Annotated in this window: 102 protein-coding genes, 4 tRNA genes and 1 other RNA gene (2 of these 107 cut by a window edge); 44 read left to right on the top strand and 63 right to left on the bottom strand. The window is 65.6% G+C overall.

The genetic code is table 11. The features are described 5' to 3' along the window. A protein-coding gene (locus tag B843_RS09345) for an MFS transporter (protein ID WP_051483577.1) crosses the window boundary here: on the top strand, positions 1-755 show its 3' portion. Its footprint begins 433 nt before the window's first position; the window shows 755 of its 1,188 coding nt (coding positions 434-1,188); its start codon lies off the left edge, out of view; its stop codon occupies positions 753-755. Between the two features lie 8 nt (positions 756-763). Here the strand turns inward: B843_RS09345 and B843_RS09350 are convergent, their stop codons facing one another. From B843_RS09350 to thrC, 3 genes are all read right to left on the bottom strand, one after another. Continuing rightward, a complete protein-coding gene (locus tag B843_RS09350) occupies positions 764-1,300 on the bottom strand; it encodes an NUDIX hydrolase (protein ID WP_025253251.1) in 537 nt (178 codons plus the stop codon). After that, on the bottom strand, positions 1,300-1,431 hold the full coding sequence (locus B843_RS14205) for a hypothetical protein (protein ID WP_269319750.1): 132 nt from the start codon (positions 1,429-1,431) through the stop codon (positions 1,300-1,302). The genes B843_RS09350 and B843_RS14205 overlap by 1 nt, the downstream gene beginning before the upstream one ends. A gap of 66 nt (positions 1,432-1,497) precedes the next feature. Continuing rightward, positions 1,498-2,925 (bottom strand): threonine synthase, encoded by a 1,428-nt coding sequence (thrC, locus tag B843_RS09355; RefSeq protein WP_025253252.1) that lies wholly within the window; start codon positions 2,923-2,925, stop codon positions 1,498-1,500. Positions 2,926-3,084: 159 nt separating this feature from the next. Between thrC and B843_RS09360 the strand changes: the two genes are divergently transcribed. After that, the gene (locus tag B843_RS09360; RefSeq protein ID WP_025253253.1) at positions 3,085-4,338 is read left to right on the top strand and encodes an MFS transporter; all 1,254 of its coding nucleotides are present in this window, start codon (positions 3,085-3,087) and stop codon (positions 4,336-4,338) included. Here B843_RS09360 and B843_RS09365 read toward each other — a convergent pair. The 3 genes from B843_RS09365 to glnA form a co-directional block, all read right to left on the bottom strand. Continuing rightward, positions 4,319-4,606, bottom strand: coding sequence for a hypothetical protein (locus B843_RS09365; protein WP_155895136.1), 288 nt, complete (start codon positions 4,604-4,606; stop codon positions 4,319-4,321). The two genes, B843_RS09360 and B843_RS09365, sit on opposite strands and share 20 nt — an antisense overlap. 58 nt (positions 4,607-4,664) lie before the next feature. Then, positions 4,665-7,775, bottom strand: a complete 3,111-nt coding sequence (locus B843_RS09370; RefSeq protein WP_025253255.1) for a bifunctional [glutamine synthetase] adenylyltransferase/[glutamine synthetase]-adenylyl-L-tyrosine phosphorylase — start codon at positions 7,773-7,775, stop codon at positions 4,665-4,667. A 67-nt stretch (positions 7,776-7,842) separates the two neighbouring features. Continuing rightward, positions 7,843-9,183: a type I glutamate--ammonia ligase gene (glnA, locus tag B843_RS09375; protein WP_025253256.1), complete on the bottom strand. Its 1,341-nt coding sequence runs from the start codon at positions 9,181-9,183 to the stop codon at positions 7,843-7,845. 184 nt (positions 9,184-9,367) lie between these two features. On the opposite strand from glnA, the gene B843_RS09380 reads away from it, so the two are divergent. After that, complete coding sequence (locus B843_RS09380) at positions 9,368-10,558, top strand: hypothetical protein (protein WP_025253257.1); 1,191 nt, start codon at positions 9,368-9,370, stop codon at positions 10,556-10,558. A 42-nt stretch (positions 10,559-10,600) separates the two neighbouring features. Further along, positions 10,601-12,292 carry a CYTH and CHAD domain-containing protein gene (locus tag B843_RS09385; RefSeq protein ID WP_025253258.1) on the top strand — a complete coding sequence of 564 codons (1,692 nt, stop codon included), beginning with the start codon at positions 10,601-10,603 and terminating at the stop codon, positions 12,290-12,292. A gap of 26 nt (positions 12,293-12,318) precedes the next feature. Here the strand turns inward: B843_RS09385 and B843_RS09390 are convergent, their stop codons facing one another. After that, the gene (locus B843_RS09390) at positions 12,319-12,516 is read right to left on the bottom strand and encodes a hypothetical protein (RefSeq protein ID WP_025253259.1); all 198 of its coding nucleotides are present in this window, start codon (positions 12,514-12,516) and stop codon (positions 12,319-12,321) included. Between the two features lie 187 nt (positions 12,517-12,703). Here B843_RS09390 and B843_RS09395 point away from each other — a divergent pair, with 187 nt between their 5' ends. Beyond that, positions 12,704-13,927, top strand: a complete 1,224-nt coding sequence (locus B843_RS09395; protein WP_025253260.1) for a galactokinase family protein — start codon at positions 12,704-12,706, stop codon at positions 13,925-13,927. On the opposite strand, the gene B843_RS09400 is transcribed toward B843_RS09395, so the two are convergent. From B843_RS09400 to cobC, 6 genes are all read right to left on the bottom strand, one after another. Next, positions 13,924-15,330, bottom strand: coding sequence for an RNB domain-containing ribonuclease (locus tag B843_RS09400; protein ID WP_025253261.1), 1,407 nt, complete (start codon positions 15,328-15,330; stop codon positions 13,924-13,926). The genes B843_RS09395 and B843_RS09400 overlap by 4 nt on opposite strands. A gap of 67 nt (positions 15,331-15,397) precedes the next feature. Continuing rightward, an RNA gene (rnpB, locus tag B843_RS13360) (RNase P RNA component class A) lies at positions 15,398-15,805 on the bottom strand. A gap of 51 nt (positions 15,806-15,856) precedes the next feature. Further along, positions 15,857-17,014: a bifunctional RNase H/acid phosphatase gene (locus B843_RS09405; RefSeq protein ID WP_038595437.1), complete on the bottom strand. Its 1,158-nt coding sequence runs from the start codon at positions 17,012-17,014 to the stop codon at positions 15,857-15,859. 6 nt (positions 17,015-17,020) lie between these two features. Beyond that, positions 17,021-17,731 (bottom strand): zinc ribbon domain-containing protein, encoded by a 711-nt coding sequence (locus tag B843_RS09410; RefSeq protein ID WP_025253263.1) that lies wholly within the window; start codon positions 17,729-17,731, stop codon positions 17,021-17,023. A gap of 101 nt (positions 17,732-17,832) precedes the next feature. Next, on the bottom strand, positions 17,833-18,966 hold the full coding sequence (locus B843_RS09415) for a Nif3-like dinuclear metal center hexameric protein (RefSeq protein ID WP_038596105.1): 1,134 nt from the start codon (positions 18,964-18,966) through the stop codon (positions 17,833-17,835). Positions 18,967-19,019: 53 nt separating this feature from the next. After that, a complete protein-coding gene (gene cobC, locus B843_RS09420; RefSeq protein WP_025253265.1) occupies positions 19,020-20,045 on the bottom strand; it encodes an Rv2231c family pyridoxal phosphate-dependent protein CobC in 1,026 nt (341 codons plus the stop codon). A gap of 61 nt (positions 20,046-20,106) precedes the next feature. Here cobC and B843_RS09425 point away from each other — a divergent pair, with 61 nt between their 5' ends. Genes B843_RS09425 through B843_RS09435 form a run of 3 tightly spaced genes read left to right on the top strand, consistent with a single transcriptional unit; the run spans position 20,107 to position 22,275 of the window. After that, complete coding sequence (locus tag B843_RS09425; protein WP_038595439.1) at positions 20,107-20,763, top strand: HAD hydrolase-like protein; 657 nt, start codon at positions 20,107-20,109, stop codon at positions 20,761-20,763. Beyond that, positions 20,741-21,235, top strand: coding sequence for a low molecular weight protein-tyrosine-phosphatase (locus B843_RS09430; RefSeq protein ID WP_280512667.1), 495 nt, complete (start codon positions 20,741-20,743; stop codon positions 21,233-21,235). Before B843_RS09425 ends, B843_RS09430 begins: the two co-directional genes overlap by 23 nt. Before the next feature lie 41 nt (positions 21,236-21,276). Next, on the top strand, positions 21,277-22,275 hold the full coding sequence (locus tag B843_RS09435) for an SURF1 family cytochrome oxidase biogenesis protein (protein ID WP_025253268.1): 999 nt from the start codon (positions 21,277-21,279) through the stop codon (positions 22,273-22,275). Here B843_RS09435 and cbiB read toward each other — a convergent pair. Both cbiB and B843_RS09445 read right to left on the bottom strand, forming a co-directional pair. After that, entirely contained in the window at positions 22,272-23,174 is a 903-nt protein-coding gene (gene cbiB / locus B843_RS09440) for an adenosylcobinamide-phosphate synthase CbiB (protein ID WP_025253269.1), read from the bottom strand. The two genes, B843_RS09435 and cbiB, sit on opposite strands and share 4 nt — an antisense overlap. Positions 23,175-23,293: 119 nt before the next feature. Then, the gene (locus tag B843_RS09445) at positions 23,294-24,607 is read right to left on the bottom strand and encodes an alpha/beta hydrolase (protein WP_169729846.1); all 1,314 of its coding nucleotides are present in this window, start codon (positions 24,605-24,607) and stop codon (positions 23,294-23,296) included. Positions 24,608-25,004: 397 nt separating this feature from the next. Here B843_RS09445 and B843_RS09450 point away from each other — a divergent pair, with 397 nt between their 5' ends. Beyond that, positions 25,005-26,093 (top strand): glycosyltransferase, encoded by a 1,089-nt coding sequence (locus B843_RS09450; RefSeq protein WP_025253271.1) that lies wholly within the window; start codon positions 25,005-25,007, stop codon positions 26,091-26,093. Between the two features lie 39 nt (positions 26,094-26,132). On the opposite strand, the gene B843_RS09455 is transcribed toward B843_RS09450, so the two are convergent. Together B843_RS09455 and B843_RS09460 are read right to left on the bottom strand one after the other, a co-directional pair. Further along, positions 26,133-26,205: transfer RNA gene (locus B843_RS09455), tRNA-Val, on the bottom strand. Positions 26,206-26,255: 50 nt separating this feature from the next. Then, complete coding sequence (locus B843_RS09460) at positions 26,256-26,690, bottom strand: DUF3052 domain-containing protein (RefSeq protein WP_025253272.1); 435 nt, start codon at positions 26,688-26,690, stop codon at positions 26,256-26,258. Positions 26,691-27,053: 363 nt separating this feature from the next. Here B843_RS09460 and aceE point away from each other — a divergent pair, with 363 nt between their 5' ends. Further along, on the top strand, positions 27,054-29,792 hold the full coding sequence (gene aceE, locus B843_RS09465; protein ID WP_025253273.1) for a pyruvate dehydrogenase (acetyl-transferring), homodimeric type: 2,739 nt from the start codon (positions 27,054-27,056) through the stop codon (positions 29,790-29,792). Positions 29,793-29,866: 74 nt separating this feature from the next. Here the strand turns inward: aceE and B843_RS09470 are convergent, their stop codons facing one another. Genes B843_RS09470 through B843_RS13535 form a run of 3 tightly spaced genes read right to left on the bottom strand, consistent with a single transcriptional unit; the run spans position 29,867 to position 33,515 of the window. Then, positions 29,867-31,018, bottom strand: coding sequence for a hypothetical protein (locus B843_RS09470; RefSeq protein WP_169729848.1), 1,152 nt, complete (start codon positions 31,016-31,018; stop codon positions 29,867-29,869). A 59-nt stretch (positions 31,019-31,077) separates the two neighbouring features. Further along, entirely contained in the window at positions 31,078-32,133 is a 1,056-nt protein-coding gene (locus tag B843_RS13530; RefSeq protein WP_025253275.1) for a glycosyltransferase, read from the bottom strand. A gap of 32 nt (positions 32,134-32,165) precedes the next feature. Continuing rightward, positions 32,166-33,515 (bottom strand): sugar transferase, encoded by a 1,350-nt coding sequence (locus B843_RS13535; protein ID WP_169729849.1) that lies wholly within the window; start codon positions 33,513-33,515, stop codon positions 32,166-32,168. Between the two features lie 306 nt (positions 33,516-33,821). Between B843_RS13535 and B843_RS13540 the strand changes: the two genes are divergently transcribed. Beyond that, a complete protein-coding gene (locus B843_RS13540) occupies positions 33,822-34,943 on the top strand; it encodes a glycosyltransferase (protein WP_081751553.1) in 1,122 nt (373 codons plus the stop codon). A gap of 14 nt (positions 34,944-34,957) precedes the next feature. On the opposite strand, the gene B843_RS09485 is transcribed toward B843_RS13540, so the two are convergent. Further along, positions 34,958-36,169, bottom strand: a complete 1,212-nt coding sequence (locus tag B843_RS09485) for a hypothetical protein (RefSeq protein WP_155895137.1) — start codon at positions 36,167-36,169, stop codon at positions 34,958-34,960. A gap of 397 nt (positions 36,170-36,566) precedes the next feature. On the opposite strand from B843_RS09485, the gene B843_RS09490 reads away from it, so the two are divergent. Further along, complete coding sequence (locus B843_RS09490; RefSeq protein WP_025253278.1) at positions 36,567-36,893, top strand: acyl carrier protein; 327 nt, start codon at positions 36,567-36,569, stop codon at positions 36,891-36,893. On the opposite strand, the gene B843_RS09495 is transcribed toward B843_RS09490, so the two are convergent. After that, positions 36,890-37,207 carry a hypothetical protein gene (locus tag B843_RS09495; RefSeq protein WP_025253279.1) on the bottom strand — a complete coding sequence of 106 codons (318 nt, stop codon included), beginning with the start codon at positions 37,205-37,207 and terminating at the stop codon, positions 36,890-36,892. The two genes, B843_RS09490 and B843_RS09495, sit on opposite strands and share 4 nt — an antisense overlap. Before the next feature lie 288 nt (positions 37,208-37,495). On the opposite strand from B843_RS09495, the gene B843_RS09500 reads away from it, so the two are divergent. Both B843_RS09500 and B843_RS09505 read left to right on the top strand, forming a co-directional pair. After that, positions 37,496-37,571, top strand: a tRNA-Asn gene (locus B843_RS09500). A gap of 125 nt (positions 37,572-37,696) precedes the next feature. Then, positions 37,697-37,942 carry a hypothetical protein gene (locus tag B843_RS09505; RefSeq protein WP_025253280.1) on the top strand — a complete coding sequence of 82 codons (246 nt, stop codon included), beginning with the start codon at positions 37,697-37,699 and terminating at the stop codon, positions 37,940-37,942. A 33-nt stretch (positions 37,943-37,975) separates the two neighbouring features. Here B843_RS09505 and dnaG read toward each other — a convergent pair whose 3' ends face one another. The 5 genes from dnaG to istA form a co-directional block, all read right to left on the bottom strand. After that, positions 37,976-39,859 carry a DNA primase gene (gene dnaG, locus B843_RS09510; protein ID WP_025253281.1) on the bottom strand — a complete coding sequence of 628 codons (1,884 nt, stop codon included), beginning with the start codon at positions 39,857-39,859 and terminating at the stop codon, positions 37,976-37,978. Between the two features lie 90 nt (positions 39,860-39,949). After that, positions 39,950-41,821 carry a glutamine--fructose-6-phosphate transaminase (isomerizing) gene (glmS, locus tag B843_RS09515; RefSeq protein WP_025253282.1) on the bottom strand — a complete coding sequence of 624 codons (1,872 nt, stop codon included), beginning with the start codon at positions 41,819-41,821 and terminating at the stop codon, positions 39,950-39,952. A gap of 160 nt (positions 41,822-41,981) precedes the next feature. Then, positions 41,982-43,652 (bottom strand): DUF726 domain-containing protein, encoded by a 1,671-nt coding sequence (locus B843_RS13835; RefSeq protein WP_025253283.1) that lies wholly within the window; start codon positions 43,650-43,652, stop codon positions 41,982-41,984. 201 nt (positions 43,653-43,853) lie between these two features. Continuing rightward, a complete protein-coding gene (istB, locus tag B843_RS09525) occupies positions 43,854-44,651 on the bottom strand; it encodes an IS21-like element helper ATPase IstB (protein WP_025252288.1) in 798 nt (265 codons plus the stop codon). Further along, positions 44,648-45,859 (bottom strand): IS21 family transposase, encoded by a 1,212-nt coding sequence (gene istA, locus B843_RS09530; protein WP_081751634.1) that lies wholly within the window; start codon positions 45,857-45,859, stop codon positions 44,648-44,650. Before istA ends, istB begins: the two co-directional genes overlap by 4 nt. A gap of 213 nt (positions 45,860-46,072) precedes the next feature. Here istA and B843_RS09535 point away from each other — a divergent pair, with 213 nt between their 5' ends. Further along, positions 46,073-46,984, top strand: a complete 912-nt coding sequence (locus tag B843_RS09535; RefSeq protein ID WP_025253284.1) for a DUF5067 domain-containing protein — start codon at positions 46,073-46,075, stop codon at positions 46,982-46,984. A gap of 59 nt (positions 46,985-47,043) precedes the next feature. Here B843_RS09535 and B843_RS09540 read toward each other — a convergent pair. Beyond that, positions 47,044-47,117: transfer RNA gene (locus B843_RS09540), tRNA-Ile, on the bottom strand. A gap of 194 nt (positions 47,118-47,311) precedes the next feature. Here B843_RS09540 and B843_RS09545 point away from each other — a divergent pair. The 3 genes from B843_RS09545 to B843_RS09555 all read left to right on the top strand — a co-directional run bounded on the left by B843_RS09545 (position 47,312) and on the right by B843_RS09555 (position 48,223). Then, positions 47,312-47,384, top strand: a tRNA-Asn gene (locus B843_RS09545). A gap of 80 nt (positions 47,385-47,464) precedes the next feature. Next, positions 47,465-47,989, top strand: a complete 525-nt coding sequence (locus B843_RS09550; protein ID WP_025253285.1) for a ribonuclease domain-containing protein — start codon at positions 47,465-47,467, stop codon at positions 47,987-47,989. Continuing rightward, complete coding sequence (locus B843_RS09555; protein WP_025253286.1) at positions 47,990-48,223, top strand: barstar family protein; 234 nt, start codon at positions 47,990-47,992, stop codon at positions 48,221-48,223. Positions 48,224-48,232: 9 nt separating this feature from the next. Here B843_RS09555 and B843_RS09560 read toward each other — a convergent pair whose 3' ends face one another. Continuing rightward, the gene (locus tag B843_RS09560) at positions 48,233-49,501 is read right to left on the bottom strand and encodes a deoxyguanosinetriphosphate triphosphohydrolase (protein ID WP_025253287.1); all 1,269 of its coding nucleotides are present in this window, start codon (positions 49,499-49,501) and stop codon (positions 48,233-48,235) included. Between the two features lie 61 nt (positions 49,502-49,562). After that, the gene (locus B843_RS09565) at positions 49,563-50,243 is read right to left on the bottom strand and encodes a YdcF family protein (protein WP_025253288.1); all 681 of its coding nucleotides are present in this window, start codon (positions 50,241-50,243) and stop codon (positions 49,563-49,565) included. Positions 50,244-50,382: 139 nt separating this feature from the next. Between B843_RS09565 and B843_RS09570 the strand changes: the two genes are divergently transcribed. Together B843_RS09570 and B843_RS09575 are read left to right on the top strand one after the other, a co-directional pair. Continuing rightward, positions 50,383-50,901 carry an excalibur calcium-binding domain-containing protein gene (locus B843_RS09570; RefSeq protein ID WP_025253289.1) on the top strand — a complete coding sequence of 173 codons (519 nt, stop codon included), beginning with the start codon at positions 50,383-50,385 and terminating at the stop codon, positions 50,899-50,901. A gap of 101 nt (positions 50,902-51,002) precedes the next feature. Next, positions 51,003-53,054 carry a TPM domain-containing protein gene (locus B843_RS09575; protein WP_155895138.1) on the top strand — a complete coding sequence of 684 codons (2,052 nt, stop codon included), beginning with the start codon at positions 51,003-51,005 and terminating at the stop codon, positions 53,052-53,054. 42 nt (positions 53,055-53,096) lie between these two features. On the opposite strand, the gene B843_RS09580 is transcribed toward B843_RS09575, so the two are convergent. From B843_RS09580 to B843_RS09590, 3 genes are read right to left on the bottom strand one after another with little or no spacing between them, the layout of a single operon-like run. Continuing rightward, positions 53,097-53,546, bottom strand: a complete 450-nt coding sequence (locus B843_RS09580) for a hypothetical protein (RefSeq protein WP_155895139.1) — start codon at positions 53,544-53,546, stop codon at positions 53,097-53,099. Positions 53,547-53,591: 45 nt separating this feature from the next. Beyond that, positions 53,592-54,131, bottom strand: coding sequence for a hypothetical protein (locus B843_RS09585; protein ID WP_025253292.1), 540 nt, complete (start codon positions 54,129-54,131; stop codon positions 53,592-53,594). Positions 54,132-54,133: 2 nt separating this feature from the next. Further along, positions 54,134-55,519 (bottom strand): glycine--tRNA ligase, encoded by a 1,386-nt coding sequence (locus tag B843_RS09590; protein WP_025253293.1) that lies wholly within the window; start codon positions 55,517-55,519, stop codon positions 54,134-54,136. Positions 55,520-55,948: 429 nt separating this feature from the next. Between B843_RS09590 and B843_RS09595 the strand changes: the two genes are divergently transcribed. Together B843_RS09595 and B843_RS09600 are read left to right on the top strand one after the other, a co-directional pair. Beyond that, on the top strand, positions 55,949-56,350 hold the full coding sequence (locus B843_RS09595) for an ArsR/SmtB family transcription factor (RefSeq protein WP_244877320.1): 402 nt from the start codon (positions 55,949-55,951) through the stop codon (positions 56,348-56,350). A 370-nt stretch (positions 56,351-56,720) separates the two neighbouring features. Further along, the gene (locus B843_RS09600) at positions 56,721-57,149 is read left to right on the top strand and encodes a Fur family transcriptional regulator (RefSeq protein ID WP_025253295.1); all 429 of its coding nucleotides are present in this window, start codon (positions 56,721-56,723) and stop codon (positions 57,147-57,149) included. A 199-nt stretch (positions 57,150-57,348) separates the two neighbouring features. On the opposite strand, the gene B843_RS09605 is transcribed toward B843_RS09600, so the two are convergent. From B843_RS09605 to B843_RS09675, 15 genes are all read right to left on the bottom strand, one after another. Continuing rightward, complete coding sequence (locus B843_RS09605; protein WP_038595443.1) at positions 57,349-58,455, bottom strand: VIT1/CCC1 transporter family protein; 1,107 nt, start codon at positions 58,453-58,455, stop codon at positions 57,349-57,351. A gap of 2 nt (positions 58,456-58,457) precedes the next feature. After that, positions 58,458-59,210, bottom strand: a complete 753-nt coding sequence (locus tag B843_RS09610) for an isoprenyl transferase (protein ID WP_034649593.1) — start codon at positions 59,208-59,210, stop codon at positions 58,458-58,460. A gap of 41 nt (positions 59,211-59,251) precedes the next feature. After that, complete coding sequence (recO, locus tag B843_RS09615) at positions 59,252-59,998, bottom strand: DNA repair protein RecO (protein WP_025253298.1); 747 nt, start codon at positions 59,996-59,998, stop codon at positions 59,252-59,254. Further along, positions 59,998-60,915: a GTPase Era gene (gene era / locus B843_RS09620; protein ID WP_025253299.1), complete on the bottom strand. Its 918-nt coding sequence runs from the start codon at positions 60,913-60,915 to the stop codon at positions 59,998-60,000. The genes recO and era overlap by 1 nt, the downstream gene beginning before the upstream one ends. A 111-nt stretch (positions 60,916-61,026) precedes the next feature. Further along, the gene (locus B843_RS09625) at positions 61,027-61,962 is read right to left on the bottom strand and encodes an NAD-dependent epimerase/dehydratase family protein (RefSeq protein ID WP_025253300.1); all 936 of its coding nucleotides are present in this window, start codon (positions 61,960-61,962) and stop codon (positions 61,027-61,029) included. Between the two features lie 195 nt (positions 61,963-62,157). Beyond that, positions 62,158-63,009, bottom strand: coding sequence for a pyridoxal kinase PdxY (pdxY, locus tag B843_RS09630; RefSeq protein WP_025253301.1), 852 nt, complete (start codon positions 63,007-63,009; stop codon positions 62,158-62,160). Positions 63,010-63,093: 84 nt separating this feature from the next. Beyond that, positions 63,094-64,404, bottom strand: a complete 1,311-nt coding sequence (locus tag B843_RS09635) for a hemolysin family protein (protein ID WP_025253302.1) — start codon at positions 64,402-64,404, stop codon at positions 63,094-63,096. After that, positions 64,405-65,037, bottom strand: coding sequence for an rRNA maturation RNase YbeY (gene ybeY / locus B843_RS09640; RefSeq protein ID WP_025253303.1), 633 nt, complete (start codon positions 65,035-65,037; stop codon positions 64,405-64,407). 41 nt (positions 65,038-65,078) lie between these two features. Then, positions 65,079-66,095 (bottom strand): PhoH family protein, encoded by a 1,017-nt coding sequence (locus B843_RS09645; protein WP_025253304.1) that lies wholly within the window; start codon positions 66,093-66,095, stop codon positions 65,079-65,081. A gap of 137 nt (positions 66,096-66,232) precedes the next feature. Then, the gene (locus B843_RS09650; RefSeq protein WP_025253305.1) at positions 66,233-66,997 is read right to left on the bottom strand and encodes a 16S rRNA (uracil(1498)-N(3))-methyltransferase; all 765 of its coding nucleotides are present in this window, start codon (positions 66,995-66,997) and stop codon (positions 66,233-66,235) included. 124 nt (positions 66,998-67,121) lie between these two features. Beyond that, positions 67,122-68,249: a molecular chaperone DnaJ gene (gene dnaJ, locus B843_RS09655; protein WP_025253306.1), complete on the bottom strand. Its 1,128-nt coding sequence runs from the start codon at positions 68,247-68,249 to the stop codon at positions 67,122-67,124. A 188-nt stretch (positions 68,250-68,437) separates the two neighbouring features. Further along, entirely contained in the window at positions 68,438-69,484 is a 1,047-nt protein-coding gene (gene hrcA, locus B843_RS09660; protein ID WP_025253307.1) for a heat-inducible transcriptional repressor HrcA, read from the bottom strand. Between the two features lie 53 nt (positions 69,485-69,537). Beyond that, on the bottom strand, positions 69,538-70,707 hold the full coding sequence (hemW, locus tag B843_RS09665; RefSeq protein WP_038595445.1) for a radical SAM family heme chaperone HemW: 1,170 nt from the start codon (positions 70,705-70,707) through the stop codon (positions 69,538-69,540). Between the two features lie 42 nt (positions 70,708-70,749). Further along, positions 70,750-71,433 (bottom strand): hypothetical protein, encoded by a 684-nt coding sequence (locus B843_RS09670; protein WP_025253309.1) that lies wholly within the window; start codon positions 71,431-71,433, stop codon positions 70,750-70,752. 291 nt (positions 71,434-71,724) lie between these two features. Then, positions 71,725-73,554: an AMP-dependent synthetase/ligase gene (locus B843_RS09675; protein WP_038595448.1), complete on the bottom strand. Its 1,830-nt coding sequence runs from the start codon at positions 73,552-73,554 to the stop codon at positions 71,725-71,727. A gap of 328 nt (positions 73,555-73,882) precedes the next feature. Between B843_RS09675 and malQ the strand changes: the two genes are divergently transcribed. After that, positions 73,883-76,027, top strand: a complete 2,145-nt coding sequence (malQ, locus tag B843_RS09680) for a 4-alpha-glucanotransferase (protein ID WP_025253311.1) — start codon at positions 73,883-73,885, stop codon at positions 76,025-76,027. Positions 76,028-76,150: 123 nt separating this feature from the next. Here malQ and B843_RS13840 read toward each other — a convergent pair whose 3' ends face one another. Genes B843_RS13840 through B843_RS09695 form a run of 3 tightly spaced genes read right to left on the bottom strand, consistent with a single transcriptional unit; the run spans position 76,151 to position 78,640 of the window. Continuing rightward, complete coding sequence (locus tag B843_RS13840) at positions 76,151-76,291, bottom strand: hypothetical protein (RefSeq protein WP_025253312.1); 141 nt, start codon at positions 76,289-76,291, stop codon at positions 76,151-76,153. Between the two features lie 3 nt (positions 76,292-76,294). Then, entirely contained in the window at positions 76,295-76,582 is a 288-nt protein-coding gene (locus tag B843_RS13285) for a hypothetical protein (RefSeq protein WP_025253313.1), read from the bottom strand. 18 nt (positions 76,583-76,600) lie between these two features. Further along, on the bottom strand, positions 76,601-78,640 hold the full coding sequence (locus B843_RS09695; RefSeq protein ID WP_025253314.1) for a M3 family metallopeptidase: 2,040 nt from the start codon (positions 78,638-78,640) through the stop codon (positions 76,601-76,603). Positions 78,641-78,708: 68 nt separating this feature from the next. Between B843_RS09695 and B843_RS09700 the strand changes: the two genes are divergently transcribed. Then, entirely contained in the window at positions 78,709-80,088 is a 1,380-nt protein-coding gene (locus B843_RS09700; RefSeq protein ID WP_081751555.1) for a carboxylesterase family protein, read from the top strand. Next, positions 80,085-80,996 carry a phosphotransferase gene (locus B843_RS13290; RefSeq protein ID WP_025253316.1) on the top strand — a complete coding sequence of 304 codons (912 nt, stop codon included), beginning with the start codon at positions 80,085-80,087 and terminating at the stop codon, positions 80,994-80,996. The genes B843_RS09700 and B843_RS13290 overlap by 4 nt, the downstream gene beginning before the upstream one ends. On the opposite strand, the gene idi is transcribed toward B843_RS13290, so the two are convergent. From idi to B843_RS09720, 4 genes are all read right to left on the bottom strand, one after another. Further along, positions 80,993-81,544: an isopentenyl-diphosphate Delta-isomerase gene (idi, locus tag B843_RS09710; protein WP_025253317.1), complete on the bottom strand. Its 552-nt coding sequence runs from the start codon at positions 81,542-81,544 to the stop codon at positions 80,993-80,995. The genes B843_RS13290 and idi overlap by 4 nt on opposite strands. A gap of 55 nt (positions 81,545-81,599) precedes the next feature. Continuing rightward, a complete protein-coding gene (locus tag B843_RS13845; protein ID WP_025253318.1) occupies positions 81,600-83,243 on the bottom strand; it encodes a hypothetical protein in 1,644 nt (547 codons plus the stop codon). Further along, positions 83,240-83,854 carry a DUF3558 family protein gene (locus tag B843_RS13565; protein ID WP_081751559.1) on the bottom strand — a complete coding sequence of 205 codons (615 nt, stop codon included), beginning with the start codon at positions 83,852-83,854 and terminating at the stop codon, positions 83,240-83,242. The genes B843_RS13845 and B843_RS13565 overlap by 4 nt, the downstream gene beginning before the upstream one ends. Before the next feature lie 190 nt (positions 83,855-84,044). Continuing rightward, positions 84,045-84,557, bottom strand: coding sequence for a hypothetical protein (locus B843_RS09720; protein ID WP_025253319.1), 513 nt, complete (start codon positions 84,555-84,557; stop codon positions 84,045-84,047). A 198-nt stretch (positions 84,558-84,755) separates the two neighbouring features. Here B843_RS09720 and B843_RS09725 point away from each other — a divergent pair, with 198 nt between their 5' ends. The 3 genes from B843_RS09725 to B843_RS09735 all read left to right on the top strand — a co-directional run bounded on the left by B843_RS09725 (position 84,756) and on the right by B843_RS09735 (position 88,930). Further along, positions 84,756-86,603: an ABC transporter ATP-binding protein gene (locus B843_RS09725; protein WP_025253320.1), complete on the top strand. Its 1,848-nt coding sequence runs from the start codon at positions 84,756-84,758 to the stop codon at positions 86,601-86,603. Positions 86,604-86,666: 63 nt separating this feature from the next. Beyond that, on the top strand, positions 86,667-87,797 hold the full coding sequence (locus B843_RS09730; RefSeq protein ID WP_025253321.1) for a MalY/PatB family protein: 1,131 nt from the start codon (positions 86,667-86,669) through the stop codon (positions 87,795-87,797). A 137-nt stretch (positions 87,798-87,934) separates the two neighbouring features. Then, positions 87,935-88,930: an LLM class flavin-dependent oxidoreductase gene (locus B843_RS09735; protein ID WP_025253322.1), complete on the top strand. Its 996-nt coding sequence runs from the start codon at positions 87,935-87,937 to the stop codon at positions 88,928-88,930. Between the two features lie 5 nt (positions 88,931-88,935). Here B843_RS09735 and B843_RS09740 read toward each other — a convergent pair whose 3' ends face one another. After that, a complete protein-coding gene (locus tag B843_RS09740) occupies positions 88,936-89,433 on the bottom strand; it encodes a hypothetical protein (RefSeq protein ID WP_025253323.1) in 498 nt (165 codons plus the stop codon). Positions 89,434-89,543: 110 nt separating this feature from the next. Then, positions 89,544-90,452, bottom strand: coding sequence for an AEC family transporter (locus B843_RS09745; protein ID WP_025253324.1), 909 nt, complete (start codon positions 90,450-90,452; stop codon positions 89,544-89,546). A 166-nt stretch (positions 90,453-90,618) separates the two neighbouring features. Between B843_RS09745 and B843_RS09750 the strand changes: the two genes are divergently transcribed. From B843_RS09750 to B843_RS09765, 4 genes are read left to right on the top strand one after another with little or no spacing between them, the layout of a single operon-like run. Beyond that, positions 90,619-92,172: an ABC transporter substrate-binding protein gene (locus B843_RS09750; protein WP_051483489.1), complete on the top strand. Its 1,554-nt coding sequence runs from the start codon at positions 90,619-90,621 to the stop codon at positions 92,170-92,172. 1 nt (position 92,173) lies between these two features. Then, positions 92,174-93,118: an ABC transporter permease gene (locus tag B843_RS09755; protein WP_025253326.1), complete on the top strand. Its 945-nt coding sequence runs from the start codon at positions 92,174-92,176 to the stop codon at positions 93,116-93,118. A 5-nt stretch (positions 93,119-93,123) separates the two neighbouring features. Continuing rightward, entirely contained in the window at positions 93,124-93,984 is an 861-nt protein-coding gene (locus tag B843_RS09760) for an ABC transporter permease (RefSeq protein ID WP_025253327.1), read from the top strand. A 4-nt stretch (positions 93,985-93,988) separates the two neighbouring features. Continuing rightward, positions 93,989-95,440 carry an ATP-binding cassette domain-containing protein gene (locus B843_RS09765; protein WP_025253328.1) on the top strand — a complete coding sequence of 484 codons (1,452 nt, stop codon included), beginning with the start codon at positions 93,989-93,991 and terminating at the stop codon, positions 95,438-95,440. 69 nt (positions 95,441-95,509) lie between these two features. On the opposite strand, the gene B843_RS14210 is transcribed toward B843_RS09765, so the two are convergent. Then, positions 95,510-95,635 carry a hypothetical protein gene (locus B843_RS14210; protein WP_269319731.1) on the bottom strand — a complete coding sequence of 42 codons (126 nt, stop codon included), beginning with the start codon at positions 95,633-95,635 and terminating at the stop codon, positions 95,510-95,512. A 243-nt stretch (positions 95,636-95,878) separates the two neighbouring features. Here B843_RS14210 and deoD point away from each other — a divergent pair, with 243 nt between their 5' ends. The 3 genes from deoD to B843_RS09780 all read left to right on the top strand — a co-directional run bounded on the left by deoD (position 95,879) and on the right by B843_RS09780 (position 99,225). Further along, positions 95,879-96,592: a purine-nucleoside phosphorylase gene (gene deoD / locus B843_RS09770; RefSeq protein ID WP_025253329.1), complete on the top strand. Its 714-nt coding sequence runs from the start codon at positions 95,879-95,881 to the stop codon at positions 96,590-96,592. A 117-nt stretch (positions 96,593-96,709) separates the two neighbouring features. Beyond that, positions 96,710-98,143 (top strand): MFS transporter, encoded by a 1,434-nt coding sequence (locus tag B843_RS09775; protein ID WP_025253330.1) that lies wholly within the window; start codon positions 96,710-96,712, stop codon positions 98,141-98,143. A gap of 143 nt (positions 98,144-98,286) precedes the next feature. Beyond that, positions 98,287-99,225 carry a sugar-binding transcriptional regulator gene (locus B843_RS09780; RefSeq protein ID WP_025253331.1) on the top strand — a complete coding sequence of 313 codons (939 nt, stop codon included), beginning with the start codon at positions 98,287-98,289 and terminating at the stop codon, positions 99,223-99,225. An 80-nt stretch (positions 99,226-99,305) separates the two neighbouring features. Here the strand turns inward: B843_RS09780 and B843_RS09785 are convergent, their stop codons facing one another. Continuing rightward, positions 99,306-100,520, bottom strand: coding sequence for a NupC/NupG family nucleoside CNT transporter (locus B843_RS09785; RefSeq protein WP_025253332.1), 1,215 nt, complete (start codon positions 100,518-100,520; stop codon positions 99,306-99,308). A 17-nt stretch (positions 100,521-100,537) separates the two neighbouring features. Further along, positions 100,538-100,954 (bottom strand): cytidine deaminase, encoded by a 417-nt coding sequence (locus tag B843_RS09790; RefSeq protein ID WP_025253333.1) that lies wholly within the window; start codon positions 100,952-100,954, stop codon positions 100,538-100,540. 185 nt (positions 100,955-101,139) lie between these two features. Here B843_RS09790 and B843_RS09795 point away from each other — a divergent pair, with 185 nt between their 5' ends. The 3 genes from B843_RS09795 (at position 101,140) to B843_RS09805 (ending at position 104,833) form a co-directional block, all read left to right on the top strand. Next, positions 101,140-102,426: a thymidine phosphorylase gene (locus B843_RS09795; RefSeq protein WP_025253334.1), complete on the top strand. Its 1,287-nt coding sequence runs from the start codon at positions 101,140-101,142 to the stop codon at positions 102,424-102,426. 95 nt (positions 102,427-102,521) lie between these two features. Further along, positions 102,522-103,187 (top strand): deoxyribose-phosphate aldolase, encoded by a 666-nt coding sequence (deoC, locus tag B843_RS09800; RefSeq protein WP_025253335.1) that lies wholly within the window; start codon positions 102,522-102,524, stop codon positions 103,185-103,187. Continuing rightward, on the top strand, positions 103,175-104,833 hold the full coding sequence (locus B843_RS09805) for a phospho-sugar mutase (protein ID WP_051483490.1): 1,659 nt from the start codon (positions 103,175-103,177) through the stop codon (positions 104,831-104,833). Before deoC ends, B843_RS09805 begins: the two co-directional genes overlap by 13 nt. Before the next feature lie 68 nt (positions 104,834-104,901). Here B843_RS09805 and B843_RS09810 read toward each other — a convergent pair whose 3' ends face one another. Together B843_RS09810 and B843_RS09815 are read right to left on the bottom strand one after the other, a co-directional pair. After that, entirely contained in the window at positions 104,902-105,900 is a 999-nt protein-coding gene (locus tag B843_RS09810; protein ID WP_025253337.1) for a bile acid:sodium symporter family protein, read from the bottom strand. A gap of 256 nt (positions 105,901-106,156) precedes the next feature. Beyond that, entirely contained in the window at positions 106,157-107,440 is a 1,284-nt protein-coding gene (locus B843_RS09815) for an alpha/beta fold hydrolase (protein ID WP_404825232.1), read from the bottom strand. 129 nt (positions 107,441-107,569) lie between these two features. Between B843_RS09815 and B843_RS09820 the strand changes: the two genes are divergently transcribed. The 6 genes from B843_RS09820 to B843_RS13570 all read left to right on the top strand — a co-directional run bounded on the left by B843_RS09820 (position 107,570) and on the right by B843_RS13570 (position 113,146). Next, positions 107,570-108,466: an ABC transporter ATP-binding protein gene (locus B843_RS09820; RefSeq protein WP_025253339.1), complete on the top strand. Its 897-nt coding sequence runs from the start codon at positions 107,570-107,572 to the stop codon at positions 108,464-108,466. Then, positions 108,463-109,662: an ABC transporter permease gene (locus tag B843_RS09825; protein WP_025253340.1), complete on the top strand. Its 1,200-nt coding sequence runs from the start codon at positions 108,463-108,465 to the stop codon at positions 109,660-109,662. Before B843_RS09820 ends, B843_RS09825 begins: the two co-directional genes overlap by 4 nt. A gap of 31 nt (positions 109,663-109,693) precedes the next feature. Next, the gene (locus B843_RS09830) at positions 109,694-110,428 is read left to right on the top strand and encodes a YggS family pyridoxal phosphate-dependent enzyme (protein ID WP_025253341.1); all 735 of its coding nucleotides are present in this window, start codon (positions 109,694-109,696) and stop codon (positions 110,426-110,428) included. Between the two features lie 4 nt (positions 110,429-110,432). Further along, the gene (locus tag B843_RS09835) at positions 110,433-111,371 is read left to right on the top strand and encodes an AEC family transporter (RefSeq protein ID WP_025253342.1); all 939 of its coding nucleotides are present in this window, start codon (positions 110,433-110,435) and stop codon (positions 111,369-111,371) included. A 110-nt stretch (positions 111,372-111,481) separates the two neighbouring features. Continuing rightward, positions 111,482-112,897 carry an FGGY family carbohydrate kinase gene (locus tag B843_RS09840; protein ID WP_034649524.1) on the top strand — a complete coding sequence of 472 codons (1,416 nt, stop codon included), beginning with the start codon at positions 111,482-111,484 and terminating at the stop codon, positions 112,895-112,897. 84 nt (positions 112,898-112,981) lie between these two features. Next, positions 112,982-113,146: an antitoxin gene (locus B843_RS13570; protein ID WP_081751561.1), complete on the top strand. Its 165-nt coding sequence runs from the start codon at positions 112,982-112,984 to the stop codon at positions 113,144-113,146. Between the two features lie 57 nt (positions 113,147-113,203). Here B843_RS13570 and lepA read toward each other — a convergent pair whose 3' ends face one another. Next, positions 113,204-114,787: the 3' portion of a translation elongation factor 4 gene (lepA, locus tag B843_RS09845; protein ID WP_025253344.1), read on the bottom strand. The gene runs 267 nt beyond the window's last position; 1,584 of the gene's 1,851 nt are visible here — the last part of the coding sequence; its start codon lies beyond the right edge, outside the window; its stop codon occupies positions 113,204-113,206.

Here is a 114,787-nt window from a genome sequence, read left to right on the forward strand (position 1 = left end):
GGGGCCCGTGGCCCACGCACACCGCCTACCTGCTGCACATGACGCTCACGCTGCTGACCGCCTGGTGGCTGAGCAAGACCCCGGAGACCCGCCAGCCCGAACGCGGCACCGTCGGGCGCACCATCTCGCTGCTCACCCTCGGCGAGCTCGCCGGGCTCCTGCGCGTCCCGGCCGCCGCCCACAGGCGCTTCCTCCGCGTGGTCGTGCCCGTCGCGCCGTGGGTGTTCGGCTGCGCCGGCGCCGCCTACGCGCTGCTCCCCCAGCTGCTGTCCTCTTCCGCTGGCAGCGCGCCGATCGCGTTCTCCGGGCTCATGACGGTGGTCACGCTCGGCTGCGGCGCGCTCATCCAGATCGTGGGCAAGGTGATCGACACCAACCGCTCGGCGCGCGCGTCGGCGATCGCCATGGGCATCATCGCGGTCGGCGTAGCACTCGCCGCGGTCGCCTCGCACACGCTCCAGCTGGGCCTGGGCATCCTCGCGGCGGCGACCATGGGCGCGGGCTACGGGCTCGCACTCGTCGCGGGTCTATCGGAGGTCCAGCGCATCGCGGGCGACGAGGACCTGGCGGGGCTCACGGCCGTCTACTACTCGGTGTCATACCTGGGATTTTTCATCCCGATGGCCTTCTCCGCGCTGTCGAAGGTGGTCAATTTCACGCACCTGTTCGAGATCGGCACGGTGCTCGCGCTGGTCTGCCTGGCCAACGTGATCACGGCGTGGCGCGCCCACCTGCCCGGCGCGCGTCCCGCCTAGCTTGTTGCTTATCGACGCCTATCCCGCTTCTGGTAGCCCATACGAGGGCAGAAGCCTTCGGGCCGGCGCAGCTGGGCGACGGCGTCGCCGACCAGCAGCCGAAAGCGCGGCTTCATGGGCGGCATCTGCATGACGGAGAACCACCGGGCCTCGGTGTTTTCCCCATCGCCTGCGCCGGGGGTGGCATTCCCCACGACCGAGCAGCGGATCGCGGTGTCCATGTAGCTGCTCACGTCGCCATTCGGGTAGGTGACGGGGCCGACCTGGCCCACGCCGAGCAAGGCCTCGACCTGGACGTCGAGCCCGGTCTCCTCCTTCGCCTCGCGGACGGCGGCGACGTGCGCCTCCTCGCCGGGGTCGACGATGCCGGTGACCGGGGTCCACTCCCCATTGTCGGCGCGGCGGACCAGGAGCACCTTGGGCACCTCGGTGATCGGGGCACCCGCGGGCACGTCCTGGATGATGATCGCCGTCACCCCAGGCAGCCACAGCTGCTCGTGGCCGATCTTCTCGCGCAGGCTCAGGATGAAGTCTGGGGTCGCCACTAGTCCTGCTGCTCCTTGTCTTCCGCCGCCTCGGCTGCGGCCTTAGCCGCATCCGCCTTGATCTTCTCGGCGAACGCCTTGGGGTCGAACTCGGTGAAGTACTCCGGTCCGGCGAACTGCTCCTGGGCCATGACTTACGCTCCTTTGGAAGTGGTGTTTACGCCCTCCCACTCTAGCGCCCGGCGAGTCGGTGGCGGCTAGACGCGGTCGGTGATGAACTTCTTCACGACCTCGGCGTCGTTCGGCAGGTCGGCGACGTGGCGCTCGGCCTCCATGATGGCGGCGAAGCGGGCCGGGGTCTCGGGCTCTAAGCCGGTGGCCTCCTTGATGGTGTCGGCGAACTTGACCGGCAGCGCGGTCTCGAGCACCACGATCGGGGTGTCGATCTCGCCCACCCACTGGCGCGCGACCTTCACGCCGTCGGCGGTGTGCGGGTCGATGAGCACGCCCAGGCGCGCGTTGCAGTCGCGGATGGTCTCGATGCGGTCGGCGTGGGTGGACTTGCCCGAGAGGAACCCGTACTTCGTGGCTGCGTCACCGAAGGCCGGGTCGTCGGAAAGCGAAAAACCGCCCTGCTTGACCTGCGTGCCGAACAAGTCGGCGATGCGGGAGGCGTCGCGGCCGAGGAGATCGAAGACGAAGCGCTCGAAGTTGGACGCGCGCGAGATGTCCATCGACGGCGAGGAGGTCTCGAAGGTGTCCGCGGAACTGCGCACGCGGTAGTCGCCGGTGCGGAAGAACTCATCGAGGACGTCGTTTTCGTTGGTGGCCACGATGAGGCGGTCGATGGGCAGGCCCATCTGCTTGGCGATGTGGCCCGCGCACACGTCGCCGAAGTTGCCGGTGGGCACGGAGAAGCTGACCTGCTCGTCGTTGGAGGAGGTCACGCGCAGGTAGGAGGAGATGTAGTAGACGATCTGGGCCATAAGGCGTGCCCAGTTGATCGAGTTGACCGCGCCAATGTGGTTGTTCTTCTTGAACTCGGCGTCGGCGGAGACGGCCTTGACCACGTCCTGGCAGTCGTCGAAGACGCCGTCGAGGGCGATGTTGAAGATGTTCGGGTCGTCGAGGCCGAACATCTGCGCCTGCTGGAAGGGGGTCATGCGGCCCGCCGGGGTGAGCATGAAGACCTTGATACCCGTGCGCCCGCGCATGGCGTACTCGGCGGACGAGCCGGTATCGCCCGAGGTCGCGCCCAGGATGTTGAGGGTTTCGCCGCGGCGGCCCAGCTCGTACTCGAACAGCTCGCCGAGCAGCTGCATCGCCATGTCCTTGAAGGCGGCCGTGGGGCCGAGCGAGACGTGGCCCAGGTAGATGCCGTCCTCCAGCTTGGTCACCGGCACGATCTGCTCGTCGGAGAACTTCGGCGTGGTGTAGGCGCGCGCGGTGATCCCCTCGATGTCCTCGGCGGGGATATCGTCGACGAAGAGCTTAAGCACTTCCGCCGCCAACGCGTGGTACCCCTGCTTCTCGAGCACCTCGCGGAAGCGCGTGAGCGTCGCGTCATCGATGTGGGGGTAGGACTCCGGCAGGTAGAGGCCGCCGTCGGGCGCAAGGCCTCCGAGCAGGATGTCCGTGAAGCGGGCGGGGGTCTTGTTCTGGTCACGCGTTGAAATGAAGTGCACGAGAACTACCCTAGCGCGTCGGTGGGCACGATTCGACATTCTCGCCCCTAAATCGGCACGCCCGAGCCGGGAGCGTGTGGGCTTCGGGGGCGACCGCGGGCGATAGGATAGGTCCATCCCCGCCGCGACCCCGGCGGCGGTGAGGGAAGGGAACATCTCATGTCGAGCCAGAAGCTGTCGGCGCGCGCCGTCGTCGTGTGGGCCGCCGCCTGCACCGTCTACGTCATCGCGATCACCGGGCGTACGTCCTTCGGCGTCGCGGGCGTGGACGCCATCGCGCGTTTTCACATCGACGCCTCGCGCCTTGCCGTGTTCACCTCCGTCCAGGTGGGCGTGTACGCGCTGTCCCAGATCCCGGTCGGCATGCTCATCGACCGCTTCGGGCCGCGCCTGTTGCTTCTGGTCGGCGCGCTGACGATGGCGATCGGCCAGCTGGTCTTAGGCCTGGCGCTGTCCTACCCGCTGGCGATCGGCGCGCGCGTGCTCATCGGCGCCGGCGACGCGACGGCGTTTTTGTCCGTCATGCGCCTTCTGCCCGTCTGGTTCCCCGTGCGCAAGGCGCCTCTGTTCTCCCAGCTCACCGGCGGGCTTGGCCAGATCGGCCAGTTCCTCTCGGCGGTCCCCTTCCTCCACGCCCTGCACGTGTTCGGCTGGGAGATGGCGTTCATCGGGCTGGGCGCCATCGGCGCGCTGTGGGCGATCTTGGCCAGCCTCGTCGTCGCGGACGCGCCCTACCCGGTCGAGCGCCGCGCGGTGGCTCGCCCGTCGGTGCGCTCGATGCTGGCCACGGTCACGCGCGATCCGGTGGTCTGGCAGGGCGTGTTCATCCACTGGACGAACATGATGCCGATCACCGTGTTCCTCCTCCTGTGGGGCGTGCCGATGATGACGCTCGGCATGGGGCTCGACCGCGCGGCCATCGGCGTGGTGCTCACCGCGGTCACCGTCGCCTCGGTCGCGGCGGGTCCGCTGCACGGCATCATCTCGGCCCGCCTGGGTCGGCGTCGCGACGGCTTCGCCGGACTGTGCGCCCTTGCCATTTGCTTGTCGACGGCCGCTTTCTTCGCAAGCGGCTCGCCTTACGGCGTCGGGCCGCTGCTTATCATGCTGGTCATAGTCTCCCTGCTCACCCCGGCGGCGAACTACGGCTTCGACACCATCCGCGAGACCGTGGATCTAAAGGTGCTGGCCACCGCCACGGGCCTTGCGAACATGGGCGGGTTCACCGCGATCATGATCGCGGCCCAGCTGCTCGGCGCGGTGCTCGACGTGCGTGCGCCCGGGGCCGGCTACGACTGGTCGGACTTCCGCGTGGCCTGGCTCGCGGTGGGGCTGACGTGGGCGCTCGGCATGGTGGGCTACCTCTGGTGCCGGGCGAAGGTCCGCGCGCGGCCTAGCGTCGCTTGGCGCTGAGCGCGTCGATAAGCGAGCTGATGGCAAGATCGCCCAGCTTGGACGGGTCGACGCCGGAAGGCTCCTCGCCCTTGTGGGTGGGCGCGGCGGAATCGGCGATGTGGAAGTGCAGCGTGGATCCCTCGAGCGTGCCCCGCGCGCTGCGCGAGGCGCCCGCGGACTCGACGGCGTCGACGAAGGCCAGCAGCTGCCCGAAGGTGCAGTTGTCCAGATCGAGCGAGACGTGAACGGCCATGGTGGGCTCCTTGTTGGTGGGGGTTATTGCCACTTACCACCTTAGGTAGCACGCCTTTTCCTGGCATCAGGGATTCCCCTGAAGTTCTCCCCTATTCGTGCTCGGAGGTGGTCTCGCCCCAGAACACCTCGTCGACGACCTGGCGCGCGCGCCTGGTCACCTTGAGGTAGTGCTCGAGGAACTCCTGGTACTCCTGCGGATCCCAGCCCGCAGCACCCGCGACGGCCGCCAGCTGCTGGCCCTGCTGCGGGATCTGATCCATGCGCTTGCCGCGCACAAGCACGATGGCGTTGCGCGCCTTCGTCGCGGTGTTCCACGCCTCCTCCAGGATGTCCACCTGCTCGGCGGGGATGATCCCCTCCTCGCGGATGACGTGGAGGGTCTCGATCGTCGAGGTGTTGTGCAGCCCCGGGTACTCGTGGGCGTGCATCATGGTCAGCAGCTGCACGGTCCACTCGATGTCCGACAGCGCGCCGCGGCCGAGCTTGGTGTGAGTGTTGCGGTCGGCGCCGCGGGGCAGGCGCTCGTTGTCCACGCGGGCCTTCATGCGGCGGACCTCGCGGATGGTCTTGTCGTCGATCCCGCCCGCCGGGTAGCGGTACTTGTCGATCATCCTAAGGAAGCGCTCGCCCAGGTCCGGGTCGCCTGCGATCCACGTCGCGCGCAGCAGCGCCTGGATCTCCCAAGCCTCGCCCCAGCGCTCGTAGTACTGGTCGTAGGACTCGAGCGTGCGCACCACCGCGCCGGAGCGCCCCTCCGGGCGCAGCCCCAGGTCCACCTCGAGCGGCGGGTCGCCGGTGGGCTTGGACAGCCGGGTGCGCATGCGGTCGCAGACCTCGATGGCCCAGCGCACGGCCTCATTTTCCTCAATACCCTCGGCGGGCTCGCAGACGAACATGACGTCGGCGTCCGAGCCGTAGCCCAGCTCCGCGCCACCGAGACGGCCCATGCCGATGACCGTGATCTTCGCCGGCTGCGGGGTGTCTTTGTCCCGCAGTGACTCGGCGATCTCGGCGTTGAGGGCGGCCTCGAGCACGGCGTCCCACACGTACGACAGGCTCAGGCACACGTCGTGGACGCTGAGCAGGCCCAGGATGTCGGCCGAGGCGATGCGCGAGAGCTCCGCCCGCCGCATCGAACGGGCCACGTTGATGGCCTTCTCCGGCTCGTCGTGGCGGCCCGCGGCCTTGACCAGCGACGTGCAGGCCTGGTCGTAGGGGGTTTCCAGGAGCTTCGGGCCGTGCGCGCCGTCGCCGAGCAGCTTGACCGAGTCCGGGGAGGAGATGATGAGGTCGGCGGTGTACGGCGAGTTGCCGAGGATGCGCATGAGCCGCCTGCCGACGATCCCCTCGTCGCGCAGCATCCGTAGGAACCAGGTCCGGTCCCGCGCAGCGTCGGAAAGCTTGCGGTAATTGAGCAGGCCAGCGTCGGGATCGGCGGTGTTGGCCAGCCACTCCATGAGGGTGGGCAGCAGCATCTCCTGGATCTTGGCCTTGCGGGATCCGCCCGCGGCCAGCGCGGTCAGGTGCTCAAAGGCGCGATCCGGGAATTTGTAGCCGAGCGCCTGCAGCTGCAGCTTCGCGGCCTCCGGCGAGAGCTTGATCGTGTCCACGGACATGGACACCACGGAGTTGAGCAGCGGCCGGTAGAACAGCTGATTGTGCAGGTTGGAGATCTGGTAGCGGACCTTGCGCAGGTTCTCCGCGAGCACCTCGATGGAGGTGCGGCGGCCGTCTCCCCTAAAGCCCGCGGCGTGGGCGAGCCAGCGCATGTTCTTCTCGTCGTTGTCGGCGGGGAGGGTGTGCGTGCGCTTGACCTTTTGCAGCTGGAGGCGGTGCTCGAGCAGGCGGAGGAAAGCGTAGGAGTCGATGAGCGCGCGGCCGTCCTCGCGGCCGACGTAGCCGCCGTCGACCAGCGCGCCGAGCGCGTCGACCGTGGCCAGCGTGCGCAGCGACTCGTCCGAGCGCCCGTGGACCAGCTGCAGGAGCTGGACCGCGAACTCCACGTCGCGCAGGCCTCCCTCGCCGAGCTTAAGCTCGCGCTGCTTGAGCGCCTTGGGCACGTTCTCGAGGACGCGGCGGCGCATCGCCTGGACGTCGTCGACGAAGGAATCGCGCTGGCTGGCCGTCCACACCATCGGTTCGAGCTGCGCGCGGTATTCCTTGCCCAGCGCCATGGCACCCGTCATCGGACGGCCCTTGAGCATGGCCTGGAACTCCCAGGTGTCCGCCCAGCGCTTGTAATAGGTGATGTGGGACTCGATGGTGCGCACGAGCGCTCCGTGCTTGCCCTCCGGCCTAAGCGCCGCGTCGACCTCGAAGAAGCAGCGGCAGCCGATGCGGATGAAGTCCGAGGCCAGGTGGGTGGCGTTCGCGCTCGCGGGCTCCGCCACGAAGATGACGTCCACGTCGGAGATGTAGTTGAGCTCGCGTGCGCCGCACTTGCCCATGGCCACGACGGCCAGGCGCGCGTCGACCGGGTCGTCGCCGAAGGTGTTGCGCACCGCGACGGCGAGCGAGGCGGTCAGCGCGGCGTCGGCGAGGTCGGCCAGCGTGTGAGTGACCGTGGTAAACGGCACCTCGGGCTGGCCCTCGCGCTTGTCGTTGGCCGGGTAGGTGCCAGCCAGGTCGATGGCGGCGACGCGCATGAGCAGGCTGCGGTAGACGCGGCGCAGGATGGACTCCGCCTCCGCTCCCCCGATGCCCGCCCGGTAGGTGCCCACGGTGTCGAGCCTGGGGCTTGCGGTGTCGGGGTCCTGGACCGGTCCGGCCTCCTCCGGGGCGACCTCGATCGCCGCGGGCACCGCCTGCACCGCGCCCAGGAGCTCCTGGAGCATCTCGCCGAGGGTGGGAAGGTTGAGGGTGAGCAGCTTCCACTCGAGCGGGTTGGCCACGAGGTGGTCGCCGAGCACCGAGGAGGCGCCGAGCAGGGAGATAAGCCGCACGCGGAAGGCGAGGTCGCTGCGCAGCTGCGCATCCACTTCCCCGTGCCCGCCCGCGTCTCGGTCGAGCGCCAGCATGAGGCGAACGAGGTTGTTGAGAGCCAGGTCGGCGTCGGCCGCTCCCGTGAGCGCCCACAGCAGATCGACGGAGGATTCGTTCATCCAACCGAGCCACTCCAAATCCTTTGCGGCATTTGGTCCGCGCAGGTTGAGGCCGGCGAGGGTGGGAAGTGCGTTGCGGGTCGTGCGTGGGTGCAGCATGTGGAAGAACTCTTCTTCTATGTCAGTCGGTTGCGGCGTGCGTCAACGGTCGATGCGGAGGCGAGGGCTAGTACTCGAGGATGGTCTCCAGCTCCCACGGGGTGATCTGCTGCTGGTAGTCGTGCCACTCGCGCCACTTGTTGCGGAGGAAGAACTCGAAGACGTGCTCGCCTAGGATGTCGGCGACGAACTCGGACTTTTCCATCTCGCGCAGGGCCTGGTCCAAGCTGGTGGGCAGGTCGACGTAGCCCATCACCTGGCGCTCGCGTCGGGTGAGCAGGGCGAGATCCTCTTCGGCGGGCTCGGGGAGCTCGTAGCCCTCGCGGATGCCGCGCAGGCCGGCGCCGAGCAGGACCGCCTCGGCGAGATACGGGTTGCAGGCGGAGTCGGGCGAGCGCACCTCGACGCGGCGGGAATCCGCCTTGGCCATGCGGTAGGTGGGAACGCGCACGAGCGCCGAGCGGTTGGACGCGCCCCAGGTGGCCGCGGTGGGGGCCTCATTGCCGAACAGGATGCGCTTGTAGGAGTTGGTCCACTGGTTGGTGATGGCGGAGAACTCGTTGGCGTGTGCGAGGATGCCAGCGATGAACTGCTTGGCCGTCTTAGAAAGGCTGAACTCGTCGTCCGGGTCGTGGAAGGCGTTGATGTCGCCCTCAAACAGGGACATGTGGGTGTGCATCGCCGAGCCCGCGTGCTCGCGGAACGGCTTGGGCATGAAGGTGGCGCCGACCCCGTTGTTGAGCGCGACCTGCTTCATAAGGTAGCGGAAGGTCATGATGTTGTCCGCCATGGTGAGCGCGTCCGCGTGACGCAGGTCGATCTCCTGCTGGCCCGGGGCGGTCTCGTGGTGGGAAAACTCCACCGGGATTCCCATGTCCTCCAGCGCGAGCATCGCGGAGCGGCGGAACTTCGGGGCGTCGTTGTGGCTGGCCTGGTCGAAGTAGCCGCCGTTGTCGGTGGGCTGGGGCGGCTGGCCGTCGGTTTTCAGCGACTTGACCAGGTAGAACTCGATCTCCGGGGAGACCATGCAGGAGAATCCCTCGTCCGCGGCCTTTTGCACCTGGCGGCGCAGCACCTGGCGCGGGTCGGAGTAGAAGGGCTGTCCGTCCGGGTTGCTGATGTCGCAGAACATCCTCGCCGTCTTCATCCGCGAGTCATCGTCGTCGAAAGGCAGCAGCTGGAAGGTGGACGGATCGGGCAGCGCGATGGTGTCCGACTCGGAGATGCGGGAGAAGCCCTCGATGGCGGAGCCGTCGAAGCCGATGCCCTCTTCGAAGGCGGACTCCAGCTCCGCGGGCGCGACCGACACCGATTTCAGATACCCGAGGATATCCGTAAACCAAAGGCGAACGAAGCGAATGTCGCGCTCCTCGACGGTGCGCAGGACGTAATCCATCTGTGATTCCATGCACCCAACGATACTTTTCCCGCCCGACCTTGGGACACCACTTCCCGATATTTCGCCCACATACAGGGACTTTCATTCACCATCCCGGACCCCTCACCCCCGCGGGGGTGGTCGTGTCGCACCAGCATGATGAACTCGAGTCAATTCGAACAAATATTCGTAAATTCCAGAAAGGGCACCCTCCATGCTGGCCACCGCCGCTTCCCGCACCAGCCACATTCCCACCGACGTCCCCGTCCCGCCGGAGACGACCCCCTACGGCTTCCTCCCCCACCTGTACCCAGGCACGCAGCTCGATCGCTTCCTGCCGCTGGCTTCGCGGCGGGCTGCGCGCCGACCCCGTCTCGAGGTCCTCACCGAGAAAGAGCCGGAGGTCGCCTCGTGGCGGCGGCGCGCCAGGCATCGCCTCGTCGATGCCATTGCCTCTTACGCGCTTAACAACTGGACCCCGCAGGACCTGGCCCATCTGCTCTCGCCGCTCGCCCGCGAGGCGATCTTCGCCGTGGCCGACGACGTAGCAGATCGCCTCCGTTATAACGACGACCTCGAGTACTCCACCTTTCTCTGCTGGGTAGATGCCCGCCCCGGTCGCACACGCAGCCCGTGGCAGGAGATCGAGGCCTGCGAACGCGCCGCCGAGCTCCTCGAGGAAGCCGCCAGTGCCGGTCGCGCGCTCAACTGGCTGCCCGCGGTCACGCACGTCCTGCCCACCGATGCCACCCCAGTCGTCGTGGCGCTCATGCGACGGATCCGTGCACTGCGCGAACGGGCGTCCGCCACACCCTACGCCGCGGAGTCGGCTGCCTGTACCGAGAAGGCCGTGCTCTTGGAGGACGAGGTCGCCCTCCAGCGCATCCGAAAGGTCACCGGCGAGGCCTCCGGTCCCGCCGCCACCCGCGTGTATGTTGACCCGCCCTGGCTTCGGCAGAAATTCCGAGCCTTCGCGGCCCTCGCCACCGGCTTCGAGGTAACCATTTCTCTGGTTGACGAGTCCGGCATTGTTCACGTCACGGGGCAGTTCGAGTGCGTCGAGGGTTTCCGGCGCGCCGCCGTACGCCTGAGCGCGCACATGCGCTCGGAAGATAAGCGGCTCGGATCCTACGCGGGCGAGAATGGCCTCAACAAGCGGGAGCTGGCCCGGGGCTTCTACGAGGGGCTGGGCACCACCTTGCGCCTGCATTCGTCCACCGCCGACCTTCCCACAGTGAAAGCAGGCCGCCAGCCCAACTCCGCCCAAATAACCCACCTGGGCTGCGAGAGCTCCTTCGAGCGCGGAATGAGTTGGGGCATCAATTCGGGGGTGAGTTTCCTCAAGGAAATGCAGCTGAGACGGCATACTCCCAGCACACCGGGGTATGGACCAGAGGCCTCCTAACGCTGGTGTCCCGAATAGCATTTTTGCTGCTAAAACAGTGTTATGGGAATTAAGAAGCAAATCGAGGTAGAGGTTAAGTTCGCGGTCGACCAGGACACCGTTTTGCCCCCTTTGGGGGCGGCGGAGTACGTGGTGCGCACGGACCCGGCTGTGGTTCACCACCTGTCTGCCGTGTACTACGACACCGACGACCTCCGCCTGTCCCAGGCAAAGATTGCCCTCCGCCGGAGAACCGGCGGCAAGGATGCGGGCTGGCACATCAAACTTCCGGGAGTTAACGGCCGCATCGAGCTCCAGCACCCCCTGAACCCGGAGCTCAGCCCGGAGGAGGACACGGTCCCCGAGGAGCTCATGAGCGTGATCCGCGTGCTCGTGCGCAACCGCCCGCTCAAGCCCATCGCGCGAGTAGATAACGAGCGCCACGAGGTCATCGCCTACGGCATCGACGATGAGCCGGTGGCCGAGTTCTGCGACGACCACGTCTCCTCTTGGTCGTACCTGCCGGAGGGCACCGAGCAGCACTGGCGCGAGTGGGAGATCGAGGCCACCGCTCACGCGCAGGAAACCGGCTTGGCGGAGCCGCTCATGCGCTCGGCTATCGGTTTACTCACCCAGGCCGGCGCCGTCGTGTCCACGAGCCCGTCGAAGCTCGTCATGGCGCTCGGCGAGTCCAGCCAGAACGCCGCACCGGGGTTCGCCGTGGCGCAGCTCGACGAGGACTCCCCCGCCTTCGCCGTGCTGCAGGCGCTCAAGCGCAACCGCGACAAGCTCATCGAATACGACCCCAAGGTCCGCCGCGATGAGTTCGACTCGGTCCACCAGATGCGCGTGGCCACCCGCGAGCTGCGCAGCCACATGCAGACCTTCGAGGGAATCCTCGTCGGCGAGAAATACATGGCGCTGGAGGATCACCTCAAGCAGCTGGCCGGAATCCTCGGCCAGGCCCGCGACGCGGAGGTCATCGCGGAGCGATTCGAGAAGCTCCTCGAGCTCGACGAGGCAGAGGTGCTCGACGAGCAGACGAAGAACCACCTCCACAACGACATGAAGCGCCAGTACGAGCTGGCCCACCGCCGCGTGGTCAAGACCCTCGACAACCCGCAGTACATCCAGCTGCTCGACGACCTTGACGAGGTGCTGGCCAACCCGCCGCTTGCCGAGGAGCTTCCGGAGGAAGTCCAAGAGGAAGCGCAGGCAGCCGAGCCGGAGGCCCTGGCGGACCAGCCGGAGGCCGCGGAGGAGGCAGGAGCAAAGGAGGAGCACAAGCACCTCACCCCGGAGGAGATCCTGCTCACCCACGTCGAGACGGCATTCAAGAAGCTCAAGCGCCGCCACGACTTCGCCAAGGCGGGCTGGATTGACCCGGAGCTCACGCTGCATCAGAAGGAGGAGCGCGTCCACGACATCCGCAAGGCGGCGAAAAAGCTGCGCTACTCGGCCGAGGCCGTCGGCGACGCGACCAGCCTAGACACGGCCAAGATCTACAAGGCGTGCAAGTGGATGCAGGAAGTCCTAGGCGACTTCCAGGACGCGGTCACCTCCCGCGATAAGCTCCTGCACTTCGCGGAGTCCTCGCGCCGCGCGGGCGAGGACACCTTCGGCTACGGCGTGGTCTACAACATCGAGCACCAGCTCGGGCTGGAGGCGCTGGAGAAGTACGACGAGTCCTACGAGAAGGTTGCCTCCTCGTACAAGGCGCTCATGAAGAAGGCCGCCAAGCTCTCCAAGAAGTAGAGCCGGGCGGCTAGGCGAAACGGGGGCTAGTTCTTGCCCCAGTCGTCGTCGGCCTCGTCCTTGGCGTCGGCCGCGGCATTGCGGGCCTTGGCGATGTCGAGGGCGTGCGCCGCCTCCTCGCGGGTGTCATAGGGGCCCATGCGGTTCTCGAAGCTCGAGACCTTCCCCTGCTCCACCTGCCCGGTGGCCTGGTTGTAGAACCACTTGAGGTCCTGGTCGTCCATGGTGTTCTCCCCTCTATTGATGTGGGTGGATGTTCCCCCAGACTAGCAATGCCGCGGGCGTTCCCGCCGTGGATTGGGGCGGGCGCCTTGGCGTCGATAAGCGAAACCAATTGCCGGGGCGGCGGGCGAAGCCAGTAGAGTGGATACGCCAACCAAAGACGATTGAAGCGAATTTCGAGGGATTTTCATGCCGATGTGGCCCCACTCCGAGGTAGACGCTGCGGCCCGCGCACTTAAGGCGCACGAGGCACGCTTCGGCGAGGCGAAGGCCGTGTGCTCCGCGCCCGCGACGTGGTCGCTCATCGGCGAGCACACCGACCACAGCGGCGGCGTCGTGCTCATGGCGCTGGCGGACATCCGTTGCACCGTGGCGGTCACCCCGCGGGCGGATCGCACCTTCGTCGTGCGGGAGATCTACCGCGAGGAGCCCTCCGGCGAGCTCGTCGAGCGCGAGTCCACCTGCGAGGCAGTTGCCCCCAACGCGGAGGAGGCCACCGCGCGCTCCACGGCCGAGCGAATCGCGGGGCTCGTCCACACGATGATGCACCGCCAGATGCTCTCCCGGGAGACCGCGGGCTTCGACGTCACCATGGTCAACGACATCCCGGCCAGCGCTGGGCTCGGCGCGACCGTCGCCCTCGACGTGGCGGCCGCGCTGGCCTTCGCTTCCCACCTCGAGGACCTCACCTCCGCGCCGGTGAAGACCAAGCTCGCGGAGGTCTGCTTCCAGTCGTCGCAGGCGTTCTCCCCCGCCCCGGAGGTACGCGCCCGCTACACCGCGGCGCTGCGCGGCCACTCTGATGCGATGAACGTCATCGACTACTCGGACGGCTCCATCACCCAGGCCACCAACCCCGTGGGACCCGCCGCGGGCACGGTGGCGCTCGCCGTCGTCCCGCCGCGGGGTACGGCGCGGGTCGAGGAGGTGGCCCGCCGCAACGGTTTCATCGACCAGGCCGCCCACGCGTTCGGTGCGGAGAACCTGCAGCTCCTGCCCGACGCCTCCACCCGCGTGATCGACTGGCTGCGCGCCGTCCACGACGTCCTCGGCCCCGAGGGCGTGCCGCTCGTCGAGGAGGCGAGCCTGTGGCTGCAGTTCATGGACAAGGAGACCGCCGACGCCAAGGCCGTCACCGCCGCGATCCGTTCGCGCAGGTTGGGCGAGCTCTACCCGGTGCTCGCGCGCTCGCAGTCGCACCTCGCGGACCTGCTGCAGCTCACGGACGTCGACTTCACCGTCGCGCAACTGTGCCTCGCCCGCGGCGCGCTGAGCGCCCGCAGCGCCGAGGCTGGCACGAGCACCGCGGTCATCGCGCTCGTCGACGGCTCGCACGCGGAGAACTTCGCCGCCGACCTGAGCGGGGACGGTTTCACCGTCATCGAGCTTGTCGACGGCCAGCCGGCCTGTTAGTCGGCAGGCCAGGCGAAGGAGACCGTACGGGTCTCCCGGTCGGCCTTGACCAAGGTCACCACCGCGCCCGTGCCGATCGGCGGCGCGCCCACGCAGTTGCCCATGACCGGCGGTTGCTCGATAAACAGCCGCGCGGCGCCGCGCTCCTCGTTGGACTCCAGCACCACGGCCTGGAAGTTGCTCCCGGTCCACGGCTCGAGCACCACGGCCTCGGTGAGATCCAGGCAGGCGCGGTCGACGGTGGAGGCCAGCTGCGAGCTGGAGCCCATCGCCTCGATCACCTGATCCAGCCCCTCGGCGGCCCACTGCGGCACCTCGGTGCCAGCGCACAGCGCCAGGCAGAACTCGGTGGCGTAGCGGTCGGCCAGCCGGCGCAGCGGCGCGGTGACGTGCGCGTAGTAGCCGCCCACGCCAGCGTGCACCACCGGCTCCTCCCCGCCCAGCTTCTGGTAGCCCGCCCCGCGCAGGAGCTTCTGGGCCTCGCGCATGAGGGCCATGCCGCGCGGCGAGTCGGCGTCGACGATAGCCAGGAGCTCGGCGGCGCCGTGCTCGTCGAGGAAGTCCGGCACGTCGAACTCGAGGGCCGTGGCCACCTTGCGGAACTTCGCCAGCGCGGCGTCGTCGGCGGGCGCGAGCGTGCGCAGGAGCCCGGCGCCGGCCTTGGCCATCATCTCGCCCGCGCACATGCCCGCGAGCAGCGAGATCTCGGAGTTGTAGTCCATGGACTTCAGCCGCGGCTCGAGCTCGAGGGTGATCTCGTGCTGCTCGTCGCGGGCGAGCGTCTGGCTCGGGGTGCGCAGGTTGATGGCGTTGCGGCGCAGCGCGGACTTCTCGCGCAGCTCGCCGACGGCCGCGAGGTGCTCGATGGAGGGGTGCGCGGTGCCCGCGTCCATGTCGCGCTGCACGCCCTCGTAGTCGAGGCGGGCGCGGGAGTGAACGATACAGCGCTCGCAGGTCACGCCGGTGACCTCGGCGGCCTCGTCGAGGTCGATCGACCAGAGGACTGCGGCACGGTCGACGTCGGGAAGCAGGCTGGCCGCGTCCTCGCTGAGCGCCGTCGGGTGCAGGCGGGCGGGCTCGTCGGGCAGGTAGATGGTCTGGCCACGCTTGAGCGACTCCCGCCCCACCTCGGAGTCGGGGGTCACGTAGGCGGCGACGTCGGCGATGGCGTAGTAGACGCGGTAGCCGCCCTCGCGCTTCTCGATGCACAGCGCCTGGTCCAGATCCATCGAGCCCACGGGATCGATCGTGACCAGCTCGATATCACGCTTGTCGACGCGCTGCCCCGCGAAGCGATCGACTAGGCGCCCCGCCTCGCGCTCGACGGCCTCGGGGAAGGCGACGGAGACCCCGTATTCGTCGGCGATGGCGTGGAAATCGAGAGTGGCGGCGTAGAGCTTCATGCTTGCTCATCTTTCCACAGCCGCCCACCGGCGGCGCGGCACACGCCACCTGAAAAAGAAATAAGGGCGAATGAGCCACCCTGTAAGCCGGATTCTGTACTTTCCCGGGTGGACCCGGGAAAGCGACGATCATCCATCTGGACGAACCATCGCTGGCCGCCTCAAGCAGCTACCCACGGACTCGGGCGAGCAGCCCTCAATCATCCGCGTGCCCGCGCACCGCGCGGGCTTCTTGCCTTGCTCCCGATGGGGTTTACATAGCCGCGCTGGTCACCCAGCGCGCTGGTGCGCTCTTACCGCACCGTTTCACCCTTACCAGGTCTCCCTGGCGGTCTACTTTCTGTTGCACTGTCCCGCGGGTTGCCCCGGGTTGCCGTTAGCAACCACCGTGCTCTTCGGAGTCCGGACTTTCCTCGTCGGGGTGCCGGCACGCGTAAGCGTCGATGCACCCCGCCGCGATCGTCTAGGCGGCTCATTCGCGTCCTACACCTTACTCCATCCCCAGGTGTCGGCGACAATGCGCGGGCTAGTCTAGGGCGTCGAGGTGCGAGGTGTCGTTGATGAGGCGGACGCAGGTGGGCCCGTCGGAGTAGAACTCCGCGATCGACAGCGACGCCAGGTCCAGGTGCAGCCGGTGGTAGACGCCCACCGGCGCGTCGAGCGCGACCCTCAGGATCGCCTTGATCGGGGTGACGTGGCTGACCACGAGCACCGTCTTGCCCTCGTAGCGCGTGCGCAGCTCGTCGAGGGTGCCGCGGACGCGGCGGAAGGCGTGCTGGAGGGACTCGCCGTTGGGCGGGGTGACCGAGGTGTCCGTCAGCCACGCGGTGTGCAGCTCGGGGTCGGCGTCGTGCGCCTGGGAGAACGTGAGCCCGTCCCAGTCGCCGAAGCTCATCTCGATGAGCCCGTCGATTGTCTCGACGCTTAGCCCCAGCTCGTCGGCCGCGGCCCACGCGGTCTGCTGGGCGCGCTCGAGCGGGGAGGCGACCACGGCGTCGATGCCGCCGATGCGCCCGAGCCGCGCTGCGGCGAGCTTGGCCTGCTCCTCGCCCAGCTCGGACAGCGCCGGGTCGGACAGGCCGGAGTACTGGCGCGCGGCCGACATAGGGGTCTGGCCGTGGCGAAGCAGGATGAACCGGGTGGCCTGGGTGACCGCGCCGTTCCAGCTGGTGGCGGGCTTCTCGGCCTCCTTCGAAGTCTCCTCCGAAGCCGCCTGGGTCGGCTCAGTCGGAACGGATGGCGCCGACTCGAGGAAGCCCACCTTCGCCCCCTTCTGCAGGGCGTCCATGGCCTTGTTGGCCAGCTCGTCGGCGCGCGAGTTCTCCTTGCGCGGCACCCAGGTATACGTCACGGAGTCGAAGCCCTGGGCCACGTCGCGGCACTTGAGCGCCAGCTCGCGCATGTCGGGGTGCTTGATCTTCCAGCGGCCCGACATCTGCTCGATGACGAGCTTCGAGTCCATCCGCACGCTCACCCGGCGCGCGCCCAGCTCGCGGGCGCGGTTGAGCCCGTTGAGCAGGGCGTGGTACTCGGCGACGTTGTTCGTGGCCTTCCCGACCACGTACGCCAGGGTGTCGATGATCGCGCCTTGGCCGTCGAGAAGCACGGTGCCGGAACCGGCCGCGCCCGGGTTGCCGCGGGAGCCGCCGTCGGCCTCGATCGTGATGTCTTCGTAGGTGCTCATGCTCGACTAGGCGTTCCTCACCAGGAAGGTGCCGCACTCGGGGCACTCCGGCATCTCCTCGGGCGCGGCCTGGCGGATCGCGGAGAGGTCGGCGGGCGGCAGGACGATGAAGCAGCCGCCGCAGGAGCGGCCGTTGAAGGCGGCCACGCCGACGCCGTTTTCGAGGCGGCGCTCGTCGAAGGTCACGAGGATCTCGTCGGGCAGCTCCTCGCGCAGCTCGCCGATGCGCTCCTCGCGGTCGGCGGCGGTGGCGGCGGAGTCGTTCTCGGCGAGCTTGGCCTCGAGCGCCTCGATCTTCTTCTGGTCTTCCTTGACGCGCTGCGCGCACAGGTCGGCGTTGTTGCGCAGGGCGTGGATCTCGTTGTGGGCCTCCTGCAGCTCGCTCATGAGGTCGGCGATGCGGGACTTGGCGGCGTACAGGTCGTGCTCGAGGTCACGGCGCTGCTCGATGTCGCTGGCCGCGCCCAGCTGCACCTTGTCGTCGGCGGCGCGGCGGCGCAGTTTGCGTTCGTCCTCCTGGATGCGCAGGATCTCCAGCTCCATGTCGTCCACGGCGAGCTGGGCGGAACCGGAGGCCTCCACCAGGCGGGCGTGCTCCTTCTTCGCCGCGTCGAGCTCCTGCTGGGCCTTGCTGCCCGCCGCGGGGGCCGCCTCACCATTGCGCAGGGTGGTGGCCAGCTCCAGCAGGGTCTTTTGCTCGTCGATGGAAAGCTTCATGGTCGGTTCCAATCTAGATAAGGGTGTGTTGAGTTCTCGCGGCTGCGCGCACGGTGGTGCGCACGAAAAACCACATGCTACTCCCCGCGCGGGGGATTTTCCTAACGCCTCGGGTGCGCGGAGATGGTCCACGGGTCGGTGCGGATGCCTAGGACCTCCACCTCGACGCCAGGCAGGGCGCCGCGGAGCAGCTCGGCGGCCTGCTGCGTCCACGGGTATTCGCTGGCCCAGTGCGCGGTGTCGACGATGAACGGCCCGCCCGCGCGCAGCGACTCGTCGACGGGGTGGTGGCGCAGGTCGGAGGTCACGTAGACGTCCACGCCCAGCCCGCGCGCGGCGTCGAGGAAGCTGTCGCCCGAGCCGGAGGAGACGGCGATGGTGCGCACGAGCGCGTCGGGGTCGCCGGCGGCGCGCACGCCCCAGGCGGTCTCCGGCAGGGCGTTGGCCACCTGCTGCACGAAGTCGCGGAAGGCCATCGGCTCCGGCAGTTCGCCCACGCGCCCCAGGCCGTAGGCGGCGTCCAGGTCCTCGTCGTTGCCCATCGCCACCACATCGTAGGCCGGGGTCTCATAGGGGTGCGCGGTTTCCAGCGCTTGCGCGATCGCTTGTCGACGCCCCCTGGCGGCCACGAATTCCACGCGGACCTCCTCGAGCCTCTCCAGCGCCCCGCGCGTGCCGATCGCCGGGTTCGCAGCAACGCCCGGGCGAAACTGGCCGGTGCCCGCGATGTCGAAGCTGCACTCGGAGTACTCCCCTAGGCTGCCCGCGCCGGCTGCGAAGACGGCCTCCTTGACCTCGTCGACCGCGCTGGCTGGCACCTGCACACCCCACTTGTCCAGGCCCTGCGGCTTGGGTGCGATGGGGCGGCCCGGGGTGATGCCCACCAGCTCGGCGAGCTTGTCGTTGACGCCGGGGCGGGCGGAGTCGGCGTTGGTGTGAGCGGCGAAGAGGGCCACGCCGCCGCGGATGAGCGTGTGGACGACCTTGCCCTTGGGCGTGTCGGCGGCGACCGAGGTCACCCCGCGCAGGAGCAGCGGGTGGTGCACGATGAGCATGTCTGCGCCCGCCGCGACGGCGGCCTCGGCGACGGCCTGCGTGCAGTCGAGCGCGAGCACCACCTTGGTCACCTGCTGATCCGGATCGCCGCAGACCAGCCCCACGGCGTCCCAGCTCTCCGCGAGGTACGGCGGGTAGGCACGGTCCATGACCTCGCGCACCGTGCCCACGGTTACCACATTGTTCTCCGCCACGTCTTCACCTTTCTCCTGCACGTTATGCTGCCCACATCTTAGACAAGCTCGCCGATCGCCCGGAGCAATTCGGCCACCTCGGCCTCCGAGCGCACCGCCAGCCGCCAGTAGTCGGTGCCCAGCCCCGGGAAGGTGTCGCAGCGACGCACGGCGATGCCGCGCTCGAGCAGCCCGCGGCGGATCGTCTCGGCGTCAGCGCCCCTAAAGTGGGGCCGAACCAGCAGGTACGGCGCCCGGGAGGCGCTGGCCTCCTCGAACCCGGCGGCAAAAAGCAGCTCGCGCATCCTTTCCCGGCGCGCGCCCACCTCCGCCACGATCCCCGGCAGCGCGGAAAGGCCACGGGTGAACACCGCGCGGGCGGCATGCAGCTGCAGCGTCCCCATCGGCCAGTGACTGCGGCCTTTCCGCAGCTTCGCGATGACGCCGGGGGCGGCCACGACGTAGCCCACGCGCAGCCCCGCGATCGACCACGTCTTGGTGAGGCTGCGCAGCACCACGAGCCGCTCGTCGCCCGCGGCCACCTGCGGCATCGCCGTGTGCGCGGACTCGTCGCCCGCCATGTCGAGGAAGGCCTCGTCGATGACGAGCCACCGAGCTCCCGCCCACTCGCGCAGTTCCCGGGGGTCCCACACCACGCCGGTGGGGTTGGTGGGGTTGCCGATGACCACGGCGTCGGAGTCGCGGTCGAGGGGGCGCAGCCGGTTAAACGGCGGCGCGAGCACCTGTCGCCGCACGTCGAGGCCGCGTTCGTCGAAGATGACCTCGGGCTCGCTGAACCCGGGGTGGATGACCGTAGGCGTCGACAAGCCAAGCGAAGGAAGCAGCGCGAATCCCTCTGCGGCGCCAGCCACCAGCATGACGGACGAGGAAGGCACGCCGTGATGGCTGGCGATGAGCGCCTCCACCTCGGCCTGCTCGCGCGCGTCCGGGTAGGCGGCGAGGTCGCCGAGTCGAGCGGTGAGCGCGTCCAGGATGAACGCGGGAGGGCGATCGTCGATGACGTTGACGGCGAAGTCGATGCGTGCCCCGCGCGCGTCCTCGTCACCGTGGATTCTTCTAGTCACGGCTAGCCATTCTATCCCCGCCGCGTGCGCCCGCCGCGCCTTTCGTGGGAGACTGGACAGCATGGCTTCGGTTTTGCTTATCGACGTTGACGGAACGCTCATCGACTCCTTCCCGGGGATCCGCGACACTCTGGAGAAGACACTCGCGGAGATCGACTGGCCCATGCCCACCGAGGAGATGCTCGCCCGGCTGCCCGGCCCGCCGCTCGAGGTGACGTTCCAGGGCTACGGCATGCGCGGCGACGTGCTCGACACCGCGCTGGCCACCTTCCGCCGCCACTACACCGCCACGGGCTGGTCGAACTCCAGCCTCTTCCCCGGCTGGGCGCAGGGGCTGGCGCGCTGGAAGGAGGACGGGCTCACGCTGTGCACGGCGACGAGCAAGTCCATCTCGCACGCGAGCACCATGGTCGAGCACCTCGGGGTGCGCCCCTACTTCGACTTCCTCGGCGCGGCCAGCGACGACGGCGCCCGCAAGACCAAGGCGGAGGTTATCGAGTACGTGCTGGAGACCCAGGACCTCGACCCCATGCGGGACAACATCCTCATGATCGGCGACCGCTCCCACGACACCGACGGGGCCTCCCAGTTCGGCATCCCCACCGCGCTAGTTGGCTGGGGGCACGGTACGAGGGAAGAATGGGATGCTGCGGACTACTTCGCCCGCGACTTCAACGATTTGGAAAGGGTTGTTCGTGGCTTTGCCAACCTCCGATGAGCGGCTGCACATCTCGTTCGTGTGCACCGGAAACATCTGCCGCTCCCCCATGGGCGACGTCATCTTGAACGCCGCGCTCATAGAGGCCCACCTCGAGACCGAGGTGCTCGTGGACTCCTGCGGCATGGGCGGCTGGCACGTGGGCCAGAAGGCCGACAAGCGCGCCCTGCGCGAGCTGGCCAGCGCCGGCTACGACGGCTCGGCCCACCGCGCCTCCCAGATCGATGAGGCCAACGAGGCCGCCGACCTGCTCATCGCGATGGACTCCGGCCACGTCAGCGACCTCGTGCGCTTCGGGGTTCCCCGCGAGCGCATCCGGCTCTTGCGCAGCTTCGACCCCGCGGCGGGCGCGGACCTCGACGTGGAGGACCCCTACTACGGCAGCGCCGAGGACTTCACGCTGGCCCGCACCCAGATCGAGCACGCGATCCCCGGGATCCTTTCCTGGATCCGCACCCAGATTGAGGCCTAGCGCCCCGCCATCTACCCCCTGTTTTTTGAAAGACTGCTTCCATGGCTACAACCCGGCACGGCGATAAGGCAAAGTCCGGCTGGCGGCATTTTGTCACCCCCGGCTGGATCATCACGATCCTGCTGGTCATCGGATTTTCCTACGCGGCCATCATGGTGCTGTCCCCGTGGCAGCTCCACAAGGACGACGCCATCGTCGCCCGCAACGAGCACGTCGATGAGGCCTTCAAGGTCGACCCCACCGACTTCGACAACATCTTCAACGCCGACGGCTCCATCAAGGGCGACCAGGAGTGGATGCGCGTGCAGGTCAGCGGCCACTTCCTCGCCGACAAGGAGGTCCTGCTGCGCCTGCGCCCGGTCGAGTCCGGCCCCTCTTACCAGGCGCTGACGCCGTTCCAGCTCGACGACGGGCGGATCATGCTGGTCAACCGCGGCTTTGAGACCACCACCGCCGGCGCCATGCCGGACGTGCCGCGCGCGACAACCGACGAGGTGACGATCGTCGCCAATGCCCGCCTCAACGAGGCGGTGCCGGAGACCGCGCCCATGAACGAGGGCGGCTACGACCAGGTCTACGGCATCAACACCCAGCAGGTCAGCGAGGTCACCGGCCTCCAGCTCGGCACCGACTACCTGCAGCTGACCGACGGCTCTCCGGGAGTGCTCACGCCCTTGCCGATCCCCAAGCTCGACCGCGGCAACCACCTCTCCTACGGCTTCCAGTGGATCGCCTTCGGCATCATGGCCCCGCTGGGGCTGGGCTACATGGCCTACTCCGAGGTCCGCGAGCGCCGCCGCGCCCGCGAGGAGGAGGCGGAGATGGTCGCCCGCCAGGAGGCCACCGACACCACCGGCGAGCCGCCGCTGGACGAGGCCGACAAAGCACCCGCCGCACCCGCGCAGGAGCCTGCGGCCGCCCCGGATGACGAGCCCGAGGTCCCCGACGAGGAGCAGGCCCAGATCGACCGGGAGAACCAGACGATGCGCTCGCGCTACGGCGACACCCACCCGAACAGGTTTGGCCGTAGGCGTCGCTAAGTGCGGCGCACAAGTACCCGCCGCGACAGCACCGCCACGGCCGCGATGACCGCCTGCGTCTTGCGCGACAGGCGCACCGCCTCCGTGATCGTTTCCGCGCTCGGTGCTGGGCCTGACCCCAGCACCGGGCGCATTTCCGTGCCGTAGTGGTAGCGCGTGAGCCCGCCCAGCTGCACGCCGAGCGCCACCGCTGCCGTCGCCTCCACGGGTCCCGCGTTGGGGCTGGGGTGGGCCGGCGCGTCCTCGCGCCAGGCCCGCACGGCCTCACGCCAGCGCCGCCCCGACAGCGCCACATGGGTTGCCGCCGTCAGCCGCGCCGGCGCCCAGGCGAGCAGGTCGTCCAGCTTCGCCGCGGCCCAGCCGAACTCGTTGTAGCGGTCGTTTTTGTACCCCACCATCGCGTCCAGCGTGTTGACCAGCCGGTGCGCGACCACGCCCGGCGCGCCGAGCACCGACCAGAAGATCGGCGCGCTCACCGCGTCCGAGGTGTTCTCCGCGAGCGACTCCACGGTCGCGCGCGCGATGCCCGCCTCGTCGAGCAGCTCCGGGTCGCGCGAGCACAGCCACGGCACCAGCTCGCGCGCGCCCGCAAGGTCGCCCTCGTCGAGCCGCTCGCGCATCCTCAGGCCGGTCTTCTCCAGCGTCGTCCCACCCAGCGCGCTCGCCAGCGCCACGGCGAGGCTCAGCTCGGGGTACTTGCGTGAGATCGCGATCGTCGCACCAAGCGGCGGCAGCACGCACGCGGCGAGGTAGGCCACGCCAGCGCTTTTCGACGGCGCATAAAGCCGCTTCTCCACCGCCGACGCGTAGCGCCCGAACACCGCCACCGGGTGGTACCTGCCACCCGGATCCCCCACGAGACGATCGGCAAGGATTCCGGCGAGCAGGCCGTAGGACATGGGGCACCTCGGGGCAAGTAAACGAAAAGCGGAACACCTCATTCTAGCCGCCCCACGCACGCAAAAAGCGGCGAGCCGTATCCGAGTTCAGGATGCGACTCGCCGCTAGGTGCCGAGAGCTACTGCTTGGGGTAGACGCGCTCGCCGATCATATTCATAAAGGCGACGGTGCCCTCGTTGAATACTCCCCAGGCGTGGGCGCCGGAGCTCGCGTACTGGAAGTCAGCGGGGATGCCTTCCATCAGCATGCGGGCCTGGAGCTTGTGGGTGAAGTAATTGGTACCCCACTCGATGAAGGCGCCATCTTTGATCCGCGCCAACCAGTCGCCTTCGGTGGTCGGGCGGTACTGATCCATGAAGTCCGTTGGACCGAGGAGCCCGCCGGCGTTAAAAACGAAGATGTTTTGCTGGCCAGCCAGCAACGGGACGTTGATCAGCGCGTCGCTGTAGATCGAGTAGTCACCGTGCTGCGGACCATATGCTTCGTCTACCGAACCGAGCCCGTAGAGCGTCTGACCTTGGGCATAGCGCCCAAGATCGCTATCGACTTCGACGCAGCCCGAGATCGAGCCAACCGCATCGTAGAGTCCGGGGTTGTGCTCTGCGTAACCGATGACGGGACCACCGGACGCAGACATACCCAGCAGCGACCGCTGGTGGCTTGCACCGATCGCATCCTCCAAGGCGATGGGGAGTTCCTTCGTCATGAAGGTCTCCCACTGCTGCTTTCCGCGAGCGACCGCGGAATCGTCATACCAGTCGACGTAGTTGGAGTTCGCGCCTTCTGCTGGGCTCACGACATTGAGGTTGAGGTCGTGGGCCATCTTTGCCAGCTCGGTGTTGGTGGCCAAGGTGATGCCGTCCTCACCGCCGTCTCGGCCGCTAAGTGCGTAGATCACCGGGCGCGGGGTCGACTGATCCGGAGCGGGAATGTAGATGAGCGGAATATCTCGGCCCATGGCGTTCGAGTAAGCGGAGATGTACTTGGGGTTGTACTTCTTGTAATCCATGTCCCAGCTCCACCAGGCCGGCTCAAGGAGCTTTCCATCGAGATCGATCGTGGCGGGAACGACCACCTGGAGCTGGTCGACGAAACGCGGGTCCTCGCTGATGGGCGCGTAGGTTTGGACTCCAAAGAGATCCGAGCTGAATGGTCCTCTGAAGAACAGGAGCCCCAGAGAATTGATGACCTTCCAGAAGGCGGCAGGAATGACGGCGAGGAAGTTCGCGCTGGACAAGTTGGCGGACGAACCCGCGAGCGCAGACGCAGTCTCGGAAGCCGTGGTCGGGGACGCAGACGCGTCACCAACGGGGGTAACACCCCCCAGTTCTGGGCTCACGACGGTCTCATCGGTCCCCGTGGCCGCCGCTGCGACGTCGGGGGTCACTGCATCCGTCAGGACAACTTCCGCTGTATCAGTGGTTTGTGCCACCGCGATTCCTGCCGAGGCAAAACCAACGCTCACGGCACTGCTTGCTGCGACAATTCGAAGGGCGATACTTCGTCTATCAAGTTTCCGCATGTGAACTTTCTTTCTCGATCCCAGCGGGCCTTTCCTGAGGGAAGGAAAATCGGCTCGCGTTGATGACAATCGTTCACCCTAGCACCACAAAAAATTAGAATTCTATTAATTTCACATTTGACAAGTGCAACGCTACCCCCGCTGCGTGCCACATCATCAAAGGCCGAATCTTCCCGCTCCAGATGATGCCTTGACCGATGTCCGCCGAGCAGCCCCAAATACAATTGAACCCTGTACCCCTCAGCGTTCAATCGATTTCACGCGGTTGAACCTTCTGCCACCATCGTTTTCAACACGGAGTCTTGACATGCCCTCGCCCATGCAGGCCATTCTCGCGCCTGAATTGCGCCCTTATTTCCTTGACAACCTGCGGGCTTTTGCTCCCCTCCACGTGCTCTGGGGGAGGCGCGTCTACATGAAGGGGGTCGATGAGCGCTCCGACTACCCCGAGCTCACCTTCCAGCAGGTCTCCCCCGTCAAGAGCTTTATCGACGGCTGGAAGCTGCGCACCCCTCGCCTCGTGGTACCCGAGCCGTTTTGGTACCGACAGTACCCAACGTCATTCCCCTTCCTGCTCGGCTTCCGGCTTGGCTGCTTGATCCGACGATCCTCGGCCAAGGTCGGAACCTATTGCATCGACAACTCCTTCCCCGAGAAGCTCCTCAAGCTCCCCGCCCGTATCCCAGCGCCCATTCGCGCGCGGCTCGCCAAATTGGTGGCCGCACCCTACCTTGCAATGATCGACGACATCGTGTTCGGCACCGATGGCTCGCGGGAGACCTATTCACACACGTTTGGGAAGTCCTTTGACCAGTTCCCCACGGTCATACCGCGGCCGGTTAGGTACGGGGAGCGAACTCAGCCAATAGATCGAAAGCGCTTCGCCTTCGTGGGTTCACTTCGACGCGAGAAAGGAATCGGCCTCATGCTCGCCGCGTGGGATGAGGTGAGCAAACGCCGCGATGACCTAAGTCTTGAAGTCGCTGGTATCGGAGAGCTGGCTCCGCAGGTCCGCGAATGGGCCAAGCTACATCCTTCCGTTACTTTCACCGAGGGTGCCACGCGGAACGAAGTTTTCGAGCTACTCAATCGGACCGGCTGCCATATTCAGCTTTCAATGCCCGGGGCGCGGTTCCGCGAGCAGGTCGGCAGTTCCAATCTTGAAGCACTTTCCTGCGAACACCGGCTCATCGTCACCGAGGAGACCGGCATCGCTAACTGGCTCAAAGACCTCGGGCACGGGGTTCTCCCCATCAACGCCAGCCCATCAGATGTCGCGGATCTGATCGAGAAGTTTGCCGATGACAACGACTGGGAAGCTCCGGAAGCGACTTTCGGTCAGGTCGACGGATACGTGGAAGCTCACGACCTGCTTCTTGAACGAGCGGGAAAGTAGAAAAACCTCGCACCCGATCCGGGTGCGAGGCACATTTTGTGCGTCCTGAGGGGCTCGAACCCCCGACCTGCTGGGTGTAAACCAGCTGCTCTCCCAGCTGAGCTAAAGACGCGTGTCTAACGACGACGGATAGCTTAACACAGAGGTTTACCAGCGCAAAAACTACTTATTTCGCCCAGTGACGAGGCAAGATCCCTGCCACGCACCGAGGCGCTCCGCCTTCGTCTGAACCAGCCCAGCCAGCTGCGCGCTTTCGGCAATGAGCCCGGGATCCAGTGCTCCCGGCTTCCCTGCGCCGGGGGTGAGCAGCCACACGCGACCACTATCAGCAAGGGGGCGAACTGCATCGACAAGCCCGTCAACCAAGTCGCCATCATCCTCGCGCCACCAGAGCATCACGACGTCGCAAATCTCGTCGGTGTCTTCATCCAGAAGCTCGTCTCCGATGATGTCCTCGACTGCTTCGCTGAGCTCCGAGTAGCAATCGTCATCCCAGCCAACCTCTTGCACGGTCTGGCCTTCTGCGAGACCAAGGCGGCGGGCATGTTCCGTAGCGCTCGCTACAGAGTTCTTCTCCTTCGATACTGATTCGTTCATCACTAGGCACCATACCGCCAAAGTCCGCGTTTCTCTCCCTTTTACCCTCGATTTATTTCAATTTGATTACGAAATTTCGCCCGTCCCAGACAACAAAACGGACCCAGCCCATCGTCCGCCTGCTCAATGTGCGACCACCTCACCAAGGCCATTTTGTGTGGTTCGACCTCTTTCTCGGTTTGCAAGATTCACAAACCGAGAAAACCCGCAGGCCACAGCGTTTGCCCATTCGAGCAGTTGGAAGTTTCGGATGCGAACACATAAAAACTTGGGGAGTGCACGTATCCTAGACACATACGCGTGTGCGCGGACACAAAGCCCACGTGCACATATCGAATCCCACTAGATACTTGGAGGTGTGGAATGGCTGACCCGAACACCGGGAAGCTTAGCGATGACACCAATTTCGCAATGATCCGCGATGGCGTGGCGTCTTACCTGAACGACGCCGATCCGGAGGAAACCCGCGAGTGGATCGAGTCGCTAGATGGCATGCTCAAGGAGTCAACGCCTGAGCGTGCTCGTTACGTTATGCTCCGTCTTCTCGAGGTCGCATCCGCTCGCCGCGTGGCACTTCCGCCCATGACGTCCACCGACTACGTCAACACCATCCCTACCTCGATGGAGCCCGAGTTCCCAGGCGACGAGGAGATCGAGAAGCGCTACCGCCGCTGGATCCGCTGGAATGCGGCCATCATGGTGCACCGCGCGCAGCGCCCCGGCATTGGCGTCGGCGGCCACATCTCCACCTACGCGGGTGCAGCCCCGCTCTACGAGGTCGGATTCAACCACTTCTTCCGCGGCAAGGACCACCCGGGCGGCGGCGACCAGGTCTTCTTCCAGGGGCACGCATCCCCGGGCATGTACGCCCGCGCCTTCCTCGAAGGTCGCCTCACTGAGGACGACCTCGACGGCTTCCGCCAGGAAGTCTCCCGCCCCCAGGGCGGCATCCCTTCCTACCCGCACCCGCACGGCATGAAGGACTTCTGGGAGTTCCCAACAGTGTCCATGGGCCTAGGCCCGATGGATGCGATTTACCAGGCGCGATTCAACCGCTACCTGCTCAACCGCGGCATCAAGGACACCTCGGATCAGCACGTCTGGGCATTCCTGGGCGACGGCGAGATGGATGAGCCCGAATCCCGCGGCCTCATCCAGCTGGCGGCGCTCAACAACCTCGACAACCTCACCTTCGTGGTCAACTGCAACCTCCAGCGCCTCGACGGCCCGGTCCGCGGTAACACCAAGATCATTCAGGAGCTCGAGTCCTTCTTCCGCGGTGCTGGCTGGTCCGTCATCAAGGTCGTCTGGGGCCGCGAGTGGGACGAGCTGTTTGCCGCAGACAAGGAAGGCGCGCTCGTCGAGCTAATGAACAACACCGCCGACGGCGACTTCCAGACGTACAAGGCCAACGACGGCAAGTACGTCCGTGACCACTTCTTCGGCAAGGACCCGCGAACCGCCAAGCTCGTCGAGCACATGACCGACGAGGAAATCTGGCACCTGCGCCGCGGCGGTCACGACTACCGCAAGATCTACGCCGCCTACAAGCGCGCGCTGGAGACCAAGGATCGCCCGACCGTCATTCTTGCCCACACCATCAAGGGCTACGGCCTCGGCCACAACTTCGAGGGCCGCAACGCGACCCACCAGATGAAGAAGCTGACGCTGGACGACCTCAAGCAGTTCCGCGACAAGCAGGGCATCCCGATCTCCGACGAGGAGCTGGAGAAGGATCCGTACCTCCCGCCGTACTACCACCCCGGCGAGGACTCCCCGGAGATCCAGTACCTGCAGGCTCGCCGCAAGGAACTGGGCGGCTACCTGCCCGAGCGTCGTTCGACCTACACGCCTCTCGACGTGCCTGAGTTGGACAAGCTCCGCAGCATCCGCAAGGGCTCCGGCAAGCAGGAAGTGGCCACCACGATGGCCGTCGTGCGTACCTTCAAGGAGCTCATGCGCGACCCCGAGCTGGGCAAGCGACTCGTGCCAATCATTCCTGACGAGGCTCGTACCTTCGGTATGGACTCGTGGTTCCCGACGCTGAAGATCTACAACCCGCACGGCCAGAACTACGTGCCGGTCGACCACGACCTCATGCTCTCGTACCGTGAGGCCAAGGACGGCCAGATCATGCACGAGGGTATTAACGAGGCTGGCTCCACCGCGGCATTCATCGCCGCAGGTACGTCTTACGCCACCCACGGTCAGCCGATGATCCCGCTGTACATCTTCTACTCGATGTTCGGCTTCCAGCGCACCGGCGACTCCTTCTGGGCCGCAGGCGACCAGATGGCCCGCGGATTCATCCTCGGCGCCACGGCTGGCCGCACCACGCTGACCGGCGAGGGCCTGCAGCACATGGATGGCCACTCCCAGATCTTGGCTTCGACCAACCCCGCAGTCGTCTCCTACGACCCGGCTTTCTCCTACGAGATCGCCCACCTCGTCCGCGAGGGCATCGACCGCATGTACGGCCCCGGCCGCGGCGAGAACGTCATGTACTACCTGACGATCTACAACCAGCCGATCCACCAGCCAGCCGAGCCGGAAGGCCTCGATGTCGAGGGACTGCACAAGGGCATCTACCTCTACCAGAAGGCCGAGGGCGACAACGTGCTCGAGGTCTCCCTGCTCGCATCCGGCATCGGCATGCAGCAGGCTCTGCGCGCCGCTGAGATGCTCAAGAGCGAGTACAACATCGGTGCCAACGTCTTCTCCGTAACCTCGTGGGTCGAGCTGTCCCGCGATGGTAAGAAGAAGGCCCTCGACCACCTCCGCCACCCGGAGAACCCCGCCGAGGAGCCGTTTGCCACGACTCAGCTGCGGAAGGGCTCCGGCCCGTACATCGCCGTTTCCGACTTCGCAACCGACCTGCAGGAGCAGATCCGTGCGTACGTCCCAGGCGATTACACCACGCTAGGTGCTGACGGATTCGGCTTCTCCGACACTCGTCCCGCCGCTCGCCGCTACTTCAACATCGACGCCGAGTCCGTCGTTGTCGCAGCGCTCAACGGCCTGGCACGCGAGGGTAAGCTCGACTCCTCCGTCGCCGCTGAGGCAGCGAAGAAGTACAACCTAAACGACCCGACAAAGGCGTAAGAAACCGGTCGCAAAACATGAATGTGGGTGGGAATCCTCGAAAGGATTCCCACCCACATTTCTTGTCCTGATACCTAGTTGTCTCGAGGCGATGCCTCGCTTGGATCATGCTCACTTATCGGTTCATATGACGGCACACCGTTAGAATTCAAGTCAAAATCGCGAAGGAGAATGAGGAGAGGGATAAGCGGCACTAGGTGCCTCAAGGCAGAGCCATAATCAGGTTCAAAAACTCCTTGTACGACCAAAAAGCCCGTCATTATGGCAAAGGCTCGCATTGCCCACACATGGTGCGATTCTCGGAGTTTATAAAAACCGATAAACAGGCCCGACCACAGGAACATGAAAAGCAAGGCCGAAGCGATGTAGTAGGGCTTCAGCAAACCAAGTAGCGGGAGGGGCACCACCAAAAGGACTGTTGTGATGAGGTTGTTCAAAATTCCACCAATTAGAGGTGAGGTGTGAACATAAGCTGGGATCAAGGTAGTCGTTGACCCATCGTTGGCACGCCACTGATTCACGCTGGAGCGAAAATGATCTCCCCCGTCGCCTGTGTAAGCCCCGATCACTACTGAAAAGGCGATGCTGGCCAATGCCATGAGTACCACGAAACAAATTGGATTCTTGTACGAGATCCTTTGGCCTTTCACCGCGATCCCCGCGGGCGGAACGAATCGGGCCACTACATACACCGCGATAAGTAGCCCCCAATAGGGTCGGAACCAGACGGCTACGCCTGCCATAGCTAGGAGCCCGAGCAGTTCTCCCCACCACGTCCTAGGCACTCCTAGGACGACAATCATGGCCAGACTAATGAAAATTTCCTTGGTGTACTGGCCGAGAAATACTCCACTCAGGATGAATCCCACGGCAACAAGTCCGACGGAGAAAAGATTCTTCCTGATTCCGCCAGCTTTTCGCACTCCGAGAAAAATCGCCATAGACCCGACAAGCACCCCCAAGAGCCCAGCAGCCAATGGGTGGTCAATCAGTCCAACCGACTTGTAGAAGTCAGCGATGACCGCAAAGGAACCTTCATCGCCCACCCGCTGATCTACAGGTGTGTGGCCAACCTTGGCAATTGTCTCTGCATCAAAACGGAATTCCTCACTGAGGAAATGGGCCCCAAAAATTGAGATTAGGCCAGCCACGATGACGCCGGTAAGCATCACAACCGTCTGCCAAGTCTTTGAAAGTCGTTGACAGTTGTCAGTCGTCAGGCTCAAGAACCCTCCTAAGGAGAGCTTGGCTTGGCTTTCCTCCGCTTCCACAGGGGACTTTAGGGTCATTGTTGGTCTCCAGTCGTATGCAACCCGTATGCAACCTTGAGTTTTTCAATTTGCGTTGTTTGATTGTAAAAGCCCTCGACCTCGGACCAATCAAAAGCCTCGGGCGATGCAAGAAGCTTCTTGATGGCCGACACCGCTCCTTCGGCTGACGCGAAGCGGGCATCCCTCGGACATTCGAACAATGCTGGGATATCAGAAACGATGGTCGGCACACCCAACGCCCGAGCTTCCAAAACTGCCATGGGAAAGCCATCCCACCGAGCCGTGTGCACCAAGACCGAAAGTGAGCCGAGCTCTTCTACAACTTGGGCGGGATCGATCCAACCGGTCACCTGGACACCTGCCTCGATCAGCTTCGAGCGAAGCTCTTCAGGACCATCTCCGATCCACGCCACGGTAACGTCACGAAGATCTGGGTCCGCCTGAACCAACTTCGCTATTGAAGCGAACAACTCAGGATTCCGAGCGGGGGATATCCTTCCAAGTACTGCAATTTTCCGTTGGCTCGGCGACTCCCATTGTTTGAGGCTCACCTTCTTCTCATCTGGTATCGCGTTTGGGACGCAGACGTGTTTTCCCCAAGGCCAAAGGGCCTTCAGCTGGGTGGATTCGTTGGTTGAGCATCCGGCAAAGACGTCCGTGAGAGGAGCTAACAATGTTTCCATGCCCTTAAAAACCAGCTTCTTCCACGTGGATATGTCGCCGCGCGAAAAAGAAAGCCCATGTGGCGTATACACGATGGGAACCTTGGGCATTCCAGGCACCAACGTAGCCAATCGAGCGTATGCTCCGCCGAAACTTGAATGAGCGTGGATCAGGTCAGGCGAGAACTCTTTAGCCGCCTTAACGACGGCCATGGTCGCTTCCACGTGCCCTGTGGGAAGCTCTCTGATAGCGGAAAAAATCCCTTGAGGAATCTTGATCATTCCGCCGTGCGCACGGCGCGCATTGGCAAGCAAGAAGTGCTCTTGGGTATCTAGTCCTTTGGCGTACCCAATGACCGCCGTAGCAGTTCCTCCCGACATGCATTCAGAGACGTGCAATATCCTCATGGCCAATTCCCCATCTGATCCGACTTGTAGTGCTAGTAAGCACCCTCAGAGCGCAAAACTGCACGAAAGGTTTGAAAAAAGATCTTGAGATCAAGCAGTGGCGACCAATTGTCCACATAGTAAAGATCAAGTGCCTGAGCTTGCGCCGGGCTCAGGTCAGATCTTCCACTCACTTGCCACAGGCCGGTGATGCCCGGACGCACTTCCAAACGCATTCTCATATCAATGTCATACTCATTGACTTCTCGCTGCACCTGTGGTCTTGGGCCAACGATGCTCATCGTTCCATTAAGCGTGTTAAAAAACTGAGGAAGCTCGTCAATCGAATACTTTCGAATGAACTTTCCCACTCGCGTCACTCGGGGATCGTCCTTCATCTTGAAAAGCAACGCTCCGCCTCCGTTGGCGTCGATGAGCGCTTGAGCACGCTTGTCCGCGTCTTCGGCCATCGACCGAAACTTCCAAACTTTGTACGGATTCCCGTAAATTCCGATCCGCTCGCTCTTGTAAAAGACTGGTCCGCCATCTTCCAGCTTGATTGCGATTGCTGTTGCCAAGAACACAGGCGAAACTAGCATTAAAATTGCTGCGCTAAGAACGACATCCACGAATCGTTTCGCGTAGCCATTTGCAGCATCGAAACGAGGTGGCTCGATGTGGAGGGAAGCACGTGGGCCAATCCGTTCCGAGTTAATTCGAGTACCAGATGTTCCCTCAATCATCGGTTCGAGGTAAAGCCGGATATTCTGCTCGCGAAGGCTCCACATGAGTCGACGAAGATTCTTATGCCCGAAGTCGTTGACGGATGCAACCCATACGGAATCACACTCTTCCTCGGAGGCCGCCTCACCGATCGACTTGCCCAACAGGAAGGGCTCAACCTTGCAATTTGGGGGGCTTTGAAGTAAGCCCAAGTTTTGCGGATCCGTAACCAAGATTGCGCTTACTTCGTGGAACGGGAAGCGAGATGACGGGTCCCTTCCGAGAATATCGTTGATGTCTCGAACGCGGCCGAGCAGGAGCAACTTGGATGGACGACGGCGCCTGAGACTCTTATTTATCTCGGAACTAATCACCCTCCCTATAAGCAATAAGATCGTGCCGAGTGGGATTCCAATCAGGACAAGTGACCTCATAACTTGCGGTTCATCAACCAAAACACTCCAAAACCCTGTTATCGAAAGCACAATAACGGATGCAACAAATGTGCTGCGCATGCCAACTCGTTGAATCCTAGAGTGAAATGTATAGCCTCGCTGGGTCCAGATAATGAAGATCCAACCCACAAGCATGATTGCCAAGACAGGGAGTTGACCAGGTGTCTTGTCTTCCGCGATGGCGATCGAAAGCGCGACAAGAATAGCAACGATGTCGATTAACAAGGACACCCTGATTGTTTCCCAAGCGCGCCTATTTCGACCAAAAGTACGCCTACGAATGAGATCGTCGGGATTTGATGGGAGTGGATCGAAACTCAGTTCTTGAGATGGGTCGTGGGGAGGCATGGCGTACCTTCGGAAATGTAGTGAGGGGCCTACAAAGTAACTTGCAGAATATGGTACTGCTTAAGTTCCTTTTCACTAAAAATCAGCTTGATTTCTCACTTACCCCCATCACTTTGATGGTCCTCGGAATTGGAAGGCTAGGATTTCTTAACGTAAGTCAGGAAACAGGAGAACAGTGGGACGATGGGCAATTCATCAAAGGTTTTATGGGTCCATTGGGGACGAACCGGAGGCGGCCCCCGTTTCCTATACGAACTGGCCAAGGGTGATCTGCAAGTCTCCGAACCAGGTTCCCAGTTCATTTCGTTCAACCCAGATGCGGAAATCGCAGGCAGGCTGAGAGAACTCCCAGTACCATCGCTGCACGTAAAAACATATCAATCCAAGATTGGCGTTGTCTTGGGTCTCCCCCGCCTGATTTGGAATTCGGTCAGACTTCGCCTTTGGATCAGACGCAATAAGATCCAAGTCGTCGTTGGCGTAATGGAGAGTGTCTACCAAAGCCTTGCGGTACCTCTGTGTATTCCACAATCAGTGCACTACATCGCAGGAATCCACGACGGACAGCACCACCCCGGCGAAAGCTCGCTGGTTCAACAACTAGGTAGACACTTAGAGCTTTGGCGAGCTGATCAGGTTTTGACCTTTTCGAATGAAGTTGCCTCAATAGTAGGACAACAAACCGCGGTGCCTATCATTGTCGCGGAACACCCGCCATTTGGCATTACTGCCCAAAGCATCATTACTCCACGGGCTTTCCCCGAAAACCGCCCCGTCGTCATTGGTTTGTTTGGGAGGCTCCAAGAATACAAGGGCATTGGTCTTTTGCTAGAGGCAGCTCGGCTTCTCCGTTCTGATCCAGAATTTAAGAACCTACCTGAGTTTGAAATTCGAATTGTGGGCAATGGACCTTGTGCGAAGCTGCAGAACTCGACCAACGGCCAAGAAGCAAGCTGGGATATTCGATGGATACCTGAAAGTGAAGTTGACAACATCGTCTCATCTTTTGACATCATGGTTCTGCCCTACACTGAGGCGAGCCAGTCTGGTCCTTTGGGTCTAGCCTTAGCCCAAGCCATCCCTTGCGTGGTCACACCTCAAGGGGCTTTGCCTGCCCAGGCAGAAGATTTCGGAGTTGTAGCTGAAAATATGACTCCGATCGCCTTCGCACGGGCGATCTCAAAGGTGATTTCCACATCTGTGGCCTATGAAGTGCTTTCCATGTGCGCTGTTAACAAACTTGCTAATTCTCCCATGTGGAAGGGACTGGCTGGTCAAGTAAGGAAAGAGGCGCTCAAAGGATAAGGAGAGCCCAATCCCTACCCATTTGTGACATTCTTCATCATCAAGTCCCTTGAACTTCTCACCGATAGCGGCAAAAGCAACGCTCCTAACAAGAGCTGGGTGACAGAGATGAATAACAGGAGCGTCATTTCGTGCAAAAGTAGCATTGGAAGAAGCAGTCCCACTCGAAGAAATGACCACCATAACATGCCGCGTTCATGTCCGAGAATGTAGGGCGACTTCATACTCACCGAAGAAGACACCAGTCCCAGGGTGTAAATGCTGATCATTGTGATGGCCAATGTTTGCTGGGGGACAGACTGTGAAGTTGCAAAGACGATCGAAGCTATTTGAATCGGGATAACTGCAATGGCTAGGGAAATTCCTGTCAATTGAGCTTTGAACGCCCAAGCACCCGCCCTTGAGAAGGCTTTCCCTCGGATCGCTTCTGCGATCCTAATCTCGAAAACGGGAGCGATGATCTGCTGGCCAAGAGTGCCAAACCCTCCAGACAAACGCACTACGATAGCCCACAGCTCTTGATATGCCCCCATGAGCGGGGTCAAGAATCCCTGAATCTGAAGGCCAATATCAGAAACCAATACCGCACTCGTGGTTCTCCATGACTCACGTGCGTATCGGCTCCCCTCTTTGCCAAACACCTGTGGTATCGCACCCCGCAGCGAACCAACTAGAGAGTTTTCGCACCGGCTCATCATCCACATTCCCGTGAGGATGGTGTTGAGAAACGTAACAACTACGAGTCCAGCTTGGAAAGGAACCAACCAGACGACTGCTGCTGTCAACACAAAATTGATGAGACCGTAGGCAAACCGGACTTTTCCGTAGAACGCCTCCCGCTGTTCTGTGATGACCACTGCTACCGACATGTAGTACAAGCCGTGGGAGAAAGTGAGCAGCCCTCCCCAAACAAGCAGCATTCCCCAGTAAGAGCTCCAATTGGCTATTACGGCGCCCAAGATGCTCGTTAACGCGCTGAGGAAAATCAATCCGCTGAGCGAGACGGCTGTGCCAATATGGCGTTGGTTCACTCGCAAAATAAGGTAACGAACATGAAATGAAAGAGACCCCAGTTTGAATAAGACTAAGGAAAGAGAAAGCGGAAACATCAGATAGGCCAATTGACTTGCTTCTTTACCGAACACTGGAAGCAACATAGCCAAGAAATTGAAGCCCTGGCCAATAGTAGCCACTCCCATATTCTTTAGCCGGTCAGGGATGCGCACGATTTTTCCTCACGCTAGGTACTCATAGACGTCAACTCCGTCTTTGCGACTTTCAGGCTATCAGTCCTTCATTTCAGCCAATTTGCGCCGCCCCTTTTAGATCCCGTTTTCTCAATACAATCTCCTCGCGAAAGTTCTGCAAATTCACCTCAAGTAGTTCTTCATTGCCTCCTTGATCTTTTCCCTGCATTTCTCCTCCGAAAACGAGAGGTATGGCAGTCGATCTGCTAGAAACCTCCCCCACTGACAAGGCACTTCCTGTACCCAATCATTATTCTCCCCCAAGCAGATACCGCCTAGCCGGTATCTGCTTGGGGCCACAATCTCAGCCTTTGGCCGTCGACAAGCAACGATGCAATAAGGTAGTACCCGAACCCCCAACCCTAGGAAGGTCCCCATGTCTTCGCTCCAGGAACAGCTCGCCGCCTTCACCGCGCAGGATAAGCAGGAAGAAAAGGCAGAGACCACCACGGCCAAGCTCCAGCGCATGATCGCGGGCATCCTGCAGGAGGACGTGGAGAATATCGACCCCACGAAGTCGCTCACGGAGCTCGGCGCCAGTTCCCTCGACATCATCGAGCTGGCCGTGCGCACCGAGATGGAGTTCAAGTTCCGCGTCGATGCCGAGCTCTTCCCCGAGCAGCCCGGCAGTATGACGGTCGTGCAGCTTGCGTCGCTTGTCGACGACCATGGCGACCGCCACAAGGACACCGCGAACACCTAGACCGCGATCGCCTCGCGCTGCTCCATGAACTCAAACTCCACGGCGCACCCGTCGCCGGCGATGGCGTCGATGCGCGCCTGAAGCGCCTCGAACTCCTCGTCCGTCCCGTTGAGCACCTGGCGGCAGTCCACGCATCCGGCAAGCCGAGGGTTGCGTGACCACCGGGTGCACTCCGCCCAGTCGAGCGGGTCGGTACCCGGGATCAGGTCAAAGGGCTCGCTTAAGAGGGAGGCGACCATCGCCTCCTCCACTGCCATGCGCTTGCGGCGCGGCAGCCCCGAAATCCGCATCACTGCGATGCGCTCTTCCTTCATCAATGCTTCTCCTGCTGCGAATCTTGAAATCAAGACGAGGTTCGTCTTCCCCAACGGCCTCATGCATCAAGAAGAAGTTATGCCCCCGATTTTCACCCCACTTCCCCACCCCATCAACTCTCAACAACCACTTGAATCCCCCATTTACTCAAGTAGAACTTCAGGGTTGTAATTTGCTTGTCGACGCCCGTCGCCTCACCTTCGGACCCCAACCAGGGACGTGAACTGCGGATATTGCAATTCTTCGCCGATGTACTAGATTTAAGGAACAAGCTTGATTCAAGCTATTCCGCCATAGCTCAGTTGGCAGAGCATTCGACTGTTAATCGAAGGGTCACTGGTTCGAGCCCAGTTGGCGGAGCCACTCCATGAATAGGCCTGCGCACGTATCCTTGGTGCGCGGGCCTTTGGCGTCGATAAGCGAAAGCCTGAGAGCACGCCCAGCGCAACGGGTAGAGTGAGAGAGAATTCAGCGTAGAAGGAGCAACAATGATTCAGTTCGTCATCGGCGCCGCCGCGGGGTATGTCTTCGGAACCAAGGCCGGCCGCGAACGCTTCGAGCAGCTCAAGAAGGGCTACCAGGCGACGGTGAGCTCCCCGGTGGTGAAGTCGGCGCTCGATACCACCCGCCGGGCCGTGGCCAACAAGATCGACCCGCAGCCGCGCATGAAGGAAGTCAAGAACCTGCGCAAGGGCGACGGCGAGGACACGATCCTCGAGCCCGACAAGGACTAACCGCTCCCCTTTTCCAGCACCTGCCGTGCGAGCCTAGCTGAAGGCCTCGCTGAGTAGGTGCTTTCTTAGTTTCTCCAGCTCCACGAGCTCGGTGAACAGACGGTTGTACACCTGCAGGTCGTCGGTGGGACGCATGCGCTGCATCTGCGACTTCAGCTGCGCGATCCGGTTGCCCACGCGCAGCTCCTGCAGGCGCGCGAGGGTGCTGCGCACATGGGCGCCGAGGTCGTCGGTGTTGTAGCGGATCGGCTCGACGGCGAGCTCCGAGAGCACCGACTGCGCGACGAGGTCGTAGACCTTCGCCTGGACCTCGGAGATCCACTCCACACCTTCGACGTGGCCAGCACAACCGCCCGCATCGGCGATGGCCTTGCGGATCTCCCGGTAGGTCTCGTGGGTGAAGTATTCCAGCCCCAGCTCATCGACCTTGGCGGCGTACTCCGGCAGCTGGAGGGCGATCTTGAGGGTCTCCCGCTCCGGCCACAGGCGCGGGTCGCGGCGGTTGGGCATGCTCATCATCCGCTGGGCCACGCCCACCTCGTCGCTACCGCCGATGCGGCGTGGGCGGGTGTCGTTTCGCGGGGCGCGCGCGGCCCGGCGGACCTCCTGGAGCACCTCGGTTGGGTCGAGCCAGCCGACCCAACCCGCGAGCAGGCGCGCGTACTCGTCCTGGAGAGGCTTGTCCTTGATCTGCGCGACCACGGGCGCGGTGCGGCGCAGCGCTTGGAGGCGGCCTTCCGGGTTGTCCAGGTTGAAGCCCTGGAGCATCGAGCGAATGACGAACTCGAACATGGGCACGCGGTCGGCGATGAGGTCGCGCAGGGCCGCGTCGCCGCGCTGGAGGCGCAGGTCGCAGGGGTCGAGGGCGTCGGGGGCGACGGAGACGAACGACTGCCCGGTGAACTTCTGGTCGCCCTCGAAGGCGCGCATCGCGGCCTTTTGGCCGGCCTCGTCGCCGTCGAAGGTGTAGATGAGCTCGCCGCGGAAGTAGCTGTCGTCCAGCATGAGCCGGCGGATGAGCTGGAGGTGTTCCTCGCCGAAGGCGGTGCCGCAGGAGGCCACGGCGGTGGTCACGCCCGCGGCGTGCATGGCCATGACGTCCGTGTAGCCCTCCACCACCACGGCCTGGTGGCGGGCGGCGATGTCTTTCTTGGCCATGTCGAGGCCGAAGAGCACCTTCGACTTCTTGTACAGCATCGTCTCGGGCGTGTTCATGTACTTGCCGAGGTTGTCGTCGTCGAAGAGCTTGCGCGCGCCGAAGCCGATGACGTTGCCGGAAATGTCCTTGATCGGCCAGAGGAGACGGCGGTGGAAGCGATCGATCGGGCCCCGCTTGCCCATCTTGGACAGGCCTGCGGCCTCCAGCTCCTTGAACTCGAAGCCCTTGCGCAGCAGGTACTTGGTGAGCGTGTCCCAGCCCTCCGGCGCGTAGCCGCACTCGAAGGAGTGGATGAGCTCCCTCGAGAATCCCCTATCCAGCAGGAACTGGCGCGCGACCGCCGCGGCCGGGGTCTCGAGCTGCTCGCGGTAAAACTGGTGCGCCGCCCGGTTGGCCTCGATGAGCCGCTTTCGGGTGCCGGGCTCCTCCCGGCGCGCGCCCGTTGATCCGCCCTGGTAGTTGATGTGGTAGCCGATCGACTCCGCGCACATCTCCACCGCCTCGGGGAAGGTGACGTGCTCCATCTCCATGAGGAAGGTGAACACATCCCCGCCCTTGCCGGTGGAAAAGCAGTGGAAGTAGCCGTGGTTGGGGCGCACGTGGAAGGACGGGGTCTTCTCATCCTTGAAGGGGCTGAGGCCCTTGAGCGAGTCCGCTCCTGCAGGCTTGAGCTGGACGTATTCGCCGACGATATCCTCGATGGGCGTCCGCTCGCGGATCGCCTGGATATCGCTTTCTGGAATACGCCCCTTTGCCATAACAAGAACAATAGCAAGCATGCAAAAGACCCCGCGCTGGGCGGGGTCTGAGCTTCTTCCGAGGCGGGATCGCTTCGGATTTCGGCTCCGCTACTCGACGGTCACCGACTTCGCGAGGTTACGCGGCTGGTCGACGTCGTAGCCCTTGGCCGTCGCAACGGCGCAGGCGAAGATCTGCAGCGGGACCGTGGCCAGCAGCGGCTGCAGCAGGGTCGGCGCCTGCGGGATGCGGATGACGTGGTTGGCAAACTGCTCGACGGCGGTGTCGCCTTCCTCCGCGATGACGATGGTGATCGCCCCGCGCGCGCGGATCTCCTGGATGTTGGAGACGACCTTGGCGTGCAGCGAGTCGCGGCCGCGCGGGGACGGCACGATGACGAACACCGGCTGCCCCTCCTCGATGAGCGCGATCGGGCCGTGCTTGAGCTCGCCCGCGGCGAAGCCCTCGGCGTGCAAGTACGCGATCTCCTTGAGCTTGAGCGCGCCCTCGAGCGCCACGGGGAAGCCCACGTGGCGGCCCAGGAAGAGCACGGACTTGGAGTCCTTCATCTCGGTGCCGAGCGCCTTGACCTGCTCCTCACCGTCGATGACCTGCTGGATCTTCTCCGGCATGGCCTTGAGCTCGTTGACCACGGCCTGGATCTCGTCGGCGAACATGTTGCCGCGCAGCTGGGCCAGGTAGAGGCCGAGCAGGTAGGAGGCGGTGATCTGCGCCAGGAACGCCTTGGTAGAGGCCACGGCGATCTCCGGACCGGCGTGGGTGTAGAGGTTGGCGTCGGCCTCGCGCGGGATGGAGGATCCGCGGGTGTTGCAGATCGCGATGACCTTTGCACCCTGCTCGCGCGCGTGGCGCACGGCCATGAGGGTGTCCATGGTCTCGCCGGACTGGGACAGCGCCACCACGAGGGTGCGGTCGGTGACGATCGGGTCGCGGTAGCGGAACTCGTGCGCCAGCTCCACCTCAGTGGGGATGCGGCACCAGTGCTCGATAGCGTAGCGGGCGACGTGGCCGGCGTAGGCGGCGGTGCCACAGGCGATGACGATGATCTTGTCGATGCTGCGCAGCGTGGCCTCGTCGATGTTGACCTCGTCGAGGGTGAGCTTGCCCTTGTCGTCGAAGCGGCCCAGGAGGGTGTCGCCGACGGCCTGCGGCTGGTCGTGGATCTCCTTGTCCATGAAGGAGGCGAAGCCGCCCTTCTCAGCGGAGGCCGCGTCCCACTCGACCTTGAACTCCTTGCCCTCGGCGGGGTTGCCGAAGAAGTCCGTGATCTCGTAGGAGTCCGGGGTGATGGTGACGATCTGGGCGTTGCCCATCTCGACGGCGTCCTTGGTGTAGTCGATGAAGCCGGAGACGTCGGAGCTGAGGAAGTTCTCCCCCTCGCCCAGGCCGATGACCAGCGGGGAGTTCAGGCGCGCCGCCACGATGCGATCCGGGAACTGCGACTGGATCGCCAGCAGGGTGAACGCTCCCTCGAGGCGCTGGCTGGTCAGCTGCATCGCCTTGGTGAGGTCGCCGGGGGTCTCGGTGGCGAGTACGTCGGCGAGCAGGGTCGCCGCAACCTCGGTGTCGGTCTCGGAGACGAAGTTGTAACCCTTCTCCGCAAGCTCCTTCTTCAGCTCGGCGAAGTTCTCGATGATGCCGTTGTGGACAACGGCGAGGTTGCCGTTGTCGACGACGTGCGGGTGCGCATTCGCATCGGTCGGGGCGCCATGGGTGGCCCAGCGGGTGTGTCCGATGCCGAGGGTGGAGGCAGGAAGCGGGGCCTTGGCGATCTCCTCGTCGAGGGCTGCTACCTTGCCAGCCTTCTTGCGGAACTGGATGGAACCATCCGCGAGGACTGCCACGCCGGCGGAGTCATAACCGCGATACTCGAGCCTGCGCAGACCCTCGAGCACAACGTCAAGAGCGCCATGCTCGCGGGCGATTTCCGGCGACCCGACATATCCGACAATGCCACACATAAAACCCTTTTTCCTATCTACTGCAGTACGTCCCCGACAAGCCTACTTGTCGTTGCCAGAGACTATACAGACCAGCACGTCATCTTTTAGATTCCTACAACACTAATGCACAGGCGCACCAATGCACGGCAGACATCGCTGTTGGTGAACGTGCAGTGAGCTAATCGACGACCAAGTTCACGTTCTCGTAGTACTTGGTGTGGCTTTGAACCTCGTTGCTGACGTTGTGGTTGACAACCTTCGGGTCCGTGCTGGCGATACCGACCGCACCCACCGCCTTCTGTTTGGGCATGGCGATGGCGTAGAGCTTGCCTAGAACACCATCATTGATCGAGAAATAGTTATGAATCTCTCCAATACTGTCCGAAGCCAGCGCTGACCAGCTTCCTTGTTGTCCAATCGCCCCTCCGAGAACATGGACCGCGCGGAGCCTTACCTTCTTCGATTCGTCTTCAACGCCAGCCATGGCGAGCGCGAGGTTGAGAGCCACACGTCCACCGAGGCTGTGTCCGATGACGACGCATTCGTCAATGTTTGTGCGCTGGAGGATCGCAGCAAGTGCCAAAGCAGTGGAATTGGCTCTGTTAACTGCGGTGTGCCACGGGTTACTGACTAGGTCGATCGCGCCCAAGGCGGCTCCAGCAACCGGAAGGTTCTTAGCCACCCTTTTGCTGGCTCGACGCACGATGGACTTTGCGACCATGCCAGCGCCACCTCCCGCAGCAAATCCAGCGAACCCAGACAGCTCTTTGAGCTCCTTAGAACCCCATTCAACTGTGTAAATCGGAGAGTCGGGATAGGCAGACTCCACAGCGCGCACCTCAGTTCGCCAGCTAAGCTTCCCCTCCGTGAGGAATCCGCGCAGAATGAGCACTGGCACCCCCGAACCGTCACGTACCTTAGTGATGTTAAAGGAATCGTCGTCCCCCAGGTAAGCACTGAGAGCCCTGACCCCAGCGGCCGACCCGAGCATCCCTCCCGCCGCGGCAACGACGAGGGTGCCGCCTGCCATGCCCAAACCACCGGCGGCTAGCGAGCCCATACCCAATGCAGCAAGTCCTGCGTTGGTTGCGGCGGCACCCGTAAGACCGAGGAACGTCGTACCAATGGCACCGCCAATCGCTGGCGCAGCGGCAAACCCCAGTGGTGTCGCGGCAGCCAGTGCAACGGTGCCCGCCATCGCGAGCTTCGCCGCACGATTGATATTCATGACTCGGTACTCTTGGAGTTCCTTAAACTGCGTGAGATCATCGATGCGCAAGTCCAGCTTGCTGAAATCCGGGACCTGATGCAGGTGCTCAGCGCAAAACACGGGCCCAGAGAGCAATCCAAAGGAGGCGACGCCGAAGTTCTCGCATTTAGGGACCTTGCAATGCGCGGTCGCATTTCCGCATTTCTTGCAGAGGTAGAGCCCCTTTTCTGACAGTGTGCGGTGATTGACGAACTGAAGGCAAGCGGAGCAGTAACCCTCTTCTTCCTCACCAGTCACGAGGTCACTGAGCTCTGCCAGCTTGGTGGCATACTTGGCCTTTTCCTGCGCTTGGGAACGCAGCTCCTTTGCTCGATCGACGTCAATCGGTTGGCTCATAGCGGGAATCTGCGACTCGAGCTCGCTCGCCTCAATATGAGCCACTGTTGCCAGCCAGAACTCGGTTACGATCGCGGGATTGCTGGTCAGCGAATCGTCTCCCTCAACCCGCGGCGATTGCGCGTCACCGACCTTGGTAACTCGGACGTATCGCCCTAGGTTTGAACGCAGTTCGCTGGTGAAGTCACCGTTGTCCTGAAGATCAATTCGGATCGCCTCGGATTCAATAGTTCGCTTGGGCATTGTTCTTCCTTCTCGAGACGCCAAACTGCATGAGGATTCCCTGAATAGTTTAGTTTTTAAGCAAGCAAGAAAGCACCTTCATTGGCGATACCTTCCCCTTGGTTTCCCCCTGTTGGTTCTCGTGTCAAGGACGTGTGTCAGCGGCGGTTGAAATGTAGCCCAGTTTCGACGGTTGAAATGTAGCCCAGTTTTTGTGTGTGGTTAGTTTATCTGGTGTTCTCGCTCGGCGGCGATCGAGGGGAGTATGTCTTCATGTCCTGTGATGCGGAAGCTGTTTCCTTTGTGGGTGAAGATTTCCGCGTGGTGGACTATTCGGTCAATCATTGCCGCTGCGATAGTCGCGTCACCGAAGCATTCACCCCACCTGGAAAACGGCAGGTTAGATGTCATGATGAGCGAGGCTTTCTCGTATCTGGTCGACACTAGCTGGAAGAACAGGTTGGCGGCTTCGGCTTCTATGGGGATGTAGCCCACCTCGTCGACGATGATGAGGTCATAACGGCCCAGCTTGGCTAAGAGTTTCGGCAGACTACCTGTGGAGTGGGCGTGGGTGAGTTGCTGCACCCAGCCGGCTGCGGTATCGAACAGGACTCGGTGGCCGTGCCGTGCAGCGATGACCCCTAGCCCGATGGCCAGGTGGGTTTTCCCTGTCCCGGGTGGGCCGAGGAAGATGACATTGCAGCCTTGAGCAATCCACGCAGATGTCTCCAACCGGGCGATTTTGGCCCGGTCGATGGCTGGCTGAACCATAAAGTCAAAGTCTTCAATAGTCTTGATGTGGGGAAAGCCTGCACGCTTAATCCGTGCCTGCGCCCCTGATGCCTGACGGGCTGAAGCCTCAACAGACAAGACAGCGGCTAGGTACTCTTCATAGGTCCACCCACCGTCACGGGCTTGTTCGGCCGTGTCATGGTAGGTGCTGCGGATGCGTGGGGCTTTGAGCACTGTGGCGATGTGGGCTAGCTCGGCATCGATTTGCTTGTAATTGATGGCGCTCATGCCGAGTACTCCTGCCAGCCGGTCAGTCGGTCATAGACGTTTAAGTCCGCCGTTTCTACGACAATGTCTCCTAGACGCGGTGTGGGTTGTGCAAGCTGTTGGCGCATCTGTTTCGCCAACCTCTGATGCTGCGGGTCGGTGACCGTGTGGTTTTTGCCCCACACCCTTTCGTGGTCGGCAACAATCAACCCGGTGCCATCGGTAACTAGTACCCGATCGAGTTGTACAAAGATGGTGACAATCTTGCCGATGGCTGAAGGCGATACCGAGTACCGATTAGCATCCACAGACACGTAGTAGTTCCTCGGTAACCGTACCTGCCTGGTCAAACCGGTCTGCGGTGGATACGGGGGAAGCGGATTCATAGCAGCCTTGTCGACTACCCATCGGTCTACCGGGCGTTGCGCCAAGCTGGCGTGCACACGAGTGTTCGCAATCGTGTCAATCCACCCATCAAGCTGTGCTTGCGCGTCCTGATGATCGGCAAAGTGCCGGCCGGGGAAAAACGATGTTTTCAGGTACTCGTTGTGGCGTTCGACAATGCCTTTCGTTTCCGGATCCCTCGGCGGGGCTTGTTTGATGCGCACACCCAACGTGCCGGAAAACCCGACGACCTGATCGACGAGGCGTTTCTGGCCGATGCCGGATTCGTGATCCCACAACAGTTGCTTGGGTACTACGCCAAAACGTTGCTGAAGCAACAGCCACATCCCAGACACCAGATCACCGGTTGTCCTAGTGGGAAGAACACACGCGGCCATGAACCTGGAATACGATGCCACCATCACCAACACCGGGAACACCCCCGCGTGACCATGCGTATCGGGGATACCGTCATCGGGGAACATGAGGTCACATTGAATCTGCACACCTGGCTTATGGTCGAGGGTATCGACTGGGTCGTGGGGGAGATACTCGGGGCGGATTCGACGGATGTTTTCCCTAAACCACGACATCGAGCCCTGCCAGGCGACGCGCTGTGCGATAACCGTGGCTTTCATATCAGGGACCTCGTCGAGCAAGGCCCTAACGTCCAGTTCCACCTCGTCAAACGCGGTCTTTTGTGGAGCTCGTTTGGAATACGACGGAGGTGTGTTGCTGGCTAAGGCCCGCTCTACCGTCTTTTTCGCGCAGCCGACTGTTGCTGCGATCTTGCGAATCGACATGCCATCTTTGCGCAAAATCCTGATCTGCGCCCAATCATCCATGGAAATCACCCATCCAATTCTTCTCGGATGGGCTACTTTTCCACCGTCATTCTTGGGCTACTTTTCCACCGTCACTGACAGACGTGCGGAAGCGCGAAAAAGAACGCTGATCTCTGACTAATGAATAACCACCCTCAGGCCCGCGGGGGTAGCCGCGGAATTGATGCCCGATGCGTTTCATTTTCAAATAGAGCTTCGCGCATAATCCCAGGTATGAAGAAGTCTCTCCTCATCGCTGCTTCCCTCGCTGCGGCAGCCTCCCTTACCTTGTCCGCCTGTTCGTCCGACGACTCCTCCGGAAACGGCGCAAGCCAGGCCACTGAAACCACCACGACCACGGCACAGGCTTCCGCCCTCGAGGGCACTTGGAAGCAGACCAACTCTGCGGATCCCAGTAGGCAGATGGAAGCCGTCATCACCGACAACACGATCACCATCAACTGGCCAGCCTTCGACGCCGAAGGCAAGCCCATTTATTGGATCGGCACCTTCGACGAAAGCGCGGCTGCCCAAGGCGGAACGATCACCTCGACTCGAGACAAGTCGGCTACCGATTCCCTCCTGCTGGCTTCCACCTCAGATACGAAAGACTTCACCGTCAACGATGGGAAGATCTCCTTTGGAGTTTCCATGCAAGATCTGTCGATGACGGTCGAGATGGAAAAGGAATCCGACGAGGTACCGACGCCTACGACCGTACGCAACTCGGATGCAGCGAACTCCTTCGAGAACGGAGTCCTCGAGACCGCGAAGCTCCGGATCAAGATCACCGATTCCAGGGTCATTCACCCAGGTGAGCCGGGCAACGAGTATGGGGATAAGCCCGTCATCGCGTTTTACTACGACATCACCAACAAGACCGACGAGGACCTGTCTGCCCTGGATTGGGCTTTTTACTTCGATGCCTTCCAAGACAACAATCCTAATACCGTCAACCAGCTCGAGACAGGCCCGAATCCCGATAGCGAGCTCAGCAGCAGTAGCTACGAGAAGATCAAGAAGAACGGCACAGCACAAGGCGCGGTGGCTTACTACCTCGATGACGAGGTAACCCCGGTGGAGCTGGTCGCCAAGATCTTCCCAGGCGACACCGAGATCGGCCGCCAGACCTTCCCAGTCTCCTAGCCGCCCCAGACAAAAACCCTGACCTTCATCCACGCGGGTTGCAGGTCAGGGTTTGATTGTGGGGCCACCGGGGCTCGAACCCGGGACCAACGGATTATGAGTCCGCAGCTCTAACCGACTGAGCTATAGCCCCACGTCGCAGCGCCGTTCGGTACGCACAAGGTACGCGAGGCAGAAGCAACGCGTTCGATTATATAGAGGAGTGTCCACATTCCTAAAACGGACACCCACGCGACCCAATATCGCCCATTACCTGCAGATTTGCACGACTATCCGCGCCCGCTATATAGTTATCACTCGTTGGCAGGCAATGCCTGGCTACGATAATCCGCCATAGCTCAGTTGGCAGAGCATTCGACTGTTAATCGAAGGGTCACTGGTTCGAGCCCAGTTGGCGGAGCAGAAGCTTCATAGAGGTCCTAGCGCAGGCTAGGGCCTCTTTTTCTTTGTTTATTCTCAGGTTGGCTAGAATACTCAACCATGTCCTCCCAACCCTCACGCACGTCCCTCCCCGCCATCATCGGCGGTCTCGCGCTGGTGCTGGTCGCGGCCTTCTTCGGGATTGACCTCGGCGGGGGCCACGGTGGTTCGTCGGCAAGCTCGTCGACGTCCGTGGCCGCGCCTGGCAGTTCGGCGAGTAACGCCGTAGGCAAGGCGTCGGCAAGCGCGAAAACGGCGACGACTTCGGCGCAGAAGGCGGACGGCGACTCCTGCCCCGTGAACACGCTGCCTGCGGAGGCCGACACCGTCATTGACGAGATCCGCGCGGGCGGGCCGTTCGCGCACCCGGACAACGACGGCGTGCGCTTTGGCAACTACGAGGGCGTGCTGCCGAAGCAGTCGAGCAACTATTACCGCGAGTACACGGTGGACACGCCAGGGCTCAACCACCGCGGGGAGCGGCGCATCGTCACCGGCGGCGGCAGCGCGACCGACCCCGACGTGTGGTACTACACCGACGATCACTACGAGAGCTTCTGCCAGATCCCGGATGCGGAGAACTAGATGAACGTCACGATCACCACCCCCGTCACCACCGTCGGGGAGTTCTACCGCGCGCTGTCTTCGCAGCTCGAGCTGGGCGGCCGCGGGATCCCCAACGCCGACGCGCTTGCAGACATCCTGCGCGAGAAGCTCGTAGCTACCGTCACCGTCACCGGTTGGGGCATTTCGCTTTCCGACGCCTTGTTGGTGCTCAAAGTGTTCCGCGACCTAGGCGTCACCCTGCGCTTTTCCTAATACCCCGCGCTAGCCGAGGAAGCCGGTGAGGTCGGCGCTTTGCTTGGCGATGCGCTCGAGCCGCGACTCGGTCATCGACGCGATCTGGTCGATGATGACCCGCTGGCGCGCGGCGTCGGTGTCCGCCATGGTCCACCACTGCGCGAACATCGGGTCGAGCGTGCCGGGCGTGCCCGCTGCGAGGTAGTCGTAGACCCGGAAGATGCGGTCGCGCTGGCGGTCCTGGCGGGCCTTGTGGCTCGGCTCGTCCATGACGTAGAGCACCGCGATGGTCTTGAGCAAGGTGACCTCGGCAAGCACCTGATCGGGGATGACGACGTCGCCGTAGGTGCGCCCGAGCGGCGAACCGCCCGCGTCCTTGGTCGCCTCGATGACGGCGCCGACGTAGCGGCCCACGAGGTGGCTGGTCATGGCCTTCAGCCGCGCGTGCCCGCGCAGCGATCCGTCGAAGTCGATGTTCGCGTTAACCACGTCGAGCTTGCGCAAGTGGTCGGCGGCGTCCATGAGCCCCTCGGGGCTGCCGCCGAAGGCCTTCGCGCCCTTCTCCGCGAGCTGGGCGAGCTCCACCAGGTCCCACAGAACGCCGAGGTTGATGCGGCCGGAGAGGATGCCGTCCTCCACGTCGTGGACGGAGTAGGCGATGTCGTCGGCGAAGTCCATGGCCTGGGCCTCGGTGCTGGCGCGGCGGTCCTCGTGTCCCTCGCGCACCCAGGCGAGGATGTGGGCGTCCTCGTCGTAGCAACCGTACTTGCGGTTGACGCTGCCGTCCGGGTTGGTCTTGGTGCGCGGGTACTTGCACGCGGCGTCCAGCGCCGCGCGGGTGAGGTTGAGCCCGTAGGAGACATCGTCATCGTCGATGACCTTCGGCTCCAGCCGGGACAGGATGCGCAGGGTCTGCGCGTTGCCCTCGAAGCCGCCGCAGTCCTCGGCCAGTTCGTTGAGCGCCACCTCCCCGTTGTGCCCGTAGGGCGGGTGGCCGATGTCGTGGGTGAGCCCCGCCATCTCGCACAGGTCGGGGTTGAGCCCTAGGCCCCCGCCGATGCCGCGGGCGATCTGCGCGACCTCCAGCGAGTGGGTGAGCCGGGTGCGCGGGGTGTCCCCGTCGCGCGGGCCGACGACCTGCGTCTTGTCCGCCAGCCGGCGCAGCGCCGCGGAGTGCAGGACGCGGGCGCGGTCGCGGGAGAACGGTCCGCGCTCGTCGTCGTGCGCCACCAGCTGGCTGCCCTTTTCGGGCTCGGCGAGGCGGCGGGCTACGTCGTGGGCGGAGTACTCATACATGGTTTTCATTGTGCCAGCGCTAGGCGACATCTCTCCCGGACGACGCCGGGTTTTGCGGATTTTAGGTGTGCCGGATGTAGTCGATCCGGGTGCCGCGGGAGGGACGAAGCCGGATCTCGCCCTCGCGCAGGAGGTCCTCCACCACGGCGGCGAGCCTGTCGCCGAGGAACCGCCGGGAGATCACCACCGCCATGCCGCCGCACTCGTGCAGGAGCGTGAGCAGCCAGTGCCTGCCCGGGAAGCGGGTGGGCGTAAACGGGGTGCCGGAGGCCTTGGCGTCAAGCCCCAGCTGCCTGGCGATGAGCTCCGCGCGCAGGGCGTGGTTGGGGTCGGTGACGATGAGGAAGCTCGAGTGCGGGAAGGTGTGGGCGAGCGCCTGCAGCGAGCCGCGCGAGTCGTTGCCCACGGGCAGCTCGTGGACGAGACTGGCGTCCACGTGGGCGGCGAGCAGGTACTCGCGGCCGACCTGGGCCTCGGTGAACCTATCCCCCGGCAGGCTCCCGCCGAGGGTGATGACCGGCTGGCAGCGGTTTTCCTCCCACAGCTTCGCCGCCCAGCGCAGCCGCGCCGCCAGCTGCTTGCTGGGCACGCCGTCGTACTGCGCGGTGCCGAGCACCGCGATCATGTCGAAGCGCCCGAACTCGTTGCGCGGGTGGATGGCGCCGCGGACGACGATGGCGGCGGGGATGAGCAAAAGGCCCGCGCCGAGGGCGGCGCCGGCGACGAGAGCAGGTCGAACCATGCTCCCAGTGTGCCAGAGCGATGGGGCGCGGTGTCGCCGTCACGGCACATCGGTGGCGATCCCCTATCCCGTGGCCAGCCGACAAACACCCGGGGTAAGCGTTTTCATTAAACATTCAGAGTTGAATAATGTTCAATTCATGAAGAAGTCTCTTCTCGCGCTCTCCCTCAGCGCGGCACTGACCTGCGGCGTCGTCGCCCCCGCCCACGCGCAAGAGGCCGCCCCCGCGGCCACCGATCAGCTCTCCAGCCAGAGCGTCTCCTCCGGTTCCTCTGAGGCCGACGCCGACTCCACCGAGGACGCCGGCTCCTCGAAGGCTGGCACCGCCATCGTCGTCATCCTCGGCGTCGGCGCCGTCGCGGGGCTGGTCGCCGCGGGTGTCTCCTGGGCCGTGGCCAACCGCATGATCCCGAACCCGCTCCCGGGCATCATCCCGGATCCCCCGGCGCCCGCACCGGCCCCGGCTCCCGCTCCTGCGCCCGCCCCGGTCCAGGCCGTCGCGCCGGCGCCCGCGCCCGCGCAGGTGTCGCGCACCTACGCCAACTTCACCGAGGTGTGGAACGTGCTCGGCCGCCCCATCCACTCGAACGAGCCGGGCTTCCATTCGGGCCTCGACCGCGATGGCGACGGCGTCGGCTGCGAGTCCCGCCCGAAGTAACTTCTCTTCCTTGTTTCCCCCCTGCCACCTACGCTTGCGCGTGGGTGGCTTTTTCTTTGCAGGTAGCGCCCGTGTCGGGGCCGCCCGCTATTGTTAGAGGCATGATGAAGCCGCAGTCAGGGAAAGTTCGCCGCATCCTCGCCGCCACGGGCGTGGCCGTCGGGTGTTGCATCGGGGGGATCGCCCCCGGAGTCGCGCTGGCGGACGATGTCCACGTGCTCGCCGAGGCGCCGCAGCGCTACACCGCGTCGGTGACGGACACCACCGGCACGCTCACCCAGGCCCAGGTGGACGAGATCACCACCGCGGTGCAGAACACCGAGTCGCAGCTGCGCCTCAAGCTGTACGTGGTGTTCGTCAACAACTTCAATGACATCACGCCCGAGGTGTGGACCTCCCAGGCGCTGTCTGCCAACGGCGGGGAGAACGCCGCCATCTACGCGGTGAGCATCGGCACCCGCGAGTTCGGTGTGCAGACCGGCGACCAGTGGCCCACGGGCGCGGTGGACAACATGTACAACGCCGCCTTCGACTCGCTCCAGAAGGAGGACTGGGCCGGGTCTGCGGTCGCGGTGGCCCAGGCGGCAACCGACGCCTCGTCGTCGACAAGCGGCAGCGGAACCACAACGAGCAAGGACGGCTCTGGCGTCGGCTGGCTCGGCGCGGGTGCCGCGAGCGTGGCGCTGGCCGGCGGCGGAATCTGGGCCTACGGGCGCAGGAAGAAGAAGGCGGACACGCAGGCCGCCGTGGAGCAGGGCCGCGAGATCGCGCCCGGCAACGCGGGTGATCTCATGCAGCTGCCCACCGCCGCGCTGGAGAAGCTGGCGCAGGAGGAGCTGGTCTCCACCGACGAGTCGATCCGCAAGGGCCGCGAGGAGCTGGACATCGCGGTGTCCGAGTTCGGCGCCGAGCGCACGCGCTCCTTCACCCGTGCGATGAACCACTCCACCACCACCTTGCAAAAGGCCTTCGAGCTTAAGCAGCGGCTCGACTCGAAGGCGGTGCGCGACGAGGCCGAGCGCCGCAGCCTGCTGGTGGACATCATCTCCTCCTGCGGCAGCGCCGACGACGCCCTCGACGCCGAGGCCCACAACTTCGCGGAGATGCGCAACCTGCTGGTCAACGCCCCCGACGCGCTGGACAAGCTCACCCAGACCACGGTCGACCTGCGCGCCCGCCTGCCCAAGGCGCAGGACACGCTCGCGGGGCTGCAGCAGCAGTACTCGGCGGAGATGCTCTCCTCCATCGCCCACAACGTGGACATGGCCGAGGTGAGCATCACCCAGGCGGAGAAGTTCATCGACACCGGCCGCGGGCTCGTGGCCAAGCCCGCCGGCGAGCAGGGCGGGCTCATCGACTCCGTCCGCCAGGCCGAGGACGCGGCCACCCACGCCGACAAGCTCATCACCGGCATCGAGAACGCCAGCGCCACCATCGCCACGGCGATGTCGGGCCTGCCCGCGCTCATCACCGAGGTCGAGGGCGAGATCACCGAGGCGCTCTCGCTGCGCGAGCAGGGCCAGGCGCAGCGCACCTCCGCCGACTGGACCGAGCTCGACGCCGCGGTCGCGCAGTCGCGCACGGTGCTCGACGCCGCCAAGGCCAAGGGGCAGGCCGACCCGCTCGGCCAGTGGACCGCGCTCACCGACGTCGACTCCCGCCTCGACGCGGTGCTCGACACCGTCCGGGCGGAGACCGCCGACCACGCGCGCCAGCTCCAGCTCTTCGACCAGCAGCTCGCCGCGGCGGGCTCCGCCATCCAGGCCGCGAGCGACTTCATCTCCACCCGCGGCCGCGTCATCGGCTCCTCGGCGCGCACCAAGCTTGCCGACGCCCAAAGGCTGCACGCCCAGGCCCAGCAGCAGCGCACCTCGGACACCCGCGCCGCCACGGGCTACGCGCGCCAGGCCGCCAACGCGGCGCAGGCCTCGCTGAGCGCCGCCCAGCGCGACGTCGACGACTACCAGCGCCGCCAGAACCGCAACAACAGCTCCGGCACCACCGGTGCGATCATCACCGGCATGGTCCTCAACGAGATCTTAAGCGGCGGCCGCGGTGGCTTCGGCGGAGGGTTCGGTGGCGGCGGCGGATTTGGCGGGGGCGGTGGCGGCTTCGGCGGCGGTGGCGGTGGCTTCCGCGGCGGCCGTTTCTAGGCGCACGGATGTGGGGCAGCTCGTTGGAGCTGCCCCACTTTTTTAGTAGCGCATGTTCTTGACCGGGATGTCCACCAAGAGGCACCCGAAGCTTAAGAAAACGATGTCCTCGATCGGGGTGTCGTCCTCGCGGACCTTCATCACCAGCTGCCCGCCGACCAGCGCCTTGAGGTAGGCGATCACCTCGCCCTGCTCGTTAAAGACGCGGCGCTCCTTGCGCCACGGGCTCGTGCGTTCGAGGATGTAGTGTCGGCCCGTGCAGTCGGCCACCAGGCGGTGGACGGTGAAGCCCTCCTTGCGCATGGTGAACACCTGCCCGTCCGTGGCGGTGGCGCGCACGCGGAAGCCCATCGTGGTTCCGAGGCTCGACTCCACGAGCAGGCGCTGCTCGCGGATGTGGAGGACGTCGGCGCTGACGGTGGCGAGCACCTCGCCGTCGTCCGTGCAGAAGTCGTCCCCCACCCACGTGAGCGTTGTTGGAAAAGCATCCATGATGTGTCCTACTGTACTCGGCGCGGGAGGGGGACGAGGCGGCTCCTAGAGTGCCGCGAAAATGATGACCGGGATGAGCAGCACGAGGCCGATGATGAGCGACCAGGTGGACACGCTCAGCCGCGACTCGAGGGTGCGCTTGGTCACGAGCGAGAGGAAGATCTTCTCCTCGCGCCCAAGGCCCGAGCCCTCCTCGAACTCAGTGATCGACTTGCGCACGCCGTTGTTGCCGCCCGAGAACTGCCCGAGCTTGGTCTCCTCGGCATCGCTTGCCACGTAGACCCAGTCGTTTCGCTGCTCGTTGATGGCCAAGATCGGCTGCCCGAGCTGGATCTCCAGCCGCTTGGCGCGGGTGAACTTCTTGTCGCCGGAGTTGGCCGAGAACACCTTTCCGCCCGGCAGGGTTGCCTGGAGGTCGGTGTCGGTGGCGAGCACGCGCCACTCCTGGCCGTCCACGGTCGCGCCGAACTCCTCCGAAGGCCAGTTCTGCGGCAGATCGAGGATCTGCGAGCCTTGGTCGTCGAGAAGCGAAACGACGTGCTCATCGCCCTGCTTGCGGCGGTTGCCCCACTGCGTGTACCGCATTCTTAGCAACCGATCAGGCGGGAGGCGAGGTAGGACTGCAGGTCCTCGAGCTTGACGCGCTCCTGGGCCATGGTGTCGCGCTCGCGCACGGTGACGGCGCCGTCCTCGAGGGTGTCGAAGTCGACGGTCACGCAGAACGGGGTGCCGATCTCGTCCTGGCGGCGGTAGCGGCGGCCGATGGCGCCGGAGGTGTCGTAGTCGATGTTCCAGAACTGGCGCAGCTGGGCCGCCAGCTCCTCTGCCTTGTCGGTCAGCGGCTCCTTCTTCGACAGCGGGAGCACCGCCACCTTCACCGGCGACAGGCGGTAGTCGAGCTTGAGCACGACGCGCTTGTCGACGCCGCCCTTGGCGTTGGGGGCCTCGTCCTCGTGGTAGGCGTCGACGAGGAAGGCCATCATGGAACGGCCCAGGCCCGCGGCCGGCTCGATGACGTAGGGGATCCAGCGCTCGCCGGTGGTCTGGTCGAAGTAGGACAGGTCCTCCCCGGAGCCCTCGGAGTGGACGCGCAGGTCGTAGTCGGTGCGGTTGGCGATGCCCTCGAGCTCGCCCCACTTGGAGTTCTGGAAGTTGAAGGCGTACTCGATGTCGACGGTGCGCTTGGAGTAGTGGGAGAGCTTCTCCTTCGGGTGCTCGTACAGGCGCAGGTTGTCGGCGTTCACGCCCAGGTCGAGGTACCACTGGTGGCGGGCGTCAATCCAGTACTGGTGCCATTCCTCGTCGGTGCCCGGCTTGACGAAGAACTCCATCTCCATCTGCTCGAACTCGCGGGTACGGAAGATGAAGTTGCCCGGGGTGATCTCGTTGCGGAAGGACTTGCCGATGTTGGCGATGCCGAACGGGGGCTTCATGCGCGCGGAGGTCATGACGTTCTTGAAGTTGACGAAGATGCCCTGGGCGGTCTCCGGGCGCAGGTAGTGCAGGCCCTCCTCGTCGTCGACGGGGCCGAGGAAGGTCTTAAGCAGGCCGGAGAAGGCCCTCGGCTCGGTCCAGGCGCCCGGCTGGCCGGTCTCGGGGTCGTTGATGTCGGCCAGGCCGTTGGGGGCCGGGTGTCCGTGCTTCTCCTCGTAGGCCTCGAGCAGGTGGTCGGCGCGGTAGCGCTTGTGGGTGTGCAGGGACTCCACCAGCGGGTCGGTGAAGACCTCGACGTGGCCGGAGCTCACCCAGGTCTGGCGGGGCAGGATGACGGAGGTGTCCACACCCACGACGTCCGGACGCGAGGTCACCATGGAGCGCCACCACTGGCGCTTGATGTTCTCCTTCAGCTCCACGCCCAGCGGACCGTAGTCCCATGCCGAGCGGGTACCGCCGTAGATCTCGCCGCAGGGGTAGACCAGGCCGCGGCGCTTACAGAGATTGACGACGGTGTCGATGACGTTGTTCGAAGCCATGAGGTTTTGAACACTCCTTATAGGTATTGAGGCTTACGCACCGCTGGCTGCGGTGCCCAGTGCTGTGCCCGGCGGGCGCGAGCACACGCCCCCGAAACATTCCCCATATTCTAGCCTGTCCACCCGGTTTTATCGCTTTGGGTGGCCGGTTGCCGTAGGCGTCGACAAGCAGCAAAAACTGCCTGGGCTTCATCGCTCTCGCGCGCCTGCTACCCCTTTTTGAGGTTCATTTCGCATAGGAACAGGTCACGTTTTCGACTGCCCCCAGTAATAAGGTGGGACTTCAGGCCATTCTAAGGTTAAGATAAGTATTCGAGTATGAATTGAAATTAGTATGCGAGGAAACGCATTCCCCTCACATCTCTACTCAGACACTCGCGTAAACCTGAATTACCCACCCGTCGAGACATCGCTGTCACCCAGGAGAAGATGATGGAGACCCAAACCACTCCTACCAACCGGCACCCCAACCCGGCCACCGTTACCGACTCCCCGCTCCCCGCAGCGTTTTCTTTTAACGAGCAGGACGAGGCACTCCCCCTCCAGGACCTGCTCGGGCTCTTCCATGCGCTCGATTCCCAGATCCGCATTCACATCATCGACCTTCTCTCGCAGCGCGACCACTACGTGTTTGAGCTGGTAGAGATCCTCGGCTCCAGCCAGCCGCTGGTGAGCCAGCACCTTCGGGTTCTCAAGAATTCCGGCCTCATCGACTCCTCCCGGGTGGGCAGGCAGGTGACCTATCGGCTGGCACAGCCGGAGGTGCTTCCGCTCATCGCGACGGCGCGAAACATCCTGCGTTCCATCAACGAGCAGCGCAAAGAAGTGTAATTTGCATCACCTGATTGGGACGTTGTAGCGGTTTTTAACTGTCGCCCGACAGTACTGACCGCACCCTGAGCTGCAACTTCCCCCTGGGCCCACCAATAGGTAAATAGGTGACACATTTACCAGTTTTAAAGAAAACTAGAAATCGAATTAAATAATCTCGTGATAGTTGCGGTTAAACTATCCACAATCGAGTCATTTAGTGATTCACAGCTATTTGCCAAACTTTTGGCAGCAGGACTTTAACACCAAGTCGTAGCCTTGCGTGCAGTTGAAAAGTCCAGCCAACCAAAAGGGTGGCCAACCTTTTTCTATCGAAGAAACTTTCTCTTGGCGCGGCCCCGTACGCGCTTGCCTTTTGAAAGGACAACACATGTCACCCACCATCGATCGGACTGTGCCGAAGCTCGGCGTGCGCAGCACCCGTCAGCGCACCGCCGTCGTGAACGTCCTGCGCGACCTGGAGAACTTCGCCTCCGCGAAGACCATCCACCAGGAGCTCACCAACCGCAACCTGCGCGTGGGCCTGACCACCGTGTACCGCACCCTGCAGTCGCTGACCGACATCAAGGCCGTCGATGTGCTGCACATGTCCAACGGTGAGACTCTCTACCGCCACTGCGTGACCGAGGAGCACCACCACCACCTGGTGTGCACCAACTGCGGCAAGACGGTCGAGATCGACGGCGGCCCCGTCGAGAAGTGGGCCAACGAGGTCTGCGCAACCCACGGCTTTACCCTGACCGGGCACGAGGCCGAGGTCTTCGGCCTGTGCGCCGACTGCGCCGCAAAGAAGTCCTAATCGCCCCTTTAAGGTCGCAAAAGCGAAAGCCGCCGCTACAACCATGTAGCGGCGGTTCTTTTTGTCCCGAAAGATGATTTGGAAATAGCATTTTCCGCGAAACAACGAGAATTAGGGGGCATTTATAAACGCCTTTAAATGCGACTACCCTCTCTCACTTTGTTAGATTGCTATCTCATCGATAGCCGAGGGAGGGGTCTCAGCTTGCCGCCACGCCGAAGAGCGTGCCGAGCGCATAGGTCACGCCCGCCGCGCCGAGCCCGACGCACAGCTGCCGGATGGCGCGCATGAGCGGCGGCTTGCCGGACAGCACGCCCGTAATGGAGCCCGTCACCATGAGGGAGAGCCCCACGAGGACGAGCGCCACGACGCCGGAGACCAGGGTGGGCAGGCCGAAGATGAACGGGATGATCGGGATGAACGCGCCGGTGCCGAAGCACAGGAAGCTGGAGATCGCGGCCGTCCACGCAGCCCCCTGGGTGTCCGGCACCGACACGGCACCGGCGTTGAGGATCTCGCCGTTGACGTGGTGGGTGCTTTCCAGCTGCTCGAAGACCTTCGCCGCCTGCACCTCGGCCTCGATCTCGCTCATGCCGCGGGCGCGGTAAACGAGCGCGAGCTCGTTGGCATCGACGTCGAGGAGCGGGACCGCCTTGCCCGCCCGCGGGTGCGGCGTGGAGGCGTCGAGCAGCTCGCTTTGGCTCTTGACCGAGATGTACTCCCCCGCGCCCATGGAGAGCGCGCCGGCCAGCAGGCCGGAGATGCCGGTGATAAGCACGATGTGAGGCTCGACGCCCGAGGCCATGACACCAAGCACGAGGGCGAGGTTGGAGACGAGCCCGTCGTTCGCGCCGAAGACGGCCGCGCGGAAGCCGCCGCTCATCTGCTCGCGGCCCCGGGACGCAAGCCCGCGCACGATCTCCGCGTGGATGGCCTCGTCGGCCTTCATCTGCCCGGTGGCGTCCTCGTCGTCCCGGTACGGGCTGCGGGTCTCCGCGGTCTGCATCATCGCCAGCGCGAACACGGTGCCGAAGTTTTTGGCCATGAATCCCAGCCAGCGGGTGTGCAGGTCCGGCTTCTGGGGGAAGCCCACGTGCTCGCCCAGGAGGTTGCGCCAGTGGTCCTCGTGGCGCGACTCGGCGTCGGCGATCGCCATGAGGATCTCGCGCTCCTCCCCCTCGCGGTGGCGGGCCAGCTCGCGGTAGACCGCGGCCTCGGCGCGCTCGTTGGCAAGGTACTGCCGCCAGCGCTTGATCTGCTTCGGGGTGGGCTCGGCGCCGCCGAGGCGGCGGTCTTCGTCGACCATCACTACTTGGTCCCTCCGAATCGGCGGTCGCGGCGCGCGTACTCCTCGACGGCGTCGAAGAGGTCCTGCGGAGTGTAGTCCGGAAACAGCTTGTTCTGGAAGACCATCTCCGCGTAGGCCGACTGCCAGATGAGGAAGTTAGAGGTGCGCTTCTCCCCCGACGGGCGCAGGAGGAGATCCACGTCGGGCATCTGCGGGTCGTAGAGGAAGGTGTGGAAGTTCTTCTCCGTGATGTCCTCCGGGCGCAGGGTGCCGGCTTGGACCTGCTTGGCGATGTTCTTCACGGCATCGGTGATCTCGGCGCGGCCGCCGTAGTTGACGCACATGTTGAGCGTCATCTTCGTGTTGTTCTTGGTCTTTTCCTCCGCCGCCTCCAGCTCGCGGATGACGCTGCGCCACAGGCGCGGGCGGCGGCCGGACCAGTGCACCTTCACGCCCCACTCGTTGAGCTGGTCGGTCTGGCGGCGGATGACGTCGCGGTTGAACCCCATGAGGAAGCGCACCTCCTCGGCCGAGCGCCGCCAGTTCTCCGTCGAGAAGGCGTAGGCGGAAAGATAGGGAACCTCCATGGCCAGGCAGGCCTGCACCAAGGACATCAAGACGCCCTCGCCGCGCTTGTGTCCCTCGGTGCGCTTGAGCCCGCGCTCCTGGGCCCAGCGCCCGTTGCCGTCCATGACGAGCGCGATGTGAGAGGGCATGAATTCGGCCGGGATCTGCGGGGGAACAAGATTAGTCACATCGAAATATTGTGCCATCTCGGGGTTCCTAATGGAACTTGTGGATCGATGTTGCGGGGCTAGCCGCGGCGGGCTTGGTCGAGCACGTTGAGGCTCGACAGCTTCTTTTCCATGTGCCACTGGATGTAGGCGCGGGTGAGCTGGTGCGCGGTTGCCACCCGCGCGGGGGTCTCCAGCTCGCGGGCCTCGCCTTCGTAGCCGTTTTGCCACAGCCACATGAGGTGCAAGACCTCCTCGTCCACCTCGGCCGCACCCTGCGGGCGGCAGTTGACGCACACCGCCCCGCCCGGCGCCGGATGGAACGCGTGGTGCGGCCCCACCTGCCCGCACTGCGCGCAGGCGAACAGGCTCGGCGCCCAGCCACACAGGTTCATCGCCTGCAGGAAATAGGTATCCAGCGCCGCGATGGGGTCGGGCGCTGTGCGGATGCTTTCCAGCGCCGCGATGGTGAGGTCATAGAGCTCCTCGGCCTCACCAAAGCTTGCCACGCTGAGCTTTTCGACGGCTTCGAGAACAGCCGAGGCCGCGGCGTAGCGCTCTAGGTCTTCGATGATGCCCGAGGCGAGGAAGGAGACGGTCTCGGCCTGCGTGATGGACTCGAGGTTGCGCCCGGCGTAGAGCTGCACGTCGAGCTCGACGAAGGGCTGGAGACGGGAGCCGAAGCGGCTCTTCGTGCGGCGCACGCCCTTGGCCACGCCACGCACCAGCCCGCGCCCGCGCGTGAGCAGGACGATGATGCGGTCCGCCTCGCCGAAGTCGTAGGTGCGCACAACGATGGCGCGCTCCCGGTAGGACTCCCTTCTCACTAGAAGCCCAGGCGGCCCAGCTGCTTCGGGTCCGACTGCCAGTTCTTGAGCACCTTGATGCGCAGGTCGAGGTACACGTTCTGGCCGAGCAGCTCGATGATCTGCGGGCGGGCCTGGTAGACGATGCGGCCGAGGCGGCGGCCGTCCTTGCCGATGATGATGGACTTCTGCCCGGGGCGCTCGACGTAGATGACGGCGTGGACGTCGAGCACGCCCTCGCGCTCCTCGTTGGGGATGATCTCGTCGACCTGGACCGCCACCGAGTGCGGCAGCTCGTCCTTGAGACCCTTGAGCGCGGCCTCGCGGATGAGCTCGGCGATGCGGGTCTCGGTGTCGTCGTCGGTCAGGTGATCGTCCGGGTAGAACTTCGGCCCCTCGGGCAGCTGGGAGACGATGACGTCGAGCAGGACGTCGCGCTGCTCGCCGGTCAGCGCGGAGACCGGAACGACCTCGCTCTCACCGCCGAGCAGCTCGTGCAGGGCCATGAGCTGGGCCGCGACCTGGTCGCGGGAGGCCTTGTCCACCTTGGTGACGATACCCAGCACCGGGGTCTTCGGGGCGACCTTCTTCACGGCGTCGAGGATCCACTTGTCACCCGGGCCGATCTTCTCGTCCGCCGGGATGGTGATGCCGATGAGATCCATGTCGGCGTAGGTGTCCTTGACCACCTCGTTGAGTCGCTCGCCCAGCAGCGTGCGCGGGCGGTGCAGGCCGGGGGTGTCCACCACGATGATCTGCGCGTCCGGGCGGTGGACGATGCCGCGGATCGGGTGGCGCGTGGTCTCCGGCTGGTCGGCGGTGATGGCGATCTTCTCGCCCACCAGCGCGTTGGTGAGGGTGGACTTGCCCGTGTTCGGGCGGCCGACGAAGGAAATGAATCCGGAGCGGAAGCCCTCCGGGGTATCGGTGTATGACAACACCTGCTCCAATCTGTTAAACGATCACTGCCCGCCTTGGCGTCGACAAGCGGGCAAACCTAGACGCCCCCAATCCTATTCTCGGTTGGGGGCAAAACCCAAGGACGCGGGCTACTTGTTGCGGAAGAACGCCACCGTGCGCTCGACGCCCTCCTCGATGGAGACCTGCGGCTCCCACCCCAGGACCTCCTTGGCGCGGTCGAAGGTGAGCGCAGAGCGCGGCACGTCGCCGAGGCGGGCGGGCGCGTCCTCGGGGTTGTCCGCGGCGCCGGCGTACTTGGCCACGAGGCTGTGCAGCTGGCGGTCGGAGGTCTCCACCGAGGTGCCGATGTTGAAGCGCATGCCGTTGCCCTTCTCCCCCGAGGCGAGGCAGAAGGCGCGCACGACGTCGCCGACGAAGACGTAGTCGCGGGTGTTTTGCCCGCCGCCGAAGACCTTGGTGGGCTTGCCCGCGAGCAGGTGCTCGGAGAAGATCGCCACCACGCCGGCCTCGCCGTGGGGGTTCTGGCGCGGGCCGTAGACGTTGGCCGGCGCGATAAAGCTGCACTCGAGCCCGTAGAGGTGGCGGAAGGTGTTGAGGTAGATCTCGCCCGCGACCTTGGAGGCCGCGTACGGCGAGTGCGGGTCCACCGGGATCGCCTCGGAGACCGGGTATTCCTCGGGCACGCCGTAGATGGAGCCGCCGGAGGAGGTGTGCACGATCTTGCGCACGCCCGACCTGCGGGCCGCCTCCGCCAGCCGGATGGTGGCGAGGATGTTGACGGTCGCGTCGTGGACCGGGTCGGCCACGGACTTGCGGACGTCGATCTGCGCCGCGAGGTGGAAGATGACCTCCGGCTTCGCGGCGGCGACGATCTCCTCGAGGTCGGCGGTGGTGATGTCCGCCTCGACGAGCGTGGCCTTGCCGGAGGCGAGCGCCTGGGCGAGGTTGTCGGTGGAGCCGCTGCTGAGGTCGTCGACGACGGTGACCGTGTGGCCTTCCTCGATGAGGAGGTCGACGAGGTTGGAGCCGATGAAACCGGCGCCACCGGTAACCAGTGCGTGCACGGGAAGTCCTTTGCTGATTGGGGTCAGGGAATTCGCCGCCGCTTTGGGCGCCGAAGGTAAAATCCCGTTCATCATACAGCGTCCCCCACGACACGATAGCCCCAGGTTGGGGGCACCGCGCCGCGGGGGACGCAAAAAACGGGGTGGTCCCGGGGCGCCCTTTCTGGCCGCGGCGGGACCTGACACCGGGTCGTTCTAGGCGATCTTCGTGACCTCGAACTCCATCGCCGGGTGGGCGTAGGCCTCCTGGGACTCGATGAGCAGCAGCTCGCGGGAGTCGGCCTTGAAGGTGTTCTCGATGAGGGCATAGACGCTGGAGGCGGTGCGGGCCAGCGCGCCCGCGGCGTCGTGATCGCGGATGTAGTGGCCAGTGAACAGCGAGGCGGTGACGTCGCCGGAGCCGTTGCGCTTGAAGTCGAGGAACGGGGTCTGCACGATCCAGGCGCCGGCGTCGTTGACGGCGATCATCTCGATGGTGTTCTCCGGGCGGTCCTCGCGGGCGACGGAGGTGACCAGGATGGTCTCCGGGCCGAGCTTGCGTGCGGCCTCGGCGGCCTTGAGGGTGGAGTCGATGTCCTGGCACTCGACGCCGGTGAGGTAGCCCAGCTCGAACTGGTTCGGGGTGATGATGTCAGCCACCGGGACGACGCGGTCGCGCAGCAGCGGCGGGATGAGGTCGGAGACGAAGCAGCCGGACTTCGCGTTGCCCATGACCGGGTCGCAGGCGTACAGCGCGTTCGGGTTGGCCTCCTTGATCTTGGCCACGGTCTCGATGATGACGTCGGCGATGTCGGAGCCACCCTGGTAGCCGGAGAGGATGGCGTCGATCTTCGGGAACGCGCCGCGCTTCTCCACGCCCGCGATGACGTCGCGGACCTGGTCGGCGGAGATGAGGTCGCCGCCCCACTCGCCGTAGCCGGTGTGGTTGGAGAAGTTGACGGTGTGGACCGGCCAGACCTCGTGGCCGATGCGCTGGAGCGGGAAGACGGCCGCCGAGTTGCCCACGTGGCCGTAGGTGACGTGGGACTGGATTGACAGAATGTTCATGTACTCCATTGTGCGGCATGCATTCCGCGCGGTGGGCATTCGGCCCCGCTAGTCCACCACAATCGCGGGCCTAGGCCCGCGGCGTTACTTCGCCGCGAGCACCCGCACCACGACGCTGCCCACGCGGATGCGCCCGCGCCGGTCGCGCCCGCCCTCGGCGCGCAGCCGCAGCCCGCCGATCTCCACCTCGGTGCCCGGCAGCGGCACGCGGCCCTTTTCGTAGGCGATGAGCCCGCCGACGGTGTCCACCTGGTCGGTGACCTCCTCGTCGAACTCGATGTCGATGCCGTGGTCGTCGTGGATGCGCTCGGCGAGATCCTCCAGCGACAGGCGGGAGACGACGCGGTAGGTGGCCGGGTCGTCGTCGAAGCGCTCGATGGGGGCGACCTCGCGGTCGTCGTACTCGTCGGCGATCTCGCCCACGATCTCCTCGAGAATGTCCTCGATGGAGATCAGCCCCGCGATGCCGCCGTACTCATCGACGAGCATGGCGATGTGGTTGCGATCGCGCTGCATCTCGTGCAGCAGCGCGTCTAGGTTCTTCGAGTCCGGGACGAAGGTGGCCGGGCGCATCACCTCGTCGACGGTGACCGACCGGCCGCCGTCGGTGGCGTAGTAGGTGCGCTGGACCAGGTCCTTCAGGTAGATGATGCCGAGGATATCGTCGACGGTCTCGCCGATGACGGGAATGCGCGAGTGCCCGGAGCGCACGCACAGGCTGGTCGCCTGGCCCGCGGTCTTGCCGGACTCGATCCACACCATCTCCGGGCGCGGCACCATGACCGAGCGCGCGGTGGTGGACGCGAGGTCGAACACCGACTGGATCATGCGGCGCTCCTCGACCTCCACCACGCCGTGCTCCTGGGCGATGTCGACCATCTCGCGCAGCTCCACCTCGGTGGAGTATGGCCCGTCAGCAAAGCCCGGGCCGGGGGCGATGATGTTGCCGATGCGGATGAGCAGCCGCGCGATCGGCCCCAGCACCTTGGCGAAGCTCGACAGCAGGAACGCCGAACTCAGCGAGATCGAATACGGGTTCTTGCGCCCCACCGTCCGGGAGAACACGCCGATGACGGTGTAGGTAATGAGCGCCACGCCGAAGATGGCGGCCGCGAGCGCGAGAGCGTGGTCGTCGATAAGCGCATAGGACAGCACGCCGGCGTAGACCGCGGCGGTGACGTCCAGCAGCGTGCGCACCAGAACCAGCAGGTTGATGTGCTCGGCGCGGCGGTCGAGCACGCGCAGCAGCGTCTTGGCCGCGGGCTTCTCGTCTTCCTTGACCATGTTCTCCACCCGCGCGCGGGAGATCGAGGCGACGGCGGCCTCGACCGTGCCGAACAGGCCAGACAGTAAGAGCGCGGCGACGATGATGAGGCCGGCTGAGAGCGGACTCACTTAGGCGTCACCGGTGCTTTCTTCGCTTTCCGACGCCGAAGGCTCCGGCCCCTCGGCGATGGCGGGGATCCCGCCGCCGGGGACGAGCTTGTCCAGCTCGGCGCGGTCGGCGGCCGAGGGGAAGGCACCCGGCCCGGTGGGCTTGGGCTGGTAGGCCACCCCGCGCTCCTCGCAGTCGGCGTACCAGTCGCGCAGCAGCTCGTTCTGGAGGGCGAACATCTCCTGCTCGTCGGCGGGCTCGATGTGGTCGTAGCCAAGTAAGTGCAGGCAGCCGTGGGTGGTCAGCAGGCAGAGCTCGTGGCCGAGGTCGTGCCCGGCCTTCTCCGCCTGCTTGGCCGCGAACTCCGGGCACAGGATGATGTCACCCAGGATGGAGGGGCCGTACGGGCTGGCGTCGGGGCGGCCCATGCCCGGGGTGAGCTCGTCCATGGGGAAGCTCATGACGTCGGTGGGGCCCTCCAGGTCCATCCAGCGCACGTGCAGGTCGCTCATGGTGTCGAGGTCGACGATGGAGATGGTCACCTCCGCGTCGGGGTTGATGTCCATCTCGCCCAGCACGAAGCTGGCGACGTCGATGAGTTCTTCCTCGTTCACACCCGCGTAGCCCGACTCGTTGACCACTTCAATGCTCATTGTGCTTCCCTCGCCCGTTGCTGCCTATGACCTGACTAAGCCTAGTTGGACTGCTTCAAGTTGTAGTACATCGCGCGCTGCTCGCGGCGCTTTTCTTCCTGCTCCTCGTACTCGTCGTAGGCCTCGACGATGCGTCCGACGAGCTGGTGGCGCACGACGTCGGCGGAGGTGAGCTCGCAGAAAGCCACGTCTTCAACCCCGCGCAGGATGTGGCGCACGAGGCGCAGGCCCGACTTCTGCCCGCCGGGCAGGTCCACCTGGGTGATGTCGCCGGTGACCACCATCTTCGAGCCGAAGCCCAGGCGGGTGAGGAACATCTTCATCTGCGCGGGCGTAGTGTTCTGCGCCTCGTCGAGGATGACGAAGGCGTCGTTAAGCGTGCGGCCGCGCATGTAGGCCAGCGGCGCCACCTCGACGATGCCCGCCTCCATGAGCTTCGGGATGATCTCCGGGTCCACCATGTCGCGCAGCGCGTCGTGCAGCGGGCGCAGGTAGGGGTCGATCTTGTCGTTGAGGGTGCCGGGCAAGAATCCCAGCTTCTCGCCAGCCTCCACGGCCGGGCGGGTCAGGATGATGCGGCTGACCTGCTTGGATTGCAGCGCCTGGACGGCCTTGGCCATGGCCAGGTAGGTCTTGCCGGAGCCCGCCGGGCCCAGCCCGAAGGTGACGGTGTTCTCGTCGATGGCGTCGACGTATTCCTTCTGGCCGTAGGTCTTCGGGCGGACGGACTTGCCCTTGCGGCGGATGATGTCGCTGCCGAGCGCCTGCGCCACGCTCATCGGGGCCTCCACGGTGACGATGCCGACCGCGTGCTTGACGGAGTCCGGGCTAATCACGTGCCCGCGGCGGGCAATCGACTGCAGCTCCTTGAGCACCTTCACCGCGCGGGCGACCTCGTGGTCGGCTCCGGTGAGGGTCACCTGCGTTCCGCGGACGAAGATCTCGCAGTCGAGCTGGTTTTCTAGCACCTTGAGGTTTTCGTCGTTGACGCCGAGGACGGTCTGCGAGTGCGCGGGGTCCAGTTCCACGACGCGGGTAATGGTGGTGGGGCTAGCCACTGGTTGTCATCACTGCTTTCGCTGATTGTGTCAGTTGTGGGCATTCGGCTCGGGCTTGCCCGCGCATCGCGCGCGAAGCGTCGACAAGCAAGAGCCAGTACTAGAAGTATCTTACAGTTCGCCGGCTCCCGCAGAACCTACCAGCGATCCGTGCGGACGCCAATGGCCGCGAGCGCCACGATGCCCGCGCTCGCCGTGCGCAGGACCTCCGGGCCGAGCTTCACGGCGGTGGCCCCGGCGCGGGTGAGCTGCTCGACCTCCTCGGGGCTGACGCCTCCCTCGGGGCCGATGATGACCGCGATGGAACCGGCGCGATCGAGCGGGACCTGCGCGATTGGTGCGGCCGCCTCCTCGTGGAGGATGAGCACGAGGTCGAACTCCCCCAGCATCGCCGCGACCTGCGCGGTGCGCATCGGCTCGGTGACCTCCGGCAGGCGCGGGCGGCGCGACTGCTTGGCCGCGGCGATGGCCGCCTGGCGCCACTTTTGCACGCCCTTGCCGCGCTTGGCGCCCTGCCACTTGGCCACGCACCGGCTGGCCTCCCAGGGCACGATGCGGTCGGCGCCGCCCTGGGTGAGCAGGTCGACGGCGAGCTCGCTGCGCTCCGACTTCGGCAGCGCCTGGATCACCGTCACCGTGGGCGTGGGCGCGGGCAGCTCCTCGCGCTCCACAATGCGCGCCTCGAGGGTGTCCTTGCCGCGCGTGGCGGTCACCTCGGCGATGGCGCGGCCGCCGCGGCCGTCGACGAGCGCGATCTTCTCCCCCACCGCGATGCGTTTGACGGAGACGGCGTGCCGCCCCTCGGGGCCGGTCAGCGTGAACGCCTGGCCTGCCTCGGGAAGCGCGGCGAAAGTGCCCTCGAGCACCGCGTCGAGGTCAGCGATGAAGACGGGCAGGGACATGCGGGGTACCTCTTTTGCTGTGCTTGTCGACGCCTGTCGGCGTGGTGCCGGACGGCTCCGGCGTGGCACCGGCGTGGCTCCGGCGTGGCACCGGTGCCACGAGTTCAAGGAAGGGATCCGGGCTCTAGCGGCGGAAACGGTTGCGGATGCGGCCGAACAGGCCTTCGCCGTGGGCGTCCTCGCGGCGCACCCCGGTGGTCTCGCCGCCATGCTCGCGCAGCTTCTCCAGCAGGTCCTTCTGCTTGTCGCTGAGTTCGGTGGGGACGGTGACGTCGACGTGGGCATAGAGGTTGCCATTGCCTTCGCCGCGCAGGCGCGGCATACCCTGGCCCGCGACGTTGATCGCGGCGTTGGGCTGGGTGCCCTGCGGGATGGTGACGGTGATCGGCTCGCCGTCGAGGGCATCCACGTCGAAGTCGACGCCGAGGGCCGCGTCGACCATCGGTACGGTGACGCTGAAGTGGAGGTCGTCGCCCTCGCGGGTGAACACCGGGTGGCGGTCGATGGAGACCTCGACGTAGAGGTCGCCCGCGGGGCCGCCGCCGTGGCCGACCTCGCCCTGGCCCGCCATGCGGATGCGCATGCCTTCGGCGATGCCCGCTGGGATGTTGACCGTGAGGTCGCGGCGTGCCGCCACGCGGCCGTCGCCGCCGCACTTGGCGCAGGGATCCGGGATGACCTCGCCGGTGCCGTCGCAGACCGGGCACGGAGCGGTGGTCATGACGTTGCCGAGGAAGGAGCGCTGAACCTGCTGGATGTGGCCGGAGCCGTTGCAGTTGGTGCAGGTGACCGGCTTGGACTTGGTCTTGGAGCCGGTGCCCTCGCAGGCGTCGCACAGGATGGCGGTGTCGATGGTGACGGGCTTCTTCACGCCGAGGTAGGCGTCCTCCAGCGAGATGCGGGTGCGCAGGAGCGCGTCCGAGCCGGGCTGCACGCGCGAGCGCGGGCCCTGGGCCGCACCGCCGCCGCCGAAGAAGGCCTCGAAGATGTCGCCGAATCCGCCGCCGCCGCCGTAGCCGCCCGCGCCGCCGCCCTGGGCCATGGGGTCGCCGCCGGCGTCGACGATGCGGCGCTTCTCTGGGTCGAGCAGCACCTCCTGCGCGATCGAGATCTCGCTGAACTTCTCCGCGGCCTCCTCGGTGTCGTTCACGTCGGGGTGGTACTTGCGGGCGAGCTTGCGGTATGCCTTCTTGATCTCGTTGTCGCTGGCGCCACGGTCGACCCCAAGGATTCCGTAATAGTCACGAGCCACGGTTATCTCTACAGCTTTCTATGCGTTAATTTGTGCAATCGTCGGTGCGCCGCCGCTCCCCCGAGGGCTTCTAGCAGACGGCGTCTATGAGTGCTAAGTCCTTAATGATAACGCCCAAGGCGTCAAAGTTTAAGCCGGGTCGCTACTGGCGAACGCGGGGCGCGGAAGGCACCCACCCGGAGAAGGTGCTACTTCCCGCCGAGCACCCGGCTGACGTACTGTGCAACGGCCAAGACCTTCGACATTGTTCCCGAGTAGTCCATGTACGTCGGCCCCACCACGCCGAGCCCGCCCAGGGTCTCCCCCTGCGAACCGTAGCCGGTGGCCACGACGGAGGTTTGCGCGAGCTGGTCGTCCTCGTTCTCCTCGCCGATGAGCACGCTCACGTGACCCAGGTCCTGGACGTTTGCCAAGAGCTTGAGCACCACCACCTGCTCCTCGAGCGCCTCGAGGATGCTGGGCAGGCCCTGCGGGAAGTCGCGCGCCACGCGGGTGAGGTTGGAGGCGCCCGCCAGGATGAGCCGGTCGTTGGGCTGCTCGACGAGCGTCTCGATGAGCACCGTCGCGCAGCGCAGCACGTGGCTTTGGATCTCCGGCTCCACGAAGATCTCCTTGTGCGTGGGGTCGGCCAGGTCCGCCAGCGAGACCGAGGCGTCGGTGAGCGTCTTGCCGTCGAGCGCGCGGTTGAGCACGTCCTTGAGCTTGGCCACCTGCTCCGGCCCGCAGACCTGGGTGAGCTCCACGTTGCGCTGGTCCACGCGCCCGGAGTCGGTGATGAGCACGAGCAGCAGGCGCACCGGCGAGAGCAGCACCACCTCGCAGTGCTTGACCCGGCTGACCTTCAGGTTCGGCAGCTGCACCACGGCGGCCTGGCGGGTGATCTGCGAGAGCAGCTGCACGCTTCGGCGCAGCACGTCCTCCAGGTCCACCCCGCCCTCGAGGAAGTTGAGGATCGCCGAGCGCTCGGCCTGCGAGAGCGGCTTGACCTCGTTGAGCGAGTCCACGAACAGCCGGTAGGCCTTCTGGGTGGGGATGCGCCCGGAGCTCGCGTGCTGGCTCATGATGTAGCCCTCGGACTCGAGCACCGCCATGTCGTTGCGGATGGTCGCCGAGGAGACGTTGAGCTTGTGCCGCTCGAGCAGCGCCTTGGACCCCACCGGCTCCTGGGAGGAGATGTAGTCGGCCACGATGGCGCGCAGGACCTCCTGCCGCCGCTTCTGCGTCGCTCCCGCCACGGGATCCTCCAATCTCACCTGGTTTGCTTATCTGTTCAGTGTAAGACGCTGGCTTAGGCCTCGTCGAACAGGATGTCGGCAATGATGCCGTCGGCGAGCAGCCGCCCGGAGTCCGTGAGCGCCACCCGGCCGGCCCCGCCGCCGGTGATGGCGAGCATCCCTAGGCCCTCGAAACGGCGGGCCACGTGCTGCTCGCGCTCGTCGAGTTCCGACATCGCCAGGCCCTCGCGCAGGCGCAGGCCCAGCATGACCTTTTCCTCGTGGCGCTCGGCCGCCCCCAGCTCCTCGGTCTCCTTGATCGGGAGCGCGCCTTCGCCCAGGATCTTCGCGTAGGTGGCCGGGTGCTTGACGTTGAAGAAGCGCGTCGTGCCCAGGTGCGAGTGGGCGCCCGGGCCCGCGCCCCACCAGTCGCCGTCGCGCCAGTAGCCCAGGTTGTGGCGGCACTCCCCGCCGATTCGTGCCCAGTTGGACACCTCGTACCAGCCGAAGCCCGCCTCGGTGAGGGCGGCGTCGATCATCCAGTAGCGGTCGGCGTAGACGTCCTCCTGCGGGGCGGGCAGCTCGCCCTTTCGCACCTTTCGCGCCATCCGGGTGCCGTCCTCCACGATGAGCGAGTAGGCGCTCACGTGGTCGACGCCGGTCTCCAGCACCTTCTCCAGCGTGAGGCGCACGTCCTCGTCGCGCTCGGTGGGCGTGCCGTAGATCATGTCCAGGTTGACGTGGTCGAAGCCCGCGGCCAGCGCCTCGCGCGCGGCGTCGAAGGCCCGGCCCGGGGTATGCGCGCGCTCCAAGACCCGCAGCACCGCCGAGGAGGCCGACTGCATGCCGAGCGAGATGCGCGTATACCCCGCCTCGCGCAGGCCTTCGAAGAACTCCGGCGACGTGGACTCGGGGTTGGACTCGGTGGTCACCTCGGCGCCCGCCGCGATTCCGGTGGTGTTCGCGATGGCCTTGAGCACCCGTCCGAGTCCTGCCGCGCCCAGCATGGAGGGGGTTCCTCCCCCGATGAAGATCGTTTCCGCTTGTCGACGGTCCCCGGCCGCCTCCCGGCGCGCGGCGGCGAGCTCGAGTTCCTTTTCGAGCGCGTCGAGGTAGCTCTCGGGCGAGGCCGAGCTCCCCAGCTCGCCGGGGGTGTAGGTGTTGAAGTCGCAGTAGCCGCAGCGCGAGCTGCAGAACGGGACGTGGAGGTACACGCCGAAGGGCGCGGAAGGTGTGTCAGGCATAGGCGTTACAGTGTAGCGCCCCACCGCTTTCGCGGGATAGCGCTAGGAGGCGTCGGCGCCCTTCGCCGCGCGGAGCTTGGCGCGCACGCGCTGAACGACCGCGTCGATGCGGGCGCGCTCGTTGAGGAAGGCCGGCGGGTTGCTGCCGCGCATTGTGCGGCAGAACGCCGGGTGCTCGACTGCCACGGTCTCCAGCCAGGCCTCGGCGGCGGCGGTGACGGCCTCGGCGGTGCGGGCGTAGAGCAGCGGCAGGTTGAGCGAGTCGAGATCGCGGGCGGCGCGCTCGGTCTCGGCGAGCTCCCACTCCACCACGTGGGCGAGGTAGTCGCCGATGAGCTCGGTGCGGGCCTCGAGAGCCTGGGTGAGCTCGCCGACCATGACCGGGGTGCGCTGGATCGGGAAGCGGTCGCGCAGGTTGTCGGTGGTGATAAGAACCGGGCGGGAGAACTCCTTGCGCACCGGGGTCATCGCGGCGACCGTCCCGGAGGCGATGCCGGAGGTGAGCGCTTGGCGCAGTCCGGCGAGCTCGGAGAGCACGGCGCGGGCGTCCCGGCGGGCCTCGGCGACGATCTCCTCGAACTCCGCGAGGCAGTCCTCGACCAGCTCGGCGTCCCAGTCGGCGACGGCCTCGGCGAGGTTTTCGATGTAGGTGGCCACCTCGTCGCCGATGTTGAAGAGCTCCTGGGTGAGCTGGCGGTGGCGCGTCGTGGCGTCGAGTCCGATCATGAGCCCTCCCTTTCACCCTGTGCCTGGCGAAGCCGTCGAAGTTTCACTAATACTGCACATCGTTTTCCGGTCTCAAGGCCACGGGCCTTGGCGTCGACAAGCGAAAAATGCCTGCTTACGGCGACAAAAAGCCGGAAGACGATAAGCCCTGGCCGTGGAGGTCGGGGCGTCATGCGATTCCGATTGGAAACTCTAGATCACTTCGCGGCGCAAATCCGCGCGGCTCGCCGGAAGCGTGAAAAGTGTTGGCTGTAAAACGCGAGCGGCCCCTGTTTCCAGGGGCCGTGGGCGCTAGCGCTTGTAGATCTGCGCGATGGCGTCCGCGTAGCGGCGGGCGACGACGTTGCGCTTGACCTTCATGGTCGGGGTGAGCTCGTCGGCCTCCTCCGTCAGGTCGCGGTCTAGGATGTAGAACTTCTTGATGGCCTCCGCGTGCGAGACGGTGGCGTTGACCGCGTTGACAGCGTCCTGGATCTCCGCGCGCAGCACCGGGTCGGTGGCCATCTCGGACACCGAGCGGGACTCGGGGATGTTGTGGTTGAGCTTCCAGCGCTTGAGCGCGTCCTCGTCGAGGGTGAGCAGCAGGCCGATGAACGGCTTGCCGTCGCCGACGACCATCGCCTGGCTGATCATCGGGTGGGCGCGCAGGGCGTCCTCCATGGGGCCGGGCGAGACGTTCTTGCCGCCGGCGGTGACGATGAGGTCCTTCTTGCGGCCGGTGATGACGAGGTGGCCGGAATCCAGCAGCTCGCCCAGGTCGCCGGTGTTGAACCAGCCGTCCTCGATGGAGTCCTTCGTGGCCTCCTCGTTGTTCCAGTAGCCCTCGAAAACGGTAAGGCCCTTGACGAGGATCTCGCCGTCGTCGTTGATGCGGATGGAGTTGCCGCCGACAGGCCGGCCCACGGTGCCGATCTTCTGTTCCTCGAAGTCGACCGCGCAGGCGGCCGTGGTCTCGGTGAGGCCGTAGCCCTCGTAGATCGGGGTGCCGATGCCGCGGAAGAAGTGCATGAGGTCGTGGCTGATCGCGGAGCCGCCGGAGATGGCGTACTTGACGGAGTCACCCATGGCGGCGCGGATCTTGGAGTAGACCAGCTTGTCGAAGGCTTTGTGCTTGAGCTTGAGCACGCGGCTCGGCCCCTCCACGGTATCCAGCGCGCGGGAGTATTCCTGCGCCACCTTCTCGGCCTGCAGGAAGGCGGCCGCGCGGACCGGGCCGTTCTCGGCGGCGTTGGCGGCCGCGCCGTTGCGGACCTTCTCGAACACGCGCGGGACGCCGAGGATCAGGTTCGGGCGGGCACGCTGGAACTCCATGGAGATGGTGGAGAAGTCCGACCAGTGGGACTGGGTGGCGCCGCCGATGGCCACGGCGAGCGAGACCGCGCGGGCGAGCACGTGCGCCAGCGGCAGGAAGGTGAGCACGCGGGTGCCCGGCACGGCGATGGCACCGATGGGGTTGGTGAGCAGGCCGCGGACCTCGGCGATCCAGTTGGCGTGGGTCAGCCGGCAGCCCTTGGGGCGGCCGGTGGTGCCGGAGGTGTAGACGAGCGAGGCGAGATCGGCGGAGTTGGTGGCCTGGATGCGGGCGTCGACCTCCTCGTTGGTGACGCCGCGGCCCTCGAACTTGAGGGTCTCGATGGCCGAGGAGTTGATCTCGAGGATGCGGCGCAGCTTGGAGGTCGAGTCCTGGAGGGCGGGCGTGCCGTCCTCGCGGAGCACGAGGTGCTTCATGAGGTCGGTGTGGTCGCGGGTCTCGGTGACGGCGAAGACGGCCTCGGAGTCCTCGATGATCCACTCGATCTGGCGCAGGGAGGAGGAGCCGTAGATCGGGACGGACACGCAGCCCGCCGCCCAGATGGCGAAGTCGAGCAGCGACCACTCGTACCGGGTCTCGGACAGGATGGCGATGCGGTCGCCCTGCTTGACGCCCGCGTTGATGAAGCCCTTGGCCACCTCGTAGATCTCGGCCACGAACTCGGCCGCGGTGACGTTGACCCACTCGTAGTTCTTGGGGCGGGTGAACATCACGCCGTACGGGCGCGCCTGAGCGGTGGCCAGAAGCGCATTGAGGCAGGTGTCCTTCTCCCCAACGGTGTAAGCGGCCTCGGAAGTTACTTCCTGCATGATCCGGTTTCTCCAATCCCTTCGCTGGCTAACAAGTTTGCCCCCAAGCTTTCCACAAAAGCGTCCCAAGGGGGAATAAAAATGTTCCTTTTGCAGGCAAAAGCAGGCTTGTCGACGGCCAAGGCTTCCGCCTCGCCGGCAACGGGAACCACTTAGTTTTGCGCCCGTTTTGCACGCCTTCGGGGCGCAAAGTCGGCGCAAAGTCGGTGTGGGAATGATTACCCCGGCGCGGCAAATGCCGTGCTGACGATAAGCCTGGTCCCCCAGGGGGCCGCCAGCTGCGGCTTTTAGCAGGACTTAAGGCCCCTCACATGGCACAATGGAGGTTGTGTCTTATCAAGAAATTCTCCGCGAACTAGCCAGCGCCCACTCCATCGCCACGGGCTACACCGGATACGGCGGGCACTACGTCGAGGCGAGCGACGATACCCTCATCAAGACCCTGCGCGCCTTCGGCGTCGACCTGGGCTCGCAGGAGGCCCCCAGCGAGGAGGACCTAGGCCGCGCGCTGCAGGCCCGCCGAGACCAGCTGTTTACCCGCCCGCTGCCCCCGAGCATCGTGGCCACCGAGGGCGACGCCTACGTGTTCAACGTCCACGTCCACGACGGTGCACCCGCGGAGCTCACCATTCGGCTGGAGGATGGCTCGCTGGCCGAGCCCGAGCAGATCGACAACTGGGAGCCCCCGCGCGAAATCGACGGCGCGACCTGGGGCGAGGCCTCCTTCAGGCTCCCCACCGACCTCCCCACCGGTTGGCACACCCTCACGCTGACCAGCGAGGACCTCACCGCGAGCTCCTTCCTCATCGTCACCCCGCGCAGGCTTTCTACCACCGACAAGGTGCTCGAGCACCCGGTCGCGGGCGTGATGGCCCAGATCTACTCCGTGCGCAGCGAGAAGTCCTGGGGCATGGGCGACTTCCACGACCTAGGCGACCTGGCTGAGGTGCTGGCCGCCGAGGCGGGCGCGGACTTCCTGCTCATCAACCCGATGCACGCCGCCGAGCCCTTCCCGCCGGTCGAGGACTCCCCCTACCTGCCCACCTCGCGGCGCTTTACCAACCCGATCTACATCCGCATCGAGGACATCCCGGAGCTGCTCGAGCTGCCGCAGGAGGTCCAGGAAGAGGTCGAGGAGATCGCCGCGGAGTTCCACGCGCTCAACCACAGCGCCGACATCATCGAGCGCAACCCCATCTACGAGGCGAAGCTGCAGGTCCTGCGCGAGATCTTCAACTCCGGGCGCGACGCCGCCCGCGAGCAGGACTTCCGCGAGTTCGTCTCCGGCGAGGGCCAGGGCCTGGTCGACTTCGCCACCTGGTGCGCCCAGCAGGAGATCGCCGCCAACCGCGAGGACACCGCGCACTCCATCCCCGACGCCGAGGAGGACGTCGCCGAGTTCTACATGTGGCTGCAGTGGATCTGCGACCAGCAGCTCGCCGGCGCCCAGTCGCGCGCGGTGGACGCGGGCATGAGCATCGGCATCATGGCCGACCTCGCCGTCGGCGTGCACCCGGGCGGCGCGGACGCCAACACGCTCACCGACGTGCTCGCCCCCGCGGCCTCCGTCGGCGCCCCGCCGGACAACTACAACCAGCAGGGCCAGGACTGGTCCCAGCCGCCGTGGCACCCCGAGCGGCTCGCCGAGCAGGGCTACATCCCTTGGCGCGACCTGCTGCGCACCGTGCTGCGCCACTCCGGCGGCATCCGCGTCGACCACGTCCTGGGCCTGTTCCGCCTGTACTGGATCCCGCGCATGCAGTCGCCGACCACCGGCACCTACGTCAACTACGACTACAACGCGCTGGTCGGCATCCTCGCGCTCGAGGCCGAGCGCGCCGGCGCCGTGGTCATCGGCGAGGACCTGGGCACCTTCGAGCCCTGGGTCCAGGAGGTCCTCGCCTCCCGCGGCATCATGGGCACCTCGATCCTGTGGTTCGAGCACTCCCCTGGCGGCCCCGGCCCGCGCCGCCAGGAGGAGTACCGCACCGCCGCGCTGAGCTCGGTGACCACCCACGACCTGCCGCCCACGGCCGGATACCTGGAGGGCGAGCACATCACCCTGCGCGACAAGCTGGGGATCCTCACCAACAGCGTGGATGAGGAAAACGCCATGGATCTGCAGTGGCAGGCCGAGGTCTTAAACCGCGTCAAGGAGCAGGGCGGCTTCGAGGGCACCGACTTCCAGATGGACGACTTCGCGGGCCGCGCCCGGCAGGACCGCGGTGCGACCGCCGACCTGCTCGCCGCCATGCACCGGTTCATCGCCCACACCCCCTCGGCGCTGACCTGCACCTCGCTGGTGGACATGGTCGCCGACAAGCGGGCGCAGAACCAGCCGGGCACCGTGCGCTCGCAGTACCCGAACTGGTGCATCCCGCTGTGCGACGATAAGGGTAAGTCCGTGCTCATCGAGGACCTCGCGGGCAACGAGCTCTTCCACCGCATCGCCGACGCCTCGCGGCGCCCGTAGCGCGAGCAAGGCGCTAAGCAGCATAAAAGGCGCGCTGGGAAACCAGCGCGCCTTTGCTATCCCAAGCTCCTCCGAACTTTTCTTAACCCCCAAGCTATTCCTGGTTTGTGCCGGAAACAGCTATCACATCATCGAGACCAGCCAGGCCACGACGACCAGGACGAGGAGCAGGTACAAGGACTGCGTCACCCTCGACTGCGGGTACTTGCGCTTCTGGCGCGGGAGCTTCTGATCCTGCTTGCGCAGCTCTTCTGGGTTTGCCATGGGTCAGCTACTTTTCTCGATCGGCGAATCCTCAGGCTCGTGGCCTGCGGCGGGGTTCTCACGCCCGGGATTCTTTATTGACGTACCCACTTTAGCGCTAAGGGCGTGGAAAACCCGCAATCCCATCGCCCCCGAGACGTCGACGATGCGCAGCCAGGCCAGCGCCAGCACCCCGCACAGGGGGATCACCACGATCATGACGAGCGGGGCCTGCAGCCACAGCGGCGCGGACGTGAGCGACTGACCAATGGCGTCGACAAGCTCGCGCACGGACTGGACAACCCCGTTCATGACCTGCCTCCTTGTTTGCTACATCGCGCCCGCGAGCCCGCGTCGGCGCAGCAGCGCGTGGACGTCCTTCTCGCGGCCGCGCAGGTTCTCGAAGGCCTGATTGTAGTCCGCGGACGCGCCGCGGGACAGCACCAGCTCGCGGAAGCGGCGACCGGCCGCGCGCGCCGCCACCGGCGAGGAGCCAAGCCCCGCGGCCTCCACCTGCCTAAACCAGTCGAAGCCGTCGGCGTCGAGCACCTCCGCCCACAGGTAGGAGTAGTAGCCCGCCGAGTAGCCGCCCGCGAAGACGTGGTTGAAGTACGTCGAGCGGTAGCGCGGCGCTAGGCCTGCCACGTCGATGCCCGCCTCCTCCAAGGCGTGGGCCTCGAAGGCGTCGATGTCGGCCGCGGACAGCGACGCGGCCTCCTTCGGCGACAGCGAATGCCACGCGAGGTCGATGATGGCCGCGGCCAGGTACTCGGTGGTGGCAAACCCCTGCCCGAACTGCTTGGCCACCTCGATGGAGTCGAGCAGCTCCTGCGGGATCGGCTCGCCGGTGTCCACGTGGAAGGCGTAGTTGCGCACCACGGCCGGGTCGAGCGCCCAGTTCTCGTTGATCTGCGAGGGGAACTCCACGTAGTCGCGCGGCACGTTCGTCCCGGAGAAGGTCGGGTAGCAAACGTCCGTCAGCAGCCCGTGCAGCGCGTGGCCGAACTCGTGGAACACGGTGGTCAGCTCGTCGAGGTTCAAAAGCGGCTGGCTGCCGTCGGCGGGCCGGGTCAGCCCCATGACGTTGATGACCACCGGCTTCGTGCCCAGCAGCCGGGACTGCTCCACGAACCCGGACATCCACGCCCCGCCGCGCTTGGAGGGGCGCCCGAAGTAATCGGTGAGAAACAGCCCGATCGGCTCGCCGCTTTCCTCTTTGACCTCGTAGACGTCCACGCCGTCGGCGTATCCCGCCAGGTCGTTTCGCTTCTCGACGGCTACGCCATAGAGCCTCTTGGCCGCGTAGAACACGCCCTTTTCCAGGACCTGATCCAGCGGGAAGTACTTCCGAAGCTCGCCCTCGTCCAGCTGGTAGTCGCGGGCGCGCACCTTCGACTCCCAATACGGCCAGTCGGCGCCGTCGACGTCTTCGCCGGCCGCCTCCACGAGCAGCTTGTGCTCGTTGACGGCGTTCGTCGCCGCCGCGGGGGCTAGGTCGTAGAGGAGCTTTCGGGCGGCCTCCGCGCTGCCCGCGGTCTCCTCGGCGATGACGTAGTCGGCGTGGCTGGCATACCCCAGGAGCTTCGCCTTCTCCGCGCGCAACTGCACCATCTCGACGAGCACCTCGCCGTTGGTCTCGGCACCGCGCTTCAAGCTCGCGGCGTAGAGCTTGGCCCTTGAGGCAGCGTTGTCGAGGCTCGACTGGGCCTGCTGGACGCTCGGCAGCTCGAGCGGGATGACGTAGCCCTCCTTGCCGAGCGCCTTCGCGTCCTCGGCGGCCGACTCGATGCGCGACGGGCTGAACCCTTCGAGCTCGGCCGGGTCGTCGAACTGGACGGCCAGGCGCCTGGTGTCGGCGAGGAGGTTGCGGCCGAAGGCGTCGGAAAGCACGGAAAGCCGCGCGTTGATCTCCCTTACCCGCGCCATCTCCTCCTCGCTCAGCTCGGCGCCGCGGCGGGCGAAGGTGCGCAGCAGGTGGTCGTGGAGGCGCCGCGACTCGGGGTCCTCGGGCGGGGTCGCGTCCTTGATGCGCTGGTAGAGCTCCTTGTTGAGGTAGAGCGAGTCGGCGTGGGCCGCGAGCTTCGGGGCGACCTCGGCTGCGATCTCGTCCATCTCGGGGCTGGAGTCGGTGCCGTGGAGGTTGAAGAAGACCGCCGCCACCCGCTCGAGGTCGCGCCCCGAGCGCTCCCACGCCTCGACGGTGTTCTCCCACGTCGCGGGCTCGGGGTTGGCGCAGATCGCGTCGATCTCCTCGCGCTGGAGCCGCATGCCGCGCTCGAAGGCGGGCAGGTAATGCTCGGTGCGGATCGCTGCGAAGTCGGGCAGCTCGAAAGGCAGGGACGAGGGGCTAAACAATGGATTGTCGGTCATGGAAGCCCATGATAACCACCTCCGCGATCTCACCCGCCGCCTCCCGGGCGGTTGATAGGCTGTAACCCATGACTTCGCCCGGCACTTCCTCGCACGTTTTGAACCCCGGCGGCACCTTACAAGGCTCGCTCGTTGCCGCCCAGCAGCCGGACGAGGAGGACGCGGCTCGGTTTAGCGAGTACCAGCCGGACTACCCGGCCCGCGTGGTGTTCCCGGCGATCACCTACGCCCGAGTCGAGGACCCCTTCGGCGAGGCCACGCGGTGCGAGCGCCCCACCGCGATCGTCGACGCGAGCTACTCCGCGCCTCCCAGCAACGCCCTGCAGCTCTCGGTGACGATGCCCGCCGACGCCCAGCTCGGCGACGACCTGCCGGTGGTGGTGTTCGTCCACGGCGGTGGCTTCGACTCCGGCACCCGCGACGAGCCGTGGTTCGACGGCGCCGGGTTCGCCGCCGACGAAATCATCACGGTGAGCGTCAGCTACCGCCTGGGGCTATCGGGCTTCCTCCCCTTCCACGATGACCTGCCCAACCACTACCGGGGCATCGACGACTGCAACACCGCGCTCGACTGGGTGCAGAAAAACATCGAGGACTTCGGCGGCGACCCGACCAACGTCACGCTCATGGGGCAGTCCGCGGGCGGCGGCATCGTCTTGTGGCTGGCCCGCCGCGACCACTTCCGCGGCACCTTCCGCCGCGCCTGGGCGATGTCGCCCGGCCTGCCGCGGGTGCCGTTTGCCAAGCGCAAGTGGCTGCTGCGCGCCATCATCAACGGCCCGCTCACCCGCGCCAAGCTGCGCAGCCTCGGCGAGCGCAAGCTCTCGGAGGCGTACCAGAAGTTCGACAAGCGCACCGCCACCGACCTATCCGTCGGCCCCGCCCCCTTCGACCCCGCTGAGCTCGCCGACATCCCGCTGGTGGTGACCGTGACCGGGCAGGAGTTCCACAACCACGGCTCCGCGGTCAAGCTCGACGAGGCCGCCTGGTCCAGGGTCATCCGCGCGCCGTTCGCCCGGCACATGGGCGGGCGCGGCTACAAGACCGGCTCCCGCAGGTTCTTCGGGCAGCTGCTCACCGACGCGCTGTTCACCAAGAACGTCGCGCTCACTGCCGAGTCGGTTCCCAACACGTGGGTGCTGCGCTACCAAGGCAACGACGCCCACCCCGCCTACCACTGCTGCGACATCCCGTGGGTGTTCGGCTCCTATCCGCTCATCGCCTACACCCACTGGGACCTGCTCTTCGACCCGCCGCAAGCGCTGCTTAATGAATGCCACCAGCGCGCCGTCGACTTCGCCCGCGGCGAGGAGCCCGCGTGGCCCCGCTACGGCGAGGGCCGACTCGTGCTCGACGTCCCCATCGACGGCGAGCCCGCCCGCGTGGTCGCCGATCCCTTCGCCGAGGTCAGGCGCTCCTTCCGCGTCACCGGGGGCGCGCGGCGATGAAGAACCCGTATTCCCCCGCGGAGTTCCCCGCCCTCATCGCCCAGGTCATGGGCGGGCGCGTCCCGGCCAACATCGAGGCACACGGCCTGCCCACCGGCGCCGCCTCCAGCATCGTTCCCATCTCGGGCGAGCAGACGAACTTCTCCTTCATCGTCGACGACGAAACCATCTGGAAGTTCTACGCCGACCTCCCCGACGGCGAGGGCCAGGAGGTCCGCATCGGCCACGCGCTGCGCGCCTTCGTCCCGCCGTTTGTCGGCCACCTGTCGCTCGGCGGCCGCACCCTGTGCGTGGTCACCCGCTTCCTTCCCGGCGCGAAAGACCTCTGGGAGCTGCGCGGCGCCCCGCTGCTTTCCTCGCTGACCCCGGCGCTCGGTTCCAGCCTCGGCTCCATTCACGCCCAGCTTGTCGACGCCTTCGGCTCCCACGCCGCCACCGGCGCGGACCTCCGCGCCCGCCTGAACGAGCGACTGCGCGGCCTCCGGGCGCGCACGAACCTCCTCGAGCCCTTCGCCGCCGACGCCCAGGCGGCCTACGAGGCGGTGGGCAGCCTCGGGACGATCGCGACCCAGGCCATCCACGGCGACCTGCACCTAGGCCAGATCCTTCTTTCCGGTGACGACCTCTACTACCTCGACTTTGAGGGCGAGCCGGGCGCCACCGACAGCCCCGTCGACTCGCCGCTGCGCGACGTCGCGGGCCTCATCCGCAGCTTCCACTACGCAGGCCTCGACTTCGACCTTTCGGCCTTTTGCCCCGCCTACGAGGAAGCCTCCGGCATGCCCTTGGACGCGGACCTCCTGCGCGCCTACCTCATCGACCGCTTCTGCTACGAGGTCGGCTACGAGCTCGATCACCGCCCCGAGTGGGTCAACGTCCCGCTCGACAGCGCGAGGTTCGTCTTCTAGGCGAGCAGCGCGCGCCGCAGTTCCGCGTGGCCAAGCTGCTCGACCATCCACGGGCTAAACGCGAATGGGGCCGCATCGACCGCGGCGAAGAGTTTCTCCGGCGTGGTCCACGCGAAGGAGTCCACCTCCTCCGCCTCCGGGCTAAGCCCGCCCGTCCCCTCAAGCCTCGCGACGAACACCGGGCAGATCTCCCACTCGACGATCCCCCGCGAGTCGACCGCCCGGTAACGGAACTGGGGCAGCACCTCGGTGAGCTCCCCCAAGCGCTCGGCCTCCACGCCGATCTCGTGCGGCACCCGCCTGCGCGCCGCCTCCGCCGCGGTCTCCCCCGGTGCCAAGTGCCCGCACGCGGAGTTGGTCCACACGCCCGGCCAGGTCTTCTTCCCCAGCGCACGCCTGGTGATGAGCACCCGCCCTGCCCCGTCCACCACGTAGCACGAGAATGCGAGGTGAAGCGGGGTGTCCGTGGTGTGCACCTCGGACTTCAGTGCGGTCCCCGTGGGGGTCCCGTCCTCATCCACGAGGACGACGAGCTCTGGTTGGGTCATGGATCCTAGACTATCGCATGCCCTCCGGCCGCCCGCCGCCCGATCCCTCGGGCGCCTAGTCCCGGATCCACGACCCGATGACGCCCGGGACAACCGGCGCGCGATCGCCGATGAGTGCCTTGACGTTGCCCTCGCTCTCGATCCCGGTGGTGACCCGGCGGACCTTGCCCTTCTTCTGCCGCTCGTCCGCCGCCCCGCCAACCGGCATGCCGCCCATCATCGTGCCCGTGCCACGCGCTGCCGACATCGCCGCGCCGGTCTTGGCGCCACCCGCAGGCGTGCCCACGGCACTGGCCACTCCCGGTGACGCCTGCCCCAGCCCGGCGCCCATCCCCTTGGCCCCGCCGATCATGCCTGTCCCGCCAGCTCCTGCGGTTCCCCTTCCGACGAGCCCGCCCGCACCCGGCGCGGACGCGCCCATGCGGCCGCCGATTCCGGCCCGGCTACCTGCCCCGGTCGCTCCGCGACCATTGGTGACTCCGGTGCCCGCGATGCCCATGCCGTACGGGGAGTGCACGTCTCCTACTCCACCTGCACCTGTACCCGTGCCGAGCCCGCCGCCTAGGCCCGCGCCGCCCATGGGTGTCACCGTCCCTGCAATGCTTGGCGACGCCGCCACCGGCGCGTTCCCCACGGTGGCCGCGTGGGTTGCCAGACCGTCCGGGTTGATCCCGGCCAGCTGCGCCGCATTATTTTCTACTGCCCCAAATTGCCCGCCCCCACTTGCTTGCGCGCCGGTACCAACGCTCTCCATCGCGCCTGCCTGCAGGCCCGCGGTGGAAAGACGCCCCCTTCCGGCGATGTCGCTCATGCCGACGTCAACTCCCGCTCCCCCAGCGGCGTTGACGCTCGCGTTGCTCATGAGGTTCGTGATCGGCGGCACCGCCGCCTCCGCATGAGTCTGCAGCGTGGCCTGGAACTTCATGAGGTAGGCCTCCTCGACGGCCTTCTTCTCGATCGGATCCTGGATCGCCGCCACGATTCCCGTCGCGGACATCACCGGCCCGATGAGCTGAGCGTTCCTGGCCATCATTCCGTTGAGCGTGCCTGCAAACACCTGCGCGTTCGCCGCGAACGCCTCGCCGTGCGAGGCCACCTCGTTGATCTTCTCCACCGCCCGATCGAAGACCTCGCCCCGGTTATTCGACGCGATCGACGACGCGGCCTCACGCAGCTTCCCTGCGATCTCCGACAGCTTCTCGCCTAGGCTTCTCCACTGGGAAGCCGCCGCACTGGCGTCACCGATCTTCGTGCTCATCAGCGCGGTGTTGAGCTCGGCCAACGAGGAGGCCTTCATCACCAGCGGTACCGGGAAGGAGAAGTCCTGGTAGCGCGGCTCCGGTCGTGCCGGAAAGACCACGGAGTTCTCCCCTGTCGCCCCGCCCTCATCCGCGATGTCCATCCCGCGCGCCATGTACGAGTTCTGGTCACTCAGCGCCGCGTTCGTTGCCTGCAAAGCCTCGTTCAACCAGTTGACCTGCTCGCTGAAGGAAGAAAGGACCTCACTCGCCGAACCGACGCCGCCGTTCAGTACAGCGCCGTGGTTGGTGCCCAATTGATCAATTCCAGCAATTGTCGAGTAGTCGCTAGCAATCGTCTTGTTTCTTGAGATGCCCGCGGCCCAGTTCGATCCTTCGATCTCCCCGTCGATCAACTTATTTGCGTCGATGAGTGAATCGGGAATAGCTATGACATTCATGATTGTCGTTCCGCCTTTTCAATGAATTTCAGGAGTAGTTCATCCGACAATTGGCACAATTCTTCACGAGTGAAGGAGTTTCTCTTTGCTGTGAATGCGAAAATCCCTAGGCGCCCACCTTGTGTTGGGACGCTAGCCATACAGCTGTTCTCAGTTGCTTTCGAATCAGAAGAATGGAAATACGCCCCCTTAGTTTTGCTTTCGAAATGCGTTTCAATCGCCTCAGTACCTGCCAACACTTTTTCTTGGCTAGACAAGTCAGAAACGACCCCAAACTTTGCATCAGCCATCCCATCACCCGAGTGGTGAAATGAGCAGCCAGAGAACGGAATTGATGGATCGTAATCTCGAATCTCGGCAGGCTTCAACTCAAGTTGCTCGTAGTCCTCGACTGAGAGATCGTTGCACGCGTCGAAGAACTTGAAACCCGGCGCATCCTTGTCAAAATCGACCGGCGCAAAACTCGGGGTGCTGGTCGTGGCGGGCGTTGGATTCCCCACGGCGGTTGCTGCGGTTCCCCCAGAACACGCGGCAACCAGGGGGCCGAGCAGCAGTCCCAGCACCAGCAGGATGGTCTTGGCACCCGGCGGGTGCGTTGATTTATAGGTCACGAAAGGTAGTCCCCTTTCTCACTCGGTGGTGTGCCGTAGGTGGCACGCAGGAGGTGAGCTCACGCGCTGTGGCGCGGTGCACTGTGTCATAGACACCGCGGGCGTGTGGTCGGTTCCATCGAATGTGGCGGGGGTGCCGAAAGGCCGAACGCCTCGGCCCGCGCGATGCGGGCCGAGGCGTTTTTCGTCGTTAAGCGTTGGCGATGTTGCCGTTGTAGATGACGTTTCCGATCTGGAACGTGGCCTGGTAGAGGTTGTTGTAGCTGGTGTTGAAGGCGAACGCGAGGTTCGTCGCGGAGTGCGGCCCAAGCGGCAGGTCGAGCCCCAGGGATCCGGACTCAACCGGGGCGACGTCCTGGCCGTTGACCTTCAGGGTGGGGGTTCCCAGCGCGTCGATTGGCAGCGCCACGTCGTTGTTGTTGCGCACGAGGACGTAGATCACCGAGCCGGAGCCCTCAGAGTTGTAGTTCGCGTCCTGGATCTCGTAGGTCAGGTGGAGGCCGGGATCGTCCTGGGGGTCGCTGATGGATGCGGCCGTGACCGGGTCGACCGCGTCCGCATGGAATTGCGCCGCGCTTTCGGTAGTTGTACTAACGGAGACGTCCGCCGAGTTTCCCGAATCGTTATTCGAGCAAGCGCCGATGGTCACAGCGCACGAGGCAACGAGAGCGCAGGCGATGAGTCGGGTGCGGCGAACAGACATATCTTTCCCCTGTTGAAAGTCACTAGTTTTCTTTTGGCGTGGATCACAATGAATGTGTCGCTCAAACTGAGAAGTCCGAACGCTTTTCTTAGGAATTCTACCCTCGCCCGCACTGTGACAGTATTAAAGCTCGAAAACTAACCGTCCTTCCGCAACTTTTCGTCTAAGAATCTTTAGAAAGCTCAGGTTTTAATACACGTGCGTTCCATTGCCCGAATCCTCGGAAGTGCCAAGGCGCTGTGGCCCTACTATCTGGGCGTGATCTTCTCAGCCATCGTGGTCGCGGTGTTGGCGCTGGTCACCCCGTTCATCCTCAAGGACGCCACCGACACGATCGTCGAGACGGTCGGCGGCGGGCTGTCCGTCGAGGGCGCCACCCGCCACGTCATGTGGCTGGCCGTCGCCCTGCTGATCGCGCAGCTTCTCAACACGATCCTGCAAAACATCGGCGGCTACATCGGCGACGTGATGTCGGCGCGGCTGCGGCAGATCCTGTCCACCCGCTACTACGCGCAGCTGCTCGGCATGCCGCAGCGCTACTTCGACGACCAGGTCACCGGCACCATCATCGCGCGGTTGGATCGCTCGATCAGCTCGATCACGCAGACGATGCAGGCGATGGCCAACAACTTCTTCCCCATGATCATCACGCTCGTGGCGGTGCTGGGCATCTCGTCTTGGTACTACTGGCCGCTGGCCCTGCTGCTCGCCGTCATCGTGCCCATCTACATGTGGCTGACCGGGCTGACCAGCAAGAAGTGGCAGAAGATCGAGGGTGCCAAGAACGAGCAGATCGACCTGGCAGGCGGGCGCTTCGCCGAGGTCATCGGCCAGGTCAAGGTGGTCAAGTCCTTCGTTACCGAGCTTCGGGAGCTGGGCACCTTTGGCCGTCGATACGCGAAAACGGTGACGCTGACCAAGAGCCAGTCCGCGTGGTGGCACAGCATGGACGTCGCACGAGGCGGGGCGATGGACGTGATCTTTTTCGCCATCTACCTCATGCTCTTCTACCGCACGCTGCACGGCTACTTCAGCCTGGGCGACATGGTGCTTCTGCTGCAGCTGGTCAACATGGCGCGCACGCCGCTGACCATGATGAGCTGGGTGGTGGACACGACTCAGCGCGCGATCGCCGGCTCGAAGGACTACTTCGAGGTGATGGAGAAGCCGCTGGAGGACACCGTCAATGCCGAGCTGGTGGCGGCGACGAAGGCGTCCGACGTGCCGGTGCTCACCAAGGACGCGGTGCGCCCGCTCGTGCCGCAGGGCAATCGCCCCATGATCTCCTTCAACAACGTCTCCTTCGCCTACAACGAGGGCGAGCCGGTGCTGCACGGGGTGTCCTTCGAAGCCCAGCGCGGCCAGCGCATCGCGCTCGTCGGCGAGTCCGGCGGCGGCAAGTCCACCATTGTCAACCTGCTGCTCGGCCTCTACCGCCCGAGCGAGGGCAGCTTGGCTGTGGCGGGCTACGACGTGGGCATGCTCTCCGCCGAGCAGCTGCGCGCCAGCGTCGGCGTGGTCTTCCAGGAGTCCTCGCTGTTTTCCGGCACCGTGCGCGAGAACATCGCCTACGCGCGCCCGGATGCGACGGAGGAGGAGATCATCGAGGTGGCCAAGCGCGCCAACGCCCACGACTTCATCATGGGCTTCCCGCAGGGCTACGACACCGTCATCGGCGAGCGCGGCCTGCGGCTGTCCGGCGGGCAGAAGCAGCGCGTGTCGGTGGCGCGCGCCATGCTCAAGGACGCCCCTGTCTTGGTCCTCGACGAGGCGACCTCCGCGCTGGACACGAAGGCGGAGATCGCCGTCCAGGAGGGCCTCGACCAGCTCATGGTGGGGCGCACCACGCTCATCATCGCCCACCGCCTGTCCACCATCGCGGACGTGGACACCATCATCACGCTTCGCGACGGGCACGTCGACGAGATCGGCTCGCCCGCGGAGCTGTCGCGCTCCGGCGGCATCTACGCCGAGCTGCTCGCCCTGACCGCCCACTCCAGCGAGGCGAACAAGGAGCGGCTGAAGCGTTTCGGCTTCCAGTCCTAGTTTTATTCATCCCCGCGAGGCGGCGAGGGTTCGGTGTCGGGCTTTGTTAGTAGCGTAGGGGACATGAAATTCCCTTCCTATGACAAGCTCGTTGCCCGCCACACCATGAAGTGGACCCGCTACCCCGAAGACGTGATCCCACTGTGGGTGGCGGAGTCGGACTTTGCCACCTGCGAGCCGGTGAAGAAGGCGCTCGCCCAGGCCGTGGAGAACGAGTCCTTCGGCTACCAGCCCGACGGCAGCCTGTTACCCAAGGCCACGGCCGATTTTTACCGCACCCGCTACGGCTTCGACGCGAACCCCGAGTGGATCTTCGCCGTCCCCGACGTGGTGCGCGCCCTGTACATCGCCATCGAGCACTTCACCGCGCCCGGCTCCAAGGTCATCGTCCCGGTGCCCGCCTACCCGCCGTTTTTCCAGCTGCTGTCCGCCACCGGCCGCGAGGGGATCTTCCTCGACGCCCGCGGCGGCATCGACTTAGGCGAGGTGGAGCAGGCCTTCAAGGATGGCGCCGGGTGCATCCTCCTGTGCAACCCGCACAACCCGCTGGGCTACACCTTTAGCGCCGACTACCTGCGCGAGCTCGCCGAGCTGGCAGACAAGTACTCCGCCCGCGTGCTCGTCGACGAGATCCACGCCCCGCTGGTCTACGACGGCACCCACGTGGTCGCGGCCGGGGTCTCCGAGACCGCCACGCGGGTGTGCATCACCGCCACCGCCACGTCCAAGGCGTGGAACACCGCGGGGCTCAAGTGCGCCCAGGTGATCTTTAGCAACGAGGCCGACGTCGAGCGCTGGAAGGCGCTGTCGCCGGTCATCAAGGACGGCGTGTCCACCATCGGGCTCATCGCCGCCGAGGCCGCCTACCGCGAGGGGCTGGACTTCCTCGAGGAGGAGCTCGAGTACCTGCGCGCCAACCGCGACTATCTCCTTGCGGAGCTGCCCAAGCGCATCCCCGGCATCAAGGTCCCCGCCCTCGAGGCCACCTACCTGCTCTGGCTCGACTTCACGGACACGGCCGTGCCCGGCAACCCGAGCCAGTTCTTCGTGGACAACGCCCGCGTCGCGATGAACGACGGCGAGTTCTTCGGCGAGATCGGCAAGGGCTTTACCCGCATGAACATCGCCACCTCGCGCGAGATCCTCGAGCGCGCGCTCGATCAGATGGAGGCGGCCTTCGCGACGCTTGCTTAGCTTTCCGACGGCCAAGGTCGCTTTCCTTCCTTCCCCTCCTGGGGCGGGCGGGCTGGCGGCGGGCGTCGGCAAGCGAAACGGAATAAAGGGCGCGACGGAACCGTTTCAGTGGAGGTATCAACAACCGAAAGGCCGCCATGAGCACCATCCCGCTTTCCCTACTCGACTTTGCCACCATCTACGACGGCGAGCGCCCCGGCGTGAGCTTTACCCGCTCCGTGACGCTCGCGCAGAAGGCCGAGGAGCTGGGCTTCGAGCGGGTCTGGTACGCCGAGCACCACAATATGAAGTCAATCTCTTCGGCGGCACCCGCGGTGCTCATCTCCCACATCGGCGCCAAGACCTCCACCATCCGCCTGGGCGCGGGCGGGGTCATGCTGCCCAACCACTCCCCCTACACCGTCGCGGAGCAGTTCGGCACGCTCGCCGAGCTCTACCCGGACCGCATCGACCTAGGGCTGGGCCGCGCGCCCGGCACCGACCAGAACACGCTCGGACGCGCGCTGCGCCGGAGCCCGAACGCCGCCGAGAACTTCCCCGGCGACGTCGTCGAGCTGGAGAAGTACCTCGCCGACGAGTCGATCATCGCCGGCGTGCGCGCCACCCCGGGCGCGGGTACCCGCGTGCCGCTGTACATCCTGGGCTCCTCACTGTTCGGCGCGCAGCTGGCCGCGAAGCTCGGCCTGCCGTACTCCTTCGCCTCCCACTTTGCCCCGACCCACCTGGAGGAGGCTGTGGGCCTCTACCGGGAGACCTTCGTCCCGCGCGCGGAGGGCGATAAGCCCTACGTCATCGCGGCCGTCAACGTCACCGCCGCCGATTCCACCGCCGACGCCGTGCGCCAGCACGAGGACGTCAAGCGCGCGTGGGTGCGCAACATGGCTGGCCGCGGCCGCTACCTCACCGACGAGCAGCTCGACGACGTCATCGACTCCTACGCCGGGCACCAGATCCTCGACATGATGCGCTACACCGCCGTCGGCACGGGCGAGGAGGTACGCGACTACCTAGAGAAGTTCGCGGCCCACGCGCAGGCCGACGAGCTCATGCTCTCCCTGCGGGCGCCGTCGTTCGAGGAGTCGCTGCGTTCGCTGGAGATCGTCGCCGACAACCGCCCGGAGCTCAACGCCTAGCGCGGCTACTTCTCGACGACCAGCCCCGGGACCTGCGCCTTGAGCAGGTCGACGAGCTCGAAGGGGCGCGGCTCCGGCCCCTGGGGGAACTCGATGGTGTAGGCGCCGAGGTCGTTTGAGCCCGCCTCGCCCGCCTCCACGAGGTGCCGGGGCACGAGCGTGGCCAGGCTGTGGTTGCCCCGGCGCGAAATCCGCAGGATGGCCAGGTCCGACAGCGGGAAGTGCACGCCCGAGTGCGGCACCCGCACGTGCGAGTCGATGACGAGCACCGGGCGGCGGCGCTTGTAGGACAGCGCGAGGAGGCTGACGATCGCCGCGAGGATGCCCACCGCGGGGGCGAGCGCCGCCACGCTGAAGAGGTTGCGCAAGACGCCGTCCTCGTCGGGCCGCCCGATGAGCAGCACCGCGAGCAGGACGGCCATGAAGACCACGAAAACGGCGCAGATCTTCGTCGCCTTGCTCTTAAGCAGCGCGGCGGTCGAGGTGCGCACGGTGACGGTCATAGCCTCGAAGTCTACTGCCCGCTTGGGCCCAGCCTGTCGCCCCACACCCCTAATGCGGCGCTTTTCCAGTTCGCCCCTTCTTCGCCCGCGCTTCCTTGCGCGGGCCGCGGCTACCCGACGATCATCGACAGCACCACGATGACGGGGAAGGACAGCACGGTGGTCACGAGCCCCGCGTCGCGGGCGAGCGCGACGTTGGTGTGCTGGCGCAGGGCGTAGGTGTAGACGTTCTGCGCGGTCGGCAGGGCGCCGAGTATGCAGGCGGCCATGAGTTGGTGGTCGTGCAGCCCCAGCGCGGAGGCGAGCAGGAACGCGATGATCGGGTGGCCGACGTTCTTAGACGCCGCGACCGCGAGCACCTCCTTGCGCCACGCGGCGTTCCACGTCAGCCCCATGCCGAAGAGCACGAGCGCCAGCGGCACCGAGGCCCCGCCCAGCAGGGTGAGCGGCTGGGCGACGATGTCGGGCACGTGCCAGCCGAAGCCGGTAAACGCCAGCCCCGACAGGGCCGCGATCACCATGGTGTTCTTCAGCGGTGTGACCACCAGGTTCTTCCACAGGGAGGTGTGTTCGCGCTGGTGGAGGATGTCCAGCCAGGTCATGGTGACCGGGGCGTAGAACGCGATCTGGAACAAGATCACGGGGATGACCAGCGAAGCGTCGTCAAGCACGTACACGGCGAGCGGGATGCCCAGGTTGCCGGCGTTGGAGTAGCTCGCGGCGAGCATCGCGATGACGGAGTCCTCCGTCGAGCGGCCGGCGGCGAACCGGTAGACGAGGAAGAACAGCACGCCCGTGAGCAGCGCCGAGGCGACGATGACGATGAAGTTCTTGTTGAAGACCTGCCCCGGCTCCATGTGCGTGAGCTTGTCGAACAGCAGCGCCGGGGTGGCCACGAGGTAGACGAAGTTGCCCAGCGCCTGCGAGGCGTTGGGGCCGAGCGAGCGCCTGCGCCCCAAGACCACGCCGACCCCGATGATCACGACGATGATCACGAAGCCCTTCAGAACTTCCTCCATGCGCCTCATTATGCTCTTTCGGCGCCTAGCCTCCCGCGACCGCCCGCGCCAGCACGCTTTTTAGGGCGCGCCCGGGGCAGCCCCATAGGTTGCGAATCCTCGCATTAATTCCGTATTGCCGCCGCGGAGGTACTACCCTGCATACATGTTCTTCTCACACCGAGAAATGCCCTCCGCACGCTCCGGTGTGCACGATCGCCGCGCCCCGCTTGCCGCGGTGGCGGGCGCATCCCTCCTGCTCAGCGCCTGTTCCGCCGGGTACACCGCGACCGGCGAGTCGAGCGACGTCTCCCCCGCCGACACCATCACCATCGGTGCGACCGCGGCGCCGGCCTCGCTCGACTTCACCACCACTTCGGGGGCGGCGATCCCCCAGGCGCTCATGGGCAACGTCTACGAGGGCCTGGTGAGCATTGACCAGAACGGAGATATCCAGCCGCTGCTCGCCGAGAGCTGGGACGAGAGCGCCGACGGCACGGTTTACACCTTCCACCTGCGCCGCGACGTGCAGTTTTCCAACGGCGCCCCGTTCAACGCGGGCACCGCGAAGTTCTCCATCGACCGCGTGAACTCGGACGCGTGGACGAACGGCCTCAAGGCGCAGATGGCCAAGGTCGCCTCCACCCGGGTGGTGGACAACAACACCCTCGAGGTCACCCTCAGCCAGCGCTCGAACACGTGGCTGTGGACGATGGGCACCATGATCGGGGCGATGATGAGCCCCACCGCGGTGGACAACCTCGCGAACGAGCCGGTCGGGACCGGTCCCTTCGTCGTGGACAACTGGGCCGTAGGCACGTCGATAAGCATGCACCGCAACGAGAACTACTGGGGCGTGCACCCGACCGCGAAGCGCGCGGTGCTGCGGTACTTCGGCGACGCTATCTCGTTGACGAACGCGGTGCGCACCGGCGACGTCGACGTGGCGGTCGGCCTGCAGAACCCGGAGCTGCTCGACTCGCTGTCGAAGCAGGACGACCTCAACATCGAGGTGGGCACCTCCAACGGTGAGGTCGTGCTCAGCATGAACAACAAGCGCGCGCCGTTCACGGACGTTCGCGTGCGCCAGGCGGTCATGTACGGCATCGACAGGCAGGGGCTTATCGACGCTGCGTGGGACGGCTACGGGCTCGACACGGGCGGCACGCCGGTGCCCCCCACCGACCCCTGGTACACCGGCACCTCGCAGTACAACTTCGACCCGGACAAGGCCCGCCAACTCATGGAGGAGGCGGGCGCTGTGGGAACCCCGATCACGATCTCGGTGCCCAGCCTGCCGTACGCGCAGGCCGCGAGCGAGATGATCTACTCCCAGCTGCGCGACATCGGCTTCGACGTGAAGATCGAGTCGACGGAGTTCCCGGCGGTGTGGCTGGCGAAGGTGCTCAAGGGCAAGGACTACGACATGTCGATCATCGCCCACGTCGAGCCGCGCGACATCCCCACGCTGTTCGGCAACCCCGACTACTACCTGGGCTTCGACGACGCCACGGTGCAGCAGCTGCTGGCACAGGCGGACTTCGCCCCGGAGGATCAGTTCTCCGGGCTCATGAAGCAGGCGGTGACGGCCATCATGGATCAGGCCGCCGCCGACACTGTGTTTAACCTGCCCAACATCGTCGTCGCCCGCGACGGCGTGTCGGGAGTCCCGGTCAACCTGGTCAGCGACGGGCTGTCGCTGGCGCCGATCACGAAGACGTCCGCGAAGGAGGGCAGCTAGAGTGGGCAGGATCTTTAGACACCTCGCGCGCTACCTGGTCACGCTGGTGGTGGCGAGCATCGTCATCTTCGTCGCGCTGCGCATCGTGCCGGGCAACCCTGCCGAGATCGCGCTCGGCGTGACCGCGACCCCGGACTCCGTCGCCGCGCTGGAGAAGACCATGGGGCTCGACCGGCCGCTTCTTAGCCAGTACTTCTCCTGGGTGGGCGGGATGCTCACCGGGGACTTCGGCACCTCGCTGACTTCCGGCAAGGACATCTCGCCGCTCGTGGCTGACCGGCTGCAGGTCAGCCTCATCCTGGTGTCCGCCTCGATGGTCCTGGCGCTGCTCCTGGCCGTCCCGCTGGGCGTGTGGGTGGCCCGACGCGCCCGCCACGCCGACGGCGTGGCCATCACCGCGCTCTCCCAGGTCGGCATCGCCATCCCGAGCTTCCTCGCCGGAGTGCTCCTGGTCGCGGTCTTCGCGATCCAGCTGGGCTGGCTGCCGCCCAACGGCTGGGTGGTGCCCAACCAGGACTTCGGCGGGTTCCTCGCCCGCCTCGTGCTGCCGGTGTTCGCGCTCGGCATCGTGCAGGCGGCGATCATGACCCGGTACGTGCGCTCGGCGATCCTGGACGTGATGAACGAAGACTTCATGCGCACCGCGCGCGCGAAGGGGCTTTCGGTCACCCAGGCGCTGTGGGCGCACGGCCTGCGCAACGCCGCCCTGCCGGTGCTCACGGTGACCTGCCTGCAGATGACCTCGCTGCTGGTCGGCGCGGTGGTCATCGAGAAGGTGTTCGTCATCCCGGGGCTCGGCTCGATGCTTCTGGACTCGGTCACCACCCGCGACCTGCCCACCGTACAGACCATCGTCATGGTCTTGGTGCTGTTCGCGATCGTCGTCAACGCCGCCGTCGACCTGACCTACACGCTGGTCGACCCGCGCACCCGAAGGAGGGCCTAGACCCCATGAAGACGTTCTTTCACCGGATGCCCGCCACGGGCATCATCGGCGCGGCCATCGTCGCGGTGGTCGTGCTCATGGCGCTCGTTTCGCTCGTGTGGACCCCGGTCGACCCGCTGCACGTCGACGCCGCCATCCGGCTCCAGGGGCCGAGCCTGCATCACCTTTTGGGCACCGACCGCTACGGCCGCGACGTGCTCAGCCAGATCATGGTCGGCGCGCGGATCACGCTACTGGTCGGCGTGGTCGCCGTGGGCGTGGCCTGCGTCATCGGGGTGCCGCTGGGCATCTGGGCGGGCATGCGCCGGGGTGTAGCAGAGTCGGTGATCATGCGCGGCTCCGACCTGCTCCTGGCCTTCCCGGGCCTCTTGCTGGCCATCATCGCCACCGCCATGTTCGGGGCCACGACGCTGACGGCCATGATCGCCATCGGCCTGGCCAGCGTCCCGGCGTTCGCGCGCATCTCCCGCGCCGGCACCCTGTCGGTCATGGGCCGCGACTTCATCGCGGCCAGCTACTCCGCGGGCAAGGGCTCGTGGTTCGTGGCGCGCCGCCACGTGCTGCCGAACATCGCCAGCCTCATCATCGTCCAAGCCTCGGTCGCCTTCGCGCTGGCGATCCTCGCCGAGGCCGGCCTGAGCTTTCTGGGCCTGGGCACCCCGCCGCCGGACCCGAGCTGGGGCCGCATGCTGCAGTCGGCGCAGTCGTCGCTGGCCACGGCCCCGCAGCTCGCGCTGTGGCCGGGGCTGTCCATCGCCGCGACCGTGCTGGGGTTCAACCTGCTGGGCGACGGCCTGCGCGACCTGGCCGACCCGCGCCAGCTGAGCATGACCGAGAAGCACGACGCGCTGCGAAAGGCGGCCTAGGGACATGAACACTCTGGAAGTGCGCGACCTCGGCGTCGCCGGCGTGGTCCACGACGTGAGCTTCGACATCGCCCCCGGCGAGCGCGTCGGGCTCATCGGCGAGTCGGGCTCGGGCAAGACGCTGACCGCCCTGTCCGTCATGCGGCTGATCGACGCCGAAGGCTCCATCAGCCTGGGCGGCACCGACCTCCAAGCCCTGTCCGAGAAGGACCTGTGCGGCGTCCGCGGCAAGAAGGTCGCAATGGTATTCCAGGAGCCGATGACCGCGCTCAACCCGCTGCGCTGCGTCGGAAAGCAGATCGTGGAGGCCATCCGCATCCACCGACGAACCTCGCGCGTCGCGGCGAAGCACGAGGCGTTGCAATTGCTTGCCGACGTCGACCTTCGGCCGGAGCTCTTCGGGCGCTACCCGCACGAGCTGTCCGGCGGCCAGCGCCAGCGGGTCATCATCGCCATGGCGCTGGCGCACAACCCCGAGCTGCTCATCTGCGACGAGCCCACCACCGCCCTGGATGTGACCAGCCAGAAGGCGATCATCGACCTCATCCTGCGGCTCGTCGCCGACCGCGGCATGTCGCTGCTGTTCATCACCCACGACCTCGGTCTGGTGGCCAGGACCTGCCAGCGGGTGCTCGTGATGAAAAACGGCGCGATCGTCGAGGAGGGCCCCACCACCCACGTGCTCGCCGCCCCGGAGCACGAGTACACCCGCTCGCTGGTTGCGGCCTCCACGCTGCCCGCGGCGCGCCCGGCGAAGCACAGCGAGCAGGTGCTCATCACCGTCGACCACGCGACCAAGATGTTCCGCAAGACCGCGGCGGTCAGCGACGTCTCGCTCACCGTCCACCGCGGCGAGCGGCTCGGCATCGTGGGCGGCTCGGGCTCGGGCAAGACCACTTTGTTGAAGATGATCGCGGGCCTTTCCGCCCCCACCACCGGCACCGTGACGGTCGACGGCGACATGCAGATGGTGTTCCAGGATCCCATGGGCTCGCTGGACCCCAGGATGACGATCACCGACATCGTCTCCGAGACGCTCCCGCGCCGCGACGACGCCCGCGTGGCCGAGGTGCTCGATCAGGTGGGCGTGGATGCCGCGACGGCGACCAGGCTCCCCCACGAGTTCTCCGGCGGCCAACGCCAGCGCATCTCCATCGCCCGCGCGATCGCGCCGAAGCCGCGCATCCTCTTGGCCGACGAGCCGGTGTCCGCCCTCGACGTCTCGGTGCGCAAGAAGGTGCTCGCGCTCATCGACTCGCTGGTCGCCGAGGAGGACCTCACGCTCGTCTTCGTCTCCCACGACATCGCCGTGGTGCGCTCGGTGTGCACGCAGGTCGCGGTGATGAAGGACGGGGAGATCGTCGAGTACGGGCCGGTGGAGAAGGTGCTTCACGAGCCGGAGCACCCGTACACGCGAAAGCTCATCGACGCGGTCCCGAGCCTTACTACCAGCTAGGGATGAAAACGGCACCCCGCTTCCTCCTATTCGGTAAGGCGGGGTGCCTTGGCGTCGATAAGCAAAAGCCTAGGAATCGTTGATCATGAGCAGCACGGAGTCGTCGAGAACGTGCTCCTCGACGACCTCGAAGCAGGCGACGAGGTGATCGAACTCGGCGGCTTCGGTCCTACTCAGGCCGGGGTCTTTTTCCATGCTGCCTAGCATAGCCCCGGCCGCGGCGTTTGGCGGGCCGGGTGCGCGGTTCACCTCTTTCGGTGGGGAGACCGGCGCGAAAGCCGCAGGTGGAGCGGCCACACACGCACGCAAAGAACATTTGTTAATTAGACACTTGCCAAGTGTGCTTGCGTGGGGCTATGGTCGGACCTAGAAAGTGATTCACCCCGTCACCCCGCCGTCATTGTGACGGCCGCTACAGTTTGCGAAAGGGACTACCTCATGGGCAAGCAGACCCCACACATCAACCCCGGCGACGTCGACATCGCCCCCACCGTCCTCCTGCCCGGCGACCCGCTGCGCGCGAAGTTCATCGCCGAGACCTACCTCGACGACGTGGTCCAGTTCAACGCCGTGCGCAACATGCTCGGGTTCACCGGCACCTTCGAGGGCACGCCGGTCTCCGTCATGGGCTCCGGCATGGGCATCCCGTCGATCTCGCTCTACGCCTGGGAGCTCATCCACGTCTTTGGTGCGACCAAGCTCGTCCGCGTGGGCTCCTGCGGCGCGCTGCAAGAAGACCTCGACCTCTACGACGTCGTGCTCGCCCAGTCCGCCTCCACCGACTCCAACTTCCTGGCCCAGTACAACATCCCCGGCACCTACGCCCCGACCGGATCCTTCCGCCTCATCGAGGACGTCCGCGACCGCGCCCGCGCACAAGACATCCCCACCCACGTGGGCAACATCCTAAGCTCCGATGTCTTCTACAATGACGACGCCACCGCCAACGACCGCTGGGCGCGCATGGGCGTGCTCGCCGTCGAGATGGAGTCCGCCGGCCTGTACGCCACCGCCGCGCGGGCCGGCGTGGAGGCGCTCGGCATCTTCACCGTCTCCGACAACATCGCCACCGGCGCGAAGACCACCGCCGCGGAGCGCGAGACCGCGTTCACCACCATGATGGAGCTCGCGCTCCCGCTGGCGAAGATCTAAGTCCTCTATTCCCTCCGCGGCGGTGACTTCCCGCTGCCGCTTTTCCGTTCCTCTCGGCGGCGTCCCCCGTTCCATCCCCCTCATCGCGGGCGCCGCCTCCCCGCAAAGAGTCCCACCATGACCACCTCCAAGACTGCCTCCGCGCCCACCAAGCGCGCCTCGGCCGCCACCGCCTCCGCGGTGCTCAACCCCAAGGCCGCCGTCCCCATTCTCCTATTCACCTTCGTCTTCTGCCTCGTCATCGACAACGGCTTCAAGTTCATGACCAAGCCCATCGGCGAGGCCCTGGGCCTAAGCCCCACCACCGCCTCGCTACAGGCGACGCTGGCGGGCATCGTCATCGGCATCGGCGCGGTCGTCTACACCGCCCTCGCCGACACCATCTCCATCCGCCTGCTCATGACCGCGGGCGTGGCGATGGTCGCCGTCGGCTCCGTCATCGGCTTCCTCGGACAAGACGTCTGGGCGCTCGTGCTGCTCGGCCGCATCGTGCAGACCTGCGGGTTGGCCGCGGCCGAGACCCTCTACGTCATCTACGTGACCAAGTACCTCGACGCCAAGGATCAGAAGACCTACCTGGGCTTTTCCACCTCCGCCTTCCAGATGGCGCTGCTCGTGGGCACGCTGACCTCCGGGCTGGTTGCCACCTACGTGTCCTGGACCGCGATGTTCATCATCGCCTTCGCGCTCATCGTCACCATCCCGGTGCTGCTGAAGACCGTGCCCAAGGAGCAACACAGCGCAGGCCACGTCGACGTGCTGGGGCTCTTCCTCATCGCCGTCATCGCCACCTCTGTCATGTTCTTCATGCAGGCGTTCAACCCGCTCTACCTCTTGCCCATCGTGCTCGGCGTGGCGTGGTTCGCCTACCACGTGGGACACAACCCGAACGCCGTGGTCTCAGGCGAGTTCTTCCGCAACGGCCGCTACGTCTGCGTGCTGCTCATCGTGCTGCTCGTCTACTCCGTGCAGCTGGGCTACTCCGCCATCCTCCTGCCCTACATGGTCGACTCCCTGCACGGCATCAAACTCGACGGCGCCGCCTACATCCTGGCCCCCGGCTACATCTGCGCGGTCATCGTCGGCGCGCTGTCCGGCAAGATCGGGCGCGTGCTCTCCTCCCGGCAGACGATCCTCCTGGGGCTCGGCATGATCACCCTCGCGCTCGTCCTGCCCGCGGTGCTCATCAACGCCTCGGTCGCCGTGCTCATCGTCTCCATGGTCATCTTCCCCTCCGGCTTCGCACTCATGTACGCCCCGCTCGTGGCCACCGCGGTGGGCAAGATCCCGGCCGCAAAGTCGGGCATCGCGATCGGTTTCTACAACCTCACCATCAACATCGCGGTACCGGTGGGCATCGCCTACTCCGCCAAGCTCCTCGACATCGCCCCCTCCGCGCTCGGGCGCATGTCCAACGCCGCGGACCAGACCCAGCAGGTGGCCTCCACCATCCTGTGGATCCTGGCGCTCATCGTGATCGCGGGCATCGGCTTCTACCTCGCAACCGACCGCGTGCTCTCCCGCCGCGAGTCCGCGGAGGTAATGCAATAGACCCACGATGAAACCCTAGAAGTGTGAATGTGCCTTCCCGGCGCCTGCGCCTCCCGATAGTTCGGCGGGGCGGGGCACGAGAAGTTTTCGCGCCTCAAGCTGGCCTTTTATTTCAGGGAGGAGAATGGTCGATGTATCCTCAAATGGTGGATGCGCGCGACGAGTCGGCACTAGCTGCCATCAAGCTTTACTACGAGACCGGACTGAGCCAGGCCGAGGTGGCCAAGGCGCTGGGGGTGTCGCGCCCGACCGTGTCCAAGCTCATCCAGTACGGCAAGGAGCGCGGGTTTGTCACCATCGAGGTCCACGACCCGCGCGAGCAGACCTCCGCGGTGGCCGACCGGCTCGCCGAGCGCTTCGGGCTCAAGGAGGTGCGCATCGCCTACCCCGCCGCCAACACCGAGGAGGAGATCCTCCACGAGCTGGGCCAGACCGGCGCGGGGCTGGTCGAGTCGCTGGTCACCGACAACATGAGCGTGGGCGTGTCCTGGGGCAACACGATGAACTCGGTCGCCCACTCGCTGCGCGCCACCGGCGTCACCGGGGTCAAGGTGGTCCAGCTCAAGGGCGGGCACTCGCATTCCTCGCGCACGACCAACGACATGGACACGCTCACCCGCTTCTGCCACGCCTTCAACGCCCAGGCCGAGTACCTGCCGCTTCCGGTCATCTTCGACAGCGCGGAGGCGAAGGCCATCGTCGAGCAGGACCGCCACATCGCCCACGTCCTCGAACTCGGCCGCACGACCGACCTGTGCGTGTTCACCGCGGGCGACGTCAGCCGCCAGAACCTGCTGCTCAACCTCGGCTACCTGCGCGAGGAGGAGATCGAGGAGCTGCTGCGCACCGCGGTCGGCGACGTGTGCTCCCGCTTCTACACCGCCGACGGCGCCGTGGCGATGCCGAGCATCAACGACCGCACCGTGGGCATCTCCCTGCGCGACCTCGCCGCCCGCCCGCAGCGCGTGCTCATCGCCGGCGGCCAGTCGAAGGCGCTGGCGATCGCCACCGCGCTCCAGATGAGCCTTGCCACCCACCTGGTCACCGACGTCGCCACCGGCGAGAAGATCCTCTCGCTCTAGCTTTTGCTTATCGACGCCAAAGGCGCGGCCAGCTTAGGATACTGACCGCGCCTTTGTTCTTTGTGGAGTGCCCGCCGGAGCTACATGGCGACCACGCCCACGATGGCGGCGTTGAGCATGTTCGTGGCAAAGCCCGTCATGAGCGCGATGGGCGCGAGCTTGGCCACCTCGCCGCGGCGCTCGGGCACGAGCCCGCCGAGGGCGCCGATCTGGATGGCGATGGACGAGATGTTGGCGAAGCCCGCCAGCGCGAAGGTGGAGATCATGATCGACTTCGGGTCGAGGTTGGAGATGTTCTCGCCGAAGCTGGTGTAGCCGACGAACTCGTTGATGATGGTCTTCTCACCGATGAACGAGCCGACCAGGGAGGCGTGGTCCCACGGGACGCCGATGAGCCAGGCCAGCGGGGAGAACAGCAGCCCGACCAGCCCCTCGAGGGACCAGTTGTCCTGGCCGAACCAGCCGCCGATGCCGCCCAGGATGGCGGAGAGCATGGAGATCATCGCGATGAAGGCGATGAGCAGGCAGCCCACGGCGACGGCGATCTGGCCGCCGCTCATCGCGCCGCGGCCGATGGCGTCGACGATGTTCTTCGACTCGGTGTCGCGCACGTCACGGACGGAGGCGTCGAGCTCGGACTTCTCGGTTTCCGGCATGAGCGCCTTGGCCACGAGGATCGATCCAGGGGCGTTCATGACGGACGCCGCGAGCAGGTACTCCAGCGGCGCGCCGAGCAGCGAGTAGCCGATGAGCGTGGAGCCCGCCACCGAGGCGAAGCCGCCGGTCATGCAGGTAAACAGCTCGGATCGGGTGAGCTTTTTCAGGTAGGGCTGGATGACCAGCGGGGCCTCGGACTGGCCGAGGAAGATCACGGTGGCGGCCCAGACACTCTCCACCTTGGAGGTGCCCAGCAGCCACTTGAGCGCGCCGCCGATGATGTCCACGAGGAACTGAATGACGCGCAGGTAGTAGAGCGCGCCGATGATGGCGCCGAGGACGATGATGACGGGCAACACGTTGAGCGCGAAGACGAAGCTGTTGTCCTGCCCGAACAGCGAGCCGAAGACGAAGGAGGTGCCCTCGTTGGTGAAGTCCGTGAGCTTCTGCAGCGCCTGGGAGACCGACTTCATCACCTGGAAGCCGACCGACCACTTGAGCACGAGCAGCGAGAGCACGACCTGGAGCGCGAGCCCCACGCCGAGGGTGCGCCAGTTGATCTGGCGGCGGTTACGCGAAAACAGGATGAGCACCGCGAGGATGGCGATGATTCCTAGAAGACCTTGAAAGCGGGCCATGATGGTGGGGTTCTTTCTTACAGGGACTCGGGGCCGAAGGAGTACGGGAGGATCTCGGCGAAGGGGATGGAACGTGGGGCGCCAGCGTCGTCGACGATGACGCGCTGGCAGTCGAACTCGCGCAGGACCTGCCTGCACGCCCCGCAGGGATAGCAGGGCTCGCCGCGCTTGCCGACGATCGCGACCGCTTCGATCCGGAATCCTGGCTGGTCAATCCCGCGGCCGCCCGGGGTTTCCACGACCGCCCTGCCGATGGCGCAGCGCTCGGCGCACATGGTTAGCCCGTAGGAGGCGTTCTCGAAGTTGCAGCCGGTGACCACTCGGCCGTCGGAAAGCAGCAGCGCGGCGCCGACCCGGAAATTGGAATAGGGCGCGTACGACGATTCTTGGGCGCGGATGGCTTCCTGGAGAAGCTCGGTATCCGTGGGTGTCACTCTTCTCACCTCATTTACAATTGTAAATTTCAATGCTTGACATTTGTTCTACGCACGATGATAATCAATCTTGCCCAGACATACAATGGTTTCCGACACAATTGATCAAAATAGGTAATGCGAGTCACAACATGGGCCCGCGGAGCGTCGGAGGCCGCTTCCCTCGAACACGAAAGGTCGCCATCATGGCAGAGAAGTTTGATGCCGTCGACGTCATCCGCACCAAGCGGGACAAGCAGCGCCTCAGCAAGGACCAGATCGACTGGGTGATCGACGCCTACACCCGCGGCGTCGTAGGGGACGAGCAGATGGCCGCGCTCAACATGGCCATCTTCTTAAACGGCATGGACCGCGAGGAGATCGTGCAGTGGACCCAGGCGATGATCGACTCCGGCGAGACCATGAGCTTCGCGGGGCTTTCCCGCGTCACCTCGGACAAGCACTCCACCGGCGGCGTCGGCGACAAGATCACCCTCCCGCTTGCCCCGCTCGTGGCCAGCTTCGGCGTGGCCGTCCCGCAGCTGTCCGGCCGCGGCCTCGGCCACACCGGCGGCACGCTCGACAAGCTCGAGTCCATCCCCGGCTGGCAGGCGGAGATCTCCAACGAACGCATGATGGAGATCCTCGAGGACCCCGGCTGCGTCATCTGCGCCGCGGGCGCGGGCCTCGCCCCCGCCGACAAGAAGATCTACGCCCTGCGCGACATCACCTCCACCGTCGACTGCATCCCGCTCATCGCGTCGTCGATCATGAGTAAGAAGATAGCCGAGGGCACCGCCAACCTGGTCCTCGACGTCAAGGTCGGATCGGGGGCGTTCATGAAGGACATCGACATGGCCCGCGAGCTGGCCCGCACGATGGTCGACCTCGGCACCGACGCCGGGACCAACACGGTCGCCCTGCTCACCGACATGTCCGTCCCGCTCGGCCGCACCGTCGGCAACGCGCTCGAGATCCGCGAGTCCGTCGAGGTGCTCGCCGGTGGCGGCCCGCTCGACGTCGTCGAGCTAACCCTCGCGCTCGCCCACGAGATGCTGGAGATGGCGGGCGTCCACGACGCCGACGTGGACGCCGCGCTCAAGGACGGCCGCGCCATGGACACGTGGAAGAAGATGATCCGCGCCCAGGGCGGCGACCCGGACGCGGCGCTGCCCACCGCCAAGCACACCCACGTGGTCACCGCCGAGCGCGACGGCTACCTCACCGAGATGGACGCCCTCGCCGTGGGCGTGGCCTCCTGGCGCCTGGGCGCCGGGCGCGCCCGCAAGCAGGACCCGGTCCAGGCCGGCGCCGGCATCGAGATCCACGCCGGCCTAGGCGAAAAGGTCGCCAAGGGGCAGAAGCTGTTCACCCTGCACACCGACGACGAGGATCGCTTCGAGCGCGCACTCGAGTCGCTGAATCCGGGCATCGCCATCGGCGACGAGGCCCCGACGCTGCGCTCCTCCGTCGTCCTGGATCGCATCTCCTAGCCCCCATCCTCACCCCGCCGCCGGTTGGAGGCCGCGCGCCGTAGGCGTCGACAAGCAACCGGCGGAAAACACTAGTTCTAATTTTTGGAGAAGAAATGTCTACCTCACCCCTTAGCCGCGCCGAGCTCGCCCACCTCATCGACCACACCCTGCTCGCCCCCGAGGCGACCCCCTCCCAGGTCGAGGCGCTCATCGAGGAGGCGGTGGCGCTGGGGACCTACTCCGTGTGCATCTCGCCGAGCCAGCTGCCGGTGACGGTGCCGGACCCCCTGCACGTGGCCACCGTGGTCGGCTTCCCCTCCGGCGCCGTCAAGGCCGAGGTCAAGGCCGCCGAGACCGCCCGCGCCGTCAAGGACGGCGCCGAGGAGATCGACATGGTCATCAACCTCGCGTTCGCCAAGGAGCACAAGTTCGCCGACACCGAGGCCGAGATCGCCGCCGTCCGCGCGGCCTGCCCGGGCAAGGTGCTCAAGGTCATCATCGAGTCCGCCGCGCTCACTGACGAGGAGATCGTCGGCTGCTGCGAGGCTGCCGAGCGCGCAGGCGCGGACTTCGTCAAGACCTCCACGGGCTTCCACAAGGCGGGCGGCGCGAGCGTGCACGCGGTCGAGCTCATGAGCAAGACCGTCGCCCCGCGGCTCGGCGTCAAGGCCTCCGGCGGCATCCGCGACGCCGCCACCGCCCAGGCGATGGTCGCGGCCGGTGCCACGCGCCTGGGGCTCTCCGCCTCCGCCGCCATCCTGGCCGGATGCGAGGAGTAGCCGTGAACCCCGAGCTTCCCTCCACCGCACGCGCCTGGGCCGAGCACGATCCCGACCCGGCTACCAAGCAGGAAATCCTGGCCCTCATCGAGGAGGACAACGAGGCCGAGCTGGCCTCCCGGTTCGCCGGGCCGCTCGAATTCGGCACCGCTGGCCTGCGCGGGCGCATCGGCGCCGGCGAGTCCCGCATGAACCGCGCCGTGGTGCTGCGGGCCACCTTCGGGCTGGTCAGCTGGCTCAAGGAGAACGTCAGCGAGCACCCGCGCGTGGTCGTCGGCTGCGACGCCCGCTACGGCTCCGCCCAGTTCCACCGGGATGCCGCGGCGGTTGTCTCCGCGCTCGGCGGCACCGCCCTCGTGCTCGACGCCAAGCAGCCCACCCCCGTGACCGCCTACGCGGTGCGCGCCCTCGACGCCGACGCCGGCGTCATGGTCACCGCCTCCCACAACCCGCCCCGGGACAACGGCTACAAGGTCTACCTCGGCGGCGACAGCCACGGCTCGCAGATCATCGCCCCGGTCGACGCGGGCATCGCGGCGCTCATCGCCACCGCCCCGCCAGCGGACGAGGTCCCCACCTCGCAGGAGAACATCGAGTACATCGACGTCGACTATGTCGACGCGGTCGTGGACAAGGTGATCACCAAGAGCGATAACCAGGACGGGCTGCGCGTCGTCGCCACCGCCATGCACGGCGTCGGCGGGGCAACGCTCGTCCGGGTGCTCACCAAGGCCGGGTTCACCAACGTCGACCTGGTCACCCAGCAGGCCTTCCCCGACCCGGACTTCCCCACCGTCACCTTCCCCAACCCGGAGGAACCCGGCGCGCTCGACCTCGCGCTGGCCAAGGCGAGGGAGGTCGACGCCGACATCATCGTCGCGCTCGACCCCGACGCCGACCGCTGCGCGGTGGCCTGCAAGCACGAAGGCCAGTGGCGCCAGTTCACCGGCGATGAGACCGGCGCCGTGCTCGGCGAGTGGATCGCCCGCGGGCACGACGCCCACCCGGAGGCCTCCGGCACGACCCTGGCCAACTCCATCGTCTCCGGCCGCCTGCTCGGCCGGATCGCCGCAGCGCACGGCATGGGCTACGTCAACACCCTCACCGGCTTCAAGTGGATCTCCCGCGCGCCGGAGCTGGCCTTCGGTTACGAGGAGGCCATCGGCTTTTGCTGCCAGCCCGACCTCGTGCGCGACAAGGACGGCGTCTCCGCGGCGCTGACCCTGTGCCACATGGCCGCGGAGCTGAAGAAGGAATCCAAGACGCTGGTCGACGTCCTCGAGGAGCTGGCCCGCACCCACGGCCTCTACCACACGGCGCCGCTGACCTTCCGCGTGGAGGATCTCTCCATCCTGGGCGCGGCCATGGACAAGCTGCGCGCGGCGCCGCCGACCGAGCTCGCGGGCTCGAAGGTCGTAGACATCGCCGACCTAGAAAAGGGCGGCGACCTGCCGCCGACCAACTGCCTCATCTTCGTCACCGAAGACAACGACCGGGTGATCGTGCGGCCCTCGGGCACCGAGCCGAAGGTGAAGTGTTACCTGGAGGTCGTCCTCCCGTGCAGCGATGAGGTCCCGTGGGACGCCGCGCGCGAGCGCATCGGGCTGCTCAAGGAGCAGATGAAGGCCGTCATCGGCATCGCCTAGAAAAACGCGTTGGCTGGCTCCTCCCGGGAATCGGGGGAAGCCAGCCTTCGGCGTCGATAAGCGAAGTGCTAGTCGAGGACCATCTCCGGGACGTGCGACTCCGGCGCCGGGACCGACGGCTGAGTGCGGCGGCAGATCGCGACGTAGATCGCGCCGGTGATGTTGTGGATGACCGCCGCGACAGCGCCCGGCAGCGCCGCCTCGGGGCTGAAGAACTTCGCCGCCATGCCCGACGACAGGCCCGCGGACTGCGTGCCGATCTCGATGGCCATGGTGCGGTTGGCCGCGGTGTTCATGCCGAACATCTTGCCGGTCAGGTAGCCGAAGACGTAGCCCAGGACGTTGTGGGCGATGACGGCGACGAAGACAATGAGGCCGACGCTGGCGAGCATCGCCGCGTTCTTGGCCACCGCGCCGAAGACCACGCCGCCGATGCCGAGGATGGACACCCACGGCAGGATCGGCAGGATCTTGTTGATGAAGCCGTCGGCGACGAAGCGGATGACCAGGCCGCCGACGACCGGCAGCAGGACCGTCTGGCACAGCGACCACGCCATGCCCGCGGCGTTGACGTCGGTGCGCTCGCCAGCCAGCATGAGCATGAGCAGCGGGGTCATGATCGGCGAGACCAGCGTGGACACAGACGTCATGGCGACGGACAGCGCGACGTCGCCGCGGCACAGGTAGGCGATGACGTTCGAGGAGGTTCCGCCGGGGACCGAGCCGAGCATGAGCAGGCCGACCGCGAGCGCCGGGTTCAGCCCGAGCACCTTCGCCACCGCCACCGCGAGCAGCGGCATGATGACGAACTGCGCCACCACGCCGATGAGGATCGGCAGCGGGCGCTTGGCCACCGCCTTGAAATCCGGGATGGTGAGCGTGAGTCCCATGCCGAACATGATGACCATGAGGAAGTAGGTGATGTACTTCGTCAGAGGCATGAACGGAGCGGGCACAAAGAAGGCGAGGATCGATCCAGCAAGGATGAACAAAGGGAAGGCGAGGACGACGACCTTCGCGGAGGCGGTTTCTTCCGCTTCGTGGGAAACGGGGGCGACCTGAGACATGAGGGGGCGCCTTTTCACTACAGATTGGGCGCCTTTTCACTACAAATAATGCTTGGATCCTCCCGTGGCCCCGCGAGGTGTGCGGGGCCCTCACGCGCAAAGGGCGTGCTAGGAGGATAAATCGGCCGCGTCGGGAAAGGTGCCTCCCGCGGGACGACTGATGGTGCCGGTGGGCACACAGCAGATAATGTAACCCACATCACCCTTTCAGGTCACATCATTGCTCCCCCGCACGGGGTTACCGCGCTGGCCGGGGCTAGTGGTCGCGCAGCTTCTCCCGCAGCAGCGCGAAGATCCCGGCGCCGTCGTGGCGGATGCCGTCGTGCTGGAACTGGTTGGTCACGTGCAGCCGGGCGTCGCGGTAGGCGCGCGCCGTGGACAGGCTGCGCTCGAGCGGGACGAAGATGTCGTCGACGTAGACCGCGGCGGCGATCGGCGGCGCGGTGGCAAGCGCGTCGCGGTCGTAGGGCGAGGCGTCCCAGCGGCGCTGCGCGAGCTCGTTCGCCGCGCCCTTGAAGGCGTGCAGCGCGGGGTCCTCGTCGAACTGCCAGGGGAAGATGTGCTCGCCGGTGAGGTAAAACTTGTCCCTGCCGCGCGGGTCGGCGGCTTCTTCGAATCCCTCGATCTCCTCGCGCATCCGGTGCGCGGACCAGTTCGTCGGAGCGCTCGTGGCCACCCCGCCGTAGATAGACTCGTGGATCGCGGCGTACAGCGGCCCCTGCTCGAAGCTTAGGGCCGCGCCCGCGCTGGCCAGGAAGTCGGTCTTGAGCCGCTTCTCGCCCCGGACCGTGCGGAACGGGTCCTCGAGCAGGTAGGCCAGCGTGTGGAAGCCGTTGCCGCGCCCCAGCTCGATGCCGAGCGTACGGAACCTTCGCGAGCTCAGCCGCTCGCCGGTGGGCAAGGTTTCCACAGAGTTGTCCAGGTGGTGCGCTATTTCGCGGGTGCTTTCCGACGCCCAGGGGTACTCGCCGAAAAACCGCTCCTGCCGGGCCTCGAGCTTGGCGAACGTCGCCCGGTAGACCTCGTCGGCGTCGGTGTCGGTGGAGGGCAGGCCGCCGGTGAGGTACGCCTCGTCCACGGAGTCCGGGTGCAGCGAGAGGTAGGAGGTGATGCAGAACCCGCCGAAGCTTTGCCCGTAGAGCGACCACTTCTTGATCCCCAGCGCCTCGCGCAGGGCCTCCGCGTCGGCGACGATGTGCTCTTGGCGCAGCAGGGCGAGGCGCTCGCCGGTGATGAGGGAGTCCTCGCCATGGCCGTCGATACGCGAAGAACGACCCGTTCCGCGCTGATCGAGCAGGATCACCCGGTAGCGCTTGAGCGCCTCGCCGATGAGCCCGCCGCGATCGACCGGGCGGGGCGCCGGGAAGCCGGGGCCACCCTGGAAGTAGACGAGGACGGGGAAGCCCTCGCCGCCGTCGGGGACGAGCTCGCGGGCGAACAGGCTAAAGGTCCCTTTTGATTCATCGCCCCCATCCCAGGGGCGTTCGAGTTGGTGGTCCCGGATTGTGAGCCCGAAGTGTCGTGAGCTGGCGGTTTTCAATGTCATGCCCCAATTCTAATAAGCGTCTCAGGTCTCAAGGGGCAACTCCTGCTAGGAAGGATCGACTTTCACTAGGGTGGGAGGAAGCCCCTCTTTCGGGCCCCGCTCCCCTACCCATAAGGAGTAATTATGCCGAGACTCATCCTGTCGGGATTAAGCAAGCGCTTCGGCGACGTGCAGGCCCTCGACGGCGTCTCCCTGGAGGTCGCGCCCGGCGAGATCTACGGTTTCGTCGGCTCCAACGGCGCCGGCAAGTCCACCGCCATGCGCATCGCGCTGGGGGTGCTTTCCGCGGACGCCGGCACGGTCTTCATCGACGACCAGGAGATGGACGCCACCCAGCGCCGCAGAATCGGCTACATGCCCGAGGAGCGCGGCCTGTACGCCAAGGAGAAGCTGGTCGACCAGCTCGCCTTCTTCGGCTCCCTCCACGGGATCGACAAGGCAGCCTCGCGGGAGAAGGCGATGAGCCTGCTCGAGCAGCTGGGCCTCGCCGAGCGCGCGGGCGACAAGCTCGAAACGCTCTCGCTGGGCAACCAGCAGCGCGTGCAGCTGGCGGCCTCGCTCATCCACGACCCGGACGTGCTCGTCCTCGACGAGCCGTTCTCCGGCCTCGACCCCGTCGCGGTGGACGTGATGAGCGAGCTGCTCGTCGAGCGCGCCGCCAAGGGCGTGGCGGTGCTGTTCTCCTCGCACCAGCTAGGCCTGGTCCAGAAGCTGTGCGACCGGATCGGGATCATCACCAAGGGGAAGATGCGGGCCCAGGGCCCCGTCGACGAGCTGCGCTCGCGCGGGCCGGTGGTCTACGAGGTGGCAACGCCCGCCGACCCCGCTCTGTGGGCCCCGGCCGGGGCCGTCGTCACCCCGCGCCCGACGGGCGTGCTGGTGGAGCTGCCCGGCGACCTCGCCGAGGCCGTGTCCGACCAGGATCTGCTCACCGCGGCGCTGGCCCACGGCCCCGTTCATTCCTTCGGCCGCTACGTCCCCGACCTCACCGAGCTGTTTAAGGAAGTGGTCTCGCAATGAGCTCCAAGAACTCGTCCCAGGGCTCCTACTCGTCCGGGCAGACGATCGTCACCGTCGCCGCCCGCGAGATCCAGGTCGTCTCCCGCATCAAGGCCGTGCGCATCTCCATCGCGCTCATCCTCATCCTCATCATCGGAGGCCTCGCGGCGGCCAACTACTTCGCTGGCAAGGACTCCGGCGACGGCAAGGCCAGCATGGCGCTGGTCGGGGTGTCCGCCGCATCGTTGCCGTTGGACTCCTTCGACGTCAGCGAGCTTTCCGACGCCCAAGGCGCCGAAGCCGCGGTCCGAAACGGGACCGACTACGCGCTCGTCTACGACGGCAGCTACCGCCTCCTCCACGACGGCGCGGTCGACCCCGCGGTCGAGGCCCAGGTCCGGCAGGCCGTGAGGATCAAGGCCATGAACGACGGGTTGGCCTCGCTCGGCGTCGACCCGCAGCAGTTCGCCGAGGCCACCGCCGCGCCGGCAGTGGAGGCGGTGGACCTGAGCGCCGACACCGGCCCGGCCAAGGACGACAGCTACTACGCCCGGCTGACCACCACCCTCGTGGGCATCGGCGCGCTCATGTACCTGGTGATCCTCTTCGCCGCCAACGTCGGCGGGCGCGTCTGCGAGGAGAAGTCCAGCCGCGTCATCGAGATCATCCTGGCCACGGTGAAACCGCTCGACTTCCTCGCCGGGAAGATCATCGGCAACCTCATCTTCGGCACGATCGCCAGCCTCGTCATCGTCGGGGTGGGGCTGGCTGGCCTCAAGGCGACCAACCTAGGCGACGGGGTCACCGTCGACTACTCGGTCTTCCCGCTGCTTGTGGTCATGTTCGTCCTCGGCATGCTCTTCTTCTCGAGCCTGTACGCGGCGGCGGGATCGCTGGTGTCTCGCACCGAGGACCTGCAGGCCTCGCAGATGCCCGTCATGCTCTTGATCTTCCTCACCATCTACGCCCCGACCTTCGGCATGAACGCACTCGGCTCGACGGCGATGAAGATCTTTACCTGGATCCCGCCCACCTCCATGACGGTGGCGCCCCTGCAGTACGCGGCGGGCAACATCTCCGTGGCCCAGCTGCTCGGGGCGTGGGCGATTTTCATCGCCTTCACGGTCTTGATGATGATGGTCGTGGCCCGCATCTACCGCAACGCCATCCTCCACAACGGCACCCGGATGAGCTGGATCAAGGCGCTGCGCGGCTAGCCGGCAGACGGGCGGGATTAGGATTGGGGGTATGACTGATCCGAACTTCCACCCCGAAACCGTCGAGCAGTTCCGCGAGGCCCACGAGGCGGTGCTGGCCCGCATGGCCGACGCCGCCCGCCGCGCCGGCCGCTCGCCCGAGGAGGTTCGCCTCATCGCGGTGAGCAAGACCAACCCGATCGAGCGGGTGCGCCTGGCCGTCGAGGCCGGGATGACGCTGCTCGGCGAGAACCGCCCGCAGGAGCTGGCGGAGAAGGCGGAGGCGATCCCCGGGGTGACCTGGTGCGCCATCGGTCACCTCCAGCGCAACAAGGCCCGCGAGGTCGCCCGCTACGCGCACGAGTTCCACGCGCTCGACTCGCTGCGGCTGGCCCAGGCGCTGCAGTCCCGGCTCGAGACCGAGGACCGCACCCTCGACGTCTTCATCCAGGTCAACGCCTCCCACGAGGGGCAGAAGTCTGGGTTCGGCGCGGCCGACGTGGCCCCCTTCCTCGAGGACCTAGCAGGGCTAGACCGCCTCCGCCTGCGGGGGCTTATGACCATGGCCGCCTTCGACGCCCCGGAGCAGGTCATCCGCGGCAGCTTCGCCGAGCTGCGCGAGCTGCGCGACCGGCTGCAGGGTTCGCTTCCCGACGGCATGACGTGCCAAGAGCTGTCGATGGGCATGACCGGCGACTTCGAGTGGGCCATCGAGGAGGGCGCGACCAGCGTCCGCGTCGGCACCGCCATCTTCGGCCACCGTGCCAACTCCGCCTACCTGAAGTAGCCGCATGCTGGGAATCCTCCAGGGCTTCGCCATCATCTTCTTCGTTATCTTCGCTGGCTACATGCTGGCGCGGAAGCGGATCATCACCGGCGACGAGCAGCGCCTCGTGCTCAACCGCGTCGCCTTCTTCGCCGCGACCCCGGCGCTGATGTTCACCGTCGTGGGCAAGTCCCACCCGGACGAGCTCTTCTCGCCGGTCATCGCCGTCTCCACGCTCGCGGCGCTGGCCACCGCGGGCATCTTCGCTGCCGTGGCCGCGCGGTTTTTCCGCATGGACCGGGCGAGCACGACGATGGCGGCCGCGGCCTCCTCGTACGTGAACTCCAACAACATCGGCCTGCCGGTGGGCATGTACGTGCTCTCCAACGCCGCCTACGTCGCTCCCCTCCTAGTGGTGCAGATGGTGTTTTTCACCCCGCTGATCCTGGCGCTCATCACCGACTCGACGGCGGAGGGCTCTACCACCCGCAAGGTCGTGGGCGCGGTGCGCTCGGCGCTGCTTAGCCCCATCGTCATCGGTGCCGCGCTCGGGCTGGTCGCGAGCCTCACGCGCTCCTACGACCGGCTGCCGGAGATCCTTACCGAGCCGTTGACGATCCTGGGTGGGGCGTCGATCCCGATGATCCTCGTCAGCTTTGGCGCCTCGCTGCACAAGGCCACCGTGCTGCACAACGCCACCTTCCGCGCTGCCTCGCTCACCGCGACGGCGCTCAAGGTCGCAGGCATGCCGCTGGTCGCCTTCCTCATCGGCGCGGCGCTGGGCCTGCGCGGCGACGACCTGTACGCGGCCGTCATCTTGGCCGCGCTTCCCACCGCCCAGAACGTGTACAACTACGCGGCCACCTACCGCAGGGGCGAGATCGTCGCCCGCGACACGATCCTGTTGTCGACCTTCCTCGCGCTGCCCGCGATGTTGGTCATCGCCTTGTTCTTCGGCCGCTGAGCTTAGTTTTGTCCTTAAAACTACCTCAATCGGGGCTAAAGAGGCCCCAATCTCGGCGCCGCGGCTTCCGCGGCGCCTAAACGGGGGCATCTTCCGGTAGTTTCGATGGCATGAGCCTCCCGATTCTTACCCTCGACCTCGGCACCTCCGGTGCCAAAGCAGCGCTCGTCGACGTCCACGGGATCGTCATCGCCACCAGTTCGCACAACTACGCGACCACGTCCCTCCCCGGCGGAGGCTCGGAGCAAAGCCCCCAGGATTGGATCGACTCCGCCCGCGAGTGCATCCTCGACCTGCTCGCCCACTCGGCGAACTTCGCCGCCGTGACACTGACCGGCCAGATGCAGGACCTCATCTGCGTCGACGCCCGCGGGGAGGCCATCGGCTTCGCCGTGCTCTACAGCGACACCCGCGCGACCGCGGAGGCCACCCAGCTCCAGCAGGAGCTTCCCGAGTGGAACGAGATCACCGGCAACGAGCAGACTGCCACCTCGATCCCCGCGATGTGGGCCCGCGCCGTCGCCGCCGACGCCACGCTGGCGGCCAAGACCCACCACCTGCTCTTCTCCCCCTCCGGCTACGTCGTCTCCCAGCTGGGGCTCGGCTACTTCTGCGACGAGACCACCGCGTCGACGACGGGGCTCTTCGACCTCTCCCGGCGCGACTGGAGCAGGCGGATAAGCGCGGCCGCCCGCATCAACGCTGCGGCGCTGCCCACCATCTCCTCAGGGCTCGTGGGGCTGGCGCCCGCCAACAACCACCTCGGCATCCCCGCCGAGACTCCCATCGTGCTCGCCCCCGGCGATGCGGCGAGCACCACCTGCGGGCTGGTCGGGCTCGCCCCCGGCGAGGACTACGTCTCCTTCGGCACCTCCGGCTGGCACGCGCAGGTCGTCGAGACGCAGCAGGCACCGAGCGCCATCCACCAGCTCGCGCTCCCAGGATCGGGCATCTTAAGGATCGCTGCGATCTTGAGCGTCGGCGGCACCGCCGACTGGGCGCGCGAGCGCTTCCTGCCCGGGGTGAGCAACACCACCTCCGACGGCATGCTCATGCGCACCCCGCGCGTGCCCACCGGCATGCTCTCGCTGCCGAGCCTGCGCGGCGAGCGCTTCCCCGTGCGCAGCGACCACCTGGGCGCGGCCATCGTCGACATCCCCGCCGACGCCGAGAACCTCTCCCTCTACGCCGCCGTGCTCGAGGGCGTGTGCTTCGGCTTCTCCCACGACATCACCGGCACCGATCCCCTGCCCGCCACCGGCGGCGGCTCGCGCTCGCTGCCGTGGATGCGCATGCTCGCCGACATCACCGGCCGCACCGTGCGGGTGACCCCGTCCAACGACGCCTCGCTGCGCGGCGCCGCCATCTTCGCCGCCCACGTCCTGAGCCTCGGCGTCATCGAGCCCCTGTCGAGCCACGCCATCGTCGACATCGAGCCCGACCCGGACGCCCAACCCGCCTACCAGGCGCTGCGCGCCCGCCACCGCCAGCTCTACGACGCGCTCAACGGGCTGGCGCGCGCCTAGGCGATGGCACACATAAGAAAAACATGAGACACTGGGGTCAATAACAACTGAAAGAGGCCACGCCTCCCGACGAAAGGATTCCCCATGGGCATCATGGACAAGGCCAAGGAAATGCTGAACAACGAGGAGACCACCGACAAGCTCCTGGACAAGGCCGAGGAGCTGGCCAAGTCCAAGCTCGGCGAGGACAAGGCAGAGCAGATCCACCAGGCCCGCGAGGCCGCAGACGGCAAGCTGGGCACCGAGTAGCCGTAGGCGTCGACAAGCGAAAGCGCCGGCCGGAAACGAATCCGACCGGCGCCTTTACTATTTCTCGTCCGTGCTGAGCGCCGCGACGAACGCCTCCTGCGGCACGGAGACCGAGCCGAGGGACTTCATGCGCTTCTTGCCTTCCTTCTGCTTCTCCAGCAGCTTGCGCTTGCGCGAGATGTCGCCGCCGTAGCACTTGGCCAGGACGTCCTTGCGCATCGCGCGGATGTTCTCACGGGCGATGACCTTCGAGCCGATGGCGGCCTGAATCGGCACCTCGAACTGCTGGCGAGGGATGAGCTCTTTGAGCTTCTTGGTCATCTTGTTGCCGTACCAGTTGGCAGAGTCGCGGTGGACGATCGCGGAGAAGGCATCGACCGGCTCACCGTTGAGCAGGATGTCCACCTTGACCAGGTCGGCCTCCTGCTCGCCCGCCTCCTCGTAGTTGAGCGAGGCGTAGCCCTTCGTGCGGGACTTCAGCTGGTCGAAGAAGTCGAAGATGATCTCGCCCAGCGGCATGGTGTAGCGCAGCTCGACGCGATCCTCGGAGAGGTAGTCCATGCCGCCCATCTGGCCGCGCTTGGACTGGCACAGCTCCATGGTGGTGCCCACGAAGTCGCTGGGGACGATGATCGTGGTCTTGACCACCGGCTCCCACACCTCGCGCAGCTTGCCGCCCGGCCAGTCCGAGGGGTTGTGCACCTGGTGCGGGGTTCCGTCCTCGGCGACCACGCGGTAGTTCACGCTCGGGGCGGTGGAGATGAGGTCGAGGTCGAACTCGCGCTCCAGGCGGTCGCGGGTGATCTCCATGTGGAGCAGCCCCAGGAAGCCGCAGCGGAAGCCGAAGCCGAGCGCCACGGAGGTCTCCGGCTCGAAGGTGAGCGAGGCGTCGTTGAGCTGGAGCTTCTCCAGCGCGTCGCGCAGGTCGGGAAAGTCGGCCTGGGAGATCGGGAACAACCCCGAGTAGACCATGGGCTTGGGCTCCTCGTAGCCCTGCAGCGGCTCGGTCGCGCCGTTTTGCGCCCAGGTGACGGTGTCGCCGACCTTGGACTGGCGCACGTCCTTCACGCCCGTGATGAGGTAGCCCACCTCGCCGGGGCCGAGCCCCTCGCACTTCTTCGGGGTCGGCGAGACGATGCCGATCTCGAGCAGCTCGTGGATGGCGCCGGTGGACATCATCTTGATCTTCTGGCGCGGGGTGAGCTTGCCGTCGATCATGCGGATGTAGGTGACCACGCCGCGGTAGGTGTCGTAGACGGAGTCGAAGATCATCGCGCGGGCCGGCGCGTCGATGTCATGCTCGGTGACCGGCGGCGGGACGAGCTCGGCGACCTTGTCTAGGAGCGCCTCCACGCCCTCGCCGGTCTTGCCGGACACGCGCAGGACGTCCTCCGGCTCGCAGCCGATGATGTTGGCGATCTCGAGGGAGTACTTCTCCGGGTCCGCGGCCGGCAGGTCGATCTTGTTGAGGACCGGGATGATCTCCAGGTCGTTTTCCATGGCCAGGTAGAGGTTGGCCAGGGTTTGCGCTTCGATGCCTTGGGCGGCGTCGACAAGCAAGATGGCACCCTCGCACGCCTCGAGCGCGCGGGAGACCTCGTAGGTGAAGTCGACGTGGCCGGGGGTGTCGATCATCTGCAT

Source organism: Corynebacterium vitaeruminis DSM 20294 (assembly GCF_000550805.1).
GTDB lineage: Bacteria > Actinomycetota > Actinomycetes > Mycobacteriales > Mycobacteriaceae > Corynebacterium > Corynebacterium vitaeruminis.

Bases quoted from the DNA above. Each gene is read 5' to 3' on its own strand.
- istB (WP_025252288.1), bottom strand. From the start codon at position 44,651: ATGAGCGCCATCAATTACAAGCAAATCGATGCCGAGCTAGCCCACATC.
- B843_RS09765 (WP_025253328.1), top strand. From the start codon at position 93,989: ATGAACACTCTGGAAGTGCGCGACCTCGGCGTCGCCGGCGTGGTCCAC.
- B843_RS09825 (WP_025253340.1), top strand. From the start codon at position 108,463: ATGAGCTCCAAGAACTCGTCCCAGGGCTCCTACTCGTCCGGGCAGACG.
- B843_RS09535 (WP_025253284.1), top strand. From the start codon at position 46,073: ATGAAGAAGTCTCTCCTCATCGCTGCTTCCCTCGCTGCGGCAGCCTCC.
- B843_RS09570 (WP_025253289.1), top strand. From the start codon at position 50,383: ATGAAGAAGTCTCTTCTCGCGCTCTCCCTCAGCGCGGCACTGACCTGC.
- B843_RS09650 (WP_025253305.1), bottom strand. From the start codon at position 66,997: ATGTCCCTGCCCGTCTTCATCGCTGACCTCGACGCGGTGCTCGAGGGC.
- B843_RS09360 (WP_025253253.1), top strand. From the start codon at position 3,085: ATGTCGAGCCAGAAGCTGTCGGCGCGCGCCGTCGTCGTGTGGGCCGCC.
- B843_RS09785 (WP_025253332.1), bottom strand. From the start codon at position 100,520: ATGGCCCGCTTTCAAGGTCTTCTAGGAATCATCGCCATCCTCGCGGTG.
- hemW (WP_038595445.1), bottom strand. From the start codon at position 70,707: ATGCCTGACACACCTTCCGCGCCCTTCGGCGTGTACCTCCACGTCCCG.
- B843_RS13530 (WP_025253275.1), bottom strand. From the start codon at position 32,133: ATGAGGATATTGCACGTCTCTGAATGCATGTCGGGAGGAACTGCTACG.
- B843_RS09380 (WP_025253257.1), top strand. From the start codon at position 9,368: ATGCTGGCCACCGCCGCTTCCCGCACCAGCCACATTCCCACCGACGTC.
- B843_RS09600 (WP_025253295.1), top strand. From the start codon at position 56,721: ATGTCACCCACCATCGATCGGACTGTGCCGAAGCTCGGCGTGCGCAGC.
- B843_RS09795 (WP_025253334.1), top strand. From the start codon at position 101,140: ATGGCAGAGAAGTTTGATGCCGTCGACGTCATCCGCACCAAGCGGGAC.
- B843_RS09550 (WP_025253285.1), top strand. From the start codon at position 47,465: ATGTCCTCCCAACCCTCACGCACGTCCCTCCCCGCCATCATCGGCGGT.
- B843_RS09435 (WP_025253268.1), top strand. From the start codon at position 21,277: ATGGCTACAACCCGGCACGGCGATAAGGCAAAGTCCGGCTGGCGGCAT.
- B843_RS09585 (WP_025253292.1), bottom strand. From the start codon at position 54,131: ATGCGGTACACGCAGTGGGGCAACCGCCGCAAGCAGGGCGATGAGCAC.
- B843_RS09565 (WP_025253288.1), bottom strand. From the start codon at position 50,243: ATGGTTCGACCTGCTCTCGTCGCCGGCGCCGCCCTCGGCGCGGGCCTT.
- B843_RS09835 (WP_025253342.1), top strand. From the start codon at position 110,433: ATGCTGGGAATCCTCCAGGGCTTCGCCATCATCTTCTTCGTTATCTTC.
- B843_RS09775 (WP_025253330.1), top strand. From the start codon at position 96,710: ATGACCACCTCCAAGACTGCCTCCGCGCCCACCAAGCGCGCCTCGGCC.
- B843_RS09730 (WP_025253321.1), top strand. From the start codon at position 86,667: ATGAAATTCCCTTCCTATGACAAGCTCGTTGCCCGCCACACCATGAAG.
- B843_RS09820 (WP_025253339.1), top strand. From the start codon at position 107,570: ATGCCGAGACTCATCCTGTCGGGATTAAGCAAGCGCTTCGGCGACGTG.
- B843_RS09735 (WP_025253322.1), top strand. From the start codon at position 87,935: ATGAGCACCATCCCGCTTTCCCTACTCGACTTTGCCACCATCTACGAC.
- B843_RS09840 (WP_034649524.1), top strand. From the start codon at position 111,482: ATGAGCCTCCCGATTCTTACCCTCGACCTCGGCACCTCCGGTGCCAAA.
- B843_RS09400 (WP_025253261.1), bottom strand. From the start codon at position 15,330: ATGAAGCTCTACGCCGCCACTCTCGATTTCCACGCCATCGCCGACGAA.
- B843_RS09830 (WP_025253341.1), top strand. From the start codon at position 109,694: ATGACTGATCCGAACTTCCACCCCGAAACCGTCGAGCAGTTCCGCGAG.
- B843_RS14205 (WP_269319750.1), bottom strand. From the start codon at position 1,431: ATGGCCCAGGAGCAGTTCGCCGGACCGGAGTACTTCACCGAGTTCGAC.
- B843_RS09760 (WP_025253327.1), top strand. From the start codon at position 93,124: ATGAAGACGTTCTTTCACCGGATGCCCGCCACGGGCATCATCGGCGCG.
- B843_RS09805 (WP_051483490.1), top strand. From the start codon at position 103,175: ATGCGAGGAGTAGCCGTGAACCCCGAGCTTCCCTCCACCGCACGCGCC.
- B843_RS09605 (WP_038595443.1), bottom strand. From the start codon at position 58,455: ATGGTCGACGAAGACCGCCGCCTCGGCGGCGCCGAGCCCACCCCGAAG.
- B843_RS09460 (WP_025253272.1), bottom strand. From the start codon at position 26,690: ATGAACGAATCAGTATCGAAGGAGAAGAACTCTGTAGCGAGCGCTACG.
- aceE (WP_025253273.1), top strand. From the start codon at position 27,054: ATGGCTGACCCGAACACCGGGAAGCTTAGCGATGACACCAATTTCGCA.
- B843_RS13285 (WP_025253313.1), bottom strand. From the start codon at position 76,582: ATGAACGGGGTTGTCCAGTCCGTGCGCGAGCTTGTCGACGCCATTGGT.
- B843_RS09370 (WP_025253255.1), bottom strand. From the start codon at position 7,775: ATGCTGCACCCACGCACGACCCGCAACGCACTTCCCACCCTCGCCGGC.
- B843_RS09405 (WP_038595437.1), bottom strand. From the start codon at position 17,014: ATGAGCACCTACGAAGACATCACGATCGAGGCCGACGGCGGCTCCCGC.
- B843_RS09740 (WP_025253323.1), bottom strand. From the start codon at position 89,433: ATGACCGTCACCGTGCGCACCTCGACCGCCGCGCTGCTTAAGAGCAAG.
- deoD (WP_025253329.1), top strand. From the start codon at position 95,879: ATGGGCAAGCAGACCCCACACATCAACCCCGGCGACGTCGACATCGCC.
- B843_RS13835 (WP_025253283.1), bottom strand. From the start codon at position 43,652: ATGCCCAAGCGAACTATTGAATCCGAGGCGATCCGAATTGATCTTCAG.
- B843_RS09560 (WP_025253287.1), bottom strand. From the start codon at position 49,501: ATGTATGAGTACTCCGCCCACGACGTAGCCCGCCGCCTCGCCGAGCCC.
- B843_RS09670 (WP_025253309.1), bottom strand. From the start codon at position 71,433: ATGATCGGACTCGACGCCACGACGCGCCACCGCCAGCTCACCCAGGAG.
- B843_RS09390 (WP_025253259.1), bottom strand. From the start codon at position 12,516: ATGGACGACCAGGACCTCAAGTGGTTCTACAACCAGGCCACCGGGCAG.
- ybeY (WP_025253303.1), bottom strand. From the start codon at position 65,037: ATGAGCATTGAAGTGGTCAACGAGTCGGGCTACGCGGGTGTGAACGAG.
- B843_RS09590 (WP_025253293.1), bottom strand. From the start codon at position 55,519: ATGGCTTCGAACAACGTCATCGACACCGTCGTCAATCTCTGTAAGCGC.
- B843_RS09675 (WP_038595448.1), bottom strand. From the start codon at position 73,554: ATGCAGGAAGTAACTTCCGAGGCCGCTTACACCGTTGGGGAGAAGGAC.
- istA (WP_081751634.1), bottom strand. From the start codon at position 45,859: ATGGATGATTGGGCGCAGATCAGGATTTTGCGCAAAGATGGCATGTCG.
- idi (WP_025253317.1), bottom strand. From the start codon at position 81,544: ATGACCCAACCAGAGCTCGTCGTCCTCGTGGATGAGGACGGGACCCCC.
- B843_RS09575 (WP_155895138.1), top strand. From the start codon at position 51,003: ATGATGAAGCCGCAGTCAGGGAAAGTTCGCCGCATCCTCGCCGCCACG.
- B843_RS09495 (WP_025253279.1), bottom strand. From the start codon at position 37,207: ATGAAGGAAGAGCGCATCGCAGTGATGCGGATTTCGGGGCTGCCGCGC.
- cbiB (WP_025253269.1), bottom strand. From the start codon at position 23,174: ATGTCCTACGGCCTGCTCGCCGGAATCCTTGCCGATCGTCTCGTGGGG.
- B843_RS09750 (WP_051483489.1), top strand. From the start codon at position 90,619: ATGCCCTCCGCACGCTCCGGTGTGCACGATCGCCGCGCCCCGCTTGCC.
- B843_RS09780 (WP_025253331.1), top strand. From the start codon at position 98,287: ATGGTGGATGCGCGCGACGAGTCGGCACTAGCTGCCATCAAGCTTTAC.
- B843_RS09505 (WP_025253280.1), top strand. From the start codon at position 37,697: ATGATTCAGTTCGTCATCGGCGCCGCCGCGGGGTATGTCTTCGGAACC.
- B843_RS13290 (WP_025253316.1), top strand. From the start codon at position 80,085: ATGAAGAACCCGTATTCCCCCGCGGAGTTCCCCGCCCTCATCGCCCAG.
- B843_RS09580 (WP_155895139.1), bottom strand. From the start codon at position 53,546: ATGGATGCTTTTCCAACAACGCTCACGTGGGTGGGGGACGACTTCTGC.
- B843_RS09450 (WP_025253271.1), top strand. From the start codon at position 25,005: ATGCCCTCGCCCATGCAGGCCATTCTCGCGCCTGAATTGCGCCCTTAT.
- B843_RS09610 (WP_034649593.1), bottom strand. From the start codon at position 59,210: ATGGCACAATATTTCGATGTGACTAATCTTGTTCCCCCGCAGATCCCG.
- B843_RS09410 (WP_025253263.1), bottom strand. From the start codon at position 17,731: ATGAAGCTTTCCATCGACGAGCAAAAGACCCTGCTGGAGCTGGCCACC.
- pdxY (WP_025253301.1), bottom strand. From the start codon at position 63,009: ATGAACATTCTGTCAATCCAGTCCCACGTCACCTACGGCCACGTGGGC.
- glmS (WP_025253282.1), bottom strand. From the start codon at position 41,821: ATGTGTGGCATTGTCGGATATGTCGGGTCGCCGGAAATCGCCCGCGAG.
- B843_RS09700 (WP_081751555.1), top strand. From the start codon at position 78,709: ATGACTTCGCCCGGCACTTCCTCGCACGTTTTGAACCCCGGCGGCACC.
- B843_RS13570 (WP_081751561.1), top strand. From the start codon at position 112,982: ATGGGCATCATGGACAAGGCCAAGGAAATGCTGAACAACGAGGAGACC.
- B843_RS09810 (WP_025253337.1), bottom strand. From the start codon at position 105,900: ATGTCTCAGGTCGCCCCCGTTTCCCACGAAGCGGAAGAAACCGCCTCC.
- B843_RS13540 (WP_081751553.1), top strand. From the start codon at position 33,822: ATGGGCAATTCATCAAAGGTTTTATGGGTCCATTGGGGACGAACCGGA.
- B843_RS09395 (WP_025253260.1), top strand. From the start codon at position 12,704: ATGCCGATGTGGCCCCACTCCGAGGTAGACGCTGCGGCCCGCGCACTT.
- B843_RS09555 (WP_025253286.1), top strand. From the start codon at position 47,990: ATGAACGTCACGATCACCACCCCCGTCACCACCGTCGGGGAGTTCTAC.
- B843_RS09385 (WP_025253258.1), top strand. From the start codon at position 10,601: ATGGGAATTAAGAAGCAAATCGAGGTAGAGGTTAAGTTCGCGGTCGAC.
- glnA (WP_025253256.1), bottom strand. From the start codon at position 9,183: ATGGAATCACAGATGGATTACGTCCTGCGCACCGTCGAGGAGCGCGAC.
- B843_RS14210 (WP_269319731.1), bottom strand. From the start codon at position 95,635: ATGGAAAAAGACCCCGGCCTGAGTAGGACCGAAGCCGCCGAGTTCGAT.
- B843_RS13845 (WP_025253318.1), bottom strand. From the start codon at position 83,243: ATGAATGTCATAGCTATTCCCGATTCACTCATCGACGCAAATAAGTTG.
- B843_RS13840 (WP_025253312.1), bottom strand. From the start codon at position 76,291: ATGGCAAACCCAGAAGAGCTGCGCAAGCAGGATCAGAAGCTCCCGCGC.
- B843_RS09595 (WP_244877320.1), top strand. From the start codon at position 55,949: ATGATGGAGACCCAAACCACTCCTACCAACCGGCACCCCAACCCGGCC.
- B843_RS09745 (WP_025253324.1), bottom strand. From the start codon at position 90,452: ATGGAGGAAGTTCTGAAGGGCTTCGTGATCATCGTCGTGATCATCGGG.
- B843_RS09490 (WP_025253278.1), top strand. From the start codon at position 36,567: ATGTCTTCGCTCCAGGAACAGCTCGCCGCCTTCACCGCGCAGGATAAG.
- dnaG (WP_025253281.1), bottom strand. From the start codon at position 39,859: ATGGCAAAGGGGCGTATTCCAGAAAGCGATATCCAGGCGATCCGCGAG.
- B843_RS09695 (WP_025253314.1), bottom strand. From the start codon at position 78,640: ATGACCGACAATCCATTGTTTAGCCCCTCGTCCCTGCCTTTCGAGCTG.
- deoC (WP_025253335.1), top strand. From the start codon at position 102,522: ATGTCTACCTCACCCCTTAGCCGCGCCGAGCTCGCCCACCTCATCGAC.
- B843_RS09425 (WP_038595439.1), top strand. From the start codon at position 20,107: ATGGCTTCGGTTTTGCTTATCGACGTTGACGGAACGCTCATCGACTCC.
- B843_RS09720 (WP_025253319.1), bottom strand. From the start codon at position 84,557: ATGTCTGTTCGCCGCACCCGACTCATCGCCTGCGCTCTCGTTGCCTCG.